Origin of the sequence: Streptomyces sp. PA03-5A, from assembly GCF_033792725.1 — a bacterium.
GTDB lineage: Bacteria > Actinomycetota > Actinomycetes > Streptomycetales > Streptomycetaceae > Actinacidiphila.
The window spans coordinates 54,791-169,139 of record NZ_JARAVL010000003.1; the positions used below are offsets into that span (position 1 = coordinate 54,791).

At 72.6% G+C, this 114,349-nt stretch carries 102 protein-coding genes, 6 tRNA genes and 1 pseudogene (1 of these 109 only partly in view); 64 read left to right on the top strand and 45 right to left on the bottom strand.

What is annotated here, in order from left to right; genetic code table 11:
- Positions 1–390, top strand: partial view of an NADP-dependent oxidoreductase gene (locus PV410_RS04625; protein ID WP_500322488.1) — the 3' portion only. It extends 564 nt beyond the left edge of the window; the window shows 390 of its 954 coding nt (coding positions 565–954); its start codon lies beyond the left edge, outside the window; its stop codon occupies positions 388–390.
- A gap of 25 nt (positions 391–415) precedes the next feature.
- Here the strand turns inward: PV410_RS04625 and PV410_RS04630 are convergent.
- The 3 genes from PV410_RS04630 to PV410_RS04640 form a co-directional block, all read right to left on the bottom strand.
- A tRNA-Pro gene (locus tag PV410_RS04630) sits at positions 416–489 on the bottom strand.
- Between the two features lie 12 nt (positions 490–501).
- Positions 502–573: transfer RNA gene (locus tag PV410_RS04635), tRNA-Lys, on the bottom strand.
- Positions 574–608: 35 nt separating this feature from the next.
- Positions 609–1,988 (bottom strand): hypothetical protein, encoded by a 1,380-nt coding sequence (locus tag PV410_RS04640; RefSeq protein ID WP_500322490.1) that lies wholly within the window; start codon positions 1,986–1,988, stop codon positions 609–611.
- 102 nt (positions 1,989–2,090) lie between these two features.
- Between PV410_RS04640 and PV410_RS04645 the strand changes: the two genes are divergently transcribed.
- The 3 genes from PV410_RS04645 to PV410_RS04655 all read left to right on the top strand — a co-directional run bounded on the left by PV410_RS04645 (position 2,091) and on the right by PV410_RS04655 (position 4,628).
- On the top strand, positions 2,091–2,813 hold the full coding sequence (locus PV410_RS04645; RefSeq protein WP_500322491.1) for a Clp protease N-terminal domain-containing protein: 723 nt from the start codon (positions 2,091–2,093) through the stop codon (positions 2,811–2,813).
- Between the two features lie 67 nt (positions 2,814–2,880).
- Positions 2,881–4,137, top strand: coding sequence for an SLC13 family permease (locus PV410_RS04650; RefSeq protein ID WP_500322758.1), 1,257 nt, complete (start codon positions 2,881–2,883; stop codon positions 4,135–4,137).
- Between the two features lie 5 nt (positions 4,138–4,142).
- On the top strand, positions 4,143–4,628 hold the full coding sequence (locus PV410_RS04655; RefSeq protein ID WP_499516884.1) for a universal stress protein: 486 nt from the start codon (positions 4,143–4,145) through the stop codon (positions 4,626–4,628).
- Between the two features lie 7 nt (positions 4,629–4,635).
- Here the strand turns inward: PV410_RS04655 and PV410_RS04660 are convergent, their stop codons facing one another.
- From PV410_RS04660 to PV410_RS04700, 9 genes are all read right to left on the bottom strand, one after another.
- Positions 4,636–5,751: a CU044_5270 family protein gene (locus PV410_RS04660; RefSeq protein ID WP_500322493.1), complete on the bottom strand. Its 1,116-nt coding sequence runs from the start codon at positions 5,749–5,751 to the stop codon at positions 4,636–4,638.
- A complete protein-coding gene (locus PV410_RS04665) occupies positions 5,748–6,377 on the bottom strand; it encodes an RNA polymerase sigma factor (RefSeq protein ID WP_500322495.1) in 630 nt (209 codons plus the stop codon). Before PV410_RS04665 ends, PV410_RS04660 begins: the two co-directional genes overlap by 4 nt.
- A 46-nt stretch (positions 6,378–6,423) precedes the next feature.
- Positions 6,424–7,272 carry a class II glutamine amidotransferase gene (locus PV410_RS04670; protein WP_500322496.1) on the bottom strand — a complete coding sequence of 283 codons (849 nt, stop codon included), beginning with the start codon at positions 7,270–7,272 and terminating at the stop codon, positions 6,424–6,426.
- A gap of 74 nt (positions 7,273–7,346) precedes the next feature.
- On the bottom strand, positions 7,347–9,773 hold the full coding sequence (locus PV410_RS04675) for a SpoIIE family protein phosphatase (protein ID WP_500322497.1): 2,427 nt from the start codon (positions 9,771–9,773) through the stop codon (positions 7,347–7,349).
- A gap of 112 nt (positions 9,774–9,885) precedes the next feature.
- Complete coding sequence (locus PV410_RS04680; protein WP_500322498.1) at positions 9,886–10,410, bottom strand: GerMN domain-containing protein; 525 nt, start codon at positions 10,408–10,410, stop codon at positions 9,886–9,888.
- Positions 10,407–11,876: an ATP-binding protein gene (locus tag PV410_RS04685; protein ID WP_500322499.1), complete on the bottom strand. Its 1,470-nt coding sequence runs from the start codon at positions 11,874–11,876 to the stop codon at positions 10,407–10,409. The genes PV410_RS04680 and PV410_RS04685 overlap by 4 nt, the downstream gene beginning before the upstream one ends.
- A 7-nt stretch (positions 11,877–11,883) precedes the next feature.
- Positions 11,884–12,564, bottom strand: a complete 681-nt coding sequence (locus tag PV410_RS04690; RefSeq protein WP_499512737.1) for an MtrA family response regulator transcription factor — start codon at positions 12,562–12,564, stop codon at positions 11,884–11,886.
- Positions 12,565–12,581: 17 nt separating this feature from the next.
- Positions 12,582–14,261, bottom strand: a complete 1,680-nt coding sequence (gene murJ / locus PV410_RS04695; RefSeq protein ID WP_500322500.1) for a murein biosynthesis integral membrane protein MurJ — start codon at positions 14,259–14,261, stop codon at positions 12,582–12,584.
- Entirely contained in the window at positions 14,258–15,454 is a 1,197-nt protein-coding gene (locus PV410_RS04700) for a lipid II:glycine glycyltransferase FemX (protein WP_500322501.1), read from the bottom strand. The genes murJ and PV410_RS04700 overlap by 4 nt, the downstream gene beginning before the upstream one ends.
- 215 nt (positions 15,455–15,669) lie before the next feature.
- Here PV410_RS04700 and PV410_RS04705 point away from each other — a divergent pair, with 215 nt between their 5' ends.
- Together PV410_RS04705 and PV410_RS04710 are read left to right on the top strand one after the other, a co-directional pair.
- Positions 15,670–16,884 (top strand): L,D-transpeptidase, encoded by a 1,215-nt coding sequence (locus PV410_RS04705; RefSeq protein ID WP_500322502.1) that lies wholly within the window; start codon positions 15,670–15,672, stop codon positions 16,882–16,884.
- 85 nt (positions 16,885–16,969) lie between these two features.
- A complete protein-coding gene (locus tag PV410_RS04710; protein ID WP_500322504.1) occupies positions 16,970–17,899 on the top strand; it encodes an SDR family NAD(P)-dependent oxidoreductase in 930 nt (309 codons plus the stop codon).
- Between the two features lie 24 nt (positions 17,900–17,923).
- On the opposite strand, the gene PV410_RS04715 is transcribed toward PV410_RS04710, so the two are convergent.
- Complete coding sequence (locus tag PV410_RS04715) at positions 17,924–18,889, bottom strand: DUF1152 domain-containing protein (protein ID WP_500322506.1); 966 nt, start codon at positions 18,887–18,889, stop codon at positions 17,924–17,926.
- Positions 18,890–19,002: 113 nt separating this feature from the next.
- Between PV410_RS04715 and PV410_RS04720 the strand changes: the two genes are divergently transcribed.
- Positions 19,003–19,869 (top strand): alpha/beta fold hydrolase, encoded by an 867-nt coding sequence (locus tag PV410_RS04720; RefSeq protein WP_500322508.1) that lies wholly within the window; start codon positions 19,003–19,005, stop codon positions 19,867–19,869.
- A 58-nt stretch (positions 19,870–19,927) separates the two neighbouring features.
- Here the strand turns inward: PV410_RS04720 and PV410_RS04725 are convergent, their stop codons facing one another.
- The gene (locus PV410_RS04725; RefSeq protein WP_500322510.1) at positions 19,928–21,703 is read right to left on the bottom strand and encodes an alkaline phosphatase family protein; all 1,776 of its coding nucleotides are present in this window, start codon (positions 21,701–21,703) and stop codon (positions 19,928–19,930) included.
- Positions 21,704–21,938: 235 nt separating this feature from the next.
- Here PV410_RS04725 and PV410_RS04730 point away from each other — a divergent pair, with 235 nt between their 5' ends.
- Both PV410_RS04730 and PV410_RS04735 read left to right on the top strand, forming a co-directional pair.
- Positions 21,939–23,612 carry an LCP family protein gene (locus PV410_RS04730; protein ID WP_500322511.1) on the top strand — a complete coding sequence of 558 codons (1,674 nt, stop codon included), beginning with the start codon at positions 21,939–21,941 and terminating at the stop codon, positions 23,610–23,612.
- Between the two features lie 117 nt (positions 23,613–23,729).
- The gene (locus PV410_RS04735; RefSeq protein WP_500322512.1) at positions 23,730–24,140 is read left to right on the top strand and encodes an ester cyclase; all 411 of its coding nucleotides are present in this window, start codon (positions 23,730–23,732) and stop codon (positions 24,138–24,140) included.
- A gap of 39 nt (positions 24,141–24,179) precedes the next feature.
- Here the strand turns inward: PV410_RS04735 and PV410_RS04740 are convergent, their stop codons facing one another.
- Together PV410_RS04740 and PV410_RS04745 are read right to left on the bottom strand one after the other, a co-directional pair.
- Positions 24,180–25,796: a sensor histidine kinase gene (locus PV410_RS04740; RefSeq protein ID WP_500322513.1), complete on the bottom strand. Its 1,617-nt coding sequence runs from the start codon at positions 25,794–25,796 to the stop codon at positions 24,180–24,182.
- Positions 25,793–26,455 carry a response regulator transcription factor gene (locus PV410_RS04745; RefSeq protein ID WP_499512726.1) on the bottom strand — a complete coding sequence of 221 codons (663 nt, stop codon included), beginning with the start codon at positions 26,453–26,455 and terminating at the stop codon, positions 25,793–25,795. The genes PV410_RS04740 and PV410_RS04745 overlap by 4 nt, the downstream gene beginning before the upstream one ends.
- A 134-nt stretch (positions 26,456–26,589) precedes the next feature.
- Between PV410_RS04745 and PV410_RS04750 the strand changes: the two genes are divergently transcribed.
- A complete protein-coding gene (locus PV410_RS04750; protein WP_500322515.1) occupies positions 26,590–27,183 on the top strand; it encodes a PepSY domain-containing protein in 594 nt (197 codons plus the stop codon).
- 55 nt (positions 27,184–27,238) lie between these two features.
- Here the strand turns inward: PV410_RS04750 and PV410_RS04755 are convergent, their stop codons facing one another.
- Complete coding sequence (locus tag PV410_RS04755) at positions 27,239–28,291, bottom strand: alpha/beta fold hydrolase (RefSeq protein WP_500322516.1); 1,053 nt, start codon at positions 28,289–28,291, stop codon at positions 27,239–27,241.
- Positions 28,292–28,519: 228 nt separating this feature from the next.
- On the opposite strand from PV410_RS04755, the gene PV410_RS04760 reads away from it, so the two are divergent.
- The 5 genes from PV410_RS04760 (at position 28,520) to PV410_RS04780 (ending at position 32,412) form a co-directional block, all read left to right on the top strand.
- On the top strand, positions 28,520–28,744 hold the full coding sequence (locus tag PV410_RS04760; RefSeq protein WP_499512723.1) for a hypothetical protein: 225 nt from the start codon (positions 28,520–28,522) through the stop codon (positions 28,742–28,744).
- Positions 28,745–28,839: 95 nt separating this feature from the next.
- Positions 28,840–29,754: a DUF4232 domain-containing protein gene (locus tag PV410_RS04765; RefSeq protein WP_500322517.1), complete on the top strand. Its 915-nt coding sequence runs from the start codon at positions 28,840–28,842 to the stop codon at positions 29,752–29,754.
- Positions 29,755–29,988: 234 nt separating this feature from the next.
- Entirely contained in the window at positions 29,989–30,423 is a 435-nt protein-coding gene (locus tag PV410_RS04770; protein ID WP_500322518.1) for a GntR family transcriptional regulator, read from the top strand.
- 4 nt (positions 30,424–30,427) lie between these two features.
- Positions 30,428–31,396 carry an ABC transporter ATP-binding protein gene (locus PV410_RS04775; RefSeq protein WP_499516883.1) on the top strand — a complete coding sequence of 323 codons (969 nt, stop codon included), beginning with the start codon at positions 30,428–30,430 and terminating at the stop codon, positions 31,394–31,396.
- Positions 31,393–32,412 (top strand): ABC-2 membrane transporter-related protein, encoded by a 1,020-nt coding sequence (locus PV410_RS04780; RefSeq protein WP_500322519.1) that lies wholly within the window; start codon positions 31,393–31,395, stop codon positions 32,410–32,412. Before PV410_RS04775 ends, PV410_RS04780 begins: the two co-directional genes overlap by 4 nt.
- A gap of 529 nt (positions 32,413–32,941) precedes the next feature.
- Here the strand turns inward: PV410_RS04780 and yczR are convergent.
- Positions 32,942–34,333: a MocR-like transcription factor YczR gene (yczR, locus tag PV410_RS04785; protein ID WP_500322521.1), complete on the bottom strand. Its 1,392-nt coding sequence runs from the start codon at positions 34,331–34,333 to the stop codon at positions 32,942–32,944.
- 61 nt (positions 34,334–34,394) lie between these two features.
- On the opposite strand from yczR, the gene yczE reads away from it, so the two are divergent.
- The 3 genes from yczE (at position 34,395) to PV410_RS04800 (ending at position 39,460) form a co-directional block, all read left to right on the top strand.
- Positions 34,395–35,108, top strand: a complete 714-nt coding sequence (gene yczE, locus PV410_RS04790) for a membrane protein YczE (RefSeq protein WP_500322522.1) — start codon at positions 34,395–34,397, stop codon at positions 35,106–35,108.
- A gap of 351 nt (positions 35,109–35,459) precedes the next feature.
- Entirely contained in the window at positions 35,460–35,816 is a 357-nt protein-coding gene (locus PV410_RS04795; protein ID WP_500322524.1) for a cupin domain-containing protein, read from the top strand.
- Between the two features lie 659 nt (positions 35,817–36,475).
- The gene (locus PV410_RS04800; RefSeq protein ID WP_500322526.1) at positions 36,476–39,460 is read left to right on the top strand and encodes an FG-GAP-like repeat-containing protein; all 2,985 of its coding nucleotides are present in this window, start codon (positions 36,476–36,478) and stop codon (positions 39,458–39,460) included.
- Positions 39,461–39,710: 250 nt separating this feature from the next.
- On the opposite strand, the gene PV410_RS04805 is transcribed toward PV410_RS04800, so the two are convergent.
- Complete coding sequence (locus PV410_RS04805) at positions 39,711–40,151, bottom strand: hypothetical protein (protein WP_500322528.1); 441 nt, start codon at positions 40,149–40,151, stop codon at positions 39,711–39,713.
- A gap of 338 nt (positions 40,152–40,489) precedes the next feature.
- Positions 40,490–41,233: a hypothetical protein gene (locus PV410_RS04810; protein WP_500322530.1), complete on the bottom strand. Its 744-nt coding sequence runs from the start codon at positions 41,231–41,233 to the stop codon at positions 40,490–40,492.
- Between the two features lie 489 nt (positions 41,234–41,722).
- Between PV410_RS04810 and PV410_RS04815 the strand changes: the two genes are divergently transcribed.
- Positions 41,723–41,860, top strand: a complete 138-nt coding sequence (locus PV410_RS04815) for a hypothetical protein (protein WP_500322531.1) — start codon at positions 41,723–41,725, stop codon at positions 41,858–41,860.
- On the opposite strand, the gene PV410_RS04820 is transcribed toward PV410_RS04815, so the two are convergent.
- Positions 41,826–41,899: transfer RNA gene (locus tag PV410_RS04820), tRNA-Gly, on the bottom strand. The two genes, PV410_RS04815 and PV410_RS04820, sit on opposite strands and share 35 nt — an antisense overlap.
- A 499-nt stretch (positions 41,900–42,398) precedes the next feature.
- On the opposite strand from PV410_RS04820, the gene dcd reads away from it, so the two are divergent.
- Both dcd and PV410_RS04830 read left to right on the top strand, forming a co-directional pair.
- Positions 42,399–42,974, top strand: a complete 576-nt coding sequence (dcd, locus tag PV410_RS04825; RefSeq protein WP_499512697.1) for a dCTP deaminase — start codon at positions 42,399–42,401, stop codon at positions 42,972–42,974.
- A gap of 4 nt (positions 42,975–42,978) precedes the next feature.
- Positions 42,979–43,479 carry a phosphoribosyltransferase gene (locus PV410_RS04830; protein ID WP_500322533.1) on the top strand — a complete coding sequence of 167 codons (501 nt, stop codon included), beginning with the start codon at positions 42,979–42,981 and terminating at the stop codon, positions 43,477–43,479.
- Between the two features lie 52 nt (positions 43,480–43,531).
- Here the strand turns inward: PV410_RS04830 and PV410_RS04835 are convergent, their stop codons facing one another.
- The 5 genes from PV410_RS04835 to PV410_RS04855 all read right to left on the bottom strand — a co-directional run bounded on the left by PV410_RS04835 (position 43,532) and on the right by PV410_RS04855 (position 50,569).
- Entirely contained in the window at positions 43,532–44,209 is a 678-nt protein-coding gene (locus tag PV410_RS04835; protein WP_500322535.1) for an SMI1/KNR4 family protein, read from the bottom strand.
- 718 nt (positions 44,210–44,927) lie between these two features.
- Positions 44,928–45,791 carry a Yip1 family protein gene (locus PV410_RS04840; protein ID WP_500322537.1) on the bottom strand — a complete coding sequence of 288 codons (864 nt, stop codon included), beginning with the start codon at positions 45,789–45,791 and terminating at the stop codon, positions 44,928–44,930.
- Between the two features lie 130 nt (positions 45,792–45,921).
- Positions 45,922–47,358, bottom strand: coding sequence for an FG-GAP-like repeat-containing protein (locus tag PV410_RS04845; protein WP_500322538.1), 1,437 nt, complete (start codon positions 47,356–47,358; stop codon positions 45,922–45,924).
- Between the two features lie 63 nt (positions 47,359–47,421).
- Positions 47,422–48,888: an FG-GAP and VCBS repeat-containing protein gene (locus PV410_RS04850; RefSeq protein ID WP_500322539.1), complete on the bottom strand. Its 1,467-nt coding sequence runs from the start codon at positions 48,886–48,888 to the stop codon at positions 47,422–47,424.
- Between the two features lie 199 nt (positions 48,889–49,087).
- Complete coding sequence (locus PV410_RS04855; protein WP_500322540.1) at positions 49,088–50,569, bottom strand: FG-GAP-like repeat-containing protein; 1,482 nt, start codon at positions 50,567–50,569, stop codon at positions 49,088–49,090.
- Between the two features lie 188 nt (positions 50,570–50,757).
- Between PV410_RS04855 and PV410_RS04860 the strand changes: the two genes are divergently transcribed.
- Positions 50,758–51,579 carry a thioredoxin domain-containing protein gene (locus PV410_RS04860; RefSeq protein ID WP_500322542.1) on the top strand — a complete coding sequence of 274 codons (822 nt, stop codon included), beginning with the start codon at positions 50,758–50,760 and terminating at the stop codon, positions 51,577–51,579.
- Between the two features lie 108 nt (positions 51,580–51,687).
- Here PV410_RS04860 and PV410_RS04865 read toward each other — a convergent pair whose 3' ends face one another.
- Positions 51,688–53,955 carry a (Fe-S)-binding protein gene (locus PV410_RS04865; RefSeq protein WP_500322543.1) on the bottom strand — a complete coding sequence of 756 codons (2,268 nt, stop codon included), beginning with the start codon at positions 53,953–53,955 and terminating at the stop codon, positions 51,688–51,690.
- Between the two features lie 324 nt (positions 53,956–54,279).
- On the opposite strand from PV410_RS04865, the gene dnaK reads away from it, so the two are divergent.
- From dnaK to PV410_RS04885, 4 genes are read left to right on the top strand one after another with little or no spacing between them, the layout of a single operon-like run.
- Entirely contained in the window at positions 54,280–56,121 is a 1,842-nt protein-coding gene (gene dnaK, locus PV410_RS04870) for a molecular chaperone DnaK (RefSeq protein ID WP_500322545.1), read from the top strand.
- Positions 56,118–56,789, top strand: coding sequence for a nucleotide exchange factor GrpE (gene grpE, locus PV410_RS04875; protein ID WP_499512673.1), 672 nt, complete (start codon positions 56,118–56,120; stop codon positions 56,787–56,789). Before dnaK ends, grpE (PV410_RS04875) begins: the two co-directional genes overlap by 4 nt.
- Before the next feature lie 33 nt (positions 56,790–56,822).
- A complete protein-coding gene (dnaJ, locus tag PV410_RS04880) occupies positions 56,823–58,001 on the top strand; it encodes a molecular chaperone DnaJ (protein WP_500322547.1) in 1,179 nt (392 codons plus the stop codon).
- Between the two features lie 4 nt (positions 58,002–58,005).
- Entirely contained in the window at positions 58,006–58,470 is a 465-nt protein-coding gene (locus PV410_RS04885) for a heat shock protein transcriptional repressor HspR (protein WP_361789985.1), read from the top strand.
- Positions 58,471–58,498: 28 nt separating this feature from the next.
- On the opposite strand, the gene PV410_RS04890 is transcribed toward PV410_RS04885, so the two are convergent.
- The 3 genes from PV410_RS04890 to PV410_RS04900 form a co-directional block, all read right to left on the bottom strand.
- A complete protein-coding gene (locus PV410_RS04890; protein ID WP_500322549.1) occupies positions 58,499–59,041 on the bottom strand; it encodes a PIN domain-containing protein in 543 nt (180 codons plus the stop codon).
- Entirely contained in the window at positions 59,038–60,195 is a 1,158-nt protein-coding gene (locus PV410_RS04895; protein ID WP_500322551.1) for an ImmA/IrrE family metallo-endopeptidase, read from the bottom strand. The genes PV410_RS04890 and PV410_RS04895 overlap by 4 nt, the downstream gene beginning before the upstream one ends.
- A 66-nt stretch (positions 60,196–60,261) precedes the next feature.
- Complete coding sequence (locus tag PV410_RS04900) at positions 60,262–62,283, bottom strand: PA14 domain-containing protein (protein WP_500322552.1); 2,022 nt, start codon at positions 62,281–62,283, stop codon at positions 60,262–60,264.
- A gap of 166 nt (positions 62,284–62,449) precedes the next feature.
- On the opposite strand from PV410_RS04900, the gene PV410_RS04905 reads away from it, so the two are divergent.
- Complete coding sequence (locus PV410_RS04905) at positions 62,450–62,914, top strand: hypothetical protein (protein WP_500322554.1); 465 nt, start codon at positions 62,450–62,452, stop codon at positions 62,912–62,914.
- Here PV410_RS04905 and PV410_RS04910 read toward each other — a convergent pair.
- The 6 genes from PV410_RS04910 to PV410_RS04935 form a co-directional block, all read right to left on the bottom strand.
- Positions 62,872–63,168 carry an NIPSNAP family protein gene (locus PV410_RS04910; protein ID WP_500322555.1) on the bottom strand — a complete coding sequence of 99 codons (297 nt, stop codon included), beginning with the start codon at positions 63,166–63,168 and terminating at the stop codon, positions 62,872–62,874. The two genes, PV410_RS04905 and PV410_RS04910, sit on opposite strands and share 43 nt — an antisense overlap.
- Positions 63,169–63,219: 51 nt before the next feature.
- Entirely contained in the window at positions 63,220–63,867 is a 648-nt protein-coding gene (gene grpE / locus PV410_RS04915; RefSeq protein ID WP_500322557.1) for a nucleotide exchange factor GrpE, read from the bottom strand.
- The gene (locus PV410_RS04920) at positions 63,864–65,003 is read right to left on the bottom strand and encodes a tetratricopeptide repeat protein (protein WP_500322559.1); all 1,140 of its coding nucleotides are present in this window, start codon (positions 65,001–65,003) and stop codon (positions 63,864–63,866) included. Before PV410_RS04920 ends, grpE (PV410_RS04915) begins: the two co-directional genes overlap by 4 nt.
- Positions 65,004–65,025: 22 nt before the next feature.
- A complete protein-coding gene (locus tag PV410_RS04925; RefSeq protein ID WP_500322561.1) occupies positions 65,026–66,621 on the bottom strand; it encodes an Hsp70 family protein in 1,596 nt (531 codons plus the stop codon).
- A gap of 115 nt (positions 66,622–66,736) precedes the next feature.
- Positions 66,737–67,141 carry a pyridoxamine 5'-phosphate oxidase family protein gene (locus PV410_RS04930; protein ID WP_500322562.1) on the bottom strand — a complete coding sequence of 135 codons (405 nt, stop codon included), beginning with the start codon at positions 67,139–67,141 and terminating at the stop codon, positions 66,737–66,739.
- A gap of 13 nt (positions 67,142–67,154) precedes the next feature.
- Positions 67,155–68,912 carry a PA14 domain-containing protein gene (locus PV410_RS04935; RefSeq protein WP_500322563.1) on the bottom strand — a complete coding sequence of 586 codons (1,758 nt, stop codon included), beginning with the start codon at positions 68,910–68,912 and terminating at the stop codon, positions 67,155–67,157.
- 178 nt (positions 68,913–69,090) lie between these two features.
- Between PV410_RS04935 and clpB the strand changes: the two genes are divergently transcribed.
- Complete coding sequence (gene clpB / locus PV410_RS04940; RefSeq protein WP_500322564.1) at positions 69,091–71,688, top strand: ATP-dependent chaperone ClpB; 2,598 nt, start codon at positions 69,091–69,093, stop codon at positions 71,686–71,688.
- 104 nt (positions 71,689–71,792) lie between these two features.
- Entirely contained in the window at positions 71,793–72,323 is a 531-nt protein-coding gene (locus PV410_RS04945; protein ID WP_499512661.1) for a type III secretion system chaperone family protein, read from the top strand.
- Positions 72,324–72,467: 144 nt separating this feature from the next.
- On the opposite strand, the gene PV410_RS04950 is transcribed toward PV410_RS04945, so the two are convergent.
- Positions 72,468–73,631, bottom strand: a complete 1,164-nt coding sequence (locus PV410_RS04950; protein ID WP_500322567.1) for a pyridoxal phosphate-dependent aminotransferase — start codon at positions 73,629–73,631, stop codon at positions 72,468–72,470.
- A 188-nt stretch (positions 73,632–73,819) separates the two neighbouring features.
- Here PV410_RS04950 and PV410_RS04955 point away from each other — a divergent pair, with 188 nt between their 5' ends.
- From PV410_RS04955 to PV410_RS05045, 19 genes and pseudogenes are all read left to right on the top strand, one after another.
- Positions 73,820–74,293, top strand: coding sequence for a DUF4240 domain-containing protein (locus PV410_RS04955; protein ID WP_500322568.1), 474 nt, complete (start codon positions 73,820–73,822; stop codon positions 74,291–74,293).
- 245 nt (positions 74,294–74,538) lie between these two features.
- Positions 74,539–74,664, top strand: a complete 126-nt coding sequence (locus tag PV410_RS04960; RefSeq protein WP_500322569.1) for a hypothetical protein — start codon at positions 74,539–74,541, stop codon at positions 74,662–74,664.
- A gap of 96 nt (positions 74,665–74,760) precedes the next feature.
- Entirely contained in the window at positions 74,761–75,564 is an 804-nt protein-coding gene (locus PV410_RS04965; RefSeq protein ID WP_500322570.1) for an RNA-binding protein, read from the top strand.
- Positions 75,565–75,695: 131 nt separating this feature from the next.
- The gene (locus tag PV410_RS04970; RefSeq protein ID WP_500322572.1) at positions 75,696–75,884 is read left to right on the top strand and encodes a hypothetical protein; all 189 of its coding nucleotides are present in this window, start codon (positions 75,696–75,698) and stop codon (positions 75,882–75,884) included.
- Positions 75,885–76,104: 220 nt separating this feature from the next.
- The gene (locus PV410_RS04975; protein ID WP_500322574.1) at positions 76,105–76,470 is read left to right on the top strand and encodes a hypothetical protein; all 366 of its coding nucleotides are present in this window, start codon (positions 76,105–76,107) and stop codon (positions 76,468–76,470) included.
- Between the two features lie 399 nt (positions 76,471–76,869).
- Positions 76,870–77,226, top strand: a pseudogene (locus PV410_RS04980) (tyrosine-type recombinase/integrase); the annotation flags it as partial.
- Between the two features lie 750 nt (positions 77,227–77,976).
- Positions 77,977–78,513: a DUF2617 family protein gene (locus PV410_RS04985; RefSeq protein WP_500322576.1), complete on the top strand. Its 537-nt coding sequence runs from the start codon at positions 77,977–77,979 to the stop codon at positions 78,511–78,513.
- A gap of 109 nt (positions 78,514–78,622) precedes the next feature.
- Positions 78,623–80,191 carry a polyamine aminopropyltransferase gene (locus PV410_RS04990; RefSeq protein ID WP_500322578.1) on the top strand — a complete coding sequence of 523 codons (1,569 nt, stop codon included), beginning with the start codon at positions 78,623–78,625 and terminating at the stop codon, positions 80,189–80,191.
- Positions 80,192–80,248: 57 nt separating this feature from the next.
- Entirely contained in the window at positions 80,249–81,130 is an 882-nt protein-coding gene (locus PV410_RS04995; RefSeq protein ID WP_500322579.1) for an SRPBCC domain-containing protein, read from the top strand.
- 10 nt (positions 81,131–81,140) lie between these two features.
- Complete coding sequence (locus tag PV410_RS05000) at positions 81,141–81,971, top strand: aldose epimerase family protein (protein ID WP_500322580.1); 831 nt, start codon at positions 81,141–81,143, stop codon at positions 81,969–81,971.
- A gap of 10 nt (positions 81,972–81,981) precedes the next feature.
- Positions 81,982–82,521 carry an orotate phosphoribosyltransferase gene (gene pyrE / locus PV410_RS05005; RefSeq protein WP_500322582.1) on the top strand — a complete coding sequence of 180 codons (540 nt, stop codon included), beginning with the start codon at positions 81,982–81,984 and terminating at the stop codon, positions 82,519–82,521.
- Between the two features lie 190 nt (positions 82,522–82,711).
- The gene (gene fbaA, locus PV410_RS05010; protein WP_499512647.1) at positions 82,712–83,734 is read left to right on the top strand and encodes a class II fructose-bisphosphate aldolase; all 1,023 of its coding nucleotides are present in this window, start codon (positions 82,712–82,714) and stop codon (positions 83,732–83,734) included.
- A gap of 74 nt (positions 83,735–83,808) precedes the next feature.
- Entirely contained in the window at positions 83,809–84,222 is a 414-nt protein-coding gene (locus PV410_RS05015; RefSeq protein WP_499512646.1) for a DUF3151 domain-containing protein, read from the top strand.
- A gap of 206 nt (positions 84,223–84,428) precedes the next feature.
- On the top strand, positions 84,429–85,262 hold the full coding sequence (locus PV410_RS05020; protein WP_499512645.1) for a tryptophan 2,3-dioxygenase family protein: 834 nt from the start codon (positions 84,429–84,431) through the stop codon (positions 85,260–85,262).
- Positions 85,255–86,478: a kynureninase gene (kynU, locus tag PV410_RS05025; RefSeq protein ID WP_500322584.1), complete on the top strand. Its 1,224-nt coding sequence runs from the start codon at positions 85,255–85,257 to the stop codon at positions 86,476–86,478. The genes PV410_RS05020 and kynU overlap by 8 nt, the downstream gene beginning before the upstream one ends.
- A gap of 3 nt (positions 86,479–86,481) precedes the next feature.
- Positions 86,482–87,426: an alpha/beta hydrolase family protein gene (locus PV410_RS05030; protein ID WP_500322585.1), complete on the top strand. Its 945-nt coding sequence runs from the start codon at positions 86,482–86,484 to the stop codon at positions 87,424–87,426.
- 95 nt (positions 87,427–87,521) lie between these two features.
- Complete coding sequence (locus PV410_RS05035; protein WP_500322586.1) at positions 87,522–88,814, top strand: sensor histidine kinase; 1,293 nt, start codon at positions 87,522–87,524, stop codon at positions 88,812–88,814.
- Positions 88,811–89,479 carry a response regulator gene (locus PV410_RS05040; protein ID WP_500322588.1) on the top strand — a complete coding sequence of 223 codons (669 nt, stop codon included), beginning with the start codon at positions 88,811–88,813 and terminating at the stop codon, positions 89,477–89,479. The genes PV410_RS05035 and PV410_RS05040 overlap by 4 nt, the downstream gene beginning before the upstream one ends.
- Before the next feature lie 24 nt (positions 89,480–89,503).
- Entirely contained in the window at positions 89,504–90,721 is a 1,218-nt protein-coding gene (locus PV410_RS05045) for a cytochrome P450 (RefSeq protein ID WP_500322589.1), read from the top strand.
- Between the two features lie 53 nt (positions 90,722–90,774).
- Here the strand turns inward: PV410_RS05045 and PV410_RS05050 are convergent, their stop codons facing one another.
- Both PV410_RS05050 and PV410_RS05055 read right to left on the bottom strand, forming a co-directional pair.
- On the bottom strand, positions 90,775–92,358 hold the full coding sequence (locus tag PV410_RS05050) for an ABC transporter permease (protein ID WP_500322590.1): 1,584 nt from the start codon (positions 92,356–92,358) through the stop codon (positions 90,775–90,777).
- Positions 92,355–93,296 carry an ABC transporter ATP-binding protein gene (locus tag PV410_RS05055; RefSeq protein WP_500322592.1) on the bottom strand — a complete coding sequence of 314 codons (942 nt, stop codon included), beginning with the start codon at positions 93,294–93,296 and terminating at the stop codon, positions 92,355–92,357. Before PV410_RS05055 ends, PV410_RS05050 begins: the two co-directional genes overlap by 4 nt.
- 71 nt (positions 93,297–93,367) lie before the next feature.
- On the opposite strand from PV410_RS05055, the gene PV410_RS05060 reads away from it, so the two are divergent.
- Positions 93,368–93,859: a GbsR/MarR family transcriptional regulator gene (locus PV410_RS05060; RefSeq protein WP_500322594.1), complete on the top strand. Its 492-nt coding sequence runs from the start codon at positions 93,368–93,370 to the stop codon at positions 93,857–93,859.
- Between the two features lie 4 nt (positions 93,860–93,863).
- Here the strand turns inward: PV410_RS05060 and PV410_RS05065 are convergent, their stop codons facing one another.
- The gene (locus PV410_RS05065; protein WP_499516881.1) at positions 93,864–94,652 is read right to left on the bottom strand and encodes a diacylglycerol kinase catalytic domain-containing protein; all 789 of its coding nucleotides are present in this window, start codon (positions 94,650–94,652) and stop codon (positions 93,864–93,866) included.
- A 188-nt stretch (positions 94,653–94,840) separates the two neighbouring features.
- Here PV410_RS05065 and PV410_RS05070 point away from each other — a divergent pair, with 188 nt between their 5' ends.
- The 4 genes from PV410_RS05070 to PV410_RS05085 all read left to right on the top strand — a co-directional run bounded on the left by PV410_RS05070 (position 94,841) and on the right by PV410_RS05085 (position 99,110).
- Positions 94,841–96,124: an adenylosuccinate synthase gene (locus tag PV410_RS05070; protein WP_500322595.1), complete on the top strand. Its 1,284-nt coding sequence runs from the start codon at positions 94,841–94,843 to the stop codon at positions 96,122–96,124.
- A gap of 101 nt (positions 96,125–96,225) precedes the next feature.
- Entirely contained in the window at positions 96,226–97,584 is a 1,359-nt protein-coding gene (locus PV410_RS05075; protein WP_500322596.1) for an aspartate aminotransferase family protein, read from the top strand.
- A 128-nt stretch (positions 97,585–97,712) separates the two neighbouring features.
- On the top strand, positions 97,713–98,399 hold the full coding sequence (locus tag PV410_RS05080; protein WP_500322597.1) for a GntR family transcriptional regulator: 687 nt from the start codon (positions 97,713–97,715) through the stop codon (positions 98,397–98,399).
- Between the two features lie 57 nt (positions 98,400–98,456).
- Positions 98,457–99,110 carry a putative DNA-mimic protein gene (locus PV410_RS05085; protein WP_499512633.1) on the top strand — a complete coding sequence of 218 codons (654 nt, stop codon included), beginning with the start codon at positions 98,457–98,459 and terminating at the stop codon, positions 99,108–99,110.
- 30 nt (positions 99,111–99,140) lie between these two features.
- On the opposite strand, the gene PV410_RS05090 is transcribed toward PV410_RS05085, so the two are convergent.
- Entirely contained in the window at positions 99,141–99,890 is a 750-nt protein-coding gene (locus PV410_RS05090; RefSeq protein WP_500322599.1) for an SLATT domain-containing protein, read from the bottom strand.
- Between the two features lie 203 nt (positions 99,891–100,093).
- Here PV410_RS05090 and purD point away from each other — a divergent pair, with 203 nt between their 5' ends.
- From purD to PV410_RS05110, 4 genes are all read left to right on the top strand, one after another.
- Positions 100,094–101,344 (top strand): phosphoribosylamine--glycine ligase, encoded by a 1,251-nt coding sequence (gene purD, locus PV410_RS05095; RefSeq protein WP_500322600.1) that lies wholly within the window; start codon positions 100,094–100,096, stop codon positions 101,342–101,344.
- Between the two features lie 190 nt (positions 101,345–101,534).
- On the top strand, positions 101,535–103,214 hold the full coding sequence (locus PV410_RS05100; protein WP_500322601.1) for a hypothetical protein: 1,680 nt from the start codon (positions 101,535–101,537) through the stop codon (positions 103,212–103,214).
- A gap of 144 nt (positions 103,215–103,358) precedes the next feature.
- Entirely contained in the window at positions 103,359–104,867 is a 1,509-nt protein-coding gene (locus tag PV410_RS05105) for a N,N-dimethylformamidase beta subunit family domain-containing protein (RefSeq protein ID WP_500322602.1), read from the top strand.
- Between the two features lie 70 nt (positions 104,868–104,937).
- Positions 104,938–105,834, top strand: coding sequence for a phosphoribosylaminoimidazolesuccinocarboxamide synthase (locus tag PV410_RS05110; RefSeq protein ID WP_500322603.1), 897 nt, complete (start codon positions 104,938–104,940; stop codon positions 105,832–105,834).
- A 129-nt stretch (positions 105,835–105,963) separates the two neighbouring features.
- Here PV410_RS05110 and PV410_RS05115 read toward each other — a convergent pair.
- The 4 genes from PV410_RS05115 to PV410_RS05130 all read right to left on the bottom strand — a co-directional run bounded on the left by PV410_RS05115 (position 105,964) and on the right by PV410_RS05130 (position 107,091).
- A tRNA-Gly gene (locus tag PV410_RS05115) sits at positions 105,964–106,036 on the bottom strand.
- Positions 106,037–106,441: 405 nt separating this feature from the next.
- A tRNA-Gly gene (locus tag PV410_RS05120) sits at positions 106,442–106,514 on the bottom strand.
- A 45-nt stretch (positions 106,515–106,559) separates the two neighbouring features.
- Positions 106,560–106,631: transfer RNA gene (locus tag PV410_RS05125), tRNA-Gly, on the bottom strand.
- Positions 106,632–106,773: 142 nt separating this feature from the next.
- A complete protein-coding gene (locus PV410_RS05130) occupies positions 106,774–107,091 on the bottom strand; it encodes a histone-like nucleoid-structuring protein Lsr2 (RefSeq protein WP_500322604.1) in 318 nt (105 codons plus the stop codon).
- A 261-nt stretch (positions 107,092–107,352) separates the two neighbouring features.
- On the opposite strand from PV410_RS05130, the gene purS reads away from it, so the two are divergent.
- From purS to PV410_RS05165, 7 genes are all read left to right on the top strand, one after another.
- A complete protein-coding gene (purS, locus tag PV410_RS05135; RefSeq protein ID WP_026250862.1) occupies positions 107,353–107,598 on the top strand; it encodes a phosphoribosylformylglycinamidine synthase subunit PurS in 246 nt (81 codons plus the stop codon).
- Positions 107,595–108,278 carry a phosphoribosylformylglycinamidine synthase subunit PurQ gene (gene purQ, locus PV410_RS05140; RefSeq protein WP_500322605.1) on the top strand — a complete coding sequence of 228 codons (684 nt, stop codon included), beginning with the start codon at positions 107,595–107,597 and terminating at the stop codon, positions 108,276–108,278. The genes purS and purQ overlap by 4 nt, the downstream gene beginning before the upstream one ends.
- The gene (gene purL / locus PV410_RS05145; RefSeq protein ID WP_500322606.1) at positions 108,275–110,524 is read left to right on the top strand and encodes a phosphoribosylformylglycinamidine synthase subunit PurL; all 2,250 of its coding nucleotides are present in this window, start codon (positions 108,275–108,277) and stop codon (positions 110,522–110,524) included. The genes purQ and purL overlap by 4 nt, the downstream gene beginning before the upstream one ends.
- 126 nt (positions 110,525–110,650) lie before the next feature.
- On the top strand, positions 110,651–111,490 hold the full coding sequence (locus PV410_RS05150) for a hypothetical protein (protein ID WP_500322607.1): 840 nt from the start codon (positions 110,651–110,653) through the stop codon (positions 111,488–111,490).
- 61 nt (positions 111,491–111,551) lie between these two features.
- Positions 111,552–111,755 carry a DUF4177 domain-containing protein gene (locus tag PV410_RS05155; RefSeq protein WP_500322608.1) on the top strand — a complete coding sequence of 68 codons (204 nt, stop codon included), beginning with the start codon at positions 111,552–111,554 and terminating at the stop codon, positions 111,753–111,755.
- A 47-nt stretch (positions 111,756–111,802) separates the two neighbouring features.
- Positions 111,803–112,600 carry a maleylpyruvate isomerase family mycothiol-dependent enzyme gene (locus tag PV410_RS05160; protein WP_500322609.1) on the top strand — a complete coding sequence of 266 codons (798 nt, stop codon included), beginning with the start codon at positions 111,803–111,805 and terminating at the stop codon, positions 112,598–112,600.
- A 29-nt stretch (positions 112,601–112,629) separates the two neighbouring features.
- Positions 112,630–114,291, top strand: coding sequence for a hypothetical protein (locus PV410_RS05165; RefSeq protein ID WP_500322610.1), 1,662 nt, complete (start codon positions 112,630–112,632; stop codon positions 114,289–114,291).
- Positions 114,292–114,349: the final 58 nt, after the last annotated feature.

Here is a 114,349-nt window from a genome sequence, read left to right on the forward strand (position 1 = left end):
CTGCGCGGCCTCGGCGCCGACGAACTGATCGACTACCGCACGGCCGACTACGCCGAGGCCGTCCGCGACGTGGACGTCGTCCTCGACCCCCTCGGCGGTGCCGAGTCCCTCCGCTCCCTGCGCACCCTGCGCGAGGGCGGGCTGCTCGTCACCATCCTCCCGATCGGCCTGCCCGAACTCCTCGCGGCGGCCGGCCGCCTGGGCGTGCGCGCCACCGGCATGATCGTCGAGGCCGACCACGCCGGCATGACCGCGATCGCCCGCCTGGTCGAGGAGGGTGCCCTGCGCGTCACGGTCGCCGACACCTTCCCCCTGTCCGAGGCCGCGAAGGCCCACGCCGCCCTGGAGACGGGACGTACGACCGGGAAGCTGGTCCTCACGGTGCGCTGACGTTCCTGGGCCCGCGAGCCGTACGGGCACCGGGGCAGGGCTCGAACCTGCGTCCACCCGGTCCCGAGCCGGGCGCTCCACCGCTGAGCTTCCCGGTGCCCGTACGGCCCCCGACGAGGGCAGGGCTCGAACCTGCGTCCAACCGGTTAAGAGCCGGCCGCTCCACCGCTGAGCTTCCCCGTCGGTGCCCCGATCCTGGCCGCCACGGCGGCCGGGCGTCAATGCAATTGGGCGTCGAGGTCCGCCGCCGCCGGGCGGAGCGGACGTCCGGAGAAGAAGCCCGCCGACCGCAGCACGCCGGCCAGTACCGGGTCGCCGACCTCTACCCCGTGCACGAGCTCCGGCGTGGGCCGGAAGGGCACCGGGGCGGCCGCCGGCCGCGGTTGCGTCCAGCCGCCCGCGACGGGATCGACGCCGTGCCGCCGGCACACCTCCTCCACCAGCGACCGCGGGCACACCGCCTCGCCGCGCAGCACCTGCCAGGGCAGCGGCAGTTCGGCCCACACGCCGGTGTCCGGGTGCAGTCCCCCACCGGTCTGCCGATGCCAGGCGGCCACGTCGGCGGCGACCAGGAGCAGGACCTTGCCGGGGCAGAACCGGTCGGCGACCTCCTCGGCGGCCATGGCCCGCAGGAGCGAGAACCAGTGGGCCCGGGCCTTGGTCCAGGCCCGGGCGGTCTGGTTCCAGGTGGTCGAGTCGTCGCCGCGGCGCACGACCATCGTCGTCCGGTCCAGGGGCTGCCGCCGCCATGCGGCCTCGAGCAGCTCGGCCACGTCCAGCAGGAAGCGGTACCAGATCCCGAGCAGCCGTCCCCGCTGCCCGTCGCCGAGGTGGCCGAGCACCTCTGCGGTGGGGTGGACGTGCGCGACGGCGTACCAGTTGGTGCGGTGCGGCCGTCGGCGCAGCTCCTCGAACAGGGCGTCCGCCACCTCGTCGTACGGGGGCTGCTGGCCCGAGACCGTGAACTCGCTGCGCAGGTTGGCGCGGGCGGTGAGGTAGGCCACGAAGGCCGCGGTCGGGGTGTCGGCCGCGAACTCCTCGTAGGCCAGCCGGGAGGCGAGTCCGCTCCTGCCGACCAGCGTCACCTCCCGCTTGCGCTGCTCGACCAGGATGCGCGCCAGCTTGGCCTCCATACGGCGCAGCAGCCGGAACCGCTTGTTGTACAGCCGCTTCGACATCTCCCCGAGCCCCGCGTCCGCGCGCCCGGCCCGGTCGAGGCGGTCGGTGAGGAAGTCGTTCGCCCCGAACCGCTTGGCGATCCGTTCGCCGGCCGCCCGGATCGCCGTCTCCACCTGCGCCGGATCGTCCCCGGACGCCCCGGCCGGCTCCGGCAGCCCCGGGAACAGCTCCGCGGCACGGGCCAGCTGGCGCTGGGCCCCGACGGGCCGGGCGAAGTCCTCCAGCATCGAGGTGTAGCCGTGCCACAACGTGTTCAGCGAGCCGCTCGCCGCCTTCTCCAGCGCACGCCGGGTACGGTGAGCGGGCCGTCGGCCGTCGCCGTCGAGCAGCCGGAGGGCGAGATGGGCGATGTCCTCGGGGCGCTTGCGCCGGTCGAGGGACGCGTACAACTCCCGCAGGACCGAGGTGTTCTGGGACATGTGCCCAGGCTGGCGCACGCGGCGGGGAGGGCACCACCGGTTAATGCCGACGATCGTCAACTTTCGGTTGACGATGAACCATCGTCAACCTATCGTTGACGCATGACGCAGCAGATCCGGCTCGACGATCTGATCGCAGCCATCAAGAAGACCCACCCCGACGCCCTCGACCAGCTCTCGGACGCCGTCATCGCCGCCGAGCACCTGGGGGAGGTCGCCGACCACCTCATCGGGCACTTCGTCGACCAGGCCCGGCGGTCCGGCGCCTCCTGGACCGACATCGGCACGAGCATGGGCGTGACCAAGCAGGCCGCCCAGAAGCGCTTCGTCCCCAAGGACCTCGGCTTCCCCGACCTGGACCCCTCGCAGGGCTTCTCGCGCTTCACCCCGCGCGCCCGCAAGGTCGTCATGGCCGCCCACACCGAGGCCAAGACCGCCCACAACCCCGAGGTCCGCCCCGAGCACCTCGCCCTCGGGCTGCTGAGCGAGCCCCAGGCCCTCGCCGCACTCGCCATGGCGGCCCAGGGCGTCACCCCCGACGCCGCCCGCACCACCCTCACCGCGGCCCTCCCCCCGGCCGTGGACGAGGTCCCCGAGCTCGTCCCGTACGACCTCGCCTCCCGCAAGGTCCTCGAACTCACCTTCCGCGAGGCCCTCCGCCTGGGCCACAACTACATCGGCACCGAGCACCTCCTGCTCGCCCTCCTCGAACTCGAGGCGGGCGACGGCCCGCTGACCTCCCTCGGCCTCGACAAGGCCACCACCGAGCGCCACGTCGCCGCGGCACTGGCCGAGATCGTGGGCGGCACGCAGCAGGAGGGGTGAGCGGTGTCCCGGGTGGGGCGTGGTTCCATGAGGGGCCATCACGGTCCCACCCGGGAGGAACGGAACCCTGAACACCACGATCGCGGAGGCGCTGTCCGTCGCGCTGCTGCTCCTCGTGCTCGTCGGGGCGGTGATCCGGCCGTTCGGTCTTCCGGAGGCGGTGATCGCCGTCCCGGCCGCGGCGGTGGCCGTGGGGAGCGGGGCGATCCCGCTGGAGCACGCGCGGGAGGAGGCGGCGCGGCTGGGGCCGGTGATCGGGTTCCTGGCGGCGGTGCTGGTGCTGGCGAGGCTCTGCGACGAGGAGGGGCTGTTCCGGGCCGGCGGGGCGTGGATGGCCCGGGTGGCCGCGGGGCGGCCGCGGCGGTTGCTCGGGGCGGTGTTCGCGCTGGCGTCGGCGGTGACGGCGGCGCTGAGCCTGGACGCCACCGTGGTGCTGCTGACCCCGGTGGTGTTCGCGACCGCCGCCCGGCTGGGGGTACGGCCGAAGCCGCACGTGTACGCGTGCACCCACCTGTCCAACACCGCCTCGCTGCTGCTGCCGGTCTCGAACCTGACGAACCTGCTGGCGTTCGCGGCCAGCGGGCTGAGCTTCACCCGCTTCGCCGGGCTGATGGTGCTGCCGTGGCTGGTGGCGATCGCCGTGGAGTACGGCGTCTTCCGCCGCTGGTTCCGCGCCGACCTGGCGGCCGCCGTCGCGGTCCCGGACGGCGCCGAGGTGCCTCCGTTGCCGGTGTTCGCGCTGGTCACGGTGGTCTGCACACTGGCGGGGTTCGTGATCACCCCGGCGCTCGGCATCGATCCGGCGTGGGCGGCCGCGGCCGGTGCGCTGGTGCTGGCCGTACGGGCGGTGGCGCGGCGGCGGATGACGGTGCGCGCCGTGGCGGGGGCGGTCGGGGTGCCGTTCCTGGCGTTCGTGCTGGCGCTGGGCGTGGTGGTGCGGGCGGTGGTCGACAACGGGCTCGCCGGCGCGCTGGGCCGGATCGTGCCCGGGGGCACCGGGCTGGCGGCCCTGCTCGGCGTCGCGGCGCTGGCCGCCGTCCTGGCCAACGTGATCAACAACCTGCCCGCCGTGCTGGTCCTGCTGCCGCTGACCGCGCCCGCCGGGCCCGGCGCGGTCCTCGCCGTCCTGCTCGGGGTGAACATCGGCCCCAACCTGACCTATGCGGGATCCCTGGCGACCCTGCTGTGGCGGCGTATCGTGCACCAGCACGAACACGACGTGGACCTGAAGGAGTTCACCGTCCTCGGCCTGCTCACCGTGCCTGCGGCGCTGGGCCTTGCGGTGGTGGCACTGTGGGGTTCGCTGCACGTCCTCGGAGGCTGATGTCCGTGATCGTGACCGCCTGGATCGCCGAAGGAACCTGGCCCGCCTGCGTCGACGCCGTCCGCGTCCACGCGCCGGAGGCCGCCGACGTCGTCCTGCTGCACGTCAGCGGCCCCGACGTCCCCGGTCTGGCGCATGCCGCCTACGCCGGGCTGCTGGGCCGCGGGCACCCGGAGAACGATCCGGGCACCCGGCTGGAGGGCCTCGGCGCCGACTCCGCGGGACGGCTGCTGGACGCCGCCGCCCGGCGCCTGGGCCGTCCGTGCCGCCGGGAGGAGCGGTCGGGGCGGGTGGAGCGGGAGGTGGTCGCCGCCGCGGCCGGGACCGATCTGCTGGTGATGGCCCGTGACGGCGACCTCGTACGGCTCGGGCCGCGGAGCCTGGGCCCGGCGGCGCGCTTCGTCGTGGACCACGCGCCCTGCCCGGTCCTGCTGGTGTGGCCCGCGGCCGCGCCGGACGTGGCGACCCTTCCCCCGCCCCCGCCCCACTGACCCGGACTCAGCCCGCGGCGCCGGGGAGCTGCTTGATGCCGTCGACGGCGGAGCGGGTCAGCACCGCGGTGGTGAAGACGACCGTGCCGCGCGGCATGACCGCGTCCGGGTCCCGCTCGGCCTGGACGGTGCGCTCGCCGAGGAAGACGTGGGTCTTCGGGTCGAAGATCCACTCGGTGCGCTGGCCGCTGGTCTCGTCCAGCCGGGCCACCGCGACCCCGTGCCGCCCGGTGGCGTCCACGGCGTCGTCCACGGCGACCACGCCGGGGATCTTGGCGGCGGCCTTGTAGAGCGCGGTGGTCAGCCCGGCCGGCGGGTAGCTCTCGCCCAGCAGGTCGCCGATGGTGGTGAAGGCCTCCTGGTCGGGGCCGTTGCCCATGCCCTTCGTCTCCTTGTAGATCTTGGCCAGGAGCACGTCGGGGTCGGTGGGCAGGGTGGTGAGGTAGTCGTAGCTCGGCGCGTTCAGGGTCGGCTCGGGCACGTTGCCCTGCTCGTCGGTGCCCGCCAGGGTGATGCCCTCCGGGCCGGTGGTGCCGGGCTCGATCAGCCAGCCGTCCCGGCCGTCGCGGGACTCCCAGACCTGGCGCCGGTGCAGCGGGGTGCCGGCCAGGCTGGTCGTGCCGTGCACGTGCCGCACGACGGTGCCGGCCGACTTCGACTCGATGTAGACGTACTGGCCGTCCCCCACCGGCGCGGCGGGCGACTCGGCGGCGGCCAGCGAGACGGTGTCCAGCAGGCGGGCGGCGCCCTCGGGGTCCGCGGCGCCGAGGCGGGTGGTCAGGGCGGGGCCCGCGGCGGAGGTGCCGGAGCCGCCGCCCGCGCCGCTGCCCTCCGCACCGCCGAACACGAACAGGCCGGTCGCCAGGGCCCCGGCCAGCACGCCGGCGGTCAGCGGGACGAGGACCATGCGGCGCAGGAAGGGGTTGCGGCGCGCGGCCGGACGGGCGGCGGTGGCGGTGTCGGCGGTCGTGGCGGTGGACGGCTCGGTGCCCGTGCCGAGGTCCTCGTGGATCCGGTTCATCAGACGCTCCTTGTGCAACTGGTGACGGTCCGCCGGCAGGTCCCGCTCCACGCGCGGCAGGAGACGGGCGGTCTCCTCCCATTCCGAGGGATGGGCGTTCATCGGATTCCTTCCTGTGCGGGCCGGACCGCGTTCGCGCGGTCCCCTTCTGTCTGTCGGTGGCGGGCGGCGGGTTCCATCTCCGCGTCGGCGAGCTTGCGCAGTCTCGTGCGGGCCCGGGACAGCCGGGACCGCACGGTGCCGACCGGGATGCCGAGGGCCTCGGCGGCCTCGGCGTACTCCAGGCCCTCCCACAGGCACAGCGTCAGCACCTCGCGCTCGGGACGGCGCAGCCGGGCGAGGGCGGTGAGGACGGCGGAGATGCGGCGCCGGTCGTCGACCCGGCCGGCCACGAGGTCGGCGTGGTCGGGCACTTCGAGCGCGGCGGTCCCGGCCTGGGCGCCGGCGGCGACCACGGCCCGGTAACGGCGGTTGCTGCGGCAGTGGTTGCGCGCGATGTTCGTGGCGACGCCCAGCAGCCACGGCCGCAGCGAATCCCCTTCGGGGTCGACGCGCCCACGCAGCCGCCAGGCCTCCAGGAAGGTGGCCGACATCACGTCCTCGGCGACCGACCAGTCGGCGGTCAGCCGGAAGGCGTGGTTGTAGACGGTACGGGCGTACGCGTCGAACAGTTCCGCGAAGGCGGCGGGGTCCCCGTCCCGTACCCGGGTCCGTACATGAGTGGTCACTTCTGTCGGCTGTCCGTCCGTCCGCCGTGGGTTCCCGTGACGTACGTCACGCGGCGACGCCGTCGGGTGCCGCGGGCGCGAAGGGCATCAGCTCGTCCTGGCCGGGCCGCACCACCCCGAAGGTGCTCTCGGGGACCTCGTGCCACGCGTCCGGTACGTCGCCCAGGGGCTCGGACACCACGAGCCGGGTCTGCGCCGACACGCCCTGCAGGAACCACAGGTCCGGGTGGAGCTCCCGCAGCGTGTCCACCTTGCTGCTGTAGAACAGCGACCGCGACGCGTGCTCGCTGGAGTAGCGGAAGGCCCACAGGCTCTCCCCGTCGCTGACCGCCAGCGTCATCTGGACGGGGAACTCGACCCCGTGCTCATGACCGGTCCGCTCCACCAGCCCGGCCATCCGCGACACGGCGCCGGGCACGTCCTGGTCGAGACCGAAGGTGAGCGCGAGGAAGAACATCACCTCGGAGTCCGTCGAGCCCTCGATGGAGGAGAACAGCGCCGGGTCGACGGCGAGCGAGAGGTCGCGGCGCAGCCGGTGGAAGTCGGTGATCGCGCCGTTGTGCATCCACAGCCAGCGGCCGTGCCGGAAGGGGTGGCAGTTGGTCTGCTGGATCGCGGTGCCGGTGGAGGCCCGTACGTGGGCGAAGAACAGCGGCGAGGTGACGTGGCGTGAGATCTCCCGCAGGTTGCGGTTGTTCCACGCGGGCCCGATGTCCCGGATGACCGCCGGGGTCTCCAGGTCCGTGGCGTACCAGCCGATGCCGAAGCCGTCCCCGTTGGTCGTCTCGACCCCCATCCGGGAGTGCAGGCTCTGGTCGATCAGCGAGTGCCGCGGTTTGTAGAGGATGTTGTCGAGCAGCATGGGCGTGCCCGAGTAGGCGAGCCACCGGCACATGGTGCACCCTTCCCTTCCTCGTCTCCTCGTCCGCCGTCCCCGGGCCTCCGCCGTCCCCGGGCGTCCGGCCGTCCTCAGGCGTCGGCCAGGGCGACCTCCGCCCAGATCGTCTTGCCCTCCTGGGTGTGACGCGTCCCCCAGCGTTCGGTGACCTGCGCCACCAGCAGCAGTCCGCGGCCGCCCTCGTCGAAGACCCGGGCCCGGCGCAGGTGCGGCGCGGTGCCGCTGCCGTCGGAGACCTCGACGATGAGCGTGGAGTTGTGGATGACGCGCAGCCCGATGGGCGGGGTTCCGTACCGGATGGCGTTGGTGACGAGTTCGCTGACCACCAGCTCCGCGGTGTACGTGATGTCCTCCATCCCCCACTCGGCCAGTCGGCGGGTGACCTCGGCGCGGACGCCGGCCACCGCAGCGGGCTCGGCGGGCACCTCCCAGCTGACGACCTGGGAGGCGTCCAGCACCTTGGTGCGGGCGACGACCAGGGCGACGTCGTCGTCCGGGGGTTCGGGGACGAGGGCCACCAGGCTCTCGCAGACGGACTCCAGGGAGCGGGCGGGCCGGGTGAGCGCGTGGCGGAGCCCGGCCATGCCCGTGTCGACGTCCCGGTCGGCGGTGGCGATGAGGCCGTTGGTGTAGAGCACGAGGAGGCTGTCCGGGTCGAGTGCGCACTCGACGGTCTCGAAGGGCAGCCCGCCCAGCCCGAGCGGGGGTCCGGGCGGCAGGTCGAGGAAGTGCGCGCCGCCGTCCGGCGCGGTGAGCACCGGCGGGGGGTGGCCCGCGCTGGCGGCGGTGCACATCCGTGAGACCGGGTCGTAGACCAGGTACAGGCAGGTGGCGACGAGGTCGGTGACGAGGTTCTCGCCGTCGCCCTCGGTGACCTCCTCCCCGGCGAGGTGGGCGACCAGGTCGTCGAGGTGCACGAGCAGTTCGTCGGGCGGCAGGTCGACGTCGGCGAGGGTCCGCACGGCCGTCCGCAGCCGTCCCATGGTGGCGGAGGCGCGCAGCCCGTGGCCGACCACGTCACCCGCGACCAGCGCGACCCGGGCCCCGGACAGCGGGATCACGTCGAACCAGTCGCCGCCCACGCCCGCGCCGCTGCCCGCGGGCAGGTAGCGCGAGGCGACCTCCACCGCCTCCTGCCGGCCGAGCCGCTGCGGCAGCAGGCTGCGTTGGAGGGCCAGGGCGGTGGTGCGTTCGCGGGTGTAGCGGCGGGCGTTGTCGACGGCGACCGCCGCCCGGGCGCCGATCTCCTCGGCGACCTGCAGGTCGTCCTCGTCGAAGGGGTCGGGTCTGCGGTGCCGGGCGAGCACGGCGACACCGAGCGTGATGCCGCGGGCCCGCAGCGGGATGACCATCACCGAGTGGATCCCGTGCCGCCGCAGCATCCGGGCGCGCCCCGGATCGCCCGCGGCCCAGACGTCGATGGCCCGGTCCACGGTGCCGTGCAGCGAGGCGCGGCCGGTGACGAGGGAGCGGGCGGGCGGGGAGTCCACAGGGTAGTGGTCCAGTTCCCCGGTCGCGGTCACCGACTCGGGCATGCCGGGCAGGACGGACTGCTGGGCGGCGCGGCGGAGGGCGACGCCGGGGTCGCCGGCCTTCGGCTCCACCCCGTGGAACAGCGGGTCGAGCAGGTCGACGGTCGCGAAGTCGGCGAGGTTGCCCACCACGACGTCGGCCATCTCCTGGGCGGTGCGGCCCACGTCCAGCGTGCTGCCGATCCGGGTGCTGACCTCGTTGAGCAGGGCGAGCCGCTCCCGCGCCAGGTACTGCTCGGTGGTGTCGACGGCGGTGAGCTGGACGCGGGGGGTGCGCCGCAGTGGATCGGCGAGCGGGGAGAGCGTGACCGACCAGGTGCGTGGCGCCGGTGCCGTCCGTGAGCGGATGCGCAGGTGCAGGTCGTGGGACGCACCGGTGGCCAGGACGTGCCGCACGCCCTCCTCGACGGCCTCGCCCGCGCTGCCGGGCAGGAACTCCGAGGGGCGTCTGCCCCGCATCTGCTCCTCGGTGCGTCCGGTCTCGCGCTGCATGCCCTTGCTGGTGCGCAGGGTCCGCAGCTCGTTGTCGAAGATCGCCATGGGCAGGGTGGACTGGTCGAAGGCCTCCTCGACCACGCTGTCCCCCACTCCCCAGTGCCGCCGGTCCACCGGGGAGACCACGACGAGCCGCTGCGGCCGGCCGCGGCCGTCCAGCGACGGGTAGACCCGCACGGAAACGTCCAGGTGGCGCCCGTCCCGGCGGCGCAGCACCGATCTGCCGCCCCAGCCGAAGGGCATCGCGAGGAACCACTCGGTGGACCGGGCGGCGTCCGAGCCGAGCAGCCGGGCCGCGGGCTGCCCCACGACCTCGTCGTGTCCGTACCCGAGCAGCCGCTCGGCCTCGCTGCTCCAGCCGGTGACGATGCCGTGGGCGTCCACGACGGCCGTGGCGGGTACGGCCGGTTCGGGCCGGGGACGGAGGCCGCCGTCGAAGTCGTCGTCGAGGCTGGAATCTCGCATCGCCATCCGTCGCCGTTCTCGCCCGTCCTCTCCCGGCCCCCTCCGGGAGGCGGCTGCCTGGGCCCTCCTCCACTTCTACCGCTCCTGGGGCGTGCCCGCAGGTCGGCGCCGTCCGGGTTCAGCGCGAGGCCGCGCCGGGCACGACGCCGCCGCAGCGTACGGGCGGGAGGGCGCCGTCGCCGCCGGCGAGGACGACCTCGGCGGTGCCCTCGTGGCCCTCGGCGTAGGCGGCGGTGCAGACCACCTGGCGCACGGCGCCGTCCTTCAGGCGCCGCACGGGGAACGGAAGCGTGACCCGGACGGTGCCCCGGGACGACGTGACGTCCACCGGCCCGGCGGAGGCGGGCAGCCCGGTGCCGAGTCCCGCCGCGCGCTCCTCGGGGGCGGGGCCGTCCAGCAGCGCCGTGAGGACCTTCGCGGCCGCTACCGGCGGGGCCTGCGCGTCGTCCTCGGTCGCGCGCAGGACGGGCGTCAGGCGTCCCTCGGGGGACAGGAAGAAGAGCGTCAGCCGGTCCGGTGTCCCGGGGAAGGCGTCGACGGTGGCCGGGCCGCCCGCCTCGACGACCCCGGACCCCGGGACCCCGCAGCCGGCCAGCAGGGCCGCCGCGGTGAGGAGGAGGACCGGGACGGGCCTGCGTCTCACGGTGCCGCCTCCGCGGCCGTACGGGGAGTGCCCAGCGGCATCCGCACGGTGAGGACGGCGCCGCCGTGCGGGCCGTTGGCGGCGCGGACCGTGCCGCCGTGCAGGCGGACGTTCTCCAGGGTGATGGCCAGGCCCAGTCCGCTGCCCGAGGAGCGGGTGCGGGCCGCGTCGGCCTTGTAGAAGCGGTCGAAGATGTGCGGCAGGACGTCCGGGGCGATGCCGGGACCGCTGTCGGAGACCTCGACGGCGAACCGCGCCTGCCCGCCGTCGGGTGCCTCGGTGTGCAGCCGCACCTGGACGGGGGCGCCGCCGTGGCGCAGCGCGTTCCCGACGAGGTTGGCGACCACGACGTCGAAGCGCCGCGGGTCGAGCCGGGCCCGGATGCCCGTGGGCAGTTCGGTGGCGACCTGCGCGGGATCCGTCCAGTGCCGGGTCGCCAGGGTCTTGCGGATGGTCTCGGCGACGTCGACCTCGTCGGCGTTGAGCTCGGCGGCCTTCGCGTCGAAGCGGGAGATCTCGATCAGGTCCTCGACCAGGACGGCGAGCTTGCCGGTCTCGGCGCTGATGAGGCGGACGGCGGCGGCGGTGTCCGGCGCGAGCCGGTCGGCGTCCTCGTCGAGCACCTCGGTGACGGCGAGCATCCCGGCCAGCGGGGTGCGCAGTTCGTGCGAGACGTCGGAGGCGAAACGGCGGGCCCGGGCCTCGGCGCGGCGCAACTCGTCCACCGTCCGCTCCAGTTGCAGCGCCGAGTCGTTGAAGGTGTACGCGAGGTCGGCGAGTTCGTCGCTGCCCTTGACGGGGATGCGGGTGTCGAGCTCGCCGCGGCCCATGCGCTGCGCCGCCGTGCGCAGGTCGCGGACCGGGCGGAGCACGCTGCGGGCGGCGAGCAGGGCGGGGACGAGGGCGATGAGCAGCGCGGGCAGGGATCCGTCGCGGGCGGCGGTGAGCATCGCCCGGATGTCGTCCTCCTGCGTGGTCAGCGGCATCACGGCGTAGAGCACGAGCCCGCTGGCGCGGGCGGACAGCCCGGTCTTGAAGACGGTCGGCACGGCCATCGTCAGCCAGGGGGTGCCGTCCTTGTCGACCCGCTGGAAGACGCCGCGGGGACTGGCCAGCGCGGCGCGGCGCAGCTCGGGCGTGATGACGGTGGAGACGGGGCTGGTGCCGGAGGAGACCCGCATCGAGCCGTACTCGGCGAACACCACCCAGGTGTGCGGCTTGCCCTTGCGGGCGATGTCGCGCAGCACCTCCTGGAGGGCCAGGCGGTCCATCGGGAGGGTGGTGCCGACGGTGCCCGCCTGCTCGCGGAAGGAGGAGACGGCGGTGTCCTGGGCCTGTTCGAGGATGGCGTTGCGCGCCTCGCGGTACGTGAGGGCGGCGGTGGTGCCCGCGCTGACGGCCGCGACGAGCAGGAAGGCCAGCACCAGCCGGGTGCGCAGCCCGATCCGGGCCCTCCAGCGGATCACCGGCGGCTCACAGCGGCCCGAAGCGGTAGCCGAAGCCGCGCAGCGTCTGTATGTAGCGGGGGTCGCCGGGCACGTCCTCGATCTTGTTGCGCAGCCGCCGGACGCAGGCGTCGACCAGCCGGGCGTCCGCGTGGTAGCTGTGCTCCCACACGTGCTCCAGCAACTGCTGCCGGCTGAAGACCTGTTCGGGCGCGGCGGTCAGGAACAGCAGCAGCTTCAGCTCGGAGGGCGCGAGCGCCAGCCGCTGCCCGGACTTGGCGACGCCGAGTCCGGCCCGGTCGACGGCGAGGTCGCCGTGGAACTCGACGGCCGGGCGGCCCCCCGGCTCCTCGATGCGGCGCAGCACGGCGCGGATGCGGGCCTCGATCACCTCGGTGCGGGCGGGTTTGACGATGTAGTCGTCGGCCCCGGCCTCCAGCCCGACGACGACGTCGAAGTCGTCGCCGCGGGCGGTGAGCATGATGATCGGCAACTGGCTCGTCTCGCGCACCTGGCGGCAGACCTGGACGCCGTTCATGCCGGGCAGCATCAGGTCCAGCAGCAGCAGATCGGGCTGGAACTCGCCGACGGCGGCGAGCCCGGCCTCGCCGGTCGCGGCCGTCCGTACCTCGTGACCGCGACGGCGCAGGCCCAGTTCGACACCTTCGCGCACGGAGGGGTCGTCTTCGATCAGAAGAACGCGTGGCATGACCGGAGTATCGCAACTCATCGTGCACCGCGCCGCAGTTTGCCGAGCAGGGTCCGCCGGGCGGCCTCGACCTCGGTCAGCCGCAGCGGGCGGGCCGCGGCCGCGAAAACCAGCACGACGGCGGCCGCGCCGGCCGCCACGGCGGCGAGCGGCCCCGGTGGCGCGGCGAGGCCGGCCGCGAGCCGGCCCAGGGCGGCGGCGGGCACCGCGACGAGCAGCAGCCGGGCCAGCGAGCCCGCGGTCGGCGACCGCCATGGCCCTGGGCCGCCCTCCGGCGCCGCCAGCCTGCGGTCCAGCACGGACGCGGTGACCGCCCATCCCGCGAAGAGCGCCACCGAGTACGCCGCCGCCATGCCGGTGACCGCCCAGCGCGCGGGCAGCAGCAGGTAGGCGGTGACGGACAGCCCCGCGTTGAGCCCGGAGATCACCAGGTTGAGCAGGAAGGGGGTACGGGTGTCGCCGAGCGCGTAGAAGGTGCGCGACAGCACGTACTGCCCGGAGAAGGCGACGAGGCCGGGGGCGAAGGCCACCAGCGCGTTCGCCATGACCGCGACGTCGGCGGCGTCGGTCCTGCCGTGCTCGAAGACCAGGGCCATCGCCGGTCCCGCGAGCGCCAGCAGCGCGCACGCGGCGGGCACCACCATCGCGGAGCTGCTGCGCAGCGCGTACGCGACGTCGCGGCGCACCCGCGCCGGGTCGCCGTCGGCCGCCGCCGCGCTCATCCGCGGCAGCAGGGCGGTGACCAGCGAGACCGTCACGATGCCGTGCGGCACGGCCCACAGCAGGTAGGCGTTGTTGTACGCGGTGAAGCCGGCGCCGCCGTCGATGCCGAGGGCCGCGGCGCGCTGTCCCGCGGACGTGGCGAGCCGGGTCACCACCCAGTAGGCGACCTGGTTGGTGAGCACCAGCAGCACCAGCCACCCGGCGGAACGCAGCGGCCGGGCCAGCCCGCTGCCCCGCCAGTCGAACCGCGGCCGCCAGCGGAAGCGTGCCGCCCGCAGCGAGGGCACCAGCGCCAGCGCCTGCACCGCGATGCCGGCCGTGGTGCCCCAGCCGAGCAGCGCGGTCTCACCGGCGGTCAGCCCGCCGCCGGTGCCGGCGGTGACCAGGTAGAGGCCGAAGACGGCGATGACGACGAGGTTGTTGAGGACGGGCGTCCACATCATCGCGCCGAACCGGCCGCGGGCGTTGAGCACTTGGCCGAGCAGCGTGAACAGGCCGAGGAAGAGGATCTGCGGCAGGCAGGAGCGCGCGAAGGCCACCGTGGTCGCCGCCTGCGCCCCGGTGTAGCCGGTGTACGCGGCCACGATCGCGGGCGCGGCGAGCACGGCCGCCGTCGTGATCAGCAGGAGTGCGACGGTGCACACGGTCAGCAGCCGGTCGGTGTAGGCGGCCCCGCCGTCCTCGTGTTCCTTGGCGGCCCTGACCAGTTCGGGCACGAACACCGCGTTGAGGGCGCCGCCCAGCAGCAGCATGTAGACGATCGTGGGCACCGAGTTGCCGACGGAGTAGCCGTCGGCGGCCAGGCCGACGCCGAGCGCCGCGGCGACGGTCGCGGACCGTACGAAGCCGGTCGCCCGCGAGACCACCGAACCCGCCGCCATGACGGCGCCGCTGCGCAGGACCGAGCCGGCGGCGGGGGCACCGGCCGGGGCGGCCGGCCCGTCGGCCGGGCGGGCCGCCGCGGGGGCGCTCACCGGCGCGCCATGTAGGCCTGGAACGCCCGGTAGAGCGTGTGGTTGGCGGTGCCGTCCAAGGCCGTCTCCCATTCCCCCAGGGTCTCGACGACCTGCCCGCCGGTGCCGAGCTTCCATCGGGTGAGGCCGAACGCCCGGTCCTCCGGGTCGAGTGTGGAGGGTACCCCGCGCATGTCGTACTCCAGTGCGCCCTGTTCGTGGGCGTCCCGCAGCATCCGCCACTGCAGGGCGTTGGAGGGGCGGACCTCGCGGCGGTGGTCCGCCGAGGCCCCCGTCTGGTACCAGACCCGCCGGCCCACGGTGATCAGGGTGTGGGCGGCGAGCACCTCGCCCTGGTGGCGGGCGAGGTAGAGCTTCATCCGGCCCGGCTGCTCGGCGTTGAGGGCCGCGTACTGGCGCTGGTAGTACTCCAGCGAGCGGCCCAGCCGGAAGCCGTCGCGCTCCTCGGTGATCCGCAGCAGCCGGAAGAACTCGGGGAGGTCCGCCGCGCCGCCCACGGTCACCTCGACGCCCGACCTCCCCGCCCGCCGTATGTTGCGGCGCCACTCCTGGTTGAGTCCCGACCACAGGTCGTCGGCGCTGCGGCCGGCCAGCGGGACCCGGAAGACGTGGCGGGGCTGGGCGTCCGCGTCCCCGCCGCCGTCCGGGCCGTCGCCGCCGCAGCGCCGCCAGCCGCGGGCCCGCAGCCGCTCGGCCACGACCGTGCCGAGCGGGTCGACCTCGCACGCCAGGACGTCGGACAAGCGGCGGCCGAGGCCGGTCGCGCCCTTCAGCGCGGCGGCGTCCCAGCGGCGGTGGGCGGGCGAGGGGCCGATGCGCACGGCGAAGGCCCCGAGTCCGCGCAAGTGGCGCAGGAGCGGCGTCAGCCAGGCGTCGACGTCCGGGTCGGCCCAGTCGGCGACCGGCCCCTCGGGCAGGTAGGCGAAGGACTTCCGCGTCCCGGGGAACTGCCGCAGCAGCACCAGCGCGCCCCCGCGCAGTTCGCCGCGCCCGGCGCCGTCCCCGGCGCCCCAGCCGAGGAACCGGGGCCGCCACCCCGGCTTCACCAGTGCCCACGACGGGTGCTGGAGGAAGCTCGGACCGAGCGCCGACCCGGTCCGGGACGCCAGGAACGAGCGGTACGTCTCCGCGCTGACCGGTCCGAGCCAGGCCTGCCGGGGGCCGCAGCCCGCCGTCACGAGCAGTGCCGACACTGCGCCTCCCTGAGGTGTGGTCGGGTGGTAACACAGGAAGGCTCACAGCCCTTCGTGACCGCCCCGAGCGGCGAATGTGACCGGACCATGACCGTTTCTCACCAGCTGCCGTCATACGGCTCCCAGGCGCTCCACCAGCGCTTTCCGCGGCCTAGAGTCCCCGGGGTCCGGCCGTTTCCCGGCCGTGCTCTCCCCGTCCTTCCCGGAGGTCTCCGTTGTCCCGGAAACGTGTGGGCCCGATACGCCGGCCCCGCCTGCGCACCGCCGCCGTCGCGGCCGCCCTGCTGTCCGCCGTGCTGACCGCCTGTTCGGGCAGTGCCCCGGCGGTGACGCACGCGGCCGGCGACGCGGGGCCGCCGAAGGAGCGGGCGGCGACCGTCACCGTCACCCCGCACGGGGGGCGGGTCCGGGCCGGCGAGCCCGTCCGGGTCACCGCCGAGGGCGGCACCCTCACGACGGTCACCGTCGCCGGGCCGCACGGCAAGGGCGTGACCGGCACCCTGTCCGCGGACCGCCGCACCTGGACCTCGGACCGCAACGTCGTGCCCGGCGCCTCGTACACCGTCGAGGCTGTGACCCGCACCCCGGGCGGGACCACCGGCACCAGCGAGTCCAGCTTCACCACGGCCGCCGCGGGAAAGGTCAACAAGGTGGACTGGCGGCCCGGCGACGGCACCACGGTCGGCGTGGCCCAGCCGGTCTCCCTCGTCTTCGACAACCCGGTGACCGACAAGGCCGCCGTGGAGAAGCAGCTCAAGGTGACCACCTCCGACGGCACCGAGGGCTCCTGGGGCTGGCTGAAGGACTACTCCGGCCGGGACCGCGTGGACTGGCGGCCCAGGCAGTACTGGCGGCCGGGCACCGAGGTCACCCTGGATGCCCGCCTGGACGGCACCGACTCCGGACCGGGCGGCGGCTGGTTCGTCCGCGACTACCGGGCCTCCTTCACCGTCGGCGCCCGGCAGGTGGTCAAGGTCGACCTCGACCGCAAGCGGCTCACCCTGCAGCGCGACGGCCGGACGGTCCGCACGGTCCCGGTCTCCGGCGGTACCCCCGGCCCGGACACCGGTTCGTGGCGCGGTACGGCGGTGGTGCTGGCGAAGGAGGGCACGGTCCGGATGAACTCCGAGACCGTCGGCCTCGGCGACGCCTACGACGAGACGGTCGAGGACTCGATCCGGCTGACCTGGTCCGGGATGTACGCGCACGCCGCCCCCTGGAACGCCGCGTTCTTCGGCCGGGCCAACCGCAGCCACGGCTGCGTCGGGATGAGCGACGCCGACGCGGACTGGCTGTACTCCCAGGTCCGGGTCGGCGACCCCTTCGAGATCACGGGGTCGGAGGCCAAGGGCACGGTCGCGCCGAACAACGGCTTCGGCGACTGGAACGTGGACTGGGACCGGTGGCAGGAGAAGAGCGCGCTGCACTGACCCGCGTCCGGGGGCGCCGGGGACGGCCCGCGGTGGTTGCCTGGAAGGGGTGGCACCACCGCACCGCCGAGAGGAAGGCAGCGCCATGACCGGCTCCGGCTTCACCGCACAGTCCACCGCCGCCGAGGTCGCCGGCGGCATCGACCTCACCGGCCGCCGCGCCGTCGTCACCGGCGCGGCCTCCGGCATCGGCCTGGAGACCGCCCGTGCCCTGGCCGGCGCCGGTGCCGAGGTCACCCTCGCGGTACGGGACACCGCCGCCGGCGAACGGGCGGCCGCGGCGGTCGCGGGCGGCGGCGGGCGGGTCCTGGTCGCCCCCCTCGACCTCGCGGACCAGCGCTCGGTGGCGGCCTTCGCCGCCGCCTGGCACGGCCCCCTGGACGTCCTCGTCAACAACGCCGGGGTGATGATGACCCCGCAGACGCGCACGCCCGAGGGCTGGGAGCTGCAGTTCGCGACCAACCACCTCGGGCACTTCGCGCTCACCATCCGCCTGCGCCCTGCCCTGGCCGCGGCGGGCCGCGCCCGCGTGGTCTCCCTCAGTTCGGTCGCCCACCTGCGCAGCCCCGTGCACTTCGACGACCTCCACTTCCGGGTCCGCCCGTACGACGCCGGCCTCGCCTACGCCCAGTCCAAGACGGCCAACGTCCTCTTCGCGGTGGAGGCCAGCCGGCGCTGGGCCGCGGACGGTGTGACCGTCAACGCCGTCCACCCGGGGGCGGTCCTGGGCACCAACCTGTCGCGGCACCTCACCCGCGAGGCCCTGGACGCCGCCGCCGCGTCCGGCGGTCACACCTTCAAGACCCCGCAACAGGGGGCCGCCACCGTCGTGTTCGTCGCCACCGCGCCCCGGCTGGAGTGCGTCGGGGGGCGTTACTTCGAGGACTGCGCCGAGGCGCACCGCCACATCCCCGGGACGTCCGGCGGAGTCGCCGACCACGCGCTGGACCCGGACGCGGCCGCGCTGCTGTGGCAGGTGTCCCTGGACGCCCTCGCGGCGGACGTGCGCGGCTGACCGCCACCGGCGAGGCGGGGACGGTCAGTGCGGGAAGGTCCGCGGCGGCCGTTGGCGCGGCAGTTCGTCGCGGAACTCCTCGACGACCGAGCTGATCTGCCGGGTGAGCTGCGTCCCCTCCAGCCGGTCGAGGTAGAGGTTGCGGGCGGCCAGGCCGACCGCGTCCACGCAGAAGTAGACCGCCATCAGCGGGTTGACGAACAGTTCGCTGTGCCGGGTGCGCTCGGTGAACCGCACGTTCCCGAAGTCGCCGCGCACCGCGGCCGCGACCGAACCGTGGACGATGCTCGGGTGGTCCGGGGTCGCCTCCTGGGCGTGCGCGACCGCCGCGAGGTAGAGCCGCCCCTCACGGCTGTCGCGGGGCAGTGAGAACGCGCCGAGGTACGCCCCGTCCCGCTCCAGGGCCGCCAGGTTCTCCAGCACCAGGGAGTGGTTCACCCCGTGGTACGCGTCGACGCCGAAGCCGAGGCAGGCCACCAGCCGCTGCGGGACGCCGGTGAGCCCGCCCACCGCGGCGAGGCTGGCCATGTCCTCCTCCGGTGTGCCGAGTCCGCTCTCGTCGCCGCGCATGAGGATGTCGGTGCCGCCGTCCACCAGCACGATCGCGTCGACCCCGCCGAGGTGGCCGATCAGCGCCCGGTACGCGGCGCGCAGCGGTTCGACGCCCGCGCGGCACAGCGCGTACACGGTCGAGGGCAGGCCCTGCGACTCCAGCCAGCGGGCGAGGGTCCGTTCGGGGAAGTAGTCGCCGCGCGCGGCCGTCGAGGGGCGCACGGCGGCGACGTCGTGGTCCAGCCAGACGCCTGGGTCCAGGCCGTACAGGTCCGCGAAGGAGAGGTTGGCCAGGTGCACCTCCTTGCCCGCCTCGCGCAGCGCGAGCGCGATCGGCAGCCCGGCGTAGACGTCGAAGCCGCCGCCGGCCCCGGCGACGAGGACCCGCCGCGCGTCGCGCAGCCGGGTGAACAGGGCGGGTTCGAGGAGGGAGAACACCGGGGGACGGTAGCAGCGGGCCGTGCGCCGGGACAGTGGGTTTCCGCTCCCGGGGCGGGCGTTGGCCCGCCGATCCCGGGGCCGTGTCGGTGCCCGCCCCTAGACTCGGCCGGATGGTGACGGAGACGGATATCGCACTCGCCGACGGGCGGACGCTGCACGTGTACGACACCGGGCCGGTCGGACCGGGCGGCCGGGAGGACGGCGCGGAGCTGGCCGTCCTGTGGCATCACGGCACGCCCAACATCGGCACGCCCCCCGAGCCGCTCTTCGCGGCGGCCGCCGGGCACGGCATCCGGTGGGTGGGCTACGACCGCCCGGGATACGGAGGTTCGACGCCCCGCCCGGGCCGGGACGTCGCCTCGGCCGCCGGTGACGCGGCGGCCGTCGCCGACGCCCTGGGCATCGGCCGCTTCGCGGTCATGGGCCACTCCGGCGGCGGCCCGCACGCGCTGGCCTGCGCGGCCCTGCTGCCGGACCGCGTCCTGGCGGTGGTCAGCGGGTCCGGCCTGGCGCCGTTCGGTGCGGAGGGGCTCGACTGGTTCGCCGGGATGGGGCCGTCCGGCGCGGCGGAACTCGGCGCGGCGGTCCGGGGGCGGGCGGCGCTCGAGGCGCAGCTGGCCTCCGGCGACTTCGACCCCGAGCTGTTCACCCCCGGGGACCACGCCGCGCTGGCGGGTGCGTGGGGATGGCTGGGTGACGTCGCGGGCAAGGGGATCGAGAGCGACCAGGGCGGCATGGTCGACGACGACCTCGCCTATGTGGCGCCGTGGGGCTTCGACCCGGCGCGGGCCGCCGCGCCCGTCCTGGTCCTGCACGGCGAGGCGGACCGCATGGTGCCCGCCGGGCACGGCGTGTGGCTGTCCCGGCGGTGCCCGGCCGCGGCGCTGTGGCTGCGGCCCGGCGAGGGGCACATCTCGGTGCTCGGCTCCGCCGCCGCCGCGCTGGACTGGCTCGCCGAGCGGTCCCGGCGCGGCTGAGCGCGCGCCGGCGCCGTCCACAGGCTGTGGACGGCGCCGGGTGCGTACGGGAGGGCGGTCAGGGGGAGGGCCGGGACCCGTACGCGGTGAGGAAGCGGTCGCGGAAGGTGTCCATCCGCCAGACCGGGGCGTCGTGCGCGGGCTGCAGCCCGTCGGACCAGCCCCAGCCGTCCGTCCGGTCCAGCACCGCCTTGTCGTACGCGACGATCGCGACGGGAACGTCGCTGGTCGCGTCGCTGCCGGTGACGACGGGGGAGGGCTGGTGGTCGCCGAGGAAGACGAGCACGGTGTCCTTGGTGCCGTACTTCGCCACGTACTGGACCAGGCTGTTCACGGAGTACTGGATGGAGTTGCCGTACTCGGTGCGGATGCTGGAGCGGTCCTTCCACACCTCGGCCGGGTCCTTGCCCTGCTCGCTGATCCCGTCGTAGACCGAGCCGTCGCCCACCCGGTCCCAGTCGATCATCTCGGGGATGGGCGCCCAGGGGCGGTGGCTCGACACCAGGATGATCTCCGTCATCAGCGGCTTGTCGTGCGGCTCGCCGTGCTCCAGCCGCTGGAAGGCCGACAGGCTGTACTGGTCGGGTACCGGCGCCCAGCTGAACTTCGGGCCCTGGTAGCCGAGGTCCCGGGAGTCGTAGACGTGGTCCAGGCCGTAGAACGCCCCCTCCGGCCAGGAGGCCGTGACCCCCGGCATGATGCCGACCGTGCGCCAGGCGCCGGTGCGCTTGAAGGCGTCCGTCAGCGTCAGCCGGTCGCTCGTGACGACCGAGCGGTAGCGCTGCTGGTGGGGCACCCACAGGCCGGACAGGAAGGTGGAGTGGGCGAACCAGCTCCCTCCGCCGTACGTGGGTGAGGTCAGCCAGCCGCTCCGGGAGGAGAACCCGGCGGCCTGCAGCCTGCGGGTCCCGTCCGCCAGCGCCGCGTCGACCCCGGGCGCGATCCTGGGGTCCTCGACGGCGCTGCGGCCGTAGCTCTCGACGAAGGCGAAGATGACGTCCTTGCCGCGGAGCGCGGTCAGCATCCGGTCACCGGGGGTGCCGGCGAAGGCGTCGTGCGCCGCCGCCTCGGCGAACTCCTCGCGGTCCCGCAGCGAGGCCCGGACGTCGTCCGCGCGTTCCCGGACGAAGGCCGACGACTCCCGCGAGGCGACCGGCGCGTCGCCCGTCTCCAGCCCCAGCGCCGCGCAGAGCACCCAGACGGTGCCGAGCACGAGGGCGGCCCGGGCCGCCCCCCGGCCGTCGCGGTCCACGAGCCGGCCCAGCCGGACCGCCGACAGGATCGTCAGGGCCGGTACCAGGAGGACGAGGAACGCCACCCCGACCGCCGCTGCGACGGCGTACGCCCGGCCGGAGGTGGCCGTCAGGTACCCCTCGCCGTCGGCGAGCAGGCTCCAGTCGAAGACCGGGTCGAAGCGCCGGGCGAACACCTCGTAGAAGCCCATGTCGAGGAACTTCAGCAGGAGCAGCAGGCCCAGGCCCAGGCCGATGAGCACGGCCACCGGTCTTCGGGCGCGCCGCGGCAGGGCGATCAGAAGCACCGCCCCGAGCAGCCCCTCCACGGGCAGCCGGACGAAGTGTCCCGGCCCCATGGAGGAGAGCCGGTCCGGCAGGACGAGCGCGGCCAGGACGACCACCGCGGCCAGCGCCGTCGTCCCCGCGCGCAGCGCCCGGGCCGCCGCGGGACGTCGCTCCCGCCATCCGGTGCGCGCGGGGGTGCCGCCGCCGGGGGCGCCGCCCCCGTCCGCGGGTGGTCCGTCGTCCGGCGGGTCGCCCTCCACCGCCGGTCCGTCCTCCGTCGTGCCCGGCCGGTGAGAGCGCGTGAAGAGCGACACCCCGAAGGTCCTTCCCTGTGAAGTGCGGTGACGGCACGGCGGGCCAGGCGCGGGTGTCGGGACCGCCGCCACTGGTACGGCCCGGCGGCGGCACGGGTTCAACCCCCACGGAAGTGCCTTGGTCCCCCGTCCCGCAGCGGGAGTTGACCGCCCCGGGGGCAACCATGTGCGGCATTCGTATGTCTGAACGGATGCCCCGGGCCGGCCGGGGTGTGGACGGAGGCCCCGTACGACCGTGGACAGGCACGACGGCAGCGACATCGACCCCGCGGACCAGTGGGTCCTCGACCCGGAGACCGGTTCCTACCGGCTGCGGCTGGATTCCGACGCCCCACCGGCGCCCACGGTGCCCCGGCAGGGCGGGCGGCGGGCACGCCGCGAGGAGCAGCGGCCCGTCCCGGCACCGCGCGGCGGCCGCCGCGCGGGGACCGCGACGTCCCGCAAGGCCAAGCGGTCCACGAAGCGCAAGGTGCTGATGTGGACCGCGGGCACGCTCGGTTTCCTGGTGCTCGCGGGCAGCGCGGGGGCCTACCTCCTGTACCGGCATCTCGACGGCAACATCGCCACCGTGGACGTCGGCACGGCGGGCAGCAAGCAAGCGACCAGCAAGGACGCGGTGAACATCCTGGTCATCGGCACCGACAGCCGCGAAGGCCTGGGCGCGAAGTACGGGGACGCCGGCAGCGTCGGCCACGCGGACACCACGATCCTCTTCCACGTGGCGAAGGACCGGTCGAACGCGACCGCGATGAGCATCCCGCGCGACATGGTCACCGGCATCCCGGACTGCCCGACCAAGCAGAAGGACGGCTCCACCAAGACCATCCCCGGCACCCCCAAGGCCGGGACCAACCCGCGCTTCAACCAGAGCCTGGGCCAGGACGGCCGCGACCCGGGCTGCACCATGCGGACCGTCACGAAGATCACCGGCCTGCCGATCGACCACTTCGTGCTGGTCAACTTCGAGGCCGTGAAGACCCTGTCCACCGCGGTCGGCGGGGTGCCGGTCTGTCTCACCCACCCCATCCACGACACGACCGACGAGGGGGAGGGTTCGCACCTGAACCTGTCCGCGGGACCGCACAAGGTCCAGGGCGAGCAGGCCCTGGCCTTCGTCAGGACCCGGCACTCGCTGAAGAACGGCAGCGACCTGGACCGCATCGACCTGCAGAAGCAGTTCCTGGCGTCGATGATCCGTCAGATGAAGTCCGGTGACACCCTCACCGACCCCGGCAAGCTCTTCCAGCTGGCGAACGCCGCCACCAAGTCGCTCACGGTGGACACCGGCATCGGCGGCGTCGGGAAGCTCACCGACCTCGCCAAGGACCTCAACCGGGTCGACCCCGAACACATCACCTTCACCACGCTCCCGGTCGTCGACAACCCGGCCGAGGTGGGTTTCCACGCGACGGTCGTCGTGGACGACACGAAGGCGCCCGCGCTCTTCAAGGCGATCAAGAACGACGTCTCGCTGACCGCCGCGAAGAAGAAGCCCGCGGCCGCCGACTCCAAACTCCGCGGCGCCAAGGCGGACCCGTCGCAGGTCCGCGTCGTCGTCTACAACGCCGGCGGCCCCCAGGGCGCGGCGCAGGACACCCTGGAGTGGCTGCAGAACACCGAGGGCGTCTCCCACTCCACCAACGGCGGCAACGCGCCCGGGGGGAAGCAGGACCGCACGACCCTGGCCTACGGTCCCGACCAGGCGGACCAGGCCCGGGCCCTGGCCGCGATGATGGGCCTGCCGTCCGGCGCCCTGCACCCCGCGACGGCCGACGCCGGACCCCGCGCGGACATGACCCTCACCCTCGGCGGTGACTACCTGGGCGCCGGGAAACCGCTCGCCGACCCGGACGCGGTCCCGGACGACATCCCGCAGTCGCACGCCGACAAGAAGGCGTGCGTCGGCTGATCCGCGGCGGTGCCGGCGGCCTGCCGGCACCGCCGGCAGGCCGCCCGGGCGGGCCGCGCCTACGGTGGAAGGAAGGGGCGCCCCGGCGCCCGAGATCGCGACCGCAAGGAGCGCGGCATGTCCCGCAGCGACAACCTCTCCGTCCTGGAGGGCTTCGGCACGGCGGTGAACAGCGGCCACCTCGGCGAGATCGGCGAGTACGTCGCGTCCGCCTCGGTGGACCACGACCCCGCTCCGGGGCAGGGCCCCGGGCCGGAGGGGTACGAGGAGATGTTCGGCGCGATGCGGCGGGCCTTCCCCGATCTGCACGTCGAGGTCGAGCACGTCATGGCCACCGACGACGAGATCGCCTTCGCGTACACCATCACCGGCACGCACCTCGGCGAGCTGATGGGCCACGCCCCCACGGGGCGGACCGTCAGCTACCGGGGCATGCAGATCAGCCGGTTCGAGGACGGGAAGATGGTCGAGCGCTGGGGGAGCAGCGACGAACTCGGCATGCTGCGCCAGCTCGGCGTCATCACCTGACCCCTCGCCCGGCGCAAGCCCCGCCCCTCCCGGAGCCGGTCAGTCCGCGGCCGCCGCCGGCAGGCGGAGTTCGAAGAGGGCACCGCCCGCCGGGGCGGTGCCGACGGTGAGCGAGCCGTCGTGGCGGTGGGCGACGTCGCGCGCGATGGCCAGGCCGAGACCCGCACCGCCCTCGTCGCGGCTGCGGGCGTCGTCGAGCCGGACGAAGCGCTCGAAGATCCGCTCGCGCTCGGCGGGCGGGACGCCGTCGCCGTCGTCGCCCACCGCGAGGACGACCAGGCCGTCCCGCAGGCGTACGGTCACGGTCACCTCGGCGCGCGCGTGGCGCTGGGCGTTGTCCACGAGGTTGCCCACGACCCGGGCCAACTGGCCGCGTGAGCCCGCCACGTCCCGCCGCGGTTCGACGTCGACGGTCACCGGGACCCGGTCGGCGGGCCGCCTGCGGACCTCCTCGCCGACGAGTTCGCCCAGGTCGACCCGCCGCCGCGCGGGCCGTTCGCCCGCGTCGAGCCGGGCGAGCAGCAGCAGGTCCCCCGCCAGTTGCTGCAGCCGCTCGGTGTCCTTGACGGCACCCGGTACGTCGAGCAGGTGCGGATGGGCCGAGCCGACCTCCAGCTGCGTGCGCAACGAGGCGATCGGGCTGCGCAGTTCGTGCGAGGCGTCGGCGACGAAGCGGCGCTGCCGCTCGACCGCGGCCTCCAGCGCGGTGAGGGTCTCGTTGGTGGTGCGCGCCAGCCGGGCCACCTCGTCGCGGGCGGCCGGCTCCGGCACACGCCGCGAGAGGTCCTCGGAGGCCGTGATCGCGGCCATCTCGCGCCGGATGCCCTCCACCGGAGCGAGCGCGCGGCGGGTGACCCGCCAGGTCGCGCCGCCGACCACCAGCAGCAGCAGGGGCAGTCCCGCCAGCATGGCCGCCGCCGCGGTGTTCACGGCGCTCTCGCGGGCCGCCAGCGAGGTGCCCGCGTGGATGAGGACGGTCTGCCCGGCGAGGTCGGTGGCCTTGATCGTCGCGAACCGGTAGCCGGCGGTCCGGCCGTCCAGCGTGGCCCGTCCCGTGCCGTGCACGACCGTCCGGCCGATGTGGCCGACCACCGGGTCGTCGCCCGCGGCGGGCGAGGGTGTGGCGCTGCCGCCGTGCCGGTCGTCGTCCTCGCCGCCGCGCGTCGCGTCGTCCCGGCCGCCCCGGCCCCGGCCGCGCCCGTGGCCGCCGTCGTCCTTGCCGCCGCCCCCGTGGTCGTCGCCGCTCTCCGCGGTGCGGTTCGGCACCGCGGAAGGGGTGGGCGTGGGGGTGGGCGAGGGTGTGGGTGTGGCGGCGGGCCCGCGGACGGCCCGGACGGCGCCGACCCCGGTGCCGCTGATCCGCTCCAGGCCCCTGCTCACCGCCAGCAGCCGCCCGTCCTCGGTGGTCACCTGCACCGGCACGCCCTCGGGGAGCTGGAGCCGGGCGTAGCGGTCCGTGCCCACCCCGCGGCTGGCGACGTCGAGGGCGATCCTGCGGGCCGTGTCGTCGGCCTGGCTCTGCGCCTGGCCCGTGAGGTTGGCGCGCAGCGAGAGCAGCACGGCCACCCCGGCGGCCACCAGCGCGACCGCGACCACGAGCGTGGCGCCGAGCGACATCTTGGCCTGGACGGTGCCGAGGGGGCGGGGGCGTCTCATGCCGAGGCCAGCCGGTAACCGGCGCCGCGCACCGTCTGGATGAGGTCCGCGCCGAGCTTGCGGCGCAGGGTGCTGATGTACACCTCGACGATGTTGGGGTCGCCGTCGTACGCGAAGTCCCAGACGTGCTCCAGGATGCGGGACTTGCCGACCACCTGCCCGGCCCGCACCGCGAGCTGCTCCAGCACGGCGAACTCCTTCGCGGTCAGCGTCACTTCGCTGTCGTTGCGGAAGACCCGGCGGGCGGCGGTGTCCAGCACGAGGGTGCCCAGCCGCAGCACGGGCGAGGCCCCCGCCGAACCCCGGCGCCGCAGCAGCGCCTTGACCCGGGCCACCAGCACGACGTACGAGAACGGCTTGGTCAGGTAGTCGTCGGCGCCGGTGTCGAGGCCCTCCGCCTCGTCGTACTCGCCGTCCTTGGCCGTGAGCATCAGGATGGGGACCTCGTTGCCCGCCTCGCGCAGTGCGGCGCAGACACGGTAGCCGTTCATGCCGGGCAGCATGATGTCCAGCACGACGAGGTCGTGGACGCCCTCCCCCGCCCGGTGCAGGCCTTCGAGCCCGTCGTGCACGACGTCCACGGCGAAGCCCTCGGCCGTCAGCCCCCTGGCCAGCGAGACCGCGAGCCGTCTCTCGTCCTCCACGATGAGCACACGCATGGGGTCCAGCCTCCCAAATCAACCTGAAGAGATCTTCAGCTGGTTTCAGGCTGCCTTCAGCCTGTACCGCCGACATTGAGGTCACGGAACAGACCTGACACAGACCGGGTACGGCCCGGTCGGAAGGGCTCCTCATGAAGCGCAACACGACCGTCGCGGCCATCGCGGCCGCGGTCCTCGTCGCCGGGGGCTACACGGCGTTCGCCACCGGCGGCCACGACGGCGGCCACGACGGCGGGCGCGACGACGCGCGCGGCACGGTGTCCTCGGCCGCCACGCCCGGGGCGACCCCGGGACACGACGCGGGCGACGACCACGGCTCCCCGGGCATCACGGCGAGCCGGGCCGCGGCCGCCGCGGTCGCCCACACGCCGGGCACCGTCACGAAGATCGAGCCGGACGACCGTCACCGCGGCTACTGGGAGGTGTACGTGACGGACGCGGCCGGGGTCGTGCACGAGCTGCACGTGGACGCGCAGACGGGCCGGGTCACGGAGGACGACCGGCACCGCGGCCGCACACGCTCCGGTGACGCGTCCCGCACCGCCTCGCCCGCACCGGCGACGACGCGGCCCGGGTACGACGACCACGGTGGCGGCCGCGCCGGCAGCGACGACCCCCCGGGAGACGACCACGGCGGCGACCGCGTGCGGGACGGCGACCGCTCCGGTGACGACCACGGCGGGGGCCACGGCCGGGGCCGTGGCCGCGGCGGCGACGACCACTGACGTCCCCCGCGTGGCCGGGCCCCCCGCGCCCGGCCACAGGCGCCCCCCGGACCCCTCAGAGCCGCCCGACGTCCACCACGGCCTGGGCGAAGGCCGCGGGTGCCTCCTGCGGCACGTTGTGCCCGATGCCCTGCAGCGTGCGGTGCGCGTACTTCCCGGTGAACTTGGCCCGGTAGGAGGAGCCGTTGCCCGGCGGCGTGAACGGATCGACCGCCCCGTCGAGGGTGATCGTGGGCACGGTGACGACGGGCCCGCGGGCGAGCCGCGCCTCGATGTCGTCGTACCGCGGGTCGCCCTCGGTCAGCCCGAGCCGCCAGCGGTAGTTGCCGATGACGATGGGGACGTAGTCCGGGTTGTCGAAGGCCGCCGCGGTGCGGTCGAACGTGGCGTCGTCGAAGCCCCAGGTCGGGGAGTTGAACTTCCAGACGAGCCGGCCCAGGTCGTGCCGGTAGCGCTCCAGCCCCTTACGGCCCCGCTCCGTGGCGAAGTAGTACTGGTACCACCAGGCCCATTCCGACTTCGGCGGCAGCGGCTGCTTGTTCGCCTCGCGGTTGGTGATCAGGTAGCCGGTCACCGAGACCAGCCCCTCGACCCGCTCCGGCCACAGCGCCGCGATGATGTCCGCGGTCCGCGACCCCCAGTCGAAGCCGGCCAGGACCGCCTTCTTGATCCCCAGCGCGTCCATGAGCGCCACGATGTCCAGGGCGAACACCGCCTGCTGGGCGTCCCGCGGGGTCGAGCGGGACAGGAAGCGGGTCGTCCCGTGGCCGCGCAGGTAGGGGACGACCACTCGGTAGCCCTTCGCCGCCAGCAGCGGTGCGACGGCGACGTAGCTGTGGATGTCGTACGGCCAGCCGTGGAGCAGGATCACGGCGGGACCGTCGGCCGGTCCCGCCTCGGCGTAGCCGACGTCCAGCACCCCGGCCTCCACCTGCTTCAGCGGGCCGAACGCCGGGGCGTCGCCGGGCCGTTCCTTGCCGGGGGCCCTGGGCGGCGCCGGCTTGTTCTCGTCCGGTCCGGTCGTCGCGCACCCCGAAGCGAGCCCGGCCAGTGTGGCCGCGACCGCTCCCGTGCCGACGATCGTGCCGAAGGTCCGCCTGTCGATCATCCGAGGCCTTCCGTGGGATGCGGGCGCGGGCACTGAGGTAGCCCATGCCCCGTGCGCCGCCGTCCGCGTCACCGGACCGGCAAATGTCATCCCCATGGCACAGGTCCCGGCGGCCGCGGTGAGGGCCGGACGGGTGAAGTCGGGGGCAGGGCGCAACCGGTGGGCGCAGCGGGGCTGTCCTGCACGGCGAGTCCGGTCGACACCGTCCGAGATCCGAGAGGAAACACCATGAACCTTCTCGATACTCCGCAGCAGTCACTGGGTGGCGTCCCGGTGGGGGCCCACCTGGCCGCCGTCGACGCGCGCTGGGTCGAGCTCCACGCGGCGCTCATCGCGGCCGGGGTGCCCCCGCTCCCGGGCGACAGCGACGCGGTGCACACCCTCGCCCGGCAGCTCGACGACGCCACGGTCAGCGCCGTCGTCGCCTGGATCGACAGCGCCGCCTCCCGCTGAGCCCGGCCCGGGCACCGCGCCTTGTGACGGTCGTGTGACGGGAATTGTGGCCTGCGCCATGGCCGGGAGCGGCAGGGTCCTGATGGGGTCGCCGGATGCGCACCCCCGCCCTCCTCCTCCCGGCCGTGCTCGCCGGTGCCCTGCTCCTGGTCACGGCCTGCGACGTCCCGCACCGGGACGACCGTGCCTCCTGCGCCGCCTCTGCCGTCCCGGTCGCCCCGGCGCCCGCGGGCGGTGCCGCCGGTGTCGAGGGGGACGGCGACGTCGAGATCACCGCCGTGAGCGCACCGCCCGCCCACTGCTCCGGCGTCCCCTTCCACGTCGCGTTCCGCGTCACCAACCACGCCGACGAACCCCTCACCTACACCGTCACGTTCGGGCTCACCTCAGGTGCCGGAGAGGCCCTGGGGAACGTGCCGCACACGGTGTCCGCGGTCCCGCCCGGCCGGACCGTGGAGGGCGAGGCCGACCTCGGCGCACCCCTCGCGCCGCGGTACGCCGCGGAACGGGTGCGCATCGTCAAGGTCAGGAGCGTCCCGGCGGACGAGGTGCCCGCCGCGGGAGGCGCCTGCCCGCCCTCCGGCCTGCGCCTCACCGCCGACGACGGCGACGCCGCCATGGGGCTGCGCGTGGTGGGACTCCGCCTGGAGAACTGCTCCTCCCGCGTCCGGCGCGTCGAGGGCTATCCGTCGGTCCAGCTCCTCGACGAGCAGCGCAAGCCCGTCACGGGGGTCGAGGTCTTCCGGGGCAGCGGGGGCGTCGCCCTCGTGCCCGGCTTCGACGACCCGCCCCGTCCGGTCACCCTGGAGCCGGGCGGGAGCGCGACCGCGGGCCTGATGTGGCGCAACACCGTCACCGACGGCACGTCCGTCAACGCGCCCTACGCGAGGGTGCGGGCGACACCCGGCGCTCCTGCGGTGACGGTGACCCCCGAACTCGACCTCGGCACGACGGGGAAGCTCGGCGTCAGCGCATGGAAGGCCGACCCGGCGACCGCGGCCCGGCCGTGACACCTGGGGCACGCTCCCCGTCGAACCGGTCCTCGACGTCCTCCCCCCATCAGCACGAAGGCCCCGGGCTGCCCGCCCGGGGCCTTCGTGCTGCGCGGGCCACCCCGTTCCTCCCCTCACGAATGTCACGGTTGTGTCCCGAGGGGTGCCGGGGAGGCCGCTTCGTTTGACACGGCTCAGCTCCCCCTCTCATCATCATTCCACTAATCGAGTAGCTAAAGGGTGTTGAAGCACGTGGACTTCCGCATCGACCGGCGGAGCGGGATCGCCGCCTACCAGCAGATCGTGCAGCAGACCAAGCAGGCCCTACGGCTGGGCGTCCTGATGCCGGGGGACCGGCTGCCCACCGCCAAGGAGGTCGCGGAGACCAGCGCCGTCAACCCGAACACCACGCTCAAGGCCTACCGCGAGCTGGAACGCGAGGGGCTGGTCGAGCCGAGGCCCGGCCTCGGCACCTTCATCCGCCGCTCACTGGCCCGTCCCCAGGCGGGTGCCGACTCCCCGTTGCGCGGGGAGCTGGAGGCGTGGATGACCCGGGCCCACGAGGCGGGCCTGGAGCGCGAGGACGTGGCCGCGCTGGTCGCGGCGGTCCTGGAGGAGCGGTACGCCGGGACCACGGCGGCCGACGGAACACCGGAGGACGGGGAAATGAGGATGACCAGTGCGTGACGCCATGAATGCCATGGACATGGGTGGCCCGGTGGAGGAGTCGGCGATGGAGGCCCGCGGGGTCGGCCGGAAGTACCGCCGGGGCTGGGCCCTGCGGGACTGCTCGTTCCGCCTGCCGGCCGGCCGGATCTGCGGGCTGGTGGGCCCCAACGGCGCGGGCAAGACCACGCTGATGTCCATCGCCGCCAACCTGCTGGAGCCGTCGGAGGGCACCCTCACGGTGTTCGGCGCGGCGCCCCAGTCCGCGGAGGCCGGACGCCGTACGGCGTTCCTCGCCCAGGAGAAGCCGCTGTTCCGCCGCTTCACCGTGGCCGAGACGCTGCGCATGGGCCGCGAGCTCAACCCCGGCTGGGACCAGCAGGCCGCCGAGCAGATCGTCCGCGCGGGCAACGTGCCCCTGCACGCGAAGGTCGGCACCCTCTCCGGCGGACAGCGCACCCGCGTCGCCTTCGCCCTCGCCTTCGGCAAGCGACCCGACCTGCTGCTGCTCGACGAGCCGATGTCCGACCTCGACCCGCTGGTGCGCCACGAACTCATGGGCACCCTGCTGGCCGAAGCCGCCGAGCACGGCACCACGGTGCTGATGTCCTCCCACATGCTCAGCGAGCTGGAGAGCGTCTGCGACTTCCTCCTGGTCATCTCCACGGGCGGTCTGCGCATCGCCGGTGACGTGGACGAGATCCGCAGCGCCCACGTGCTGCTGCAGGGCGTGGCCGGCGACGAGGGCCCGGGCGTCCCCGCGGAACTCGCCCGCCACACCGTCGTCGAGTACCGCACCAGCGGGCGCCAGGCCACCGCCCTCATCCGCCCCGACGGCCCGGTGAGCGGCCAGTGGCAGTCCCACACCCCGCAACTGGAGGAACTCCTGCTCGCCTACCTGCGCTCCCCCGAAGCGCCACCACTGATCAGTCCCGTGGCCCAGGTCCCGGGGCAGCCGTACGGCGTGAACGGCCCGCGGGGGGCGGCGGCATGAGCAACCTGACCGCGAACCCGTCCGCGCCGTCCGCGGCCCCGGTCGCCGACAGCGGCGTCCGCCGCCCCCGGCTCAGCGGCATGACCTGGCTCATCTGGCGCCAGCACCGCGCCGCCTACTGGACCATCCTGGCCGCGACGGCCCTGTCCGTGGGGTGGATGCTCTACCAGCGCGCCGGCCTGCTGGATTACCTCACCGCCCACGGCTGGCCCGAGGCGAGCTCCGACAAGTGGACGGAGGACATCAACCCGCACAGCGCCCCGCTCCTGAAGGCCGCCTTCGGCCTCGGCTTCGTCCCCATACTCCTCGGCGTCTTCCTCGGCGCCCCGCTGCTCGCCGGCGACCTGGAGAGCGGCACGGCCAAGCTGGTCACCTCCCAGGCCGCCGGCCCCGCCCGCTGGCTCGCCGCCAAGCTCGGCATCAGCGCGCTGGTGGTCGTGGTCTGCACCGTGGCCCTCTCCTTCACCTTCGGCCGGTGGTGGGCACCGGTCAGCAAGGAGAACACGGTCATGGACTGGACCTCCGGCCAGGCCTTCGACAACACCGGGCCCGTGCCCGTCGCGCTCACGCTCTTCACCGTCGTGAGCGGCATCGCGATCGGCATGCTCCTGCGCCGCACCCTGCTCGCGATGGTCGTGACCTTCTTCTTCGCGGCGGCCGTCCAGGTGGTCTGGGCGTACAGCCGGCTCGACCTCGGCAACGTCATCAGGCTCACCACCGACTCGGGGGTGACCCCCGGCAGCAGCCCCCGTCTTCCCACCGCCGCCTACGAGGTCGACCAGTCGTTCATCACCTCGTCCGGGCACACCATCGGCTGGAGCACCTGCACGGACGCGGGGTCGGAACAGGCGGTCGACGCCTGCCTGAAGCAGAAGGGCGTCGTGGGCTGGGCGCTGGACTACATCCCCATGTCCCAGATGAGCGGCATGCAGTGGCTCGGCGCCTCGATCCTGTTCGCCCTTGCCGCCGCCATCACGGCCTTCGTCTTCCTCTGGGGCCGCAAGCGCGTCGTCTGACATGACGCCGTCGGCCACGACGACACGACCCCGGGGAGACGCGCCGAGCGTCACCCGGGGTCGTGTCGTCGGTGCCGGCGGTCCCCCGGCTGATGGGCCCGCAGGCCACCGGGAGCACATCCGGCGCTCGGTGGAAGCGGCGCTCGGCGCCCGCGTCGGGACCACCGACCGCCGGCGCGCGGCACGCGACGTCTGGCAGATCCTGCTCGACCTGGCCACCGCCGACCTCCCCGGCACCGGACCGCGCGGGGCGCGGCGCTGCGCTCCGAACTCGCCGCCGTCGAACCGCCCGCCGAGCGCCGCAGGTTCGCCCTCGGCGGGGTGTGGACGGCGGCCACGGCCGGCGGCGCCGCCCTCGGCGCGGTGCTCCGGCCCCCGCGCACCACCACCGCCCCCGACGCCCCGGTCCCGGCGGCCGCCCGCTGAGGGCGCCCATGCGGCGCCGTCCGCGGTCAAGGCGACCCGGCGGGCCGGGCGGGCACCGCGGGGCGTCAACTGACGTGCATTCGGGGCCATATGCCGTCGACGCTCATGCCACGGGTGCGGGGCTGTGAGCTCCGGTAGCGCCCCGGGTGAGTGCCTCCTCCGCCTGTGCGAGTCCGCGGACCGCCTGGGTCAGCTGACTCGGAGGAAGCGTGTACGGCAGCCGGATGTTGCGTTCGAACGCGCCTCCGATCCCGAACCGCGGTCCGGCTGCGATGGTCACTCCGTGGTCGGGCGCGATCGCGGCCAGCCGCGAGCTGATGGGCTGGGGGAACGTCGCCCAGAGCGTCATGCCGCCGGCGGGTCGCGGGGCGTGGAGGCCGGGCAGGTGCTCGCTGAGCGCTCGGAGCAGTACGTCGCGTTGCGACCTCAGTTGCCCGAGCGTGCCGGGGCGCCGGGTCCGGTCCTCGTTCAGGAGGACGGCCGTGGCGAGTTGCTCGACGACGGGGGTGCCGAGATCCGTGGCGTGACGGGTCTGCTGGACGCGTTCCAGGAGAGCGGGCGTCGCGCGGATCCAGCCGATGCGCAGGCCGCCCCAGATGCTCTTGGAGACCGAGCCGATGCTGATGGCGGTCGGCATGTGGAGCGCGAAGGGTTCCGGGCTTTCCCCGTCCAGGGCCAGGTCGGTCATGGTCTCGTCGATGACCGTGGGACACGCGAGCCCGAGGCCTTGGCGGACGCTCGTGGGCATGCACAGCCCTGTCGGATTGTGGAAGTCGGGGATCAGGTAGGCCAGGCTCGCGATGCGGCCCGCCGCTTGGAGCTGCGCGGTGTCCCAGCCCGAGGACGCCACGGCGACGGGGAGGAGCCGAGCCCGCACCTCGGTGAACGTGGTGATCGCGTGCGGGTAGGTCGGGTGGTCGATCAGGACCTGGTCGCGTGGCGACAGGAGCGTTCGCGCCAGGAGGGCAAGCGCGTGCTGCGCGCCGTTGGTGATCAGGATGTGATCGGGCGGCGTCGGCAGTCCGCGCCGCTCGTACCAGTGGGCCACCGCTTCGCGCAGCTCCGCGGTGCCGCTGCGGTCGTAGCCGTGCCGCTCGTAGTGCCGTGGCAGCTGTTCGAGGGCGGTCGCGTACGCGGCGTGGAGGATCTCGACGGGCGCGGGGGGCGCGGCGAAGGACAGGTCGATGGCCGCCGCGTTCGTGCCGGCCCGGCGCTCGGGCGGCGTGTCGTCGGGGAGCCGCACGGTCGCCCTGGCGCGCGCCCGTGTGGCGAGGTATCCGTGCTCGACCAGAGTGCGGTAGGCGGCGCCGACGGTGGTCCTGCTGGTGGACAGTGCGGTGGCCAGGTCACGCTCGCTCGGCAGGGTGGAGCCGAGCGAGAGACGCCCGTCCAGGACCAGCAGCCGCAGCCTGTCGGAGAGGCGCTGATGCGCCGGCCCGGGCCCCGCCTGCCAGGTCCCCAGCATGCCTGCGACCACGTGCGACGTAACTTTCACCCGGCCAGCCTAACCAATCTGGCTATGGAATCCAGGTCCAGATGCCTCGCAGGCTTGCGGCATGGCACCTCCTGTTACCGCTGCACGCACGTCCGTCCCGCCCGGCCACGACCAGCCCGCCCTGACCCGTATGAACGCCTTCGCCCAAATCCGAGCGGGCCGAAAGGCGCGCCGCATCCCCCAACTCCTGCTCGGCTTGGTGGGGTACGGGGCCGCCGTGATGACGCTCGTCCAGTCCGGGCTGGGAGCAGCCAGCTGGAACGTGCTCACCGAGGGCACCGCCAAGGTCCTCGGCATCTCTTTCGGCTGGACGACGAACCTGATCTCGCTGCTGGTGCTCCTCCTGTGGATTCCCCTGCGGGAACTGCCCGGCCTCGGCACACTCCTCAACGTCGCCATCGTCGGCTTCGCCGCGGACGCCACCGCCACCGTCCTCCCCCACCCCCAGGGGACACCTGCCGCGATCGGGTACCTCGTCGTCGGCCTGGTCGCCCTGGCCTTCTTCGACGCGCTCTACCTCGGTGCCCAGTTCGGATCGGGCCCCCGCGACGGCATCATGACCGGACTCGTCCGGCTCACCCGCCTACCCATCGCCGCGGTGCGCACCGGCATCGAAATCACCGTCGCCACCGCCGGCTGGCTCCTGGGCGGAACCGTCGGCCCCGGAACCGTGCTCATCGCCCTGTGCATGGGGCCCCTCGTCGGCTACTTCCTGCCACGCGTGGCAGTTCGCCTCCCCGCCGTCGCCGCGGACGAGGCGCACACCCGTGCTTGATCCGTGCCCGACGGCCTGACCTGTGGTTCCCCGCCTTGGACGGAATGGGCGGCGCCTCCTTCTGCGTACCGCGATTCCCCCCTGACCCCCCGACCGTTCTGGCGCAGGAGTGGCACGGGCTCCGCACTGGTGACCCTCTCGACGGGGACTACGGGCGCAGCGGTCTAAGGTGCGCTTCGCTGTCCAGGGGTTTGGCGGGGTCCAACTCGGTTGACCGCGGCCCGTACAGATGCTGTACTCCGCTGCTGTGCAGCGACCTCGGAGGGTCCGCGCCCGACCGTCGGACCGGATGAGTACGGGAGGGGCTTCTACTCCTGATCTGCGGCGCACCGGTTGAGAAGAGGGGGCGGCGTGGAAGTCTTTCGTTTCGAACGCAACGAGTGGGTTGTCACCGGGCACGGCAGCACCGGCCTCCATGCGACCCGCATCGCCACTGGTGAAGGCTCGGTGCACCTCACCTGCCTAAGCGTGGAGCCAGGCGGCGTCATCGGCACGCACCCCGCGCCCGTGCCCCAAGTGTTCATTGTCACCGCAGGTGAAGGCTGGATCGCCGGCCCCGACGGGGAGCGCGTCCCCATCGCTGCTGGTCAAGGGGTCCGGTGGGAACAAGGTGAGGCTCACACTTCGGGAACTGACGTTGGCTTCACGGCGATCGCAATCGAAGGTTCTTCCATGGAGCTCTTCAAGTCTGCGGTTCCTGGGGACTGACCGACCACGAGCACGCCGAGTTCCGACGTTCCGCAAGGTCCTGTCGATCGACGGCAAGCGATCAGTTCTTCTGGGTCTTGTCGGGGATCTCCGCGACCTGCGTCTTCGCTGGTCGCGGAAATGCTCCGGTGCGCCTGAGCGGGTGGCTGTCGTCGTCGTTGGTCGTTGCGGAGCACCCTCGGACGGCCCGCAAGCCGCGCTGGAAGCGCAACGGCTGACGGCTGACCGACAGGCGGCCCCGTTCTCTCCGGACGTGCCCGCCCCGCCTGTTGGTCCGCCGGCCTGATCGCCCTCTGGCATGACGTGACGTCAGATCCCGTCCCGCACCGCCCTGCTGAATGCGGCCCCGGCTTATTGAACGGGTTCGAAATTCTCTTCCGTGACCTGTGAGCCTGTTGTTAGGATCCGATCACTCGGGTGTGGGGGGCGGGGGGACGCCGGGATTGGCCGGCTTGCTTGCTGCGAGTGCTGAGGACCGAGCCGATTCCCCCGCCTGTTCCCAGGTCCGTTCGCGTCAGGGGTGGAATCAAGTGGCCAGACGTGTCCTCCTCCGCAGTGCCGTCACGACGGTCGTGTCGCTGTCGCTGGCTGTCGGTCCTGCCTCCTGGGTCGCGTCGGCCGATGCAGGAACGTTCACTGCGGCCACGATTCCCGCGACCATGCGCGTCACACCGGGCTCCGGCTCCGTGGTGAGCGTCGGGCCTTCCGGGTTCCTGCACAGCGCCACCACCACGAGCGGTCCCTCCGGATTGGAGTGGACGGGCGCGGACGGCTCGACCCGAAAGCTTGAAGGCACGCATCTGTACGACCCCGTGGAGTACTACGGAGCGGCATCGGACGTCGTGGCGCTGCCGCCCAGCGGTGGCACGGGCGACGTACTGCTGCGGAACATGGTCACCGACGAGACTACGACGGTCACAGTCCCCGCAGGTCAGCTGTACAGCAGGGTGATCGGGACCACGGTGGTGACCAAGGGCGGAGCCGGTGCCGACGGGTACTGGACCGAGTTTCATCTGCTGAGCGATGAGAACGGGACCACGGTGGACCGCCGTGTGACAGGCCTTCCGGAGGGTGCCTCCGTCACCGCTGTCGGCCGGGCCGGCGTCCATGGGTTCCTCTCATTTCTGAACGTCCCCGGCGAGGACGTCGGACAGTACGCCTGGATCGATCTCCGCACCGCGGAAGCCACGTTTCTGCCGTACGGCACGGTCTATGGGAATTCCGTGGTGACCGCCCTTCACCTGGTCACCCCCCAGGCCGATGGCGTGCGGATCTATGAGCAGGGCCGGTTCGACACCCCCGTACGCGAGGTTCAGATCGGTCTCAAGGACGCGAAGGTTCTCGGCGTCGTCGGCGACTCGCTGATCGTGGGCCGCTATGACGCTTCGCTCGGTCAGAAGGCGTCCGGAGCGTCCATCTGGAAGGTCGTGGCCGTCCCCTTCGACGGTTCCGGCGAGCGGACGCTTCTCGCCCGTGCGGTGGCGGACCGTGTTGCCGTCCGGCCGGACGGCGGCGTTCAACTCGTCGGCGGCCAGTCCGCGGAGGACTACGGCTACCAGGACATCACCGCCGGGGCGGACGGCGTACCGTACGCGGCTCGTGTGCTCGGCATCCCGCCGGTCCCGATGGCGCTCCAGCGGCTGACGCTGGATCACAACACCCTCACAACACTGGAGTTCGGTGACGGGGGCACCTTCGTATACGACCGCCCCCTCACCGAAACCGCGCCCGGATACGGCGAGCGCGTGCGGATCGGCGGCCTGCCGGCCCCGTACAACAAGTGCAGCGTCGCCTGGGGGCTGTGCCCCGAGCTGTATCCCACCGGGGACGGCCGGACCGTGTACCGCGGGACAGTGAGCGTGGACAGCGGCTGGCAGCCCAAGCTGTTCGTCGTGGGCAAGGGCGGGACGTTCCCCGGAACGCCGATCGAAACGGGCATCCAGGATTCCTTCGACGATTCCCCGGACCAGATGAGGATCGTGGGGGCATCCGAAAACCTGGTGCTGGTCGAAGGGAGACCTGCCGGCGGCAGCCGGGAACTCCGGGTCGTGGACATCGACTCCGGCAAGGTCGTGCACACGGAGCCGTACCAGAGGGGTGCGATCTGGGGGACCACTCTGTGGTCCTCGGCTCCGGGCGGCAAGGTCACGGCCAAGGACGCGCGCACCGGGGCCTCGCTGACGTCCTTCACGGTGAACAGCGGGTGCTCCTCGATGGTCGACCTGCAGGCCGTCGGCCGGTGGCTGTACTGGACGTGCAACGTGAGCATCGCTCCGTACGCCGCGGGCGGCGTCTACGACCTCCAGTCCAGGAAGAACATTCCGCTTCCCTCCACCGCGCAGGCCTACCTCGGCGATGGTGTCGTCGCCGTCCGGGGCGGGCAGGGGCTGGCTGTCTACGGCCTGCAGACCGGGACGGCCGTCCAGCGGTGGTCAACCGACGCCGCGGGGCTTGTGGCGCTCGACCCTCGCAGCGGTGACCTTGCGTACTCCACGCTGGACCAGGCTGTCCACGTCCTGCACACCGGGCGGCCCCAGGCGGCCCTGGTTTCTCCCTACCGGAACGTCACCGCGCGGGTGGAGACGGACGTGACCCCGGTCTCCTGGCGCGGTGAGTGGTGGCTTTCCGAGCCGACGGCTTCCTGGAAGGTGGAGATACGCCACGAGGCCACGGGCCGCGTGATGGCCACGCGCAGTGGCGGACCGGCCGAGTACTCGATCGCGACGACCTGGAACGGCCGGGACACGGCAGGCGGACTGCTTCCCAACGGCTCGTACACCTGGACGCTGACGGCTCAGCCGGCGGACGGGCAGGGAGCGGCCTTGGTCCAGTCCGGCACGGTCCGGTTGACGGGTGGCACGGCGGTATGGCGGGACCACGCCGGCGGCTCGGCGCTGCCCGACGGTGTCGGCGACCTCCTGACGATGAACTCCTCGGGCGCGCTGACGTTCCAGCAGGGCACGGGCAAGGGCACGTTCTCGGGGAAGGTCAGCGGCAGCGGCTGGGCGACCAGCATCCGTCCGGTGCCCGTCGGGGACCTGAGCGGTGACCGCTGCAACGACGTCCTGGTCCGGCTGAGCAGCGGTACCCTCCGCCTGTACAGGCCGGCGTGTGGGGCGGCGCTCAAGCCGACGACCCCGTACACGACGCTGGGCACGGGCTGGAACCAGTACGACGTCCTGACCTCCCCCGGTGACGTCACCAAGGACGGCCGCCCCGACCTGATCGCCCGCAACGCTTCGACCGGGGCGGTGTACCTGTACAAGGGCGTGAGCGGTGGCAAACTTGCCGCGCGCGTGAAGCTGGTCGACAACTGGAAGACGTACAAGAAGGTCGTCGGGGCCGGGGATCTGAACGGTGACGGGATCGGCGATCTCGTCACGCAGGACAAGTCGAACAACCTGTACCGGTACTTCGGCAAGGGCAACGGCACCTTCGCCACCCGCGCGAAGATCGCCACCGGTTGGGGGGCCTCGTACAACGCGGTCGTCGGCGTCGGGGACATCACCGGCGACGGAAAGGCCGATCTGGTCGCCCGGGACACCGCCGGGAATCTCTACCGGCAAACCGGCTACGGCAACGGATCCTTCGCCGCACGCGTGAAGATCGCCACCGGCTGGCAGGGCTACAAGGGCATTTTCTAAAGCGCCAACGCGGGGCGAGGGACCAGGTTGGGGAGTGCATCCCGGACCTGGTCCCTTGTCTTTGGAGCGGGTGACGGGGATTCGAACCGGCGCTCTGAGCCTGGGAATCACCGGGCGAATCGAGCCGGAGGGACTGCTGACCTGCGCAAAGCGCGTACAGCCGGTCGCCGGAGAGATGCTGCCCGTGACCGCGACTGAGCGCTGTTCTCCCCACTTTCTGGCACGCATCTGGCACGGCTCCAGACCGTCGTCACCAAGCCGGTCGTGGATCTTGGCGTTCCGTCGAGAGTTTTGTGGGAACAGTGCTGCCCACGTCCGTTCGCCACAGATACCCCGGGCTCGGTGAGTAGTCGTCGGTCGGCGGTGCTGGGGGGTAGAACCTTTGAGTTCGCGGGAGCGGTACCTCGACCAGTCTGCCATCGTGGATCATCCACAGGCCGAAGCAGTCGTCCTCCTCGTCATGGATCAGTACCTGCACGTTGCCCGGGTTGGCCCAAGGAAGCGACTCCAGGTGCTTGAGCAGTCCGGAGCGCGTCCAATTTCTGTAGAACTCGATGACCCATCCACCGGCGAACAGGCCGAGCGGCTTGAATTCACCCTTCCAGCTGCGCGACCCGTCCGAGCGGGTCAGCGGTTCCATGACCTCGTCCTCGTACGTTGCCAGCACGATGACCTGCGCAATTCTGCTCATGCCGGCATATCACCGCACGCCGCACGGCAACGGCAAACCATTTCGGACTGGAAGGAGCCGCCCCGTCTGCGGCGACGCCACGCACGCCGGAAAGGGAGCATGCCGCAATCCTGGCCGAGGTTGGTCATAGCGACCCCCGCTTTAGGAGCGAGGTGGGGCGGCCCTTGTCCTGACCTGGGGTTCCATGCCCTGGGTGGAGTCCGGCAGCACGCACCCTGGCGCACTCCTATTCCCCGTGGGACCCCGCTCGTTCTGGCACGGATGTGGCACGCGAGACCTTGGGTTGGTGTGTCTCTTACCTGCTGCCATGGTCTGCAGGTGTGCCATGCGCGTATCGGTCAGAAGGGAGGTTCGAGATCACCGCGGCCATCGCTGTGCGGCCCCCGGTCCTCGGCCTCCTCCGAAAGAGGCTCCGGGCCAGGCGGATGGTGGCCCCATGTTTTGAGGGCCCTCCACGCGACGCGCCGGTTGGGCTCGTAGCTGCTGGTGTCCAGGATGCGGTGCGCGTGCACGGCGAGGTGATCACGGTGCTCGGCGAGCGCGGGGTGTTCGGCGAGGATGAGCGCGGCCATGACGGCGGCTTCGCGCACGTTCTTGTGGCTGTCCTGCAGGAAGGGCGCGACGGCCCGGTAGAGCATCGGACGCAACTCCCGGAAGGCCGCCACGGTGGTGTCCGGGGCGAAGCCTGGCCAGTACTCCTCGTTGCGGGCGACGATCTCGTCGGAGGCGTCGTGAAGCGTGGAAGCCAGCCAGCCCAACAACGTCGCGCGGATGGGGATGTCGCGATAGGGCCGTCGCGTCATGGCCGCCGGGTGGGTGAGGATGGCAGCGACGTACATGGCGGCGGGGGCGGTGGCTTCGTAAATGGTGTTCTGGTGGCCGACCAGCTCACCCAGCTCCTGCAAAGCCGTGACCTGGACCTTGGGATCGGGCTCCAAAAGTTGCGTCAGAACCTTAGGAAGGTCCTCACCGGACCCGAAAGCCGTCTGGAGCGAACCCCAGTTGGTTTCCGCCAGGACAACCTGGTAGGGCGGCAAGTCAGGCTCGCGGGGTGCCCCGGCATTGGAACGACTGTGGGTCACAGGCCAAATCTAGACCAGACTTCTGACACCATCCCCTTCCGGGTCAGTCCCTCGGTCTGCGGTCCGGCCATAGGCCGCTGCTGCGCGTGTGGCATGTCACCAGTTTGGAAGACGTCGTATGCGGATGGCCGCTGACCTGGCGACTCTGGCGCCGCCGTTCCCCGCGAGTCCCCGCTGCGTCCCCCTGGCAGGCCGGGTGGGATCTGCTGCGCTTCGCTCTCGTATGCGAGTTCCGGCGTTAGGCGATCGCCGGTCGGCGAGTCCTGGCCAGGGGTTCGGGGACTCGGTGACCGGAGAACTGGATGAGGCCGCGGACCGCTTCGCGGGCCAGGTGGGGGGAGTGGACTTGTTCGGGAGCCAGGGTTTCGGCTTCGAGGAGTGCGGCTGTGGCCTCGCCGACGTGCCGCTGCTGCGCGTGCGCTCGCGCCACGGACCTGGATCGGCAAAGAGAGGTCGCAGAGGGTCTGGACCGCTTGGTCCGGGAGCGGCGTGAAGCAACGAATCACGCAGCATCTGGCACGGATCTGGCACGAGACGCTTGATCCGGTCTGGAATCAAAGAAGCCCCGGGCTGTATGCCTGGGGCTTTCTGCTGGAGCGGGTGACGGGAATCGAACCCGCGCTCTGAGCTTGGGAAGCTCATGTTCTACCATTAAACTACACCCGCGTAAGACACCTGTTGAGGCATCTGACCTCGCACACTGTACCCCATGCCCGGCCCCGGACGCATACCTCCGGGGCCTTCGTGTTGCCTCCGGAATGGCGTGCGTGGGGAGGCGCGGGAGGCGTACGGTGAGGGGGACCCGGGGTGCCTGAGTGGGCGGAGTGCCGCGTGAGGCGGGGGTGGGTTCATCCCCTAATGTGGCTTTCGTCGTTGAGGTACCGGGGAGAAGGGGAGCGATGGATCGCACCGTCGTTCGTTGTGCCGAAGGGCACGTTTTCAGCACCGCCACGTTCCCGATGCAGAACCTGGGCGCCGGAAGGCTCGGCCCCGGGCGCTTGATCAGGTGTCCGCGGTGCGCGCGGCTGCGGAGCGCCGTCCCCGTGGCGGCTGACAGCGGCAAGTAGCCGCGCAGGTTCGGACGCGCAGGTCGGACGTGACGCGGGGCTCCGGGCCGGGTCGGCTCGATTCGGCCCGGAGCCCGGTCCCCGCGTAACCTGCTTGCGTGCTTCTCTCTGACAAGGACATCCGGACCGAGATCGACAACGGGCGGGTCGGGATCGACCCGTACGAGCCGTCGATGGTGCAGCCGTCGAGCATCGACGTCCGGCTGGACCGCTTCTTCCGGGTGTTCGAGAACCACCGGTACCCGCACATCGACCCGGCCGTCGAGCAGCCGGACCTGACGCGGCTGGTGGAGCCGGAGGGGGACGACGCGTTCATCCTCCACCCCGGGGAGTTCGTGCTGGCCTCGACGTACGAGGTGATCTCCCTGCCGGACGACATCGCCTCGCGCCTGGAGGGCAAGTCGAGCCTCGGCCGACTGGGGCTGCTGACGCACTCGACGGCGGGCTTCATCGACCCCGGTTTCTCGGGGCACGTGACGCTGGAGCTGTCGAACGTCGCCACCCTGCCGATCAAGCTCTGGCCGGGCATGAAGATCGGGCAGCTGTGCCTCTTCCGCCTGACCTCGTCGGCGGAGTTCCCGTATGGCTCGGACAAGTACGGCTCGCGGTACCAGGGGCAGCGGGGGCCGACGCCGTCGCGTTCCTACCTCAACTTCCACCGGACGAAGGTCTGAGCGCATGAGCGGGCCGGCGCGGGAGAACCTGACGTACGAGGCCTTCGGGCAGGCGGTGCGGGACCTGGCGCAGACGATCGCCGACGACGGCTTCGAGCCGGACCTCGTGCTGTCGATCGCCCGCGGCGGGGTGTTCGTGGCGGGCGGGCTCGCGTACGCGCTCGACTGCAAGAACATCCACCTGGTGAACGTCGAGTTCTACACCGGGGTCGGGACGACGCTGGAGATGCCGGTGATGCTGGCCCCGGTGCCGAACGCGATCGACTTCTCCGACAAGAAGGTGCTGATCGCGGACGACGTCGCCGACACGGGCAAGACGCTCAAGCTCGTCCGCGACTTCTGCGCCGACCACGTCGCCGAGGTGCGCAGCGCGGTGATCTACGAGAAGTCGCACTCGCTCGTGAAGTGCGACTACGTCTGGCGGCGCACCGAGGACTGGATCAACTTCCCCTGGAGCGTCGATGGGCCCGTGGTCCGTCGGGCGGGACAGGTCTTCGACGCCTGACCGGCGACAGCAAGGGCAGTGGGCATTTACATCTGAGCTGATGCCGTAGCCCTCACATGCCTCGGTCGGGGCCGAACCAAGGTCTGGGGCGTTCGTCGGGAGCCATGGGCAGATGCTCCAGCCGGACAGGGCCGGGGTAGAACGCAGAGCTGTTGGGGCCCGTCATGTCCTCGCCGATGAGATAGCGGTGGAGCCACTCCGCGAACGACACTCGGTGCTCCGCCCACCAGAGGTCCCCGTCGACGACGATGAGCCGTTCGTCCTCTTCGCCTGGCCCGCGTACCAGGAACACGTACTCCCCGCGATCCGTGGACGCGATCGGCCACAGCCCGGCCATGGTCCCGAAGGTCAGCTCAGGGAGCCCGAACAGCTCCCGCGGGTCCTCGTCGGGATCGAGGTCCAGGCCGTCCCAGTCGACGTCGGTGAAGGCCGTGATGGTCTCCCGCATCCATTGGCTCAGATTCCACCACTCGGTTGCAGGATGGTTGAGATAGAGATGCGCGTTTACGATGACGGGGGCGTAGGAGTCGATGATCTTCTTGTAGTCGGAGGGGAGCGCCAGGCCGAGCTCGGTCTCGAGGCGGAGCCATGCAGAGGGGTCGGCGAAGCGGTCCTCGGGCGGGCCGAGCATGTCGATGACTGCGCGCAGGTGTTCGTTCATCGTGACCTCGTCGGCGGGTGGGGGGAGCTGAGAAGGTGGTGCCTCGGACCGTTCCGAGCCGTCGATCATGCCGTGTCCCTGTGGCGCGCGACAGCCCCTGGATGCGAGGAGTTCGACGGCCGGATAGTCGGGGCAAGGCCGTTGCACTGCACAACCCTCACGAGGGCAACTTCCCCTGGAGCGTCCTGCCTCCGGTGCGCGGGGCGGGAGAGCCGATCACCCCGTCGAGGGATGCGCTCTGATCCATGCCGCGCCGCGCCTGCACTTCGTGGCCGGGTCCTTCGTGAACTTCCGGGACCACGCGTTCCAGGACGCCGGCGGGCACGCGTTCCGCTGGGTCTCCCACAAGGCGTTCCGTTTCCCGCCCGGGGCGGGTGACCGGGAGTTGCCGGGGCGCTGATCGCCCACGAGCAGTTCCGCTACGACTACGCGGGGGAGGCGACGTCGAGCCGGACGGCACGCGCCACGGCTCGTACCGGCTCGAACGCATCGGCCCGGACGCCTACCGACCGGTGGCCCCCGCTGACGCGATCCGGACGCTTCGGGGCCGGGTCGCCCGGTACGACAGGGTCCCCGCGTCCCCGGAAGCTGTGCTCGAGGAGCGGGTGTACCGCGTGATCGGCCCCGGGACCGGCTGCCACCGCCTGGCCGACCCGGGCAGGGACGCGTTCCACGACTGGGGCGGTGTGCACTGTGACTTCCACGCTTACGCGTAAGGGGCGCCACTCCTGGAGTGGCGCCCCTTACCCGGGGTTCCGGTTCCGCGTGCCGGGGTGGCGGGCGGGCCTCAGATCACCGGGAGCTTGAAGAGCACCAGCAGCGCGATCAGCTGGATCGACGCCGCGCCCAGGGCCTTGGGCCACGGGAGGTCGTGGGACTTGGAGACCATGGAGGTCAGCAGGGCGGCGCAGCCGATCCAGGTGGCCCAGCCGAGGAACTGGACGAAGCTGTTGGCGCTGCCCAGGAAGACGGCGAAGACCAGGCGCGGGGCGTCGGTCAGCGAGGTGACGAGCATCGCCAGGCCGATGGTGGGCGCCCAGGCGCCGTCGCCGCCGAGCTGGCGGGCGAGGGCGTTGGTGACGGCGCCGAGCATCAGGCCGCAGAGGATGACGGCGATGGCCGTGCACACCACCCAGGGGACGCTGTTGGACAGGGTGGCGTCGAGCACGTCCTCGCGGGCGGTGTCGAAGCCGAAGACGGCGAGCAGCCCGTAGAGGAAGGTGACGATCAGGGCGGGGCCCCACACCTGGTAGTCGCGCATCTGCCAGAAGGTGGCGGACGGGCGCATGACGATCCCGCTCAGCAGCTGCTTCCAGCCGAGCCGGGGGCCGGCCGGGGGCGCCATGGTGTGGCCCGCGCGGTAGGTGGACACCTGGTCCGGGTGCTGCGGGGACTGCGCTTCGTAGGGGTCGTAGGCGTCGGGCGCGTCGCCGATGGAGAAGGCGCGGGTGTGCCCGGGGTTGTTGTCGTACGAGGGCGCCGGCGCCGCGGAGCCGCCGAAGTACTCGGGCTCACCCTCGGCGGCCGGTGTGAAGCCGTGGTGGGGCTGCTGCCCGCCCGGCGAGGTGTTCTGCTGCGGGTAGCCGCCGTACTGCTGATGCGGGTGCTGCACGTCCCCGTCCCGTCCGCGTCCGTTCCTGAATCCAGCCACGCCTCGAACGTACCCGTTCACGGGGGCGGAGGGCGGTGCCCCCCGCCCCCGGAGGGGCATTGCTGCCAAGCTGTGACAGATTCCAGGCCCGCGCGGGCGGCCCGTGCGGGCGGCCCGGACCGACCCCGGATCAGCCCAGGATGTCGCCCAGGTTGGGGGCGCCGCTGGTGGAGACGCCGAGGGCGGTGGGGCTGAAGGTGCCCACCGTGGAGGTGCTGATGCCGCCGGAGGTGCCGCGCAGCTGCCACAGGGCGCCGTTGCCCGTGTTCTTGCCGGGGGCGGCGACGGTGAGGTCGGCGTGCCGGTCGCCGTCGACGTCCTTGAGGAGGACGGTCCAGCCGAAGCGGTCGACGGCCTCACTGGAGCCGGGGACGCCGGGGGTGCCCTGGTTGAGCGAGAGCGCGCCCGAGGTCATGACCCCGCCCGGCGCTCCGCGCAGGACGAGGGCGGCGCCGGCCGCGGTGACCTTGCCGATCGTCTCGTCGCTGACGCCGACGACCAGGTCGGCGCGTCCGTCGCCGTCGACGTCGCCGGTGGCCACGGACTCCCCGAAGGCGTCCCCGTACTCGTCCTCGCCCGGTATCCCCGGAGTGGCCTGGGTGAGGGTCTGGGAGGGCTGTACGGAGACGCCCTCCGGGCCGCCGAGGTGGATGTGGACCGCGCCGCCGCCGAAGGCGTCGTTGATGTTGCCGGGGTCGCCGACGACGAGGTCGTCGCGGCCGTCGCCGTTGAGGTCGCCGGTGGCCACGGGCCGCCCGAAGGCGTCCCCGCCGGCCAGGGTGACGGGATGGCCGAGCCCGGAGGCTGCACCGCGGTAGGTGACCACGGTGGGCTGTGCGGTCGTGGTGCCGATGCCGTGGACGACGAGGTCGGCGACATGGTCCCCGTCCAGGTCTCCGGAGGTCAGGGTGATGGGCAGGTAGCCGTCCTTCTTGAGCGGGATCTTCAGCGCGTAGCGGGCCGTGGCCGTGGATGCCTTGGAGAAGCCGCCCTTCAGGACCCAGACGTCGGTGCCCTTGCCGGACACCGCCAGGTCGGGCTTGCCGTCGCCGCTGAAGTCCGCGACGGCGAGCGACCACCCGAAGCGGTCGTGGGCCGTGGGCGCCGGGTCGGCGACCGTGGTGGCCCCGGACAGGCCGGAGCGGCTGCCCCAGACGACGGTCACGGAGCCTGCGTCGGTGTCGCTGCCGACGTCCTCCCCGGGGCTGCCGACGACGAGGTCGGCGTAACCGTCGCCGTTGAGGTCGCCGGATGCCACCGAGTCCCCGAAGGCGTCGCCCTTCTCGGCCGTGCCCGGGACGCCGGCGGAGTTCTGGGTGACGACGGTCCGCCGGCCGGCGGACAGGCCCTTGGCGGAGCCGTACACGACGACGACGGCCCCGGCGCCCGCGTGGCCGCCGACGTGGGCCTGGCCCGCGGCGGCGACGACGTCGCGGTAGCCGTCGCCGTTGAAGTCGTCGGAGTACCGGGCGGGGGCGGCGTACGCCTGGGGCGCGCCGGCGGTGAGGGGGACGAGACCGCCGGCGAGCAGGAGCGCGGCGGCCGCGGCGAGGCGGGGGTGGTGCATGAGTGGGGGTTCCTTCGTGCCGGGCGGCCGCCTCCCTGGCGGGAGGTGGCCGCCGGTGGTGGGTCAGTTGCCGAAGTTGGCGCCGAACAGGGGGCTTCCGGAGGTGGAGACGCCCACGGTGCTGGGGGCGATCGACAGCGCCCCGCTGATGCTGATCTTGGTGCCGTCGGAGCGCAGGGCGGTGACGGCGCCGTTGCCGCCGTTCTCGCCGTAGGTGGTGACGGTCAGGTCGGCCTTGCCGTCGCCGTTGACGTCGTCGAGGTGGAGCTCGCCGCCGAACTGGTCGTACTTCTCGTCCGAGCCCGGCACGCCCGCGGTGTTCTGCGTGAAGTACTGGTAGCCGGCCGTGGTGTTGAGCCCGGTCGGCGAGCCGTACAGGAGGGTGACCGAGCCGGCGTCGACGACCCCGTTCAGGTCCTCGCCCGCGGAACCGACGGCGAGGTCCTGGAAGCCGTCGCCGTTGACGTCGCCGAGGTGGAGCTCGCTGCCGAAGGCGTCGCCCTGCTCGGAGCCGCCAGGGATGTTGCCGCTGTCCTGGGTGATGGACGTGGCGCTGCCGGGGCCGGTGGCGGTGCCGTAGACGACCTTGACGGTGCCGCCCTTGACGGCGCCGGGGACGCTGGGCTCGCCGCCCGTGCCCGGGTCCCAGCTGACGCCGATGACGATGTCGCCGTGGCCGTCGCCGTTGACGTCGCCGATGCCGGTGATGACGCCGCCCTGGAGCTTGACGGCGCGCGAGGCGACGAGGCCGGAGGCGGAGCCGGGGAGGTAGTAGTTGGCGTTCCAGCCGTAGTCGCTGGTGGTCTCGTAGCCGTCGACGATCAGGTCGCTCATGCCGTCGCCGTTGACCTCGCCCGCGGTGAGGTTGAGCGGTCCGGTGTCGCCGCCGGACTGGATCGGGGGCTTGACTGTGTAGCGGCCGCCGGAGGTGCCGCTCTTGGTGATGCCGCCCTTGTAGACGTAGACGGTGCTGGCGGAGGAGCCGACCGCGAGGTCGTCCTTGCCGTCGCCGTCGAAGTCGGCGGCCGCGAGGGAGCGGCCCCAGCGGTCGTGGCTGCTGGGCGCGGGGTCGGCGAGGGTGGTGCCCCCGGTGAGGCCCTTGGAGGAGCCCCACAGGATGGTGACCATGCCGCCGTCGACGTCGCTGCCGAGGTCCTCGGAGGCGGCGGCGACGGCCAGGTCGCTGAAGCCGTCGCTGTTGAAGTCGCCGACGGCGGTCATCCAGCCGAAGCCGTCGCCCTTCTCGGCACCGCCGGGGACGCCGGAGGTGTTCTGGCTGATGACGCTGCGCCGGGCGGCGGTGAGGCCGTTGGAGGAGCCGTAGAGGGCGACGACCTGGCCGGCGCCCTTCAGGCCGCTCACGTAGGCGTTGCCGGCGGAGAAGGCGACGTCGGCGTAGCCGTCGCCGTTGAAGTCCGCCTTGTGGCCGGTGCCGGTGGCGGAGGCGGGGCTCGCCGCGAGGGCGAGGAGGCCGCTGGTGAGCGCGGCGGCTGCGGTCGCCGCGAGGGCGACCCGGGTGCGCTTGTGCATGCGGGTGTACTCCTGTGCATGCGGGGATGCCCGTGGGCATCCGCAGTCTGTGGAGGGGCCGCCGCGCCCGTTCACCCGGTGTTCAGCCGGATGGCGGACGCGGTTGGCACAACTCAGACCCGCGACCACCCCAAACGGTTGCGTGAGAGGCGCAAATCTTTTCGAGTGACCTGTGGGACGTCCGCGCCGCGCACCGGCTTCAGGAACAGAGCGTCGCCCCGAAGGCCAGGCCGCCGGTCGGCCGGGGCAGCCCGAGAGCGGCCGCGGTGAAGGTGGCCGAACCGGTGGCGGTGATGCCGGAGGCGGTGCCGCGGAAGGTCCACACGCGGCCGCTGTTCGCGTCCTCGCCGGGGGCGGCGACGGAGAGGTCGGCGCGGCCGTCGCGGTTCAGGTCGCGCAGCAGGAGCCCGCATCCGGAGGTGCCGCCGAAGCCGTCGCCGCGCTCGTTGCCCCCGGGCACGCCCGCCGAGTCCTGGTGGAGGGCCCGGGCCCCGGTGGCGGTCAGGCCGGAGGGGGAGCCGGGCAGGACGGTGACGCTGCCCGCGTCGGCCACCGTGCCGACGTCCTCGCCGGGCACCCCGACCGCGAGGTCCGCGCGGCCGTCACCGGTGAGGTCCGCCGCCGCCAGGGCCGCCCCGAAGCGGTCGCCGGCCTCGTCGCTGCCGGGTACGCCCACCGTGTCCTGGGCGAGGTCCACCGGGGGCCGTGTGGCGGCCGGGCCCTGGGCGCTGCCGTACAGGACGCGCACGATGCCGCCGGCACGGGTGGGCAGCGGGTGCTCGGGCACCCACGGCTCCTCGGTGTCGTGGATGCCGAAGCCCGCGCCGCCGACGGCGACGTCCGCGCGGCCGTCCCCGTCGAAGTCGCCGACCGCCAGGGCCTCGCCCGTGGTCTCGCCGTACCAGGACGGCGCCCGGACGAGGCCGGCCGCGGTGCCGCGCAGATAGGCGGTGCCGCCGCCGTCGAGGCCGTTGTACGCCACGGCCGCGTCCGTCCTGCCGTCGCCGTCGATGTCGCCGACCGCGAGGCGGATGCGCCCGACGAAGTGCGGGATGCCGTCGTCGGTGACGGTGGTGAGGGCGGCCGGTGCCCGGCCGGGGGCGAACGGGCCGAGGGCGACGGAGAGGCCCCCGCTCTCGTCGCCCCGGTTGCCGGTGACGATGTCGAGCCGCCCGTCGCCGTTGACGTCCGCCGCGGCCAGGCCGGCGAAGCCCGTGCCCTTGTAGGCGCCCGAGCCGGGCAGGGACGTGCCGCGCGTGAAGCCGGAGGAGCCGCCCCACAGGATGGTGATGCGGCCGGTGTCCTCCAGGGCGGACGCGTTCTCGCCCGGTGCGACGACGATCAGGTCCGCGTACCCGTTCCTGTCGAGGTCGCCGCTGGCCAGGCGGGCCCCGAACCGGTCGCCGGTCTCGGAGGAACCGGGGATGCCCGCGGTGGACTGGCTCACGGTGCGGCGGGCGGAGGTGCGGGGGCCGGCGGCCGACCCGGGGACCACGGCGACGTACCCGGCGGCCGTCTTGCCGCCCACGGTCCCTCCCGGCACGCCGATCGCCAGGTCGGGGTAGCCGTCGCCGTTGAAGTCGTACGGCTTGGCGGGCGTGGCGGCCACGGCCGTCTGGGAGGGCAGGGCGAGGCAGGCTGCCGTCGCGGTGAGGGCGAGGGCGAGGACGCGAACGCGCACGGTGGCTCCCATCGGTGCGGAACAGGTGCCTGTGTGACGGGCCGGGTGGACGAAAGGTTGTGTCCGGGTGCACTCGGGGCGGACACCCGCGCGGGGGGATGCCGGCGGCCCGGTCGCGCGGTTGGGCATACGGCCCGGTGAAGCCCTACCGTTCGGGGCGGAACGGATCCGAAGGGACGGAAGTGCCGATGGTTGTCAGGGCCGTACGGAATGCCGCGCGCGGGACCGCGCGCACCTCAGCGCGCACCTCAGCGCGTGCCGCGGTGGGCGCGGCGGTCGCGGGGTTGCTGACCCTCGCGGTGACGGGGTGCGGGCTGCTGACGACCGACTCCGGTTCGCCGGACGCGCCGGCCGCGGCGAGCTCCCCCGCCGCCTCGTCCGCCGTGGGCGGCGTGCCGGTGAAGCCGGACCCCGCGGTGCTGGCCGCCCTGCCGGCCCGTCTGGAGGCGGACGGGACGACGATCACGGTGGGCGACCCGGCGGCGCCGAAGACCGTCCACATCTACGAGGACCCGCGCTGCCCGATCTGCAAGGCGTTCGAGACGGCCGCCGGGCCGCAGCTGGCGGCGCTGGCGAAGGCCGGTGAGGTCAAACTGCAGTACACCCTGGCCTCGTTCCTGGACGAGAACCTCGAGGGCAGCGGCTCGAAGAAGGCCGCGGGCGCCCTGCGCGCGTCCGTCGAGGCGGGTACCGGGGCCTTCGCGACCTACCACGAGCTGCTCTACGCCAACCAGCCGCAGGAGCAGGTGGACGGGTTCACCGACGCGTACCTGCTGGAGCTCGCCGGACGGGTGGAGGGGCTGCGCGGTGCGGCCTTCGACACGGCGGTGCGCAAGCAGTCGTACGGGGACTTCGTGACCGCCTCCGAGGAGGCCTTCGTCAAGAGCGGGGCCACGGGCACCCCGTACGTGAAGATCGACGGCACGGCGGTGTCCCAGGCCGACCTGCAGAAGCTGTTCGACCCCGCGTCCTTCGCCGCGCTGCTGCGGCAGTCCGGCATCGGCGGCTGAGGGCGCCGGGGAGCGGGAAGAGCGCAAGAACGCCGGTGGGCGCGTACGGGATCCGTACGCGCCCACCGGCGTTCCCAGGCCGGTCTGCGGACCGGCCTGCTCCACGTGCTACTTCGCGGGCTCCGGCTGCGGCTCGCTCGCCGTCTCCTGCTCGCCGTCGGGGTCGAGCGGGGTCCTGACCGAGTCCAGCAGCAGCTGGGAGACGTCGACGACCTGCAGCGACTCCTTGGCCTTGCCCTCGTTCTTCCTGCCGTTGACGGAGTCGGAGAGCATCACCAGGCAGAACGGGCAGGCGGTGGAGACGATGTCGGGGTTGAGGGACAGCGCCTCGTCCACGCGCTCGTTGTTGATGCGCTTGCCGATCCGCTCCTCCATCCACATGCGGGCGCCGCCGGCGCCGCAGCAGAAGCCGCGCTCCTTGTGGCGGTGCATCTCCTCGTTCCGCAGGCCCGGCACCTTGGCGATGATCTCGCGCGGCGGCGTGTAGACCTTGTTGTGGCGGCCCAGGTAGCAGGGGTCGTGGTAGGTGATGATGCCCTCGACCGGGGTGACGGGGACGAGCTTGCCCTCGTCGACCAGGTGCTGCAGCAGCTGGGTGTGGTGGATGACCTCGTACTCGCCGCCGAGCTGCGGGTACTCGTTCGCCAGGGTGTTGAAGCAGTGCGGGCAGGTGGCGACGATCTTCTTCTGCGCCTTCGGCTTCCTGGTCGACTCGTCCTCGTCGTCCTCGCCGAAGGCCATGTTCAGCATGGCGACGTTCTCGGCGCCGAGCTGCTGGAAGAGGAACTCGTTGCCCAGGCGGCGGGCGGAGTCACCGGTGCAGTTCTCCTCGCCGCCCATGATCGCGAACTTGACGCCCGCGATGTTCAGCAGCTCGGCGAAGGCCTTGGTGGTCTTCTTGGCGCGGTCCTCCAGGGAGCCGGCGCAGCCGACCCAGTACAGGTACTCCACCTCGGTGAGGTCCTCGATGTCCTCGCCCACGACGGGGACCTCGAAGTCGACCTCCTTGACCCAGGCGAGCCGCTGCTTCTTGGGCAGGCCCCAGGGGTTGCCCTTCTTCTCCAGGTTCTTGAGCATCGTGCCCGCCTCGGACGGGAACGAGGACTCGATCATGACCTGGTAGCGGCGCATGTCGACGATGTGGTCGATGTGCTCGATGTCCACCGGGCACTGCTCGACGCAGGCGCCGCAGGTGGTGCAGGACCACAGGACGTCCGGGTCGATGACGCCGTTCTCCTCGGCGGTGCCGATCAGCGGGCGCTCGGCCTCCGCGAGGGCCGGCGCGGGGACGTCCTTGAGCTGCTCCTCGGAGGCCTTCTCCTCGCCCTCCACGGTCTTGCCGCCGCCGGCGAGCAGGTAAGGCGCCTTGGCGTGCGCGTGGTCGCGCAGCGACATGATCAGCAGCTTCGGGGAGAGCGGCTTGCCGGTGTTCCAGGCGGGGCACTGCGACTGGCAGCGGCCGCACTCGGTGCAGGTGGAGAAGTCGAGGATGCCCTTCCAGGAGAACTGCTCCACCTGGCTGACGCCGAAGACGTCGTCCTCGCCCGGGTCCTCGAAGTCGATCGGCTTGCCGCCGGAGGCCATGGGCAGCAGGGCGCCGAGCGCCACGGCGCCGTCGGCGTTCCGCTTGAACCAGATGTTCGGGAAGGCCAGGAAGCGGTGCCAGGCGACGCCCATGTCGGTCTTGAGGGCGACCGTGATCATCCAGATGAAGGAGGTCCCGATCTTGATCATCGCGGTCAGGTAGACCAGGTTCTGCAGCGTGCCGACGCTCAGCCCCTTGAAGGCCGCGACCAGCGGGTACGAGGCGAAGTAGGCGGCCTCGTAGCCGTGCACCTCCGCCAGGGCGCCCTCCAGGCCGCGCAGCGTCATGATCGCGAGGCCGATGATGAGGATGACGGACTCGACGAAGTAGGCCTGGCCGGTGTTGGAGCCCGCGAAGCGGGACTTGCGGCCCGCCCGGCCCGGCCGGGACAGCTGGCGGACCACGATGAGCGTGAGGATGCCGAGCGTGGTCATCAGGCCGATGAACTCGACGAACACCTCGTACGGCAGCCAGTGGCCGATGACCGGCAGCATCCAGTCGGCCTGGAAGAGCTGGCCGAAGGCGTTCACCAGGGTGAGCACGAGGGAGAAGAAGCCGACGGCGACGAACCAGTGGGCGACGCCGACGACGCCCCAGCGGTTCATCCGGGTGTGGCCGAGGAACTCCCGGACCACCGTGACGGTGCGTGCGCGCCAGTCGTCCGTACGGGTGTCCGCGGGGACGTCCTGGCCCAGTCGTACGAACCGGTAGATCTGGGCAATGGCGCGGCTGAACAGCGCAACGCCGACCACGGCGAGTACCAGCGACACGATGATCGCGGCGAGTTGCATGAGGGGGCTCCTCGGACCTGCGAGAGCGGAGGCTCGGGGCTGACGCCCGGCTGCCTACTAAGCAGTAACTTATTCGGTTCTCCTGAGACTACCCAGTATCGGCGCACGTGCGCAGCCGTGCCGCCGGTGATCTGTGTCGCTGAGGCGTGCCTTCCCTTGACGCCGGGGCGGTCCGGCGGCCGCGCGGTCGCTGGTCGTGGCCGTCCGTGCGCGGAGGGCTGGCCCATAAGTTGAGTCGCCACGACTCAGGTCTGTTGACAGCGTGAGAGCTGTGAGGCACCCTTGAGCCAGTTCCACTCAAGTAGGCAGCTGGAGGATTCCACCATGGCACGTGCGGTCGGCATCGACCTGGGCACGACTAACTCCGTCGTCAGCGTTCTCGAAGGCGGCGAGCCCACCGTCATCACCAACGCCGAGGGTGCCAGGACCACGCCGTCCGTCGTCGCCTTCGCCAAGAACGGCGAGGTGCTCGTCGGCGAGGTCGCCAAGCGCCAGGCCGTGACCAACGTCGACAGGACCGTCCGGTCGGTCAAGCGCCACATGGGCACCGACTGGAAGATCAACCTGGACGGCAAGGACTTCAACCCGCAGCAGATGAGCGCCTTCATCCTGCAGAAGCTGAAGCGGGACGCGGAGGCCTACCTCGGCGAGAAGGTCACCGACGCGGTCATCACGGTCCCGGCGTACTTCAACGACTCCGAGCGCCAGGCGACCAAGGAGGCCGGCGAGATCGCGGGCCTGAACGTCCTGCGCATCGTCAACGAGCCCACGGCCGCCGCCCTGGCGTACGGCCTGGACAAGGACGACCAGACCATCCTCGTCTTCGACCTCGGTGGCGGCACCTTCGACGTCTCGCTGCTGGAGATCGGCGACGGCGTCGTCGAGGTGAAGGCCACCAACGGCGACAACCACCTCGGTGGTGACGACTGGGACCAGCGCATCGTCGACTACCTGGTGAAGCAGTTCGCCTCGGGTCACGGCGTGGACCTGTCCAAGGACAAGATGGCGCTGCAGCGTCTGCGCGAGGCCGCCGAGAAGGCGAAGATCGAGCTGTCCTCGTCCACCGAGACCTCGATCAACCTGCCCTACATCACGGCCTCCGCCGAGGGCCCGCTGCACCTGGACGAGAAGCTCACCCGCGCCCAGTTCCAGCAGCTGTCCCAGGACCTGCTGGAGCGCTGCAAGATCCCGTTCCACAACGTGATCAAGGACGCGGGCATCCAGCTCTCCGAGATCGACCACGTCGTCCTCGTCGGCGGCTCGACCCGTATGCCCGCCGTCGCCGAGCTCGTCAAGGAGCTGACCGGCGGTCAGGACGCCAACAAGGGTGTCAACCCGGACGAGGTCGTCGCCATCGGCGCCGCCCTCCAGGCCGGTGTCCTCAAGGGCGAGGTCAAGGACGTCCTGCTCCTCGACGTCACCCCGCTGTCCCTCGGCATCGAGACCAAGGGCGGCATCATGACCAAGCTGATCGAGCGCAACACCACGATCCCGACCAAGCGCTCGGAGATCTTCACCACGGCCGAGGACAACCAGCCGTCGGTGCAGATCCAGGTCTACCAGGGCGAGCGCGAGATCGCGGCGTACAACAAGAAGCTCGGCATGTTCGAGCTGACCGGTCTGCCGCCGGCCCCGCGCGGCATCCCGCAGATCGAGGTCGCCTTCGACATCGACGCCAACGGCATCATGCACGTCTCCGCCAAGGACCTCGGTACCGGCAAGGAGCAGCGCATGACCGTCACCGGTGGCTCCGCGCTGCCGAAGGACGACATCGACCGCATGATGCGCGAGGCCGAGCAGTACGCGGAGGAGGACCACAAGCGCCGCGAGTCCGCCGAGACCCGCAACCAGGCCGAGCAGCTGGTCTACCAGACCGAGAAGTTCCTCAAGGACAACGAGGACAAGGTCCCCGGTGACGTCAAGACCGAGGTCGAGGCCGCCGTCGCGGACCTGAAGGAGAAGCTGAAGGGCGAGGACTCCGCCGCCATCCGCGAGGCGACCGAGAAGGTCGCCGCCACCTCGCAGAAGCTGGGCCAGGCGCTGTACGCCAACGCCCAGGCCGAGGGCGGCGCGGCCGGTGCGGCGGGCGGTGCCCAGCCCCAGGCCGACGACGACGTCGTCGACGCAGAGATCGTCGACGAGGACAAGAAGGACGGTGCCGCGTGACGGAGGAGACCCCGGGCTTCGAGCAGGAGCCTGACGTCCCCTCTGCCGAGGCCGGTTCCACCTCGCCGGGGGACTCCCCCGGCGAGGCGGGGCCCGGCGCCGGGTCCGCCGACCAGGCGGGCCCGGCGGCCCCGGCCGGGGACGCGAACGCCAACGTCGCTCTGCAGGCGCAGCTGGACCAGGTGCGCACGGCGCTCGGTGAGCGCACGGCGGACCTCCAGCGGCTCCAGGCGGAGTACCAGAACTACCGCCGCCGGGTGGAGCGGGACCGGATCGCGGTCCGCGAGATCGCGATCGCGAACCTGCTGACCGAGCTGCTCCCGGTGCTCGACGACATCGGCCGCGCCCGGGACCACAAGGAGCTGGTCGGCGGGTTCAAGTCGGTCGGCGAGTCCCTGGAGACGGTCGTCGCCAAGATGGGGCTGCAGCAGTTCGGCAAGGAGGGCGAGCCCTTCGACCCGCTGGTGCACGAGGCCCTGATGCACAGTTACTCGCCGGACGTCACGCAGACGACCTGCGTGCAGATCCTGCAGCCCGGGTATCGCATCGGTGAACGCACCATCCGCCCCGCGCGGGTGGCCGTCGCCGAGCCCCAGCCGGGCTCGCAGGGCACGCAGAAGAACGACGACACGGCGGACGAGGAGAACGGTGGCCCCGAACAGGGCTGACGTGGGTAGCGCACGGAAGGAGGGACGCCGGGGATGAGCATCAGCAGGGACTTGTTCGAGAAGGATCTCTACAAGGTCCTCGGCGTCCCGAAGGACGCCACCGAGGCGGAGATCAAGAAGGCGTACCGGAAGCTCGCCCGCGAGTTCCACCCGGACGCCAACAAGGGCGACGCCAAGGCCGAGGAGCGCTTCAAGGAGATCTCCGAGGCCAACGACGTCCTGTCGGACCCCAAGCGCCGCAAGGAGTACGACGAGGGCCGCGCCCTCTTCGGCAACGGCGGCTTCCGCACCGGCCCGGCCGGCCCGGGCGGGTTCGGCTTCGACCTCGGTGACCTCTTCGGCGGCGGCCCCGGCGGCACCACCACCCAGGGTGGCGGTTTCGGCGGCGGCCTCGGGGACGTGTTCGGCGGTCTGTTCAACCGCGGCGCCGGTACGACCCGTACGCAGCCGCGGCGCGGCCAGGACATCGAGACCGAGGTGACGCTGAAGTTCACCGAGGCGGTGGACGGCGCCACCGTGCCGCTGAAGATGACCAGCCAGGCCCCCTGCAAGGCCTGCTCCGGCACCGGCGACAAGAACGGCACGCCCCGGGTGTGCCCCACCTGCGTCGGCACCGGCCAGGTCTCGCGCGGCGGCAGCGGCAGCTTCTCGCTCACCGACCCGTGCACGGACTGCAAGGGCCGCGGCCTGATCGCGCAGGACCCCTGCGAGGTCTGCAGCGGCAGCGGCCGGGCCCGTTCGGCGCGCACCATGCAGGTGCGCATCCCGGCGGGTGTCATCGACGGGCAGCGCATCCGGCTGCGCGGCAAGGGCGCGCCGGGCGAGCGCGGCGGCCCGGGCGGCGACCTGTACGTCACCGTGCACGTCGACGCGCACCCGGTGTTCGGACGCAAGGGCGACAACCTCACCGTCACCGTGCCCGTCACCTTCGTGGAGGCGGCGCTGGGCGGGGAGATCAAGGTGCCGACGCTCGGCGGTCCCGCCGTGACCCTCAAGCTGCCCCCCGGCACGCCCAACGGGCGTACGCTGCGGGCCCGCGGCAAGGGCGCGGTCCGCAAGGACGGCACCCGCGGGGACCTGCTGGTCACGATCGAGGTCGCGGTCCCGGCGACCACCGAGGGCAAGGCGCTGGACGCCCTGGAGGCCTACCGGGAGGCGACCGCGGACGACGACCCGCGGGCAGAGCTGTTCGATGCCGCGAAGGGAGTCTGAGCCGATGAACACGAGCGGCGGCATGCGTGGCGGTCGGGGCCGCAACCCGTACGAGCTGACCGACGAGTCCCCCGTCTACGTCATCTCGGTGGCGGCCCAGCTCTCCGGGCTGCACCCGCAGACCCTGCGCCAGTACGACCGCCTCGGCCTGGTCTCGCCCGACCGTACGGCCGGGCGAGGCCGCCGCTATTCGGCTCGTGACATCGAACTCCTGCGCGAGGTCCAGCGCCTCTCCCAGGACGAGGGCATCAACCTGGCCGGGATCAAGCGCATCATCGAACTGGAGAACCAGGTGGCGGCCCTGCAGTCGCGGGTCGCCGAGCTCTCCGCGGCCCTGGAGGGCGCGGCGGCCGCCATGCAGCAGCGTGAGGCCGCCGTCCACGCCTCGTACCGGCGTGACCTGGTGCCCTACCAGGACGTCCAGCAGACCTCCGCGCTGGTGGTCTGGCGGCCCAAGCGGCCGGAGTGACCGGCCGCCGCTCACGTGACGACACGGCCTAGGCCAGCAGGTCCGCGGGGCCGCGCGAGACGCGGTGCAGATGGCGCCCCGAGGCGACCATCGCCTCCAGCAGTCGGTGGCCCTCCGCGGCGGGGACGAGCCCCCCGGCGCACGCCTCCCGTACGAGGTCGAAGGTCTCCTTGGTGGTGATGCCCCGCCGGCGCGCGAAGTCGCGGGCCGAGCGGTCGTCGGTGATCCAGACCGAGCCCCGGAACTCACGGCGTCGGGTGATCAGCACGCACGTCTCGGCCTCGCCGAGGTGCTTGGTCGGCAGGTGGGACGAGCCGCCGAAGACCGCCCGGCGCAGCCGGTCGACCTCCCGCAGTTCGGCGCCGTCGCTGATCTCCACGGGCTCGCCGAGCCACCCGGCCTCCGCCAGTCCGGCCAGCCGCGGCAGGAACCGCGCGGAACGGCCCGCTTCCCAGGCCACGGCCTGGGTCCAGCGGCCGCGGCCGTCCAGCACCTTCTCCAGCAGGAGCAGCCGGTCGACGGCCGCGAAGTTGCACAGGACGGTGTTGTCGGGGAACCACCACGTGGTCATGGCTGGAAGACCGGATCCCCTTCTTCCGCGTCCTGTTGCTCGATGCCGTTGCCCGGGGGCGGTTCGGGCGCGAGGAGGTCGTGCAGCCGTTCCACGTCGGTGCCCAGCAGCGCGGCCAGCGGACGCAGGGTCGTCTCCCCCGCCAGGTAGGCCTTGTACAACTCCGAGGCGACACGGGGCGGGAAGCGCTCCGCCGAGGCCCGCGAGGCCTGCTTCTGGTAGTCGTCGCCGGCGCCCGCGAGCAGGTGGCAGGCCTCGGTGGTGAGGGCGCGCAGCTGTTTGCGGCGTGCCACGTCGATGAGTCCCAGCTGGTGCAGCCTGGCCGCCAGCGCGCTCGGCGACACCCGGAAGCGCACGACGAGCCGCTCGAAGCCGGCGTCCGAGAGTCCGCCCTCCGCCGTCGCGGCCTGCGTCAACTCCCGTGTGGGCATCAGCAGATGCGACGCGAAGACGTTGGCCCTGACCTCGGCCAGGTCCTTCTGCCGGCCGGGGGCGACCCGGGACTCCACGACCACGCTCCGCGCGTCCCGGGCGAGGATGTGGCAGAGCTCGTGGGCCAGGGTGAAGCGCTGCCGCGTCCACAGGTCGGTGGGCGCGAGGAGGACGAGGCGGAAGGAGCCGGCCTGCCACGCCAGGCCGTCCACACCCTGGGGAAGCCCGGTGATGGCGACGTCCACCCCGAAGCGGTCCTCCATCGCCGCGATCAGCTCGTCCGTGTCCGTCCCCGCGGCCGGCAGCAGCTCCAGCACCTCGGCCGCCAGCCGCTCGCCCTGCGCCGCGTACCGCTCCGGCGCCGGGTCGACCTCGGGCACGGCGGGCAACTCCTTTGTGCGGCCCAGCAGCTCCAACACCTCGAAGGCGTCGGCGAACCGCGCCGCGACCTCCTGCGCCCCCACCGGGTCGGCGGTGGTGTCGCCCCGCGTACGGGCCGCGAGCGCGGGGCGCAGCGGCTCGTTGCCGGTCAGCAGCCAGTCCACGCTCGTGCCGCCCGCCTCCGCGATCAGCGCCAGGTCGAGCGAGGTGAAACGGCGGACCCCGCTCAGCGACTTCGACAGCTTGTCGGGCGTGAGCCCGACCGACCGGGCGAAGGCGGCCTGGGTCATCGCCGCCGCGTCCATCACGGTGCGTACGCGTTCGATGACGAACGGATCCATGTCTACAGAGTAGGGCGGGCCTTGCGATAATCGCAAGGCCCGCCCTTTTCCGCTTGTCCTAGGACCTCATGGCGTCCGGATCGCGTAGCCCCCGCCGGGCAGCGACTCCGTTCCGTCCGCGTACACGGCGCGCACCCAGTAGAAGTGGGTGGTGCCGCGGGCGGCGGTGGTGTCGGTCCAGGCGGTGGCGGTGACCGGCTCCGAGGTGAGGCTCTCGTAGCGGCCGGTGTCGCGGTCCCAGCGGTAGACGAGGTAACCGACGGCGTCGGCCACGTCCTCCCATCCCAGCCGCACGCCGTCGCCGACGCCGGCGGCTGTCAAGCGGACCGGGGAGCCCTCGGGGGTCTCCATGGACGGGGTGAGGTCGAGCTCCGTGAACTCCACCACATTGGCGTCGTGGTCCAGGAGGAAGAAGGAGTTGCCCGAGATGTCCTGGGCGTCGACGAAGTAGCAGCCCTTCTCGCCGTCGGGCAGCCGCTCGGCGAGGTACTCGGTGGTGCCCGGGCTCAGCCACTCGACCACGTGGACGTCGTAGCAGGCCCGCTCCTCCTCGTCCTCGTACAGCTCACCGCGGTAGACCGCGTAACGGGCCAGGTCCGGCTCGGTGTTGGGGTCCCAGTGCAGGCGCACCCCGTACTCGGTCGGCACGACGGTCAGGCCGGCGACCTTGGCCGGGGGCTCCTCGTCGCCGGGGAGGGTGACAGCGGCCTCGCCGGAGAGGGGTGACTCGAGCCCGTCGGCGGTCTGGGTGACGGCGTAGTGGTACGTCACGCCGCGCCGCAGGGATTCCTTGTCGGTGCAGCTGAACCGGGCGGTGTCCCCGCCGAGTTCGCCCTCCCCGCTGATGGCGCAGTCCAGGGCGGTCGCGGTGGACGGGTCCACCGGCGAGGTGGTCGAGCGGTACACCGTGTACGACCCGACGGCCTGCTCCCTGGGCAGGCTCCAGGTCACCTTGATGCCGATGATGCTCTCGGAGGAGACCGCTGCCACGTCGCGGGGCGCGTCCGGCCGGATCGCCAGCGGGGCCGCACTCGCGGCCGCCGACCTGCCGGAGAGGTTCGTGGCGGCGTCCATCGCGATGACCGTGTAGAAGTACTGCGTCCTGGTGGCGACCTTGGTGTCCGTGTACGACGGGGCGGCAACGGTGTCGAGGAGCGCCCACGGGCCGGCCGCCGACGTGCCCCGGTACACCTGGTACGCCGACGTGTCCGCGTTCGGGCTCCAGGTGAGCGCGTAGCCCCTGCCGTCGGCGGTCACCGCGGCCTTCAGGCCGGTCGGCGTGGCCGGGGCCTGTTCGTCGATCGACGTGACGGTGACCGCGGCCGACATCGCGGAGGCGTTGCCCGCCTTGTCGACCGAGGTGACCGCGTAGGAGTACTTCGCCCCCGTGGCGGCCGGCAGGTCGCGGTAGGACGGCGTGGTCACGAGCGCGCTGCCGCCGATCCGTGCCCAGGCGCCGGTGCCGGTGCGCCGGTAGACCCGGTAACCGGCCAGGTCCATCTCGGCGTTCCTGGTCCATGCGAGCGTGAAAGCGTGGCCGCTGGCCGGGGCCTTGAGGCCGGTGGGTGCCAGCGGCTTCGTCTTGTCCACCGACGCCGACGTGCGCGGCGCGTACGTGAACTTGACGTTGGCGCTGCCCTTGAAGGCGGCGAAGTCGACGCGGAGGGTGTGCCTGCCCTTGGGGACGGTGAGGTTGAGCGTCTTGCTCCGGGTGGTGGAGACGTCCTTCCAGAGGTCGATCTTGCGGGTGCCGTCGACGTAGACGCGGATGCCGTCGCGGGGGGCGGCGGTGAACGTGAAGGGGCCGCCGGAGCCGAAGTCGCGGGTCAGGCTCCAGCGGACGCCGAAGTTGTCCTTCGGCAGGGTGACGCCGGCGGGATCGCCGGTGCCGTAGTTCTCGTTGATCGAGGTGTCGCAGGCGGTCTTCTTCGGGGTGCCCTTGAACGTGGTGTTCGCGTAGTACGACGCGACCCACACCCCGGTGGAGCAGGTGGTCGCCGCGTGGGCGGCGCCGACCGGCAGCGCGAGGCCCGCGGCGGTCGTTGCGAGCGCGAGCGCGGTGGCGCGGGCGCGTATGGATTTGGTCAAAGATCCCTCCTTGAGGAGTGAGATCCTGGCAGGCCCCGAACACCCGTGCCAAGTCGGTTCGGTTGCTCGTGATCAGGCCGTGCCGTCCCGGTCCCGCGTCCGCCGAAGGGGTGGCCTCCCGTGGCGGGGCGGGCGTGTGGGGCGCGTGGTGGGGAAGACGGTCCCTATGCCGCACAAGGGCGTCGGAGCAGGGATCGTGGTGGGGCTGGCCGTGGGGATGGTGGCCGGTGCGATGCCGCTCGGGACGAACTGGGGCGCCGAGGGGCTGGACGTGGGGCTGGCGACCGTGGCGATGTGGGCCGGGCTGCGGCTGGCGGCGCGGCGCGAGGGGCCGTGGTGGATCGCCGGGCTCATGGCACTGGTCCTGGTGAGCGTGGGCGTGGCGGCGTACGGGGACGTGGGCGTGCCGCGGTACGCGGGCCTGGTGCCGGTCCCGGTGGTGGCGGCTCTGCTGGTGGTGGGTGGCGCCGGTTCCGTGTGGGCCCGGCGCCGGGGGATGGGCGTGGTGGGTGCGGCGGCCGGGGCCGGCGCGCTGGTGGCCGCCGTGTGGCTGCCGGTCTGGGCGGTGGCCGCGGTGTGGGCGGCGGCTCAGGCCGGTTCGACGTCACGGACCTCGCTGCCGACGAGGTAGTCCTCGGGCTGCAGCGGCATCCGTACGCGTTCGGGGCTGTCCCAGTAGCGGGCGTTGGCCGCGGCGAAGCCGTCCTCGCCGTCGTAGGCGATCAGCCAGACGAACTGGCTGTGCTCGCGGTCCACCCAGGCCAGGCCGATCTCGAAGCCGTGGGCCCGGCGCAGCGGCACGATCTCGGCGTGCCACAGGCCGAGCCAGGCGTCGAGCATCTCCGGCTTGATGGTGTACGTCCGCAGCTGTGTGGTCCTGGGCAATCCGGGGCTCCCTGGGTTCCTCGGGTCCTTGGCTTCCTTGGCTTCCTCCGGTCACGCGGGCGCGTGCACGCGGACCTGCTGGGGGCGTACGACGCGGTCCCCCATGCGGTAGCCGTGCCGTACGACCTCCGCGACGTCGCCGGCGAGCTCCGGCCGGGGCGCGGGGACGGTGCCCACGGCCTCCTGGAGGGCGGGGTCGAAGCGCCCGGCGGTGACCGGGATGCGGGTCATGCCGTACTTCTCCAGGAGGGTCAGCAGCTCTGCGCCGACCGAGTCGCCGAAGCCGCCGTCGACGCCGAGGTGGCGGTCGATGCGGTCCAGGAGGAGGACGAGGTCGTACAGGAGCGGCTGCACCAGCCGGCCCTCGGCGGCCCTGCGGGTGTGGTCGAGCTCGGCGCGCAGTTCGTCCAGACCGCGCCGTCCCTCACGGTCGTTGAGCAGCCGGCGGCGGAACTGGTCGCCGAGCGCGGCCATTTCCTCGCGCAGGCCGTCGACGGCGTCGGCCACCACGGCCAGGGGGTCGGGCGCGGGCTCCTCCGCGGTCTGCGGGGCGGGGCCCTCCGGCGGCACCTGCGGCACCTCCGGCGGCGCGGGGGGCTGCGGGGGCACCTCCGGCAGGGGTGCCGGTGGTACCACCGGCACCACCGGCACGGGCGGGACCTGCGGAGGCTGCGGAGGCAGCGGTGGCGGGGTGCTCATGCGCGGCTCCAGTACTGCTGCGGCGGGTTGAGGAGGTGCCGAGGGAGGGACGCGCGGGTGTGCCACCAGCGCGGTCGGAAGCCGATCCACGCGATGAGCGCGAGGGCGGCGAGCGCCACGAACCAGGCGTAGGGCCTGGCCGGCGTGAGCGGCACCCCGACGGCCGGGACGAGGACCCAGAGCATGCTCTTGTGCCACCGCCAGGTCTTGCCCAGGGACTCGGCGGCGAGCCCCCGGTAGAACTCCAGCCGCCCCAGCAGGTCCGGATCGGCCGGGCGGACGGCCAGGCCCTGGTCGACGCAGTGCAGGATGCGCCGGGCGGCCTCCTCGGAGGCGACGACCAGCCTCCGGGTGACCGGGTGCGTGATCATCGAGCCCTCGGCACGCAGCGACCAGATGCGGCTGATCTGGTTGCGCAGCCCGGTGTGGCCGGGACTGTGCGCCAGGGCCTTCTCGTACCAGGTCAGCGCCTCGTCGAAGCGCGAGGAGGCGTACAGGCCGTCGCCGACGGCGAGTTCGGTCCCGAGGTCGCCCGGCGCCAGGTCGTCGGCCTTCATGTACCAGGTCAGGGCCGTGTGGTGGTCGCCGAGCGCGGTGTGGACGTTGCCGATCTGGAAGTGGTTCGCGGCGTCGTCCGGGTCCAGCTGCAGCGCCCTGCGGTGCTCCTGCAGGGCGTCCTGGTAGGCGCCGAGGTCCTGGTGGACGGCGCCCAGCAGCCGCCAGGCGTAGGCGTTGCGGTCGTCGTGGTGCACGGCCTGGCGGAGCTCGTACTCGGCGGCCTGCAGGTCGCCGTCCTCGATGTTCCGCTCGGCGTTGCCCACCCAGTCGCGTACGGTGCCGCCGAGGGTCGGCTGTACGGCTTCAGGCTCCCGGGGCCCCGGCCCCTTCTTCAGGGACCGGGCCAGCCGCTGGTCGTACAGGGCGCGGGCGGAAGGGTCGGTGAGCGCCTTGCGGGCCTCCAGCACGCGCCGCACCTTGTCCTCGGCCTCGCGGCGCTTGTCGGCAGTGGGGGCCTTGCTCGCCTTCCCCGCCCAGCTGCGGTGCTCGCGGTCGAGCTTCCTGCCGATCTCCTCGGCGCTGTCGGCGGTGCCGATCCCGAACTCGGCGTAGTAGTCGGGCACGTCCGTCGTGGTCATGGGGCGTCGGCTCCCGCTCCGGTCAGAGGGCCGCGGTGCGGGACACGCGGTCGCTGAGTTCCTCGAGCTCCTCGGTGCCCAGGTTGTCCGGGCGCTCGACCTCGAACTCGCCGAGCCACTCGCCCGAGGTCAGGTCCTTGACCTCGACGTGGATGATGCCGTCCACGTCGTAGGCGTAGTACACCTCGAAGGGCGCGCCCTTGGGGTACGGCGGGATCTTCAGGGTGCTCTCGCCGACGACCTTCACGTAGTCCAGGTCCTCGCCCTCGCCCTCGGTGACCTGCACCCGCAGCGCGGACTGGCGCTCCCGGACCGTGTAGAAGGTGTCGCTCTCCTTCGCGGGGACCGTGGTGTTGTGCGGGATGATCACCGCGTTGTACTCCGGTGAGCGGGGGGCGTCGTCGTGGACGGCGACCATGCCGAGCGACTGCGAGGTGACGTCCTTGATGGACTTCACCCTGCCCTTGGTGAGCCGGGCCAGGCCGTCGCCGGGGGCGGACTCCACGTGGGCGCCGCTGCCGATGTACTTCTTGCGCTCGGCGGCCTGTTCGGCGCGGACCTCGGCGTCCAGGGCGATCAGCGCGGCCCCCAGGGCCACCACCTCGTCCTGGCTGACGCCGCGTTCCGCGGTCCGCCCGGACAGCCGCTCCACCAGGGCCGGGACCTGCGGCATCCGCGTGGAACCGCCGACGAGCAGCACCTTGTCGACGTCGTCCCAGGTGAGTCCGGACTCCTCCAGGACGCCCTCGGTGAGGATGCGGGTGCGGTCCAGCAGTTCGGCGGTGAGCTCGTCGAACTTCTCGCGGGTGACGCGGATCTGCTCGTGCCGGCCGCCGGCCGAGAGCATGACGACGGCCTGCGGGGCGTTGGACAGGGTGCGCTTGGCGATCTCCGCCTTGTCGCGCAGTTCGGCGAGGGCGGCGGTGTCGTCGGTGAGGTCGGGGCCGCCGGCCGCCATGAAGGCGCCGTTGAGGTGCTCCATCAGCGCCCCGTCCCAGTCGAAGCCGCCGAGGTTGCGGTCCCCGTCGGTGGCGATGACGTCGTATTCGCCGTCCTCGACCTTCATCACGGTGACGTCGAAGGTGCCGCCGCCGAGGTCGTAGACGAGGACGGTGCCGACCCGCTCGTCCTCGTCCTGGTCGAGCCCGTACGCGAGGGCGGCCGCGGTCGGCTCGTTGACGATCCGCAGCACCTCCAGGCCGGCGATCCGGCCGGCGTCCTGGGTGGCCTTGCGGCGGGCGTCGTCGAAGTAGGCGGGGACGGTGATCACGGCGCGCTCGACGGGCTCGCCGAGCATCATCTCGGCGTCCTCCTTGAGCCGCTTGAGGATCAGCGCGGAGATCTCCTCGGGGCGGAAGGGGGTGCCGGACTCTGAGGTGTAGACGGGCGTGGGCTCGCCCATGTAGCGCTTGACGAACTGCACCACGTGGTCCGGGGCGGTGGCCGCGGAGCGTTTGGCCTGCGAGCCGACGACGACGACGTCGCCCTGGAACATCACCACGGACGGGGTGATGTTCTCGCCCTCGCGGTTGCGGACGATGGACGCGGTGCCGGTCCGGTCCGCCACCGCGACAGCGCAGTACGTCGTGCCCAGATCGATTCCCACAACCCGTGCCACAGCCGGGCACCTCCCCGTAGCCGTACGCCAACCGAATCTGCCGGAGCGTCAATCATGCAGCATGCAGGGGTCTTTCGGGGGCGGATCGACAGGGCCGCGGGGGCCGGGCCGAGGGTCAGGCGCGGCCCATGGCGCGGGTCAGCGCGATCTCGACGACGACCCGGTCCGGGTTGGGGGCGGGAGTGCGGCCGTAGCGCTCGGCGTAGCGCCGTACCGCGTCGGCGACGGCGTCCGGGTCGGTGTTGATCCGGGCCACGCCCTCCAGCGTCGCCCACCGCCCCTTGTCGACCTGGCACACCGCGACCCGGGCCCCTTCGGGCCCGGCCGCCAGCACGTGGGCGACCTTCCGGCTCGCCTTGTTGGTGATCACGCGCGCCAGCCCCGCCTCGGGGTCGTACGTCACGCCCACCGGCACGACGTGCGGGGAGCCGTCGGGCCGGTGGGTCGTGAGCGTGCTCATCAGGTACTCCCGCCAGAAGGCGAGGTAGGCGGGATCCGGTTCGCGTGGGTTGACCGTCATACCGGGAAGGATGTCACCCCATCGGCGCCAGGGCGACGGAGCCCCACGCCGGGAAGGACTCCGTCCCGTCGTCGAGGACGGCGGCCACCCGGTAGACGTGGGTCGTGCCCCTGGCCGGCGCGGTGTCGGTCCAGCTCGACGGCACGGTGGGCAGGGGTAGGGCGTTGAGCTTGACGAAGGCGCGGGTGGTGTAGTCGAAGTCGTACACGTTGTAGCCGGTGATCCGGTCGCACACGGAAGCGTTCGAGCAGTGCCAGTCCAGGAGCACCCCGCCCGCGGTCGTCTCCGAAACGCTGTCCATCCGCACCGCGAGGGTGCCCGGCGCGGGGTAGGGGGTGTCCACCATGTCGATCGGCGTGACGTCCAAGGTGGCGGCAACGGTGTCCGCGGTGGCGTTGCCCGAGGTGTCGACGGCCACGACCAGGAAGCTCACGGGCTGGCTGCCGAGCGGCTTGACCAGGCGGTAGTGCGTGGTGCCGGCGGGGACCACGGCCGTGGTGTCCTTCTGGAAGTACCACTGGCTGGTGTAGGCGTTCAACTGCCAGGAGCCGGTGTGGACCTCGTAATGGTCGAGGTCGGCCGCCGTGCTGTCGTCCCAGTCGAGTTCGATGCCGTACTTCTCGGCCGTGCCGGTGAGGCCGGTGACGGCGGCCGGCGGGCCCGAGACCGCGGTCAGGGTGACCGAGGGCGCCTGGGACCTGGCGGACTCGTTGCCGGAGGCGTCGACCGCGGTGACCGCGTAGGAGTACGTCCCGGCCGTGCCGCCGGGCATCTGGTCGTTCAGGTACAGCTCGGTGGACGGGGCGCTGTCCGGGGCGAGCCGGACCCAGGCGCCGTCGGCGCCGGTGCGGCGGTACACGCGGTAGGACCGCAGGTCGCCGTCCTTGCCGGCGGCCCAGGTCACCGTCACGGCGCCGGTGGACTCGGAGTACGTCGCCAGGACCCCGGTCGGTACGGCCGGAGCGGTCCTGTCGGTGCTGGCGACCGTGATCATGGTGGAATCGGCCGAGGCGTGGCCCGCCTTGTCGACTGCCGTGAGCGTGTAGACGTACTTCGCACCCGTGGGCGGCGGGGTGTCGCCGAAGCGGGGCGAGGTCACCAGGCCGGTCCCGCCGATCCTGGTCCAGACGGTCGCGGTCGCGAGCCTGCGGTAGACGCGGTAGCCGGCCAGGTCCATCTCGGCGTTCGGGGACCAGGTCAGACCGGCCTTGGCCGTGCTGCCGGAGTACGTGGCGCGCAGGCCGGCCGGGGCCAGTGGCTTGATCTTGTCGACGGAGGCCGACGTGCGGGGCGCGTAGCCGAACGTCACGTTGGCCTTGCCCTTGAAGGCGGCGAAGTCGACGCGGATGGTGTGCCTGCCCTTGGGGACGGTGAGGTTGACCGTCTTCTTCTGGGTCTTGCTCACGTCCTTCCAGAGGCTGATCTTGCGGTTGCCGTCGAGGTAGACGCGGATGCCGTCCTGTGCGGTGGTGCTGAAAGCGAACGGGCCGCCCGATCCGAAGTTCCTCGTCACCGTCCAGCGGACACCGAAGTTGTCCTTGGGCAGTGAGACGCCGGCCGGGTCGGCCGAGCCGTAGTTCTCGCTGATCTTCGTGTCGCAGACGGTCTTCTTGGGGGTGCCGTTGAAGGTCGTGCCGGCGTAGTAGGACGCCTTCCACACGTTGGTGCCGCAGGTGACGGCGGTGGTGGCGTGTGCCGGAACGGCGCCGGCGGTGGTGGCCCATGCGAGGGCGGCAGCGGCGACCACGGCTGCGGAGTGGCGTATGGACATGTCAGTGGATCCCCTCCCCTGGGGATTGATCGTGGCAGAGATGCGGAGAACTGCAAGGGCTTTCTGCGCCCGTCGCTGGCATTCACAGACTTGAGTGGAATAGACTCAACTTGTCTCACGCTGGAGTAGGCAGGTCCGAAACGGTTCCGGAAGGACCCAGAAGGAGGAGTACGCGGACGTGGACGCCGAGCTGACCAACAAGAGCCGCGAGGCCCTGAACGCCGCCAACACCAAGGCGGTCTCGGCCGGGCATGCGGACCTCACCCCCGTGCACCTGCTGCTGGCGCTGCTGGAGCAGCCGGAGAACGACAGCGTGCTGGACGTCCTCGCGGCCACCGGCGCGGACGCCGCCGCGGTGCGTTCCGGCGCCGAGCGGCTGCTGGGCGGACTGCCCAGCGTCCAGGGCAGCACGGTGGCGCCGCCGCAGGCGAACCGCGAACTGCTCGCCGTGATCGCCGACGCGGCGGGGCGGGCGAAGGAACTCGGGGACGCGTACGTGTCCACCGAGCACCTGCTCATCGGCATCGCCCTCAAGGGCGGAGCGGCCGGTGGGCTGCTGAAGGAGTACGGTGCGACCGGCAGCAGGCTGCAGGACGCCTTCGAGCAGATCAGGGGAGGTCAGCGCGTGACGACACCCGACCCCGAGGGCACGTACAAGGCGCTGGAGAAGTACGGCACGGACTTCACCGCGGCGGCCCGCGAGGGCAAGCTCGACCCGGTGATCGGCCGGGACAACGAGATCCGGCGCGTGGTGCAGGTGCTCTCCCGGCGCACCAAGAACAACCCGGTGCTCATCGGCGAGCCCGGCGTCGGCAAGACGGCCGTCGTCGAGGGCCTGGCCCAGCGGATCGTCAAGGGCGACGTGCCCGAGAGCCTGCGCAACAAGCGGCTGGTCGCCCTGGACCTGGGCGCGATGGTCGCGGGCGCCAAGTACCGCGGCGAGTTCGAGGAGCGGCTGAAGGCCGTGCTGGCGGAGATCAAGGCCAGCGACGGCCGGATCATCACCTTCATCGACGAGCTGCACACCGTCGTCGGCGCGGGCGCCGGCGGGGACTCCGCGATGGACGCGGGCAACATGCTCAAGCCGATGCTGGCCCGCGGCGAGCTGCGCATGGTCGGCGCGACCACCCTCGACGAGTACCGCGAGCGGATCGAGAAGGACCCGGCCCTGGAGCGCCGCTTCCAGCAGGTGCTGGTGGCCGAGCCCAGCGTCGAGGACACCATCGCGATCCTGCGCGGTCTCAAGGGACGCTACGAGGCGCACCACAAGGTGCAGATCGCCGACGCCGCCCTGGTCGCGGCCGCGACCCTCTCCGACCGCTACATCACCGCCCGCTTCCTGCCCGACAAGGCCATCGACCTGGTCGACGAGGCCGCCTCGCGGCTGCGCATGGAGATCGACTCCTCGCCGGTCGAGATCGACGAGCTGCAGCGCTCCGTCGACCGCCTCCGCATGGAGGAGATGGCGCTGGAGAAGGAGACCGACGAGGCCTCCAAGCAGCGTCTGGAGAAGCTGCGCAAGGACCTCGCCGACAAGGACGAGGAACTGCGCGGCCTCACCGCCCGCTGGCAGAAGGAGAAGGAGGGCCTGAACCGGGTCGGTGAGCTCAAGGAGCGTCTGGACGACCTGACCACCCGGATCGAGCGCGCCCAGCGCGACGGCGACTTCGAGGCCGCGTCCAAGCTGCTGTACGGCGAGAAGCCGAAGCTGGAGGCGGAGCTCGCCGAGGCCACCGAGGCCGAGGAGGTGGCCAAGCGGGGCACCATGGTCAAGGAGGAGGTCGGCCCGGACGACGTCGCCGACGTGGTCGCCGCCTGGACCGGCATCCCGGCCGGCCGCCTGATGGAGGGCGAGACGCAGAAGCTGCTGCGCATGGAGGAGGAGCTCGGCAAGCGCCTGATCGGCCAGGGCGAGGCCGTGCGCTCGGTGTCCGACGCGGTGCGCCGCTCCCGCTCCGGCATCGCCGACCCCGACCGCCCGACCGGTTCCTTCCTCTTCCTCGGCCCGACCGGTGTCGGCAAGACCGAGCTGGCCAAGGCGCTGGCGGACTTCCTCTTCGACGACGAGCGGGCCATGGTCCGCATCGACATGAGCGAGTACGGAGAGAAGCACTCCGTCGCCCGCCTGGTCGGTGCCCCTCCCGGCTACGTCGGCTACGAGGAGGGCGGTCAGCTGACCGAGGCGGTGCGTCGCCGCCCGTACTCCGTGGTGCTGCTGGACGAGGTGGAGAAGGCCCACCCCGAGGTCTTCGACGTCCTGCTCCAGGTGCTCGACGACGGCCGGCTCACCGACGGCCAGGGCCGTACGGTCGACTTCCGCAACACCATCCTCGTCCTCACCTCCAACCTCGGCAGCCAGTACCTGGTCGACCCGGTGCTCGGCGACGAGCAGAAGAGGGAGAGCGTGCTGGAGACGGTGCGGGCTTCGTTCAAGCCCGAGTTCCTCAACCGGCTCGACGACATCGTGGTCTTCAGCGCCCTGAACAAGGACGAGCTGCGCCGCATCGCCCGGCTGCAGACCGACCGCCTGGCGGCCCGGCTGCGCGACCGGCGGATCGCCCTCGACGTCACCGACGAGGCTCTGGACTGGCTCGCCGAGGAGGGCAACGACCCCGCCTACGGCGCCCGTCCGCTGCGCCGGCTGGTGCAGACCGCCATCGGCGACCAGCTGGCCAGGGAGATCCTGGCCGGCGAGGTCAGGGACGGCGACACGGTGCGGGTCGAGCGGGTCGGCGACCGGCTGCTGGTGGGCGCGACCACCGGCAAGACCCTCTGAGGCACCCCGGGAACGGCACGCGAACAGGGCACGGCGGGCCGCGCTTGCACGGCGCGGCCCGCGGTGAGGGAGGATGGGTGTATCCGTACGAAGGGAACTGCAAGGTGAGCATCGACCCGTCCTCGATTCCGAATTTCGGGGGCCAGCCGGACCCCCAGCCCGGCCCTGCCGGGAACGTGGTCATTCCTGACCAGGATCTGGTCAAGCAGCTGCTGGAGCAGATGGAGCTCAAGTACGTCGTCGACGAGGAGGGCGACCTCGCCGCGCCGTGGGAGGAGTTCCGCACCTACTTCATGTTCCGCGGGGAGGAGGACCAGCAGATCTTCGCGGTCCGCACCTTCTACGACCGGCCGTACAGCATCGAGGACAAGCCTCAGCTGCACGAGGCGCTCGACGACTGGAACCGCCGCACCCTGTGGCCGAAGGTCTACACCCACACGCACGACGACGGCACGGTCCGTCTGATCGGCGAGGCCCAGATGCTGATCGGCCTCGGCGTCGGCCTGGAGCACTTCGTCTCCAGCACCGTCAGCTGGGTCCGGGCCTCCATCGAGTTCGAGAAGTGGATCCTCGAGGCCCTCGGGCTGGAGAAGGACGCGGAGTCCACGGACGACGACGGCGACGGCGAGGACTGAGCGCGCCCCCACGGGCGTACACGGACCGCACGAGGGCAGCCCGTCCGCCACGCGACCGCCGGTGAGCGGGCGTGCGCGGGCGGGCTGTCCTGCTCCGGTCCCGGCCGGACGCGCGCCCCGACCGGCCCCGGCCCGCCCACGGCCTCAGAGCCGGCGCAGCCGCTCCACGCTCTCGCGCAGCACGTCCTCGCGCTTGCAGAAGGCGAAGCGCACCAGGCTGCGGCCCTCCTCCGCGTCGTCGTAGAAGATCACGTTGGGCACCGCCACCACCCCGCAGCGCTCGGGCAGCGCCCGGCAGAACGCCAGGCCGTCCTTCTCGTCGAGCGGCCGGATGTCGGTGGTCACGAAGTACGTGCCCTCCGGGCGGAAGACCCGGAACCCGGCCGCCTCCAGGCCGTCGGAGAGCAGGTCCCGCTTGCGCCGCAGGTCCTCGCGGAAGTCCCGGTAGTAGGCGTCCGGCAGCCGGAGCGCCTCGGCCACGGCGTACTGGAACGGCCCCGCGCTCACGTACGTCAGGTACTGCTTGGCCGCGCGCACCGCGTCGACCAGGACGGGGGCGGCGGTCACCCAGCCGACCTTCCAGCCCGTGAACGAGAACGTCTTGCCCGCGCTCGAGATGGTGACCGTGCGGTCGCGCATCCCCGGGAAGGACGCGAGCGGCACGTGCTCCGTGCCGTACGTCAGGTGCTCGTAGACCTCGTCGGTGACCACGATCAGGTCGCGCTCGACGGCCAGCTCCGCGATCGCCGCCAGCTCCTGCCGGGTGAGGACCATGCCGGTCGGGTTGTGCGGGCTGTTGAGCAGCAGCAGCCGGGTCCGCGGGGTGACCGCCGCGCGCAGGGCGTCCAGGTCCGGGCGGAAGGACGGCGCGCGCAGGGTGAGCGGGACGCGGCGGGCGCCGGACATGGCGATGCAGGCGGCGTACGAGTCGTAGAAGGGCTCGAAGGCGATCACCTCGTCGCCCGGTTCCAGCAGCCCGAGCATGGCGGCCGCGATGGCCTCGGTGGCGCCCGCGGTGACCAGCACCTCGGTGTCGGGGTCGAAGCCGAGCCCGTGGAAGCGCAGCTGGTGCTCGGCGACGGCCAGGCGCAGTTCGGGCACACCGGGCCCGGGCGGGTACTGGTTGCCGCGGCCGTCGCGCAGCGCGCGCACGGCGGCCTCGCGCACCTCCTCGGGGCCGTCGGTGTCCGGGAAGCCCTGGCCGAGGTTGATCGCACCGGTGCGGACGGCGAGGGCGGACATCTCGGCGAAGATCGTGGTCCCGAACTCGGCGAGTGCGCGGTTGAGCGGGGGTCGCGAGGAGGTCATGCCCGCCATCCTCCGCCGAACCTCTGGACTTCCTCAACGTAGCTTCGTGGGTGAGCACCTGCGGTGGTACCCAACACGCCCCCTCTGACCAGGGGGGAGGCCGTCGTCGTCTGGCGTCGTCTGTCGTCGTTGGCTGCCCTCGGACGGCCCACAGACGGCCCAGGATCGCCGGGCCGTACGCTCTGGCCATGATGATGACCTGGGCTGACTTCTGGGCATTGATAGACACCCTGGGCGGTAAGACTGATGAAGCTGGTTGCCGCCGCCTTGCTGCAGAGCTGAGTAATCGCCCGGTTCCCGACATCCAAGGCTTCGCAGAGCGCCTGGCCGAGGCGTTGTACCGTCTGGATCAGGAGAAGTTCGGCACCCTGCCCGTCGCCGACCTGACGCTGCGAGACGGTGAACCCCTCCCGCAATCCGCAGACAGTTTCCTGTATGCACGCTGTGCTGTGGTGGCTGCCGGCCAATCCGTCTGGGAGTCCGTGTTCTTCGACGTCGACCAGTTCGCCCCGTACACCGCCCCTACGCGCGACGGCGAGTCGCTCCTCTACGTGCCTGATCAGGCCTACGAACTGGCAACCGGGCAGGAGTGGGATCGGTCCACGCGCTACTGCTTCGAGACATTCTCGAATCAGGACGGCTGGCCACACCTGCAGGCCTGAGGCCGGCGGAGCCTCAATGGCTGCGTCAAGCCCGAGAACGACCTTGAAAACCGTCGTGGCAGCGATGTCACCGTGGGTTCAAATCCCACACTCTCCGCAGTAGGCCGGCGAAGGCGCTGGACAGAAGGGGTGCCCCAAGACACGGGGGCGCCCCTTCTTCATGCCTGCTGGCACCGTGATTCCCCGCGGTTCACCGTCTGATCGGGCACGCCAGGGGCACGGCGGCCGTGGGGGAAGATGGCAATGTGCAGCTCCCCTACGTCTACCGCGTCACCAAGTACGACCCCGCCGACCGTGACGCACACGGGCATTACACCGGCAGTGAGGACACCGTCAGCGATCACGGCGAGGTCGAGGCGTCTTACCTTTAGGCGGTCGCGGCCTTTGCCAGGGACACCGGTGTCGATCACCTGGCCGTACGTGAACCACAGGTCCCGTCCCTCGCGCACTTCGGTGTGGAGCCTGCGGTGGACGGCTTTGGGCTGGACGGGCTCTTCCCTGCTGGCCCTGTCGGTTTCTATGACGGGGCAGAAGTATCGCTCGAAATCGGGCTGCAGCTGGTGCGCGCCATGTTGCGCGACAACGGTGCCTGGTGCCGGTTGGAGGCCGAAGGCACGTTCGCGGTCCATGTGGGATGGGACCAGTACCTCTACATCAGCAGCAGCCGGCCTTGCGAGGAAGCGTTGGCCCACACCCGGGAGCTCGGACTGTTCCCAGAACGCCTGGACGTCTTTCCGTATGCCTTCGAGGCCGAAGAGGAGGAGCAGGTCACCCAGCGGCCCGGCGATGACGACTTCTGGGCCGACCTGCACAGGGCAGTCACCAACGGCAGCGCCGGAATCCTGGAAGAGACGTATCTCGAAGGCGCCTCACGATGGCACCACCTCGACCGCGACACCGTCGACACGGTTCGCGCCGGAATGGCTCCCCGGGCCCGTCTGTCCGTCTGGCCGCCCTTGTCCTCCGACATCAATGCCGTCCTGGAAGCCCTCCCCGCAGAAGGTCTCGTCGAAGGCGTCTGGCAGGACAACGACGGTCGCATCCACAGCGCCATCGCCGACGAGACCGCATTCCCGGAGCTGACCGCACGTATGCGCAGCGCCCGCGCCGCCGTACTACTGTCCACGTACGCGGGTGAAAGTGTCCCTCTGTTCACAGCTGTCATGCCAGACAACGACGGAGTTCTGCGGGCTCGTTGGCGAACCGGAGCCTCAATGGCTCAGGCAAGCGCCGCCGCACTCGAAGCGGGGAGCGCCAGTTTGGAAGACTGAGGCCGCGGACTGCGCCTCACCTGGGCGGACGCTGACCTGCGGCAACGCGGTCCCGTCGCCGCTGTTCCCCGTGGCTCCCCCTGCGACCCCGCCCGACGTGGCACGCGTGTGGCACGCACTATGGTTCGCCCATGAATCGCGCTCTCTGGACGGTCCTGGCCTTCGTGCTCTCCGTTTTTGCGGTCGGCGGCCTCAACAGTGCCATCAACGGCGCTGTGGGCGGCGGCGACGTGCCGAGTATCCTCGTCGCCCTCGTCATCAGCACCGTTCTGTTTTTCGCTGCGCGTGGTGCGTGGAGGCGGGTGGTTGGGAAGCACTAGACGCACCCGGCGGGTTCGCAGTCGACGAGCCGGTCAGTTCTTCTGGAAGTGATTCGGCGCATCCCTGACCTGCGCTTCCTTCTGTATCCCAACTTCTGACCTGCGGAGCGGCGGTCGGCCGCTGTCGTCGTTTGTCACTGTTGGCCACCCGTAGACGGCCCAGCAACGGCCCGAGAGCTAGCGATGCCGCCGCCTCTTCTGCAACTGGGACAATCCCGAGGTGAGCTACCCCGCAACAGACGAGCTGTCGTCAGCAGAGCGCGCATTCATGATCAATGCGACGGAGATTGACATCCTGCCGGGCGTCCGGGGAGATCTGGATGAACCGTTGGCATCCGCCGGTCCCACCGAGCTTGCGGCAATCCTTCTGCCGCTCATCGACAAGGGATGGATTGAAGTCTCCCGCTGCATCCCCTGGACCACCGTTGACGGCACACCGGGACTTCAGCCTGGACCATCCATCCCACGGCACGACCTTCCAGCCTTGCTGGCCGATGCTGACAACTGGGAGTACCCGGAAGACTTCGAGTGGCTGGGTCGCCTCACGCTCGTCCTTACCGAGGCCGGGCAGCAGATTCCCCGGTGACCTCCGTTCGCCCGGCGTCAAGGTTGGCGTAGCGGCTTTGCACGGGAGCTGCCATGGGGCGAGAGATCGGGGCCCGTACGCTGGCCGCGAATCGGGCTGGCTCCCTGCCTGCCCGCAATAGCCCGATGTGGGTCCCGATCTTCGAGGCTCGCCCCATGGTGGCTGTGTAAAACCGTGGAGCCGACCGCCCCAGCCACAGAGGGTTGCCTCCTCAGGCACCCCTCGCGCCGCCGCGCTCTGCGCGGCGGGAGCGCCTTGATGAGGTAGAGAAATCCGTAACAGTGCAGCTCAGTCGGTTGTCGGATCGTCTTCGTCGGTGACGCGGAACTCGTAGCTCAGTGAGTAGCGGTCGCCGGGGATGATGATGTCGGCGATCTCGACGGGGCGTTCGTCGGTGAGGTGACAGCTCGCCTGCTGTTCACCAACGCCGGCGGAGGCATCGTGTGGCGGAGCAACTTCAACGCCCACGACTGGAAGCCCGCTCTCGCCTCGATCGGCCTCATCCCGGAGGCGGAGGAAGGGAAGCGCTACGTCTCCGCCCGTGAACACGGCATGCACGCCCTCCGGCACTTCTACGCCTCGGTACTCCTCGACTCCGGGGAGAGCGTGAAGGCCGTGAGCGAGTACATGGGACACGCCGACCCGGCGATGACCCTTCGCGTGTACGCGCACCTGATGCCCAACAGCCGCGAGCGATCCCGGCGAGCCGTTGATCGAGTCCTTGGGCCGCCGCACGTTGAAGATCACGGCCCCTAGACGGCCCAGTCGCCCACCCTTGGCCCCTGGTTCTGGTTCCGATGCAGACCAGGGGCCTTCGCGTACCCGGAAACCTCTGGACTTCCTCAACTTTGCTTTCGGCCGCGGACGGCGGGGGCATCACCGTCGCACAACGAAAAGCACGGAAAGCGGGGGTGGGAACGATGGGCGCGTTGGTCGTATTGCTCGTCTTCGGCGCGATAGTGGGGCTCGTCGTCCTGGCGGCGAGGAAGGGCGGCCGGCGGAGGGGCCGGCGGCACTCGTACAGCTCCTCCGCCGGGGGCGCCGGGGCCGGCTGGTGGGCGGGGGGCGCGGGCTCCTCCGACGGGGGAGGCGGTGGCCACCACGGGGGAGGCCACCACTCCTGCGGCGGCGGGAGCTCGTGCGGCGGGAGCTCGTGCGGCGGGGGCGGCGGTGGCTGTGGCGGCGGGGGCTGCGGCGGCGGAAGCTGACGATACGAAATTGCGTATTGCCCGTGCCGAATCGCATATGCGCCCGGTGGGTTACTCACCCGTCGGGCGCATTTGTAGTGAACACCTGAACCCGTCCGGGCCCTTGCGGATGTAAAGGGGGTGGAGATGGGTAAAAACGCTGAAGGCGACGCGCCATTCATGATTGCGTATTCACCGACCCCTCGTGGGCACGAGCCGACGGACGTTCTCCCCCCACAGGCGCGGGTCGGCGCGTCCTCTCCCACCATGCCCGTGACCTCCCCTCGCTTGCTCGCGATGTGCCTGCGGAGCCGACTTTATGCTCACCATGCTTCAGACCGCCTACACCGACACCCGCGCCGGCGACCTGGCCTGGTGTCTGGGGAAGGACGAGCTGCCGGCGCTCGCCGTGCTCGACCGCGAGCTCCCGGGCGCCGGTTCCGACGCGCCCGCGGCCCCCGGCGTCCAGGTTCAGCTGCGGCTGCTCGGCGCCTCCCACCAGGTCATCCTGGACTCGGCCCGCGGCCGCTGCTCGGAGACCGTCGCCTGCCTGCCGGGCACCAGCGCGCCGCTGCCGTTCGGTGTGGCGCGGCGGATCGCCGGCTGGGACTACGAGTTCGCGGCGCGGATCGAGACGCTCTCCCGGGGAGGCTTCGCGGGGCGGGCGCAGGAGCTGCTCGCGCTGGTGGCCGATCACCCCAATGGCCTCGCGGGGACGTTCCCGGGTGATCCGCACGCCTTCACCGCGATGCTGGTGCAGTACCGCGGCGGCAGCGTCCTGTGGCGCACCTGGCACGCGTACCCCCAGGAAGGACGCCTGGTGGCGACCCGTTCGACCCTCAGCGCGCAGCCGTGAGCGCGGTGGTACGCCCGTGGCCGACACGGCGTCAACGCGCCGCCAAGTGCCACGAATTGCACCCCTGTGGGTGACGTGGACCGCCACATACCTGACATAGCGTGCAAGCATGATCGACCAGTCCACCTCCCGTACGGCCCGGGCCGCCCCGCGCGTCTGCAGGCTGCGGCTCCCCGTCCCGGTGGCCGCGGCCAGGGCGCTGGTCCTGGCCGCGGTCTTCGTCTGCGCCGCCTGCGGCCTGGTGTACGAGCTCGAACTGGTCGCCCTCGCCTCGTACCTGGTCGGCGACTCCGTGACGCAGGCGTCGATCGTGCTGTCCGTGATGGTCTTCGCCATGGGCGTCGGCTCCCTGCTGGCCAAGCGGCTCAGCTGCGCGCCGGCGATCGGCTTCGCGGCCGTCGAGATCGTGCTGGCGCTGGTCGGCGGGCTCTCGGTGATGGCGCTGTACGCCAGCTTTGCCTGGTTCGGCCAGTCCCGGCCCGCGATGGCGGTCTTCGCCTTCGCGATCGGCGTTCTCATCGGCGCCGAGATACCGCTGCTGATGACGCTGATCCAGCGGGTCCGGCGGCAGGACGCGGGCGGTGCGGTCGCCGACCTCTTCGCCGCGGACTACGTGGGCGCGCTGGTCGGCGGGTTGGCCTTCCCCTTCCTGCTGCTGCCCTGTTACGGCCAGCTGACCGGGGCGCTCGTCACGGGCGCGGTCAACGCCGTGGCGGGCGGCGCCATCGTGCTCTGGCTCTTCCGCAGTGACGTCACGCCACGTGCCAGGGCCCGGCTGATCGCCGCCAACCTCGTGGTCCTCGCGGTGCTGGCGGCGGCGGCCTGGGCCGCCGGGCCGTTCGAGCGGGCGGCCCGGCAGGCGGTGTACGGCGGCGACGTGCGGTTCGCCGAGCAGACCGCCGTCCAGGAGGTCGTGCTCACCTCGGCTCCGTTGCAGCTCTTCCTCGACGGCCGGCTGCGGGTCCGCGACCGGGACGAGTACCGCTACCACGAGGCGCTGGTGCACCCCGCCATGGCGGGCCGGCACCGCCGGGTGCTGATCCTCGGCGGTGGCGACGGGCTCGCGCTGCGCGAGGTGCTGCGCTACCGGGGGGTCGGCTCGGTGACCCTGGTCGACCCCGACGCCCGGCTCGTCGCCCTGGCGCGGGACGACGCGGCGCTGGCCCGCCTCAACCGGCACGCCTACCGCGACCCCCGGGTCGAGGTGGCCGCCGCGGACGTCTTCGACTGGCTGCGGCAGGAGGGCCCGCCGCGACCGCCGGGCGGGTACGACGTCGTGCTCGCCGACCTCCCCGACCCGGGGATCTCGCGCAGCGCCAAGCTGTACTCGCAGGAGTTCTACGGGCTGGCCGGGCGCGTGCTCGCCCCGGGTGGGCGGCTCGCGGTGCACGCGGGAGCGCCCGGCGCCGCCCGGCGCGGCTTCTGGACCGTCGACGCGACGGTACGGGCGTCCGGGCTGCGCACCGCCGACTACTGGATCGGCACCGGCCGCGAGGACGAGGACTGGGGCTTCGTCCTCGCCGCCCGGCACCGCGCCCCGGCCCCGCGGCTGCCCGCGGACGCGCCGCGGCTGCGGTCGCTGTCCCCCGCCGTGCTCGCCTCGGCGGTCCGGCGGGCCGCGCGGTCCCCGCTGCGTGACCTGCCCCCGTCGACGCTGATGCATCCGCGCTCCGGGTGAGGGCGAACCGGCGGTGAATCGGCACCGAAGCACCGGCCGGCGGATTAGGCTCGCGGCATGGAGCCGCATGAGGTGTTCGTTCCGTTTCCGGCCGAAACCATTCGCCGGTCCCTCGCCGACCTGGAGCGCGTGGCGCGCTGCGTGCCCGGCCTCCAGCGGGACGCCGGCGCCGAGGAGGGGCTCGCCGGCCGGCTGAGGCTCCGGATCGGCGGCTCGACCATCACCTACCGCGGCACGCTGCGACTGGTCCCGCGCGGCGGCGGGCTGGCCGTCGAGGGCGAGGCGGTGGAGTCGCGCGGCGCGGGCACGGTCAAGCTGGCGCTGGAGCTCGGCGTGGACGCCGTGTCGGGCGGTGCCCTGCTGACCTTCACCGGCACCGTGCAGGCCGACGGGCGGCTCGGCGAGTACGAGGAGGCGACGGTCACCTCCGCCGGCCACCGCCTGCTGGACCGTTTCGTCGCCGCGCTCACCTCCGACCTGGAGGAGCAGGCACCGGCCGGGGCGCCCGAGCCGGTTGTGGAGGACGCCGGTGTCGAGGACCTCGCCGACGACCTGCCCGCGCAGCTCGACGAGTTCGCCGGGCACGACGCCCAGGAGCTGCGTGAGCTGGAGGAGCTCCCCGAGCTGGAGGACGCGGACGGCGCGGAGGCCGTCGGCGAGGTGCTGCCCGGAGCGGAGGCGGTGGCCAGGGTCCCCGAGGACCCGGCCGGGATCGACCTGCCCGCGGAGGCCGCGCACGCCCGCCGCACCCTGATCGGCCGCAGCGCCGAGGAGGTCGACCACGCCCCGCCGCGCGGCCGCTACGCCCCGGTGCCCGCACCGCAGAGCGGCGCCGCGGCCGCGTCGCTGCGCCGTTACGCGCCGGCCGCGGCGGCGCTGCTGCTGTCGGCCGTGGTCGCGGGGCGGGTGCTGCGGCGGCGCAGGCGCTCGTTCCCGTAGGGTCTCATCCGTGGCCACGGATGAGACCCCTGACGGGCGAGACGACGAGCACGCAGTCCAACTCGAAGCCGGACCGGCGCGGCTGACGATCCTTCCGGATCTCGGCTGCCGTGTCGGCTCGCTGACCGTCGGCGGCGTCGAGCTGCTGCGGCAGGGCCCCAACTTCGGGTCCTTCCCGATGGTCCCGTGGTGCGGCCGCACCCGGGACGGGCAGTTCCGCAACGGCGGGGTGCTGCACCAGATGCCGCGGGACGCGGGCCCGCACGCCATCCACGGCACCGGCCGGCACGTCGCCTGGCACAAGGCCCCGGGCGCCACCGGCACCAGCGTCTGCTTCTACTACGACCTGGCCGAGCCCTGGCCGTACAAGGGCCGGGTCAGCCAGCGCTTCGAGCTGTCCGAGGACCGCCTGGACCTCACGATGAGCGTGGAGACCACGGACGACTCCTTCCCGGCCCAGGCCGGCTGGCACCCCTGGTTCCTGCGCAACCTCGGCCGGGGCGGGCAGGACGCCCTGATCGACTTCACCCCCGGCTGGATGGAGGAGCGCGGCGAGGACCACCTGCCCACCGGCCGCCGGGTGGAGCCGGGGCCCCGCCCCTGGGACGACTGCTTCGGCATGCCCGACGGTGTGGACGTCACCCTGACGTGGCCGGGCGAGCTGCGGCTGCGGATCACCAGCCCCGCCGAGTGGGTCGTCGTCTACGACGAACAGCCCCCGGCCATCTGCGTGGAACCGCAGTCGGGCCCCCCGGACGGGCTGAACACCGCGCCGCGTCTGGTCACCCCGATCGACCCGTTGGAGATGCGCGCCACCTGGGCCTGGGAGCCGCTGGGCTAGGCTCGTGGCCATGAGCGACGCGCGTGATGCCCTGCTGCAGCAGATCAAGGACAAGGCCGTGGTGCACGGCAAGGTGACCCTCTCCTCGGGTCTCGAGGCCGACTACTACATCGACCTGCGCCGGATCACGCTGGACGCCGAAGCCGCTCCGCTGGTGGGTCAGGTGATGCTCGACGCCACCGCCGACCTGGACTTCGACGCCGTCGGCGGGCTCACCCTCGGCGCCGACCCGGTCGCCACCTCGATGCTGCACGCCGCCGCGGCCCGCGGCCGCCGGCTGGACGCCTTCGTGGTGCGCAAGGCGCAGAAGGCGCACGGCATGCAGCGCCGCATCGAGGGGCCGGACATCACGGGCCGCCGGGTGCTGGTGGTCGAGGACACCTCGACCACCGGCGGCTCGCCGCTGACCGCGGTGGAGGCCGCGCGCGAGGCCGGCGCCGAGGTCGTGGCCGTCGCCGTGATCGTCGAGCGGGGCGCCGCCGGGGCCATCGCGGAGGCGGGTCTCCCGTACGTCCGCGCCTTCGGTCTGGACGATCTCGGTCTGGGCTGATTGGCCGTCTGACCTGGGCTTTCCCTCAGGGGTGAAGGGTTTCACGTGAAACCCTTCACCCCTGAGGTATGTCCGTGCTGCGCAGTGTGTGGAGCTCTCGCGCAAGTCTGCCAAGATGGGGGCGACGATGACGTCGATCCCAGGTCAGGGTCACTCACCGAACAACCCGCACATCACAAGGAGCGGACAGATGCCCATCGCAACCCCCGAGATCTACAACGAGATGCTCGACCGGGCGAAGGCCGGCAAGTTCGCCTACCCGGCCATCAACGTGACCTCGACCCAGACCCTGCACGCCGCGCTGCGCGGCTTCGCGGAGGCGGAGAGCGACGGCATCGTCCAGATCTCGACGGGCGGCGCCGAGTTCCTCGGTGGCCAGTATAAGAAGGACATGGTCACCGGTTCGGTGGCGCTGGCCGAGTTCGCGCACGTCGTCGCCGAGAAGTACCCCGTCAACATCGCGCTGCACACCGACCACTGCCCGAAGGACAAGCTGGACGGCTACGTGCGCCCGCTGCTGGCGATCTCCCAGGAGCGCGTGGCGGCCGGCCGCAACCCGCTGTTCCAGTCGCACATGTGGGACGGCTCCGCCGAGACCCTCGACCACAACCTCGCCATCGCCCAGGAGCTGCTGGCCGAGGCCGCCAAGGCGAAGATCATCCTCGAGGTGGAGATCACCCCCACCGGCGGCGAGGAGGACGGCGTCACCCACGAGATCAACGACAAGCTGTACACCACGGTCGAGGACGCCATCCGCACCGCCGAGGCGCTGGGCCTGGGCGAGAAGGGCCGGTACCTGCTCGCCGCATCCTTCGGCAACGTCCACGGCGTCTACAAGCCGGGCAACGTCGTGCTCCGTCCCGAGCTGCTGAAGGAGCTCGCGGAGGGCGTGGCCGCCAAGTTCGGCAAGCAGGACCCGTTCAACTTCGTCTTCCACGGCGGCTCCGGCTCCACCAAGGAGGAGATCGCCACCGCGCTGGAGAACGGCGTGGTCAAGATGAACATCGACACCGACACGCAGTACGCCTTCACCCGTCCGGTCGCGGACCACGTGCTCCGCAACTACGACGGTGTGCTGAAGATCGACGGCGAGGTCGGCGACAAGAAGACCTACGACCCGCGCAGCTGGGGCAAGCTGGCCGAGGCCGGCATGGCCGCCCGCGTCCTCGAGGCCTGCCAGGACCTGCGCTCCGCCGGCACCAAGCTCAAGTAACCGCCCCGCACGGCGGTACGCACCGGGCCCGGCCCTTCCACGCGGAGGGCCGGGCCCCGGCCATACTGGAACCCATGGCCATTCACGAGAACCTGCTCGGGGGACCGCCCCCGACGAACCTGCCCGACGACCCCGAGCCGCGCGAGCTGCTCGCCTCCGGAGCGGCCCCCTCCGAGGTCGCCGCCAAGTACCCGGTGTCCTCCCTGGCCTGGGCGCAGCTCGCGGACGACGCCTTCGAGGGCGGCCGGGTCGTCGAGTCGTACGCCTACGCCCGCACCGGTTACCACCGCGGCCTGGACGCGCTGCGCCGCAACGGCTGGAAGGGCCACGGCCCGGTGCCCTGGGAGCACGAGCCCAACCGCGGCTTCCTGCGGGCCCTGCACGCCCTGGCGCGCGCCGCCCAGGCGATCGGCGAGCAGGAGGAGTACGAGCGCTGCAGCACCTTCCTGCGGGACTCCTCCCAGACCGCCGCCGACACCCTCGGCTGAGCCACCGCCCCGCCGCTGACCACGGCATCCACCCCCGACCTGTCCGGCGCGCGCGCCGGGCAGGTCTTGCCGTAGCGTGCTCTGACCACGCATGATGCCCGTTGGGCCCGGCGCCGGTAGGGCGCGGGCCCGAGGGGACCGGGGTCCCGCCGCGACGGCGCGCGGGACAGACCGCTACCCGGTAGCTCGTATCCACGGAGACACCGATGTCCCACCGCCCCGACGTTTCCCAGGCGGCCCCCGAGGCCCCGAACCTGGACTTCGAAGGGACCACCCCGTACGAGGACTACGTCCAGGCCGACGTCCTCACCCATCTGCAGCACCCCCGCTCCGACGACCCCGGCGAGATGGTCTTCCTGGTGACCACCCAGGTCATGGAGCTGTGGTTCACCGTCATCGTGCACGAGTGGGAGACCGCCTCCCGTGCGCTCGCGGCCGACGACCTGCCCACCGCGCTGGCCGCGCTCAAGCGCAGCACCTACGAACTGCAGTCGCTCAACGCCTCGTGGGAGCCGATCGCCCACCTCACCCCGGCGCAGTTCAACGCCTACCGCGCCGCCCTCGGCGAGGGCTCGGGCTTCCAGTCGGCGATGTACCGGCGCATGGAGTTCCTGCTCGGTGAGAAGTCCGCGTCGATGCTGGTCCCGCACCGCGGCGCGCCGCGGGTGCACGACGAGCTGCAGAAGGCGCTGCACGAACCCAGCCTCTACGACGAGGTGCTGCGGCTGCTGGCCCGCCGCGGCCACGACGTCCCGCAGCGCGACGACCTCTCGCAGCGCTACGAGGCCGACCCGGCGGTCGAGCGGGCCTGGCAGGCCGTCTACTCCGGTGACCAGGAGGACGAACTCGTCCGGCTGGGCGAGGCGCTGACCGAGGTGGCCGAGCTGGTGTGGCGCTGGCGCAACGACCACCTGGTGGCGACCCGCCGCGCGATGGGCGCCAAGACCGGCACCGGAGGCTCCGCCGGGGTCTCCTGGCTGGAGAAGCGCGCGACCAAGAACGTGTTCCCCGAGCTCTGGACGGCCCGCAGCCATGTCTGACGCGATGAAGCCCACCGAGTCCCCGGCGGCGCGGGCCGCCCGCCTCGACACCGCCGACGAGCTGGCCAAGCTCCGCGACCGCTTCGTGCTGGACGACGTGATCTACCTGGACGGCAACTCGCTGGGCGCGCTGCCCGCCGGGGTGCAGGACCGGATGGCGGACGTGGTCGCGCGCGAGTGGGGGCAGTTGCGCATCCGCTCCTGGACCGAGAGCGGCTGGTGGACGGCGCCGGAGCGGATCGGCGACCGCATCGGCGCGCTCATAGGCGCCGGACCCGGCCAGGTCGTGGCCGGGGACTCCACCAGCGTCAACGTCTTCAAGGCCGTCGTCGGCGCCGTCCGGATGGCCCGGCAGACCGATCCGGCCCGTGACGAGGTGCTGGTCGACGCCGCCACCTTCCCCACGGACGGGTACATCGCGGAGTCCGCCGCCCGTATGACCGGGTGCGCGATCCGCGCGGTCGACGCCGCGGAGGTCGCCGCCGCGGCGGGCCCGCGCACCGCCGTCGCGCTGGTCAACCACGTGGACTACCGCACCGGCCGGCTGCACGACCTGCCGGCCACCACCGCCGCCGTGCACGCGGCCGGCGCCCTGGTGGTCTGGGACCTCTGCCACACGGCCGGGGCCCTGCCGGTCGGCCTGGACGAGCACGGCGTGGACCTGGCCGTCGGCTGCACGTACAAGTACCTCAACGGCGGCCCCGGCGCGCCCGCGTACCTGTACGTCCGCCGTGACCTGCAGCCGCGCTTCGACTCCCCGCTCCCCGGCTGGAACTCCCACCGCGACCCGTTCGCGATGGAGGCCGCCTACCGGCCCGCCGACGGCAGCGTCCGCGGCCGGGTCGGCACCCCGGAGATCCTGTCGCTGCTGGCGCTGGACACGGCCCTCGACGTCTGGGACGGCGTGTCCCTGGACGCCGTTCGGGCCAAGAGCCTCGCCCTCACCGACTTCTTCCTGGAGTGCGTCGCGGCGTACGTGCCGGACGGCGCCGTACGGTCGGTCACCCCGGCCGCGCACGCCGAGCGGGGCAGCCAGGTCGCGCTGCGCTGCCCCGGGGCGGGCGCGGTGATGGGGGAGCTGATCGCCAGGGGCGTCGTCGGCGACTTCCGCGAGCCGGATATCCTCCGCTTCGGATTCACCCCGCTGTACACGCGCTTCGCGGACGCGGAGCGGGCGGCGCGGGTGCTGGCCCAGGTCCTGGAAGGGACGCGGTAACGCATGTCCGATCCCACCTCGTCGAGCGACACCATTGCGGCGGGCGCCGACGGCCGCGCCGACGCGGTGGGGCCCCGGTCCGCTCCGCGGGACCCCGCGGAGCGGGCCGCGGCCGAGGAGGCGTCCGCGTTCTCGCACGCCCCCGTCCCCCCGGACGCCACGGCCGCCTACGGCGACCACCCGGACCAGGTCGTGGACTTCTACCGTCCGCGGCCCGGGGCGGGCGGCACACGGCCGGGGCCGCTGGTCGTGCTGCTGCACGGCGGCGCCTGGCGGGCGCCGTACGACAGGACGCACGTCTCACCGCTCGCGGACCTGCTCGCCCGGCACGGTTTCGCGGTGGCCTCGGTGGAGTACCGCCGGGGCGACGGCGGTACGGTCGCGGGCCGCTGGCCGGACACCTTCGACGACGTGGCGGCCGCCACCGACGCCGTCGCGGCGCTGGCCGTGGCCGCCCTGGGCGAGGACACCGTCGACGTCCGGCGGATCGTGCTCACCGGTCACTCGGCCGGCGGCCACCTCGCGCTGTGGGCGGCCGCCCGGCACGTGCTGCCGGCCGGGTCGCGCTGGCACCGCCCCGGCGCGCCCACGCTGCGCGGGGTGGTGGCGCTCGCGCCCATCGCCGACTTCGAGGCCGCCGTGGAGCGCGACGTGTGCTCCGGGGCGGTCGCCGAACTGCTGGGCGGGCCCGAACTGCTCGCCGAGCGCCGCGCCGAGACCGACCCGGCCGCGCTGCTGCCCACCGGCATCCCCGTGACCGTCGTGCACGGCGACCGCGACGAGGTCGTACCGCCGCAGGTCGCGGAGGCCTTCGCGGCGGCATCGGCGAAGGCGGGGGAGGAGGTCCAGCTGACCCTGCTGGCGGGCGTGGGCCACTTCCCGGTGATCGACCCGGCGGCGGACGCGGCGGCCGTGGTCGCCGAGGAGATCGCCCAGCTCGCCTGGTGAGGCGTCCTCCTGCGGGAGGTCCTACTTGAGGATGACGCCGCCACATCGTCTTCGCAGGTGACGACGGCGACACGCGGATTGCCTACCGTGAGAGCGTGACCGAGACAAGCCAGACCTCGCTGCGGACCGAGCTCCGCATGGCCCGCGGCGCCCTCAGCGGGCTGCGGCACGACCTGATCACCGATGGCTTCGCCTTCCGGCCGATGGCACCGCTGCGCGACGGGCACCCGCTGTTCGCGGTGGTGCCGCGCAGGCTCCGGGGGTACGCGCGCTGGATGCCGCACGCGGCGCTGACCTGCTTCACGGTCTTCCTGATGTTCGTCTCGACGGAGAGCGTGGGCGGGCCGGGCGGCTTCGTGCTGGCGCTGCTGGCCGGTGTGCCCCTGCTCACCACGATGTTCCGGCCGATCGGCGCGTGGTGGCTGTCCGTCGGTGCCGCGGTGCTCACCGGGGTGTTCAGCTCCGGCTGGTCCTCCACGTATCCGTGGACGGACGCCGGCTTCGTCTCGCACCTGACGGTGCTGGGCGTGGTGGCGGCGCGCACCCGGGCGCGGGTGGCCGCCGAGATGTGGCTGCTGACCGCCGCTCTGGCGCTGGCCTTCCAGGGGCTGTCGAGCGGGTACGGCTCGGACCCGTTCATCATGATCTTCCTCTCCGCCGTCGTGCTGTCCGTCGTGTCGGCGGTGCGCGGGCTGCGCCAGTCCCGGCAGGAGGTCGCCGCCCAGGTCGCGGTGACCGAGGTCGAGCGGACCCGGCGCACGCTGCTGGAGGAGCGCACGACCATCGCCCGTGAGCTGCACGACGTCGTCGCCCACCACATGTCCGTGATCGCGATCCAGGCGGAGGCCGCGCCGTACCGGGTGGAGGACCCGCCCGAGGAACTGACCAAGAGCTTCTCGATCATCCGCGAGAACGCCGTCATCGCCCTGACCGAGCTGCGCCGCGTCCTCGGGGTCGTACGTGCCGAGGACTACCAGGCCCCCGACGCGCCGCAGCCGACCCTCGCCGACCTGGACCGGCTCGTGGCCAACGTGCGCGAGGCGGGGCTGGAGGTGGAGCGGACGGTGACCGGCGCGGTGCGCGAGCTGCCGCAGGGAGTGGAGCTGTCGGCGTACCGGATCATCCAGGAGGCGCTGAGCAACAGCCTGCGGCACGCGCCGGGCGCCGCCGCCCGGGTCGAGGTCAGTTACGTCCTCGGCGGGCTCGGGCTGCGCGTCGTCAACGGTCCGCCGCGCGGCCTGGTGAAACCGTCACCCGGAGCGGGACACGGCATAGCAGGCATGCGGGAGCGGGTGGCGATGCTGAGCGGCGAGATGACCGACGGGCCCACCGAGGACGGCGGCTACGAGGTCTCCGTGTTCATCCCGGTCCCCGGGGAGCGTGCATGACCGGGAACACCATCCGGGTGCTGATCGCGGACGACCAGATGATGGTCCGCGAGGGCTTCTCGGTGCTGCTGGGCGCCCAGCCCGACATCGAGGTCGTCGGCGAGGCCGTCGACGGGCGGCAGGCGATCGAGCAGGTGGCGGCGTTGCGGCCGGACGTCGTGCTGATGGACATCCGCATGCCCGAGCTCAACGGCCTGGAGGCCACCCGCGAGATCGTCGCCGCGGACGCCGACGCGAAGGTGCTCGTGCTGACCACCTTCGACCTGGACGAGTACGTCTACCAGGCGCTGCGCGCGGGCGCCTCCGGCTTCCTGCTCAAGGACGCCTCGGCCCGTCAGCTCGCGGACGGGGTGCGGATCGTGGCGGCCGGCGACGCGCTGCTCGCCCCGGCGATCACCAAGCGGCTGATCACCGAGTTCAACCGGCTGGGCACCCCCCGGCCGCCCGCCCAGGACCGGGTCGGGGAGCTCACCGAGCGTGAGACCGAGGTGCTCGTGCTGGTCGCCCAGGGACTGTCGAACGCGGAGATCGCCGACCATCTGGTGGTCGCCGAGTCGACGGTCAAGACGCACGTGAGCCGGGTCCTGGTGAAGCTGGGGCTGCGCGACCGGACCCAGGCGGCGGTCTTCGCCTACGAGGCGCGGCTGGTCACCCCGGGCGGCTGAACGGGCGGAGGGTAGTCTCCGCACATGAGCAGCACTGCCACCGCCTTCGATCCCTGGTCGCCGCAGTTCGTCGCCGACCCCTACCCCGCGTACGCCCGGCTGCGCGCGGTGGGGCGCGCCCACTGGTTCGAGCCGAGCCGGCAGTGGCTCATCCCGCACTTCGCGGACGTCAGCGCGCTGCTGCGGGACCGGCGCCTCGGGCGGACGTACCTGCACCGCTTCACCCACGAGGAGTTCGGCCGCACCGCGCCGCCGCCGGAGCACGAGCCCTTCACCACGCTCAACGGCAACGGCCTGCTCGACCTGGAGGCCCCCGACCACACCCGCATCCGGCGGCTGGTCTCCAAGGCGTTCACCCCGCGTACGGTCGAGCGGCTCACGCCGACCGTGCAGCGGCTCGCCGGGGAACTGGTGGAGCGGCTGGTCGCGGAGGGCGGCGGCGACCTCATCGCCACGGTCGCGGAACCGCTGCCGGTGGCCGTCATCGCCGAGATGCTGGGGATACCGGCCGCGGACCGGCACCTGCTGCGGCCCTGGTCGGCCGACATCGTCGGGATGTTCGAGCTCAACCCCTCCGAGGAGGCCGCGCGCCGGGCGGTCCGCGCGAGCGAGGAGTTCTCCGCCTACCTGCGCGAGCTGATCGCCGAACGCCGCAAGGCGCCCGGCGAGGACCTGATCAGCGCGCTGATCGCTGCGCACGACGAGGGCGACCGGCTCACCGAGCAGGAGATGGTCTCCACCTGCGTGCTGCTGCTGAACGCGGGCCACGAGGCGACCGTCAACACCACCGGCAACGGCTGGTGGACGCTCTTCCGGCACCCCGAGCAGCTGGCGGAGCTGCGCGCGGCACCGGAGGAGCTGCTGCCGACGGCGATCGAGGAGCTGCTGCGCTTCGACACCCCGCTGCAGATGTTCGAGCGCTGGGTGCTGGACGACATCGAGGTGGGCGGCACGGTGATCCCGCGCGGCAGCGAGGTGGCGCTGCTCTTCGGCTCCGCCAACCGCGACCCGGAGCGCTTCCCCGACCCTGACCGGCTGGACCTCTCCCGCGCCGACAACCCGCACATCACCTTCGGCGCCGGCATCCACTACTGCCTCGGCGCGCCGCTGGCCCGCATCGAACTCGCCGCGTCCTTCACGGCGCTGCTGCGCCGCGCCCCGCGGCTGGAGCTCGCGGCGGAGCCCGCCTGGAACGAGGGCTACGTCATCCGCGGTCTGCGCGAACTGCGCGTCACCTGTTAGGTCCTGTCCTCCGGATCGCTGCGGGACCCGGCCCGGTGGCCGGGTCCCGCGGCTCACGCGGTGATGTCGCGGCGGCGCAGCGCCGCGAGGCCGAGGGCCGCGAGCGTGAGGGCCAGCACGGTGAGCACCGCCAGCGGGGTCACGGTGACGTCCGCCGACGGCACCTTCGGCAGGTGCGTGAAGACGGACAGGTCCATCACCCAGGGCGAGAGCTTGAGCGCCGGCCCGTAGAGCCCGATGGCGAGCGTCAGCGACGCCACCCCCCAGCTCGCCCGCGCCGCCTTCGGTGCCGCGCCGTACAGCAGCAGCGCCACCGCGGCCACGCACCAGACCGCGGGCAGCTGCACCAGGCCCGCCCCCGCCAGCCGCCACATCTGGCCGCCCGTGTCGCCGGCCGTCGCCCCGTAACCGATTCCCATGGTGAGGCCGGAGACGGCCATGAGGAGCACGGAACCGGCGAAGGCGAGCAGTGCGTGGCCCGCGGCCCAGCGCACCCGCCCCACGGGCGTGGCGAGGACGGGCTCGGCGCGGCCGGAGCTCTCCTCGCCCTGGAGCCGGAGCACGGCCTGGACGGCGTAGATCGCGGCGATCATCCCCATCACCCCGGTCATGGAGGCGAGGTAGGAGTCGACCAGCCCGGAGGCGCCGCCCATGTCGCGCATGACATCGGCCAGCTGCTCGTTGTCCCGGACGAGGTCGGCCGCTCCGTTGGCGAGGCCGCCGAGCGCGCCGCCGCCCACGGCGAAGCCCGCCGTCCACCCCCACAAGGAGCCGCGCTGCAGCCGCCAGGCCAGGGCCTGGGCGGAACGCAGACGGGGACCGGCGGTGGCCGGGCCGGGGCGGGACGGCAGCAGGGAGGCGTCGATGTCACGCCGGGCCACCAGGGCGTAGGCGACGGCGACGAGACCGGCGGCCCAGGCCGCGAACAGGGCCGCCACCCACCAGCGTTCGTCCGCGTAGGGGCGTATGTTCTCGGCCCAGCCCAGCGGCGAGAGCCAGGTCAGGGTGCCGCTGCCGGCGTCGCCGACGGCACGTATCAGGAAGGCGAGGCCCAGGACCGCGCCCGCGATGCCCCGCGCCGCACGCGCGCTTTCCGTCAGCTGCGCCGCGACGGCCGCGACCGCGGCGAAGGAGCATCCCGCGCCGGCGAAGGCGATCCCGAAGGCCACCGCGCCCCGCGGGCCCTGCCCGAGCAGGGCCGCGGTGACGAGCAGTCCGAGGAGCAGCGAGGCCCCGGTGCCGGTGACCAGGGCGGCAGCCAGCGGCGCCCGTCGTCCGACGGCACCCGCGCCGACCAGCTCCAGCCGGCCGGCCTCCTCTTCCTCCCGGGTGTGCCGGACGACCAGCAGCAGCGCCATCAGTCCGGCCAGCGCCGCACCGAAGGCCATCATGCGCCAGGCCGTCAGGCCCCCGATGCTCGTGTCGAACACCGGTCCGTACAGGGCGCGCAGCGAGCCGTTGCCCGCCGTGCTCGCCGCGACCCCGGCGCGTTCCGCCGGGGTGTCGTAGAGGCCGCCGAAGGCCGACGCGGTGGACGCGACCAGCAGGGCGATCGGCACGACCCACGCCGGGATCATGACGCGGTCCCTGCGCAGCGCGAGCCGCGTGAGCGTGCCCGTCCCGGTGAGCGCGTTCATCGTCGGGCCTCCGCGTCGGCCGCGACGGCGCCGGTGGTGCCGGCAGGGTCGGCAGGGCTGTCTTCGTAGTGCCGCAGGAACAGCTCCTCCAGCGTGGGCGGCGTGCTGGTCAGGCTGCGCACGCCCGTCTCGCTCAACTGCCTCAGCACGGCGTCGAGCTTGTCGGTGTCGACCTGGAGCCGGACGTGGTTGCCGCGCACGTCGAGGTCGTGCACGCCCGGCAGTTGGCCGAGGCCGTTCGGCCGGCCGGCCAGCTCCGCGGTGACCGAGGTACGGGTGAGGTGCCGCAGCTCGGTCAGGCTCCCGGTCTCCACCGTGCGCCCGCCCCGGATGATGCTGACCCGGTCGCACAGGGCCTCGACCTCGCTGAGGATGTGACTGGACAGCAGCACCGTCCGGCCGCGGTCGCGTTCCTCGCGGACGCACTCGCGGAAGACCTCCTCCATCAGCGGGTCGAGGCCGGAGGTGGGCTCGTCGAGTATCAGCAGGTCCACGTCGGAGGCGAACGCAGCGACGAGCGCGACCTTCTGCCGGTTGCCCTTGGAGTACGCGCGGCCCTTCTTCGTCGGGTCCAGCTCGAAGCGCTCCAGCAGCTGCCGCCTGCGGACCTCGTCCAGCCCGCCGCGCAGCCGACCCAGCAGGTCGATGACCTCGCCCCCGCTGAGGTTGCGCCAGAGGGTGACGTCACCCGGGACGTACGCCAGGCGCCGGTGGAGGGTGACGGCGTCGCGCCACGGGTCGCCGCCGAGCAGCTGGGCGGCACCCCGGTCCGCGCGCAGCAGGCCGAGCAGGATGCGGATGGTGGTGGACTTGCCGGCGCCGTTGGGCCCCAGGAAGCCGTGCACCTCCCCCTCCTCGACGGTCAGGTCGAGGCCGTCCAGTGCGCGCGTGCGGCCGAAGGACTTGTGCAGTCCGGCCACACTGATTGCCTTCGTCATGATTCTGAACGTACAGTAGATTCACAAATTTGTGAAGTTAAGGAAGTGTATAAACTTCGGGACGGGAGGTGATGGCGGTGGCCGAAGAGTCCTCGGAGCCGATGACGTTCGTCGAACGCTTCGCGGCGGAGCTGGTCGAGGCGGGCATGCAGCGCATGGCGGCGCGGGTGTTCGCCGCGCTCCTCGCCTCGGAGACCGGCGTGCTGAGCGCCGCCGAGCTGTCCGGCCGGCTGCAGGCCAGCCCGGCCGCCGTGTCCGGCGCGGTCCGCTACCTGGCGCAGGTCGGCATGCTCACCCGCGAGCGGGAGCCGGGTTCACGGCGGGAGCGCTACCGGGTGCACAGCGACCAGTGGTACGAGACCTTCACCCGCCGCGACCGTGTCCTCGCCCGCTGGGAGAACACCCTGCGGTCCGGCATCGACGCGCTCGGCCCGGACACCGCGGCCGGACAGCGGCTCGCGGAGACCGCGGCCTTCTTCGACTTCCTGCAGGAGGAGCTCGTGGACATGATGGACCGCTGGCGCGACCGCAAGGCGGAGCTGCGCGAACAGGGCGTCCTGTGACCCTCTAGTAGGCGGACCGCGGGACCGTCAGCCGCCAGGCCGCGGGCATCACCGTCCAGGTACGGCGCCGGACCGGGCCGGCCGGCGCGGTGTCGGCCGTGTAGCGGAAGTCCCGTCCGGAGACGGTGACGCTCCGGGCGTGCACCGGCCCCGCGGGCGCCCCGCCCTCCCTGCGGACCAGCACTTCGGCGAGGCCGGGCACCGCCGTGGAGACCGAGACCTCCTCGACGCAGTCGTCCAGGTCGGCCAGGACCACCCCGTCCGCCTCGATCCGCAGCCGCTGCCCGCCGCGCATCCCCAGCCCCAGGTGCGCGGTGTGGCCGTTCAGGCTCAGCGTGCGGGCCAGCGAGCGGGCCCGGCGCTCCACCGGCGTCCACCAGGCGGGTGTCGCCGAGCCGATGCGCAGCGCGCCCAGCACGATGCCGCCGCTGTCGTCGAGCAGCAGGTCGAGCTCGCGCTCCGCCCCGTCCAGCACCGCGCGCGCCGCGCTCACCGCCCCGCCCGGTACGCCGAGCGCCCGCGCCAGGCCGGTCCGCCGCCCCACCGGCACCAGACCGACGACCGCCTCGCCCAGTCCCCGGGCCGAGTGCAGCGCCCGTACCGTGCGCAGCAGCGCCGCGTCGTCACCCACGACCACCGGACGCCGCCGGCCCCGGTGCTCCAGCACCCGGACGGCCTCCTCCTCGGACTCCGGAAGGGCGATCTTCACGGAGGGGGCTCCCCCGCACAGCACATCCTTCGCGATGCGTACGGATTCGCCGTCCATGACGCGGGCAGCGGGGTCGATGACCACGAGCAGGGGCTGCCCGGACGGTCGCTGAGCCGACACCTTGGTCCTTCCTCAGGTAACATCTCGGTGCAAGAGCCCCTTGCGCTGCCTTGCGCCAGGGGCTTCGTCTATTTCCGGGGCACCGGTCCGACGGCTCTCCCCGCCATGGGGAGCCACGTTGGACATGCCCCGCCCGGAAGGGGTGTACGCCTGTGCCCGCACTTGTGCTGCTCGGTGCTCAGTGGGGTGACGAGGGCAAGGGAAAGGCCACCGACCTGCTCGGTGGCTCCGTGGACTACGTGGTGCGCTACCAGGGCGGCAACAACGCCGGCCACACGGTCGTCGTCGGCGACCAGAAGTACGCGCTCCACCTCCTGCCTTCCGGGATCCTGTCACCTGGGTGCACCCCGGTGATCGGCAACGGAGTCGTCGTCGACCCGGCGGTCCTGCTCTCCGAGCTGAGCGGGCTGAACGAGCGCGGCGTCGATACGTCCAAGCTCCTCATCAGCGGTAACGCGCACCTGATCACGCCGTACCACCAGACGCTCGACAAGGTGACGGAACGCTTCCTCGGCAAGCGCAAGATCGGCACCACCGGCCGCGGCATCGGCCCCGCCTACGCCGACAAGATCAACCGCGTGGGCATCCGGGTCCAGGACCTCTTCGACGAGTCGATCCTCCGTCAGAAGGTCGAGGCGGCGCTCCACGACAAGAACCAGGTCCTGATCAAGATCTTCAACCGCCGTGCCATCAGCATCGACCAGGTCGTCGAGGAGTACCTGGGCTACGCGGAGCAGATCAGTGACTACGTCGCGGACACGACGCTGGTCCTCAACACCGCGCTCGACGAGGGCAAGGTCGTCCTCCTCGAGGGCGGTCAGGGCACCCTGCTGGACGTCGACCACGGCACGTACCCCTTCGTGACCTCGTCCAACCCGACGGCGGGCGGCGCCTGCACCGGTTCCGGCATCGGCCCCACCAAGATCAACCGGGTGATCGGCATCCTCAAGGCCTACACCACCCGCGTGGGCGCCGGCCCGTTCCCGACCGAGCTGTTCGACGCCGACGGCGAGGCGCTGCGCCGCATCGGCGGCGAGCGCGGCGTCACCACGGGCCGGGACCGCCGCTGCGGCTGGTTCGACGCGGTGATCGCCCGCTACGCGACCCGGGTCAACGGCCTCACGGACTTCTTCCTCACCAAGCTCGACGTCCTCACCGGCTGGGAGCAGATCCCGGTCTGCGTCGCCTACGAGATCGACGGCAGGCGCGTCGAGGAACTGCCGTACAGCCAGACGGACTTCCACCACGCCAAGCCGGTCTACGAGACCCTGCCCGGCTGGAGCGAGGACATCAGCAAGGCGAAGACCTTCGCCGACCTGCCGAAGAACGCCCAGGCGTACGTCAAGGCGCTGGAGGAGATGTCCGGCGCCCCGGTCTCGGCCATCGGCGTGGGCCCCGGCCGCACCGAGACCATCGAGATCAACTCGTTCCTCTGAGTGACGGCGGCGCGCGGGCCCTACAACCTGTCGGCGCGCGCGCCCACCGTCATACAGGGTGCCAATGTCGTGCGCCCGGGCCGTTTCCTTAGCCTGGGCGCATGACCCCTCCCTTCGCCGACCCCGGGACCGGCGCCGCCGTCAAGGCCGCCGACCGCGCCCACGTCTTCCACTCCTGGTCCGCGCAAGGCCTGATCGACCCGCTGCCGGTCGCCGGGGCCGAGGGCGCGTACTTCTGGGACTACGACGGCAACCGCTACCTCGACTTCACCAGCGGCCTGGTGTTCACCAACATCGGTTACCAGCACCCCACGGTCGTCGCCGCCATCCAGGAGCAGGCCGCGAAGCTCGTCACCTTCGCGCCCGCCTTCGCCGTGGAGTCGCGCTCCGAGGCCGCCCGGCTGATCGCCGAGCGCACGCCCGGCGACCTGAACAAGATCTTCTTCACCAACGGCGGCGCCGAGGCCGTCGAGAACGCGGTACGGCTCGCCCGGCTGCACACCGGCCGCCCCAAGGTGCTGTCCGCGTACCGCTCGTACCACGGCGCCACCTCGGCCGCGATCAACCTGACCGGCGACCCGCGCCGCTGGGCCTCCGACAACGGCTCGTCCGGCGTCGTCCACTTCTGGGCGCCGTTCCTCTACCGTTCGCCGTTCCACTCGGAGACCGAGGAGCAGGAGCGCGACCGCGCGCTGCAGCACCTCGAGGACACCATCGTCTTCGAGGGCCCGCAGACCGTCGCGGCGATCGTCCTGGAGACGGTGCCCGGCACGGCGGGCATCATGGTGCCGCCGCCTGGCTACCTCGCCGGGGTGCGCGAGATCTGCGACCGGTACGGGATCGTCTTCGTCCTCGACGAGGTCATGGCCGGCTTCGGCCGCACCGGAAGCTGGTTCGCCGCCGACCGGTTCGACGTCACCCCTGACCTGCTCACCTTCGCCAAGGGCGTCAACTCCGGCTACGTGCCGCTCGGCGGTGTCGCGATCAGCGAGGAGATCGCCGCGACCTTCGCCACCCGCCCCTACCCGGGCGGCCTCACCTACTCCGGCCACCCGCTGGCCTGCGCCGCCGCCGTCGCCACGATCCAGGTGATGGAGGACGAGGGCGTCGTCGCACACGCCGCCGCGCTCGGCGAGAACGTGCTCGGCCCGGCCCTGCGGGAGCTCGCCGGGCGCCACCCGTCGGTGGGCGAGGTGCGGGGCCTGGGCGCCTTCTGGGCGTTGGAGCTGGTGCGCGACCGGGAGACCCGGGAGCCGCTCGTCCCCTACAACGCGGCGGGCGAGGCCAACGCCCCCATGGCGGCCTTCGCGGCGGCCTGCAAGAAGAGCGGCCTGTGGCCGTTCGTCAACATGAACCGCACCCATGTGGTGCCCGCCTGCAACATCACCGAGGCCGAGGCCAAGGAGGGCCTGGCACTCCTCGACGCGGCGCTGTCCGTGGCCGACGAGCACACGCGCTGAGCGCTCCCGGGGGGCGTCCGCGGACCGCGGGTGGTCCACACCACAGGTGTGGACCACCCGCGGCCCGGCCTCGCATAAGGTGTGGCGGAGCCGTAAGTGCACCGCCACACCTGTAGGGAGGCACCGGCATGCCGGAAGGCCCAGCGGGCGGACCCGTCCGACGGAGCAGTCTGCGGCAGCAGATAGCCGACGCGCTCCGCGACGAGGTGCTCACCGGGCGCATGACGGCCGGGCGGCACTTCACGGTCAAGGAGATCGCGGATCTGTACGGCGTGTCCGCCACCCCGGTCCGCGAGGCCCTGGTGGACCTGGCGGCGCAGGGGCTGCTCGACGTCGAGCACCACCGCGGCTTCCAGGTGCGACGCTTCACGGACGCCGAGTTCCGCTCCATGGTCGAGGCGCGCACCCTCGTCGTCGAGGGGATCTTCCGCCGCATCGCCGCGCGCGGCATGCGCGAGGTCGACCCCATGGAGCTGGCCTCCGTACGGCGCCGGGCCGAGGCCGCGGCGCGTGCCTCCCGGGCCGGCGAGCTGGACGTCCTCATCGGCTACGACATCCGCTTCTGGCGCGAGCTGACGGCGCTGGCCGGGAACAACCACGTCGGGGAGTTCCTCGACCGGATCCGCACCCAGACCTGGGTGTACGCGGTGCCCTTCCTGCGCGGCCGGCCGGACCTGGCGGGCCTGTGCTGGTCCGAACACGTCGCCCTGGTCACCGCGATCGAGAAGCGGGACACGGAGGCGGCCCAGCGCGTCGTCGAGGAGTTCGACGACCATTCCCTCGCGCTGATGCGGCGACTGGCCGCGGGCCGGTAGGAACGACCGCCGCCCACTACGCTGGTCCGACCACGCACGGAAGGACTTGGAGCGCCTGTGGCCTGCGACTTGTGGCTGGTTCCCCTGGTGGACGTGCTCTGCCACAGCCCCGACAACCCGTTCGCCGAGGAGATCGCCCGCTATGACAAGGCGTTGAGCGACGCCGGTCTCCCGCCGGTGCCCGTCTACTCCTACATGCCGGGCCTGTCCGGCGACGTGGCCCCGGTCGCGGGCTTCGACTACGACGCGCTGCACTTCCTGCGCCGCGCGTACCTGCTCCACATCCAGGGCCTCGCGGTCACCCCGGTCGACGAACTCGGGGGTGACTACGAGCAGTTGCTGGAGATGTTCGAGACCACCGCCCAGCAGTCGCACCTCGTCTGGCACTACGACCACGCGGGCGGCTACGTCCCCCTCGACTTCCCCCATCCGCTGGTCAACGACGAACTCCTGGACGCCGGCGGCCCCCTGGGTTCCGCCCACGGGCTGCTGCGCGAGCTCGAGTTCGTCGCCCCGGTGATCGGCATCGACCCGCACAACCCGCCGCCCGCCCCGGCGCCGCCGGCCGGTCCCACCGAGCTGGAGGAGCCGGCGGCCCCGCCGGCGCACCACGACGGCAGCCCCTTCGCGCGGGAGCGCCACGTGTGGCTGGGGCTGCACGCGGCGGCGACGCGTGCGCTGGGACAGGGCTCGATGATCGTCTTCAGTTAGCACCGGGCGGCGGGCGCCCCCCGGCGGCGGTCAGCTCGCGCGGGGGCCCTCCGGGGGGCGCTGGCGCGGCATGCTCGGCCGGCCGCCGGGCAGCAGCGGGAACCTGCCGCCGGTGCCGGTCGCGGCGCCCTCGGTGCCCCGGCTGCTCCCCGCCCAGGTCAGGGACTGGGTCCGCAGCGGGGCGGCGCCGGCCCGGAAGTCCACCATCCAGTCGGCGGTCTCGCAGCGCACGAGCTCCGAGACGTCCTCGCTGAAGCGGCGCAGCACGGTCAGGCACCGCTCGGCGGCCTCGGCCGCGGTGCCCTCCGTCGGGCCCAGGACCTCGCGGACCGACTCCGAGGCCCAGTCGAAGCGCAGCGCCTCCAGCCGGCGCTGCACGGCCTGGGCGGTGGCCATGTCCCGCATCCAGCCGGCCGTGAGGCCGAGGTAGCGGTCCAGGCCCACGCACACGACGGCCAGCACCAAGGCGGCGTACGCCCAGCGGATGTGCCCGCCCGCCCCCGTGACGGCGAGGACGGCGCCGGTCGTCGCGCACAGGGCCGCGCCGACCCGCAGCGACCGGGCCCAGCGGCGCTTGCGCAGACGGTCGGCGAGGTACCACTCGACGGTCCGCAGGGCGTCCGCCTCCACCCAGCGGTAGAGCTCCTCCAGCCGCCCGGCCGGTTCCCCCCAGTCGCCGAGCGGGAAGGGCGGCGTCCGCAGGTCCTCCTGCCGGTGCAGCGCGCGCCGCTTCGGCTTCTCCCGGGGGACCTCCTCGGGATACATGTCCGGCTGGCTCACCTGCACGCTCCCTCGCGACTTCCGATGACGAGGCACCTTCTTACCGCCGAACGGCTGACCGTGCGAGGGTCATCGGGCCATTTCCGCCCTTACGGGTTCCTTGATCAGGTATGGGGCCCGGCTCCGGGCCACCCGAAAGAGTGAGCTGGGGGTCGTGACGACCGGCCCACGGGGAGGGTGCCGCCAGCCGATACCCTGGGCACGTGAACGTGCTTGTGATCGGCGGCGGAGCCCGCGAACACGCCCTGTGCCGTGCCCTCTCCCTCGACCTCGACGTGGAGTCGCTGCACTGCGCGCCCGGGAACGCCGGCATCGCCGAGGTGGCGGAGCTGCACGCGGTCGACGCCCTCGACGGCGCGGCGGTGGCCGACCTCGCGGAGCGGCTCGGCGCCGACCTCGTCGTGGTGGGCCCGGAGGCCCCCCTCGTGGCGGGCGTGGCCGACGCCGTGCGCGCCCGCGGCATCGACTGCTTCGGCCCGTCCGGGCAGGCCGCGGCCCTGGAGGGCTCGAAGGCGTTCGCCAAGGACGTGATGGCCTCGGCCGGCGTGCCCACCGCACGCTCCTACGTGTGCACCACCCCCGCCGAGGTGGACCACGCGCTGGACGCCTTCGGCGCCCCGTACGTCGTGAAGGACGACGGCCTGGCCGCGGGCAAGGGCGTCGTGGTGACCGACGACCTGGAGGCCGCCCGGGCGCACGCCAACTCCTGCGAGCGGGTGGTCATCGAGGAGTACCTGGACGGCCCCGAGGTCTCCCTGTTCGCCGTCACCGACGGCGAGACGGTGGTCCCGCTGCAGCCCGCGCAGGACTTCAAGCGCGCCCACGACGCCGACGAGGGCCCCAACACCGGTGGCATGGGCGCGTACAGCCCGCTGCCGTGGGCCGATCCCCGGCTGGTCGAGGAGGTGGAGCGCACGGTGCTCCAGCCGACCGTCGACGAGCTGCGCCGCCGCGGCACCCCGTTCGCCGGGCTGCTGTACGCGGGGCTGGCGATCACCTCGCGCGGTGTGCGGGTGATCGAGTTCAACGCGCGCTTCGGCGACCCGGAGACCCAGGTCGTGCTGGCCCGGCTGAGGACCCCGCTGGCGGGCCTGCTGCGCGCCGCGGCGACCGGCCGGCTGGCCGCCTTCCCGCCGCTGCGGTGGAGCGACGGCGCCGCGGTGACCGTGGTCATCGCCTCCGAGAACTACCCCGGCACCCCGCGCACCGGCGACCCGATCACGGGCCTGGACGAGGTGGCGGAGCAGGACGAGCACGCCTACGTGCTGCACGCGGGCACCAAGGCGGACGCCGAGGGCCGTGTGGTGAGCGCGGGCGGCCGCGTACTGTCCGTCACCGCCACCGGTGGCGATCTGGCCAAGGCCAGGGAGCGCGCCTACCGGGCGGTGGGACGGATCGGGCTGAAGGGCTCGCACCACCGTTCGGATATCGCAGAGAAGGCCGCCCAAGCCTGAATCGGCGGGCAAGGCCACTCCAAGGGGTGATGCCTTCGCCATCCTGCTGACGTGAGCCCCGAGCCCAACTACTGTGCCCGGCAAGCGCACTGTGGAACCCCGCGCGCACTGCACTATCGGCCCTACCGGCATTGCGGTGTCGGTGGGCGGTGCGACAGTGGGGGCATGCAGTCGCGTCAGCAGCTTGGGGGTGAGCACACCGTTGGCCGGGGAAGCAGGTGAGGGACACGCGCGGTCACGCGCGCTCGCCGTCCTGCGCATCCGCAGCGCCGCGCTCACGGTCGCGCTGCTGCCCGCCGCGCTGGCGGTCGTGCTGCTGGTCGGCGGCGCGACGGGCCGCATCGTCGGCGACGCGTCCGAGGTGCTGCGCTGGGCGGTGGTCGCGGGCGCGCTGCTCGTGCTGCTGCTCGCGGCCGGTGTCGCGGCGGTGATCGTACGGGCCAGGCCGGCCGAGAGCCCGACCGTGGCCGTCTCCGAGGCGTCGGCCCCCGACCTGTACCGCATGGTGCGTGACCTGGCCGTCCGCCTGCAGGTGCCCGCCCCCTCGGCGATAGAACTGACTCCGGACTGCGACAGCTGGCTGGAGGACCGCACCCATCGGCAGCGGCGCCGCGCGGTGTCCGAGGCGCCCACGCTGGTGATCGGCTCGCCGTTCATGTGGTGGATGCGCGTCGCCGAGCTGCGCGCCCTGCTCGCCCCGGTCGTGGCGGGCACGGGCCCGGCCGCGGATCCGGACATCGCGGCCGCCCGCCGCTTCGTGCGCGGCCTGGACGCCGCCGTCGGCGTGGCCACCGCCCCGCAGGAGCCCTCGGTCGTCGGGTTCCTGCGCCGTCCCGCGTACGGGTTCCTGGGCTGGGTCGCCAAGCTGCTGCTGCGCGGCTGCCGGGCGCACGCGGCGGAGATGGAGCGCGCGGTGGCCGCCTCCGCCTCCGAGCGGGCCCAGGCGGTCGACTACGGGCTGCGCATCGTCGCCCAGGAGCAGGTGGGTCTGGCCTACGCGGGCTGGGACCGGCTGCTGACCCGGGTGGCGCTGCCGGCCTGGCGCATGGGCCGCTGGCCCTCCCGGCTCGACGCGGGCGTGGTGGCGGCCCTGACCGAGCTGTCCCGGCGGGACCGGCTGGCCGAGGGCTTCGAGTCCCGGCTGGGCGAGCGCCCGGCGTGCGACCTGCTGGAGGAGCCCGGCACGATGGACGAGGCGGCCTCGCTGCTCGCCGCCCGGCTGTTCCACGGCGGTCCGCAGCGACCCGGCCCCGAATGGTCCCCGGTCGGCTGGGACACCTACCCGCAGGAGGTCGTGGACCGCATCTGGCGCAGCGACGCCTCCCGCCTGGTGACCGTCCTGGACGAGGTGCACGAGCCCGCGGGGGTCGCCGGGAGCCGGCGCATATCCGTGGCCTCCGGCGGTTCGCGGAGCACGGTGGACGACTGCGCCGAGCCGGGGCGTGCGACCCTGGCCCGGGTGCTGGAGCGGCTCTCCGCGGGCGGCAGCGAGGAGCTGGCGGCCCGCATCACCCGGCACGTCGCCCGTGAGGAGGCCGTGCGCGAGGCGGCCGCGCGGGAGGAGTCCGCCGACCAGGTCCCGTCCGGCGGCGTCCTCACGCCCGTCTACCAGCTGCTCCCGCCGCGGACCGGCCGCGAGCTGCTCACCGACCATGTGACCGCGATGATCTGCTGTGCCGCGGTGGACACCGCCGGTGCCACCCCGGGCCTGGACTGGCTGGACGGGCCGGCCCTGCTGGTCGGCGGGGTGCGCCGGGGGGACCTGGCCTGGCCCGTGCTCCGGCTCGTGGAGAACGGCGACGCCGCCCCGCTGCGTTCCTGGCTCAGTGCCGTGGGCGTACGCCCCGAGAAGCCGATACGGCTCATCTGACGGAAAAATGGCGGGGTTTGTCCGCCCCGGCGTGAATTCCTGGCGATAATGCACCACGAACAGTAACCAAGGCAGCGCATTGTGTGATGTGCTGGATGTGCGCACACGCACACCACCTCGGGGGACGACGAGGAGGGGACCATCGTGGTGAAGGAGCAGGTCCGCCGCTGGCAGTCCGGGGCACTGGCGCACGGGGTCACCGACCCCTTCGGGCAGGGCCCGGTGCCGTGGCTGCGTGGCGCGGTGCAGTATCTGGACGACACCGGCCAGGTCGTGCCGTGGTACGTCGACCTGGCCGCCAGCCGCGGGGAGCCCGGGGGTCTGCCGGGCGACGCCGTGGGGCGCACGCCCCGCGTGCCAGGCCCGCGCGCCGCGGACGACGTGCGGTGCCAGATCAAGGGCTTCGCGCCTGGCGCCTCCGTGGCCCCCGGCGACGCCATCGACTTCCGCATCACCGTCGACCCGCCGCAGAGCTACGGCATCGACGTCTACCGGATCGGGCACTACGGCGGCGACGGCGCCGCCCAGTTCACCTCCAGCCCCCGGCTGTCGGGGATCGTGCAGCCGACGCCGCTCGCCGCCGGGCGCACCGTCTCCTGTCACCACTGGTGGCAGTCCTGGCGGCTGCAGGTGCCCTCGTACTGGAAGTCCGGCGCCTACGTCGCCGTCCTCACCACGCAGGACGGCTACCGCAGCCACATCCCGTTCACCGTGCGCGACGACCGGCCGGCCGATCTGCTCCTGCTGCTGCCCGACGTCACCTGGCAGGCGTACAACCTCTACCCCGAGGACGGCCGCACGGGTGCCAGCCTCTACCACGCCTGGGACGAGAAGGGCCGCCTGCTGGGCGAGGAGGAGGCCGCGGTCACCGTCTCCTTCGACCGCCCGTACGCGGGCGCCGGGCTCCCGCTGCACGTCGGCCACGCCTACGACTTCATCCGCTGGGCCGAGCGCTACGGCTACGACCTGGCCTACGCCGACGCGCGCGACCTGCATGCGGGGCGGATCGATCCTTCGCGCTACCGGGGCATGGTCTTCCCCGGTCACGACGAGTACTGGACGGTCCCCATGCGGCGCGCCGTCGAGGCGGCCCGGGACGGCGGCACCTCGCTGGTCTTCCTGTCGGCCAACACCATGTACTGGCAGACCGAGCTGGGCCCCTCCCCGTCGGGCGACCCCGACCGGCTGCTCAGCTGCCGCAAGCGCCGCGGCCACCCGCCGGGCCGCAGCGCCCTGTGGCGTGACATGGGTGAGCCCGAACAACTGCTGATCGGCGTGCAGTACTCCGGCCGGGTGCCCGAACCGTCCCCGCTGGTGGTGCGGAACGCCGGCCACTGGCTGTGGGAGGCCACCGGCGCCGAGGAGGGCGACGAGATCCCCGGCCTGGTCGCGGGCGAGGCGGACCGTTACTTCCCGCGCACGCCGCTGCCCGACTACATGGAGCGGATCCTGCTTGCCCACTCCCCGTACGAGGACTCGGCGGGCCGCAGAGCGCACCAGGAGACCTCGCTGTACCGGGCGCCCGGCGGGGCCCTGGTCTTCGCCTCCGGCACCTTCGCCTGGTCCCCGGCGCTGGACCGTCCGGGCCACGTCGACCCCCGTGTCCAGCGCGCCACCGCCAACCTCCTGGACCACATCTGCAAGCACGGCTGACCCCCGCGTCGCGCCCGCCGGGCGCACGTACGGGAGAATCGGGAACCGAACCGCCGATCGGGGAGGACCCATGTCCGGATTCGTCCACAAGCCCGAGCCCGCGCAAGTGCCGGGCCTGGTGCACCTGCACACCGGCAAGGTGCGCGAGCTGTACCAGAACGAGGCAGGGGAGCTGGTGATGGTGGCCAGCGACCGGATGTCCGCGTACGACTGGGTGCTGCCCACCGAGATCCCGGACAAGGGCCGCGTCCTGACCCGGTTGTCGCTGTGGTGGTTCGACCAGATCGCCGACCTGGTGCCGCACCACGTGCTGTCCACCGAGCTCCCCGAGGGCGCCCCCGCCGACTGGGAGGGGCGGACGACGGTCTGCAAGCCGCTGGACATGATCCCCGTCGAGTGCGTGGCGCGCGGCTACCTGGCCGGCTCCGGCCTGCTCGAGTACGACACCGACCGCACGGTGTGCGGGGTGACCCTCCCCGAGGGCCTGGTGGACGGCTCCGAGCTGCCCGCGCCGATCTTCACCCCGGCCACCAAGGCCGAGGTCGGCGAGCACGACGAGAACGTCAGCTACGAGGAGGTCGCCCGCCGGGTCGGTGCCGACACCGCGGCGCAGCTGCGCCAGAGCACCCTCGCGGTCTACGGCCGGGCCCGGGACATCGCCCGCGAGCGCGGCATCCTCCTGGCGGACACCAAGTTCGAGTTCGGCTTCGACGGCGAGGTGCTGACCATCGCCGACGAGGTGCTGACCCCGGACTCGTCGCGCTTCTGGCCCGCCGAGCTGTGGGAGCCGGGCCACGCCCAGCCCTCGTACGACAAGCAGTTCGTCCGCGACTGGCTGACCTCCGCCGCGTCCGGCTGGGACCGCCGCAGCGAGCAGCCCCCGCCGCCCCTGCCGGAGCACGTGGTGGAGCAGACCCGCGCCAAGTACATCGAGGCGTACGAGCGGCTCACCGGCCTCGGCTGGTAGTCCGCCACGGCCCGCACGCCCGCCGGTCCTCCGTCCGGCGGGCAGTGCGGCAGCCGCGGCGACGGCGGACGGCCCAGCCGTCCCAGGAACACCGAAGGCCCCGGTCGTCACGACCGGGGCCTTCTCTTGAGCGGACGACGAGGCTCGAACTCGCGACCTCAACCTTGGCAAGGTTGCGCTCTACCAACTGAGCTACGTCCGCCTGCTCCGCGCGTTCCCGTGCGGTGCGTCATCCACTATAGCCAACGCCGGGGGCCTTGGGCACACACCCTGGCGCGGCGGGTTCCCCGCGTCGTGTCCCGCGGCGCACGCGACGGGGGCGCGGCAGCGACGAGGGCCTGGTCACGGACCTCCGGGCGGTCCCCGCCGGCGTTCCCGGCCGGCCGGTCAACTCCGGTTCCACGGCGTGCCCCAGAGCCGCCGCGGCCCCCGTGGACGCCCGGTGCGGGCGGGTCCCGGGGCGCGGGAGGGGCGGCGGGCGGGGGCGATCGCCGCCCGCGGTCAGGGGAGTTCGGGCGTTCCGCCCTGTGGCCACCGTCACACCGACCGGTGCCGGGAGCACGAAGAAGGCCCCGGTCGGTGATCCGACCGGGGCCTTCCCTCAAAGAGCGGACGACGAGATTCGAACTCGCGACCCTCACCTTGGCAAGGTGATGCTCTACCAACTGAGCCACGTCCGCACGGCGACTACCCTACCCGATCCTCAGGACCGGTCGAGCAATCAGAGCGGGTGACAGGAATCGCACACTGCGCCTTCCCCCTGGAAGAGGGATGTTCTGCTACTGAACTACACCCGCGTGGCCCGGGGGTCTCGGCCTTTCGGCCCGCCCTCGGCGTGCTCCAGACTCTAGCGGATCAACGGGGGTGGCTGTCCAATCGCTTCTTCCGGGTGATTCCCGGGCGGGGCCCCGGCCCGTCCGGGAAGGGCCCGGCGGCGGATCAGCTGGCCTCGGCGTACGCCTCGTAGAGCTTCTTGGGGATACGGCCGCGCGGCGGCACGTCGAAGCCCCGGGAGAGCGCCCAGGCGCGCACGGCGGCCGGGTCGGGGGCGAGCGAGGTGTGCTTGTAGGCCTTGCCGAGCCGGTTGCGGCGGCGCCCTGCCTCGACGTACGGCGCGAGGGCCTCCCGCAGCTTCTCGGCGTTGCCGGCGGACAGGTCGATCTCGTACGACTTCCCGTCGAGGCCGAAAGTGACCGTTTCCGCCGCTTCACCGCCGTCGAGGTCGTCGGAGAGCGTGACCACTACGCGCTGCGCCATGGATGCCGGTCCTTTCAATGGAGAAGGCCTGGAGACTGCGTTGGCCCCGTTGTTGTATCGAAGCCCCAGGGCCGGGGTCAATGCTTTTCCATTTACCGGTCCGCATTTTTTCGCCGCAACCGATCGGCCAATTCCTCCGGGTGTCCCGAGGGCAATCCGGTGGGGGGATATTCCGTGACCATTCTGGAATATCTACCCGCGTAGATTTTTCGGCGGGGTACGGTGGGGACATCTCACCGCAGCACACCACCGGGAGTGACCGTGGCACGCGTCGTAGTCGACGTCATGCTCAAGCCGGAGATCCTCGACCCCCAGGGCCAGGCGGTGCAGCGAGCGCTGCCGCGCCTCGGGTTCGAGGGAATCGCCGACGTCCGCCAGGGCAAGCGTTTTGAGCTCGAACTGGAGGGGCCGGTCGACGACGCCGCCCTCGCCCGTATCCGCAAGATGGCCGAGACCTTCCTCGCCAACACAGTGATCGAGGACTTCACCGTGAAGGTGGAGTCGTGACCGCACGCATCGGTGTCGTCACCTTCCCCGGGACGCTCGACGACCGGGACACCCAGCGCGCGGTCCGCGTCGCCGGCGCCGAGCCGGTGCCGCTGTGGCACCGTGACAAGGATCTCCACCAGGTGGACGCCGTCGTCCTGCCCGGTGGATTCAGTTACGGCGACTATCTCCGGGCCGGGGCGATTTCCCGCTTCTCGCCCGTGATGGAGTCGATCATCGCCGGCGCCAAGGACGGTCTTCCGGTCCTGGGTATCTGCAACGGCTTCCAGGTGCTCACCGAGACGCATCTGCTGCCGGGTGCCATGCTGCGCAACAATCACCTGCACTTCATCTGCAGGGACCAGAAGCTGCGTGTCGAGAACAACTCGACGTCCTGGACGGCCGATTACGAGCAGGGCCAGGAGATCAGCATCCCGCTGAAGAACATCGACGGCCGCTACGTGGCCGACGAGCACGTCCTCGACCAGCTGGAGGCCGAGGGCCGTGTGGTGTTCCGCTACGCGGACTGGAACCCCAATGGCTCGCTCCGGGACATCGCCGGCATCACCAACGCCGCAGGCAATGTCGTCGGCCTCATGCCGCACCCCGAGCACGCGGTCGAGTCGCTGATCGGGACCGGCCGCACCGACGGCCTCGGATTCTTCACCTCGATCCTCAAGAAGCTGGTTCACGCGTCATGACACTCGATTCCGTCAAGCACGCCACCGGGACTCCTGACACCGAGCAGCCGTGGGCCGAACTCGGCCTGAAGCAGGACGAGTACGAGCGCATCCGGGAGATCCTCGGCCGCCGGCCCACCGGTGCCGAGCTCGCCATGTACTCCGTCATGTGGTCCGAGCACTGCTCGTACAAGAGCAGCAAGATCCACCTGCGCCAGTTCGGCGAGAAGGCCCCCGCCAACGACGCCCTGCTGGTCGGCATCGGCGAGAACGCCGGCGTCGTGGACGTCGGCCAGGGCTACGCGGTCACCTTCAAGGTCGAGTCGCACAACCACCCCTCGTACATCGAGCCCTACCAGGGCGCGGCCACCGGCGTCGGCGGCATCGTCCGCGACATCCTCGCCATGGGTGCCCGCCCGGTCGCCGTCATGGACCCGCTGCGCTTCGGCGCGCCGGACCACCCCGACACCAAGCGCGTCCTGCCGGGCGTCGTCGCGGGCGTCGGCGGCTACGGCAACTGCCTGGGCCTGCCCAACATCGGCGGCGAGGTCGTCTTCGACCCCTGCTACCAGGGCAACCCGCTGGTCAACGCCCTGTGCGTCGGCGTGATGAAGCACGAGGACATCCACCTGGCCAAGGCCTCCGGCGCCGGCAACAAGGTCATCCTCTACGGCGCCCGCACCGGTGGCGACGGCATCGGCGGCGTCTCCGTGCTCGCCTCGGAGACCTTCTCCGACACCGGCCCGGCCAAGCGCCCCGCCGTCCAGGTCGGCGACCCCTTCCAGGAGAAGCTGCTCATCGAGTGCACCCTGGAGATCTTCAAGGAGAAGCTGGTCGCCGGCATCCAGGACCTCGGCGGCGCCGGCCTGTCCTGCGCCACCTCCGAGCTGGCCTCGGCCGGCTCCGGCGGCATGCGGGTGGAGCTGGACACCGTGCCGCTGCGCGACGCGACGCTCTCGCCGGAGGAGATCCTCATGAGCGAGTCGCAGGAGCGCATGTGCGCCATCGTCGAGCCGCGGTACGTCGACCGCTTCCTGGAGATCTGCGAGAAGTGGGACGTGATCGCCACCGTCATCGGTGAGGTCACCGACGGCGACCGGCTGGAGATCTTCTGGCACGGCGAGCAGATCGTCGACGTCCCGCCGCGCACCGTCGCCCACGAGGGCCCGGTGTACGAGCGCCCCTACGCCCGCCCCGCGTGGCAGGACGCGCTCCAGGCCGACGACGCCAACAAGCTGCCGCGCCCGGCGGGCGGCGAGGAGCTGCGCGCCCAGGTCCTGACGATGGTCGCGCACCCGAACCAGGCGTCCAAGGCGTGGATCACCGACCAGTACGACCGCTTCGTGCAGGGCAACACCGTGCTGGCGCAGCCGGAGGACTCCGGCATGATCCGCATCGACGAGGACACCAACCTCGGCGTCGCGGTGGCCACCGACGGCAACGGCCGCTACGCCAAGCTCGACCCGTACACGGGCGCCCAGCTCGCGCTCGCCGAGGCGTACCGCAACGTCGCCACCACCGGCGCCAAGCCCCTGGCGGTCTCCGACTGCCTCAACTTCGGCTCGCCCGAGGACCCGGCCGCGATGTGGCAGTTCGCCGAGGCCTGCCGCGGCCTCGCCGACGGCTGCCTGGAGCTGGGCACGCCGGTCACCGGCGGCAACGTCTCGCTCTACAACCAGACCGGTGACGTCGCCATCCACCCGACGCCCGTCGTGGCGGTGCTGGGCGTGATCGACGACGTCACGCGCCGCACGCCGGTCGCCTTCAAGGACCAGGGCCAGCTGCTCTACCTGCTGGGCGACACCAAGGAGGAGCTGGGCGGCTCCGCCTGGTCCCAGGCGATCCACGACCACCTCGGCGGACTGCCGCCGGCGGTGGACCTGGAGCGGGAGAAGCTGCTCGGTGAGATCCTCATCTCGGCCTCCCGCGACGGCATGGTCGACGCGGCCCACGACCTGTCGGACGGCGGGCTCGTCCAGGCCGTCGTCGAGTCCTGCCTGCGCGGCGGCAACGGCGCGCGCCTGGTCGTGCCGGACGGTCTCGACCCGTTCGTGCTCCTCTTCTCGGAGTCGGCGGGCCGGGCGGTCGTCTCGGTGCCGCGCAGCGAGGAGCTCCGCTTCACCGACATGTGCGGTGCGCGCGGTCTGCCCGCGACGCGGATCGGTGTCGTCGACGGCGACGCGGTCGAGCTCCAGGGCGAGTTCAGCATCCCGCTGGACGAGCTCCGTACGGCTCACGAGGGCACGATCCCGGCCCTCCTGGGCTGATCCGTCCGCCCTTCCGACGCGCCCTTCGGGCGCGCCCTCCCGAAGCGCCCCCGTGCCGCCAGGCGCGGGGGCGCTTCGCCGGGGGCCGGTGACCGGCTCCGTTGAGGACGGCCTCATACTCCAGACGTGAGCGAGCGCGACACCCCCGGCGAACCGCCCCTGTGGCGCGGCCTTGACGCAGCGCGCTGGGCGGCCTGCCGCCCCGCCGCGTGGGCCCGCCCGCGCTGGGGCGCCCTGGCGCTGGCCGCGGCCGCCGCCGTCGGGGCCGCGGTGGCCCCGGGGGCGTTCGGGACGGTGCACTACGGGCTGGTCGCCGTCCAGGTGTACTGGCTCTTCAGACTGCCCGGGCTGACCCTCGTGTCGGCGCCGGTGCTCGCCGCGCTCCTGGTCTGGCGGGTGGAACCGCAGGCCGCGCTCCCCGCCGTCGCCGCGCTGCTGCTGTGCTGGGCCGGCGCCCGGCACCGTACGGGCGTCCACCGCCGGCAGCGGCTGCTCGCCGCGAACGCCGCCCAGGACGTACGGCTTCCGCTCCCCGGGCCCCTCCCGCCGCTGCGCCGCGGGCCGGCCACGATCGCGTTCGGGGTGCTGTGCGCGGCCGCGATCCCACCGCAGATCCGCCTGCTGTCACTGGCCGGCGGCGCACTGCTCGCCGTGGGCCTGGTGGCCCGGGTGCGGGCGGGCGCCCTGCGGCGCGGCGCGCAGCCGGTGCTGCGCGTGCTGACCCGGGTGGACGAGGACGCCCGGACGTGGGTGTTCGCGGCCGACGACCACGCGGGCCGCACGGCGCTCTTCTCCTGTCCGGTCGACCCCGAGCCCGAGCCGCCGTCCGGGTCCCGGGAGGACGCGCTGCGCCCCGCCCTGCTGTTCGGGGCGCCGTACGAGGGCGCCGAACTGGTGCTGCTGTCCGCCGAGACCGAGGGCGGCACCCTCGTCTGCCGGGCGGCGGGACCGGTCCGCCCCGCGTAGCCCGCGACCGGCGGTACTACTGTGCGTCCCGCAACCACCGGTACGACAAGGGGTGTCAACGATGTACGAGTACAAGGTCGTCAGCTTCCGCGAATCGCTGATAGGCGACGCCATCGACGACGACAAGCTGGAGAAGACGCTCAACAAGCAGGCCGAGGACGGCTGGCAGCTCAAGGCGATCACCTCCGCCGACGTCAAGGGCCGCATCGGCCCCGGCGCCGTGCAGGGGCTGCTGCTCACCTTCGAGCGCCCGCGCCAGGCCTGACCCCCGGGGTCGGGGTGCGGGCCGGGCACCGCGCGTAGGCTGCAGGCATGCCGTCCACCGCCCGCAAGGCCCGCACCTACGACCCCGCCAGGACCCGCGCGGCGCTCACCGCCCAGCTCGCCCATGTCCTGGGGGCCGCACGGGGACTGACGACGGCTCAACTGGCCGCGCCCGCCGGGCTGCCGGGGTGGGACGTGCACACGCTGGTGGTGCACATCGCCCGGCAGGTGGAGGCCGTCGCCCGGGTGGTGACCGCGCCCGCCCCGGCCAAGGCGGACCTCGACCTCACCGCGTGGGCGCGCTCCACGGCGCGCATCGCCGGCCCGCTGGACGCCGACACCCGTGAGGCCGCCGCGGAGACCGCCGACGCCGCCGCCCGCCTCGAGGAGGCCGCCCACGGCCTGGCCGGGGTGCTGGACGAGGCGGTGGCGCCCGAGCGCCTGGTGGCGATCACGCTCGGCGCGATGCGGTCCACGGACTTCCTGGTGACCCGGCTCGTCGAGCTGGTCGTCCACAGCGACGACCTCGCCGCGGCGACGGGTGTGCCCGTCCCCCTGGAGCGGCAGGCCGTCGCCGCCGTCGTACGGCTCCTCGCGGACACCCTCGCGGTCTCGGTGCCCGGCAACTCCGTCGAGGTCCGCGTACCGCCGTACGCGGCCGTGCAGTGCGTGCCCGGGCCCCGCCACACCCGGGGCACCCCGCCCAACGTCGTCGAGACGGACCCGCTCACCTGGATCCGTCTCGCCACCGGGCGCACGTCCTGGGCCGCCGCCCTGGACTCCGCCGCGGTCTCCGCGAGCGGTGAGCGCGCCGACCTCGCCCCGTACCTCCCCCTGCTGGGCTGAGGCGGTCCCGGCGTCCGCATAATGCGCCGGTGACCTCGACGAACGCCCCGGCCGGCACACCGGCCCGCCCCTGGCTCTCCACCGACGCCCACCGCTGGGCCGCGGTACGGCTTCCCGGCTGGGCGCGCCCGCTGTGGTGCGCCCCGGTGCTGGTGGCGGCGGTGATCGCGGCGATCGCCCTCGCGGCGGACGACGGCTGCACGGTGGCCGCGCCCTGCGGGCCGATGTGGTTTGACGCGGTCGGCACCGTCGGCTTCTTCGTCCACACCCTGTGGTTGTTCGTCCTGCCCGAAGCTGCGGCGCTGTCGGCGCCGCTGTTGCTGCTGTGGATGACCCGGCCGGACCTGTGGACCGGCGGCGCCGCGGAGCGCGGCGTGGACGTCGTGGTCGTGGCCGCGCTGTGCTGGGGCTGGGCCGCGGTCCTCGCGCGGCTGCGGGTGCGCCGCCGCCAGCGGGCCCTGGCCCTGGAGGCGGCGGGGGCAGTCGCGCTCCCGGTGCCGCAGCGGGCCGGGCCGGTGCGGCGTGGCGTGCTCCGGATCGCCGTCGGCGTGGCGGCCCTGGTGGTCGCGGCGGTGACCGCGGCGACCGCCGTGTCCGGGGACCGGGCGGACCGGGCGCACGCTGCGGCGGCCGTCCGCGCCGCGGCGGTCGTCGTCGGCAACGGTGCCGAGGACCACATCGTCGTCCGCTTCGGCGACGGCACGCGGCACCGCGTCGCGGTGACGTTCCCGGAGGACCACGACCGGGGCACCGAGGTGCCCGTGCTCGTCGACGGGGAGTGGCTGCGGCTCGCCGCGGAGCCGTACGAGGACCGCACGGGCCTGCAGCTCCTGACGCTCACGGCGGGCGGCCTCGGCCTCTCCCTGCTGCTGTCGGGGGCGCTGTCGGCGCTGCGGGCCCGCTCGGTGCGCCGAGGACCCGTTCCCGTGCTCCGGGTGCTGGCGGGGCGCGAGGACGGCAGGACCGTCATCCGGCCGGTGGACGATGCCGCCGGGGCACCGGTGCTGGCCTACCGCGCGGCCGGACCCGGCGCGTGGGCCAGCGGCGAGGGCGTGCTCTTCGGCCTCCCGGCGGAAGGCGCGGAACTGGTGCTGGCGGCCGTCACGGCTTCCGGCGACCTCCTGGTCGGTGCCACGGAGTCGCCGGCGCGGCGGTGGGTGGCGCCGTCGTCCGGGAGCGGGTCGCCCGACCACGCCGAGCACCGCCGGGAAGCGGAGGCCAGGGTCGCCGAGGCGGCCGCGGCCCTGAAGCCCGGCGCGGGCCCCGTCCATTGGCACGGCGGTGCGGGCGACCGCACGGCGGGCGCGCTGCTCCTGGTGGGCACGGTGGTGTTCCTGGGCTCCGGATTCTCCGGCGGGCCCTGGTGGCGCGCGTTGCTGCCGGTCCTGGGCGGCCTGTGGCTGGTCGACAAGGCGCTGTCCATGATCACCTGGCGGATCACCGCCGACGCCACCGGTCTGCGGGTCCGTCGCCATCTGCGCACCCGGCACGTGCCCTGGGCGGAGGTCACCCGTGTCGTCCGCACCGCGGACGGGGAACTGATCGTCCGCCGCGTCGCGGGTCTGGACGACCTCCGGCTCGGCGCGGTCGCCGTTCCGGGATGGGAGCGGGTGCGGCACCGCCCGTCGGCCGCGACGCGTGCCGCGGCCGAGCTCACCGCCATGGTCCGTGACCCCGGACTGCGCCCCTGAGCAGGCTTCGACCGAGAGCACGACCAAGGTCACACGGCCAAGTGCCCCATGGGTTTAC

What these genes read in the sequence shown, in the direction of transcription:
- PV410_RS04860 (WP_500322542.1), top strand. Translation starts at nt 50,758, where the DNA reads ATGGTTGTCAGGGCCGTACGGAATGCCGCGCGCGGGACCGCGCGCACC.
- PV410_RS04955 (WP_500322568.1), top strand. Translation starts at nt 73,820, where the DNA reads ATGATGATGACCTGGGCTGACTTCTGGGCATTGATAGACACCCTGGGC.
- PV410_RS04845 (WP_500322538.1), bottom strand. Translation starts at nt 47,358, where the DNA reads ATGCACCACCCCCGCCTCGCCGCGGCCGCCGCGCTCCTGCTCGCCGGC.
- PV410_RS04970 (WP_500322572.1), top strand. Translation starts at nt 75,696, where the DNA reads ATGAATCGCGCTCTCTGGACGGTCCTGGCCTTCGTGCTCTCCGTTTTT.
- PV410_RS05030 (WP_500322585.1), top strand. Translation starts at nt 86,482, where the DNA reads ATGTCCGATCCCACCTCGTCGAGCGACACCATTGCGGCGGGCGCCGAC.
- PV410_RS04640 (WP_500322490.1), bottom strand. Translation starts at nt 1,988, where the DNA reads ATGTCCCAGAACACCTCGGTCCTGCGGGAGTTGTACGCGTCCCTCGAC.
- dnaK (WP_500322545.1), top strand. Translation starts at nt 54,280, where the DNA reads ATGGCACGTGCGGTCGGCATCGACCTGGGCACGACTAACTCCGTCGTC.
- kynU (WP_500322584.1), top strand. Translation starts at nt 85,255, where the DNA reads ATGTCTGACGCGATGAAGCCCACCGAGTCCCCGGCGGCGCGGGCCGCC.
- PV410_RS04750 (WP_500322515.1), top strand. Translation starts at nt 26,590, where the DNA reads ATGAAGCGCAACACGACCGTCGCGGCCATCGCGGCCGCGGTCCTCGTC.
- PV410_RS04895 (WP_500322551.1), bottom strand. Translation starts at nt 60,195, where the DNA reads ATGGATCCGTTCGTCATCGAACGCGTACGCACCGTGATGGACGCGGCG.
- PV410_RS04745 (WP_499512726.1), bottom strand. Translation starts at nt 26,455, where the DNA reads ATGCGTGTGCTCATCGTGGAGGACGAGAGACGGCTCGCGGTCTCGCTG.
- PV410_RS04805 (WP_500322528.1), bottom strand. Translation starts at nt 40,151, where the DNA reads ATGAGCAGAATTGCGCAGGTCATCGTGCTGGCAACGTACGAGGACGAG.
- PV410_RS04735 (WP_500322512.1), top strand. Translation starts at nt 23,730, where the DNA reads ATGTCCCGCAGCGACAACCTCTCCGTCCTGGAGGGCTTCGGCACGGCG.
- PV410_RS04920 (WP_500322559.1), bottom strand. Translation starts at nt 65,003, where the DNA reads ATGACCACGACGGACGTGCCCGACTACTACGCCGAGTTCGGGATCGGC.
- PV410_RS04835 (WP_500322535.1), bottom strand. Translation starts at nt 44,209, where the DNA reads ATGATCGACGGCTCGGAACGGTCCGAGGCACCACCTTCTCAGCTCCCC.
- PV410_RS04850 (WP_500322539.1), bottom strand. Translation starts at nt 48,888, where the DNA reads ATGCACAAGCGCACCCGGGTCGCCCTCGCGGCGACCGCAGCCGCCGCG.
- PV410_RS05040 (WP_500322588.1), top strand. Translation starts at nt 88,811, where the DNA reads ATGACCGGGAACACCATCCGGGTGCTGATCGCGGACGACCAGATGATG.
- PV410_RS04775 (WP_499516883.1), top strand. Translation starts at nt 30,428, where the DNA reads ATGAATGCCATGGACATGGGTGGCCCGGTGGAGGAGTCGGCGATGGAG.
- PV410_RS04995 (WP_500322579.1), top strand. Translation starts at nt 80,249, where the DNA reads ATGGAGCCGCATGAGGTGTTCGTTCCGTTTCCGGCCGAAACCATTCGC.
- PV410_RS04800 (WP_500322526.1), top strand. Translation starts at nt 36,476, where the DNA reads ATGCGCGTCACACCGGGCTCCGGCTCCGTGGTGAGCGTCGGGCCTTCC.
- PV410_RS05155 (WP_500322608.1), top strand. Translation starts at nt 111,552, where the DNA reads ATGTACGAGTACAAGGTCGTCAGCTTCCGCGAATCGCTGATAGGCGAC.
- PV410_RS04720 (WP_500322508.1), top strand. Translation starts at nt 19,003, where the DNA reads ATGGTGACGGAGACGGATATCGCACTCGCCGACGGGCGGACGCTGCAC.
- PV410_RS04990 (WP_500322578.1), top strand. Translation starts at nt 78,623, where the DNA reads ATGATCGACCAGTCCACCTCCCGTACGGCCCGGGCCGCCCCGCGCGTC.
- PV410_RS04710 (WP_500322504.1), top strand. Translation starts at nt 16,970, where the DNA reads ATGACCGGCTCCGGCTTCACCGCACAGTCCACCGCCGCCGAGGTCGCC.
- dnaJ (WP_500322547.1), top strand. Translation starts at nt 56,823, where the DNA reads ATGAGCATCAGCAGGGACTTGTTCGAGAAGGATCTCTACAAGGTCCTC.
- PV410_RS05015 (WP_499512646.1), top strand. Translation starts at nt 83,809, where the DNA reads ATGGCCATTCACGAGAACCTGCTCGGGGGACCGCCCCCGACGAACCTG.
- PV410_RS05075 (WP_500322596.1), top strand. Translation starts at nt 96,226, where the DNA reads ATGACCCCTCCCTTCGCCGACCCCGGGACCGGCGCCGCCGTCAAGGCC.
- PV410_RS04780 (WP_500322519.1), top strand. Translation starts at nt 31,393, where the DNA reads ATGAGCAACCTGACCGCGAACCCGTCCGCGCCGTCCGCGGCCCCGGTC.
- PV410_RS04935 (WP_500322563.1), bottom strand. Translation starts at nt 68,912, where the DNA reads ATGTCCATACGCCACTCCGCAGCCGTGGTCGCCGCTGCCGCCCTCGCA.
- PV410_RS04760 (WP_499512723.1), top strand. Translation starts at nt 28,520, where the DNA reads ATGAACCTTCTCGATACTCCGCAGCAGTCACTGGGTGGCGTCCCGGTG.
- PV410_RS05055 (WP_500322592.1), bottom strand. Translation starts at nt 93,296, where the DNA reads ATGACGAAGGCAATCAGTGTGGCCGGACTGCACAAGTCCTTCGGCCGC.
- PV410_RS04755 (WP_500322516.1), bottom strand. Translation starts at nt 28,291, where the DNA reads ATGATCGACAGGCGGACCTTCGGCACGATCGTCGGCACGGGAGCGGTC.
- PV410_RS04885 (WP_361789985.1), top strand. Translation starts at nt 58,006, where the DNA reads ATGAACACGAGCGGCGGCATGCGTGGCGGTCGGGGCCGCAACCCGTAC.
- PV410_RS04740 (WP_500322513.1), bottom strand. Translation starts at nt 25,796, where the DNA reads ATGAGACGCCCCCGCCCCCTCGGCACCGTCCAGGCCAAGATGTCGCTC.
- PV410_RS05020 (WP_499512645.1), top strand. Translation starts at nt 84,429, where the DNA reads ATGTCCCACCGCCCCGACGTTTCCCAGGCGGCCCCCGAGGCCCCGAAC.
- PV410_RS04865 (WP_500322543.1), bottom strand. Translation starts at nt 53,955, where the DNA reads ATGCAACTCGCCGCGATCATCGTGTCGCTGGTACTCGCCGTGGTCGGC.
- PV410_RS04890 (WP_500322549.1), bottom strand. Translation starts at nt 59,041, where the DNA reads ATGACCACGTGGTGGTTCCCCGACAACACCGTCCTGTGCAACTTCGCG.
- PV410_RS04670 (WP_500322496.1), bottom strand. Translation starts at nt 7,272, where the DNA reads ATGTGCCGGTGGCTCGCCTACTCGGGCACGCCCATGCTGCTCGACAAC.
- PV410_RS04905 (WP_500322554.1), top strand. Translation starts at nt 62,450, where the DNA reads ATGCCGCACAAGGGCGTCGGAGCAGGGATCGTGGTGGGGCTGGCCGTG.
- PV410_RS05160 (WP_500322609.1), top strand. Translation starts at nt 111,803, where the DNA reads ATGCCGTCCACCGCCCGCAAGGCCCGCACCTACGACCCCGCCAGGACC.
- PV410_RS04660 (WP_500322493.1), bottom strand. Translation starts at nt 5,751, where the DNA reads ATGAACGCCCATCCCTCGGAATGGGAGGAGACCGCCCGTCTCCTGCCG.
- PV410_RS04765 (WP_500322517.1), top strand. Translation starts at nt 28,840, where the DNA reads ATGCGCACCCCCGCCCTCCTCCTCCCGGCCGTGCTCGCCGGTGCCCTG.
- PV410_RS05080 (WP_500322597.1), top strand. Translation starts at nt 97,713, where the DNA reads ATGCCGGAAGGCCCAGCGGGCGGACCCGTCCGACGGAGCAGTCTGCGG.
- PV410_RS04950 (WP_500322567.1), bottom strand. Translation starts at nt 73,631, where the DNA reads ATGACCTCCTCGCGACCCCCGCTCAACCGCGCACTCGCCGAGTTCGGG.
- yczE (WP_500322522.1), top strand. Translation starts at nt 34,395, where the DNA reads ATGGCACCTCCTGTTACCGCTGCACGCACGTCCGTCCCGCCCGGCCAC.
- pyrE (WP_500322582.1), top strand. Translation starts at nt 81,982, where the DNA reads ATGAGCGACGCGCGTGATGCCCTGCTGCAGCAGATCAAGGACAAGGCC.
- grpE (WP_500322557.1), bottom strand. Translation starts at nt 63,867, where the DNA reads ATGAGCACCCCGCCACCGCTGCCTCCGCAGCCTCCGCAGGTCCCGCCC.
- PV410_RS04690 (WP_499512737.1), bottom strand. Translation starts at nt 12,564, where the DNA reads ATGCCACGCGTTCTTCTGATCGAAGACGACCCCTCCGTGCGCGAAGGT.
- PV410_RS04985 (WP_500322576.1), top strand. Translation starts at nt 77,977, where the DNA reads ATGCTCACCATGCTTCAGACCGCCTACACCGACACCCGCGCCGGCGAC.
- PV410_RS04645 (WP_500322491.1), top strand. Translation starts at nt 2,091, where the DNA reads ATGACGCAGCAGATCCGGCTCGACGATCTGATCGCAGCCATCAAGAAG.
- PV410_RS05045 (WP_500322589.1), top strand. Translation starts at nt 89,504, where the DNA reads ATGAGCAGCACTGCCACCGCCTTCGATCCCTGGTCGCCGCAGTTCGTC.
- PV410_RS04830 (WP_500322533.1), top strand. Translation starts at nt 42,979, where the DNA reads ATGAGCGGGCCGGCGCGGGAGAACCTGACGTACGAGGCCTTCGGGCAG.
- PV410_RS04675 (WP_500322497.1), bottom strand. Translation starts at nt 9,773, where the DNA reads ATGGCGATGCGAGATTCCAGCCTCGACGACGACTTCGACGGCGGCCTC.
- PV410_RS04930 (WP_500322562.1), bottom strand. Translation starts at nt 67,141, where the DNA reads ATGACGGTCAACCCACGCGAACCGGATCCCGCCTACCTCGCCTTCTGG.
- PV410_RS05110 (WP_500322603.1), top strand. Translation starts at nt 104,938, where the DNA reads ATGTCCGGATTCGTCCACAAGCCCGAGCCCGCGCAAGTGCCGGGCCTG.
- PV410_RS05050 (WP_500322590.1), bottom strand. Translation starts at nt 92,358, where the DNA reads ATGAACGCGCTCACCGGGACGGGCACGCTCACGCGGCTCGCGCTGCGC.
- PV410_RS05060 (WP_500322594.1), top strand. Translation starts at nt 93,368, where the DNA reads ATGGCGGTGGCCGAAGAGTCCTCGGAGCCGATGACGTTCGTCGAACGC.
- purL (WP_500322606.1), top strand. Translation starts at nt 108,275, where the DNA reads ATGACACTCGATTCCGTCAAGCACGCCACCGGGACTCCTGACACCGAG.
- PV410_RS05130 (WP_500322604.1), bottom strand. Translation starts at nt 107,091, where the DNA reads ATGGCGCAGCGCGTAGTGGTCACGCTCTCCGACGACCTCGACGGCGGT.
- fbaA (WP_499512647.1), top strand. Translation starts at nt 82,712, where the DNA reads ATGCCCATCGCAACCCCCGAGATCTACAACGAGATGCTCGACCGGGCG.